Here is an 83,422-nt window from a genome sequence, read left to right on the forward strand (position 1 = left end):
TCGGCTTGGCTGGGGTTGAACACCCGCCGCTCGGTCGAGCCGATGAGTTCGGCCAGCATTTCATCCTTGATGCGGCGGTTGCCTTCAAAGCTGACGCGGTTCAGCGTCGGCAGTTCGACCACCGTGATCACCAGCGTGCCGCCCTGCGGCTCAAGCGAGACGGATTGGAACAGGCCCGAATTTTGCAGGTTCTGATAGGCGTCGTTCAACTGACCGCCCGTCACCGCCTGCCCGCGCCCGATGCCCGCGCGGCGCAGGATAGCGCTGTCGCCAATCCGCTCATTGCCGTCAATGACGACTGTGTTGAACTGATATTGCTGCGCCTGCGCTTGGCTGCCGGGCACGAGCCACGCGACGGACAACATGACACAAAGCGATGCCCCCCGAAGGGTCTTGCCGACATTGCTGCGCTGCGCCCATTCGACGGGCATTCTGCCCTCGTTCCTCAGTCCCATTACACCGACCCGTTTTTTACGACATTGTTGTCAACCTGACTACGCAGGTTAACGGGGTTTGTCAAAAGCAACGGCGGGAAAAATAGTCCATATCATGCGGCAAGTTGGGCCGGAATGACATGATGGGACAAGATCGTGTGAAACTGCCCGATCCGGCAGCTCGCAGCGGTCAGAGAGAGGCGACAAAGGCCCCGGCAGAAAGCGCCGCGGCAATGGCCGCACCAAAGAACGCACGGTCCCAGTTCAGGTCCAAAAGCAGGCTCAGGCCGCGGTATGTTCCTTGCAAGACGTGCATTTTCGGTTCCTTCTCAATGAAGGGGAACCATAGCCAAAGATTGCGGCACGATTTTGTTCAATTGTGGCCATTTGAAGGCATTGCGCCCTGCCCCGAAGGGCAAGGCAGGACTGTCTTTCGCTATCGTTGCGCCGCTTAGGGGCAGAACAGATCGTTGCCGAGCGCAAAGAGCATCAGGGTCAGCACCAAGGCGATGCCAATGCTCATCAAAAAGCGCAGCGCGCCGTCGCTGGGCGGTTTGCCGGTCACCGCCTCATAGGCGTAGAACACCAGATGTCCGCCGTCCAAGGCCGGGATCGGGAAGAGGTTCAGCAGACCGACCGCCGTGCTCAGCACCGCGATGAAATAGATGAAGGACTGCGCCCCTTGGCTCGCCATCGCGCCCGAGGTCTGGGCGATGCCCACCGGGCCGCTGAGGTTGCAGGTGCTGATATTGCCCACGATCATCTCACGCAGGCCCGAGATCGAGCCGGTAATGATGCGCCAAGTGTTGTCCAAACCGGTGCCGAGCGCCTCACCCACACCGGGGGTGTCGGTGGCGGGCACGAAGGCCATGCCGCCCACGATGCCGATGCGCAGGTTCTGTTTAAAACTGCCATCGGGCTGCGGCTCATCCGTGGCTTTGGGGACAAGAGTGAAAGGCAGGGTCTCGCCATCGCGCCAGACGGCCAATTCCTGGGGGGCCCCTTTGGAGGCTTCGACCACCTCTTTCAATTCCCAAAAGGCCACGATCTCTTGCCCATTTACCGCGGTGATCACATCGCCACTGCGCAGACCGGCTTCTTGCGCCGCCGATTGCGGGGCGACGTTGCTGACCAGCGGCGGCATCAGATAGGGGCCGGGCACGGTCAGCTCTTCGCCATCGCGGGTGATGTCATAGCTCAGCACCGCTTCCTGCGGCAGGTTGGTTAGGAAATCGCCATAGCCTTCCCCGGCAGAGAGCGAGGGCACCGGGGTGCCTTCGACCGCGCGCAAAATATCGCCCGGAGCCAGTTCATAGGCGTCACTCGGCAGCGCGCGCAGCTCGCCCACGGTCAGCGGATCACGGGCGGTGCCCGCCGTCATCGCCACGGCAAAGAAGATGATGATCGACAGGGCAAAGTTGAACACCGGCCCCGCCGCCACGGTCAGCGCGCGGGCATAGAGCGGCGCGCCGTGCATCGTGTAGCGCAGCGCCTCGGGGTCGTCGGCCAGCGCTTCCATCGCGGTCTCATCCTTGCCGGAGGCCGCGTTGGAGTCGCCTGCGAATTTCACATAGCCGCCAAAGGGCAGCAGCGCGAACTGCCAGCGCGTGCCGCGCCTGTCGACGCGGGAAAAGAGCACGGGGCCGAAGCCGAGACTGAAGACATCCGCCTTGATCCCGGTCCAACGGCCAACGATGTAATGCCCGTATTCGTGGATCGCCACGATCACCGACAGCGCCACGACAAAGGCCAGTATCGTCCAGATCAGCCCGCCGAACTCCGGCAAAAATCCCATGATGTCCAACGTGCTACCCTGCCCTTTTCTGAATTGCGGCCTCTGCCGCCTTGCGTGCGAGATGGTCCGCCTGCGCCACCAGTTCAAGTGTCATGTCGTCGCGGCCCTGCGCGGCCTCTTCGGCGCGGCGCTCCAACACCTCTTCGACGATCTCGGCCATCTGCGTAAAGCGCAGCCGTCCGTCGATGAAACCGTCAAGCGCCACTTCCTTGGCCGCGTTAAAGACCGCGCCCATCAGACCGCCCACTGCCATGACGTCCCGCGCCAGCCGCAGCGCGGGCCAGCGGGCGTCATCGGGGGCGGTGAAATCGAAACGCCCGATCTTGGTCAGGTCCAGCCGCTCGACCGGAACATGCCCGCGCGCGGGATGGTTCAGCGCATAGCCGATGGCATGGCGCATATCCGCCGGGCCGACATGGGCCATCAGCCCCCCGTCGCAAAAGCCCACCAGCGCATGGATCATTGACTGCGGATGCACCAGCACCTCAATCGCCTCGGGGGAGACGCCGAAAAACTCACGCGTCTCAATGACTTCCATCGCCTTGTTAAACATCGACGCCGAGTCGATGGTGATGCGCTGCCCCATGTCCCAATTGGGATGGCTTGAGGCTTGGTCGAGCGTCGCATGGGACAGGTCTTCGAGCGGCCAATCGCGAAACGCGCCGCCGCTGGCGGTGATGATAACACGCTCAACCGCGGTCATGTCTTCGCCGACCAGCGCCTGAAATACGGCGGAATGTTCGCTGTCGACGGGCAGGATCGTGGCACCGTGGCGCGCGGCCTCGCCCATGATCAACGCCCCGGCGCAGACCAGCGATTCCTTGTTGGCCAGTGCCAGCGTGCCACCTTGGCGCAGCGCCGCCAGCCCCGGTGCCAGCCCCGCCGCGCCGATGATCGCCGACATGGTCCAATCCGCCGGGCGCGATGCGGCCTCGGTGATGGCCTCGGCCCCCGCTGCGGCTTCGACACCGCTGCCGCTGAGCGCGTCGCGCAGATCATCCAGCAGGTCTTCGCGGGCGGTGACGGCCACATCGGCCTTGAGCGCAACGGCGTCCTTAGCCAATTGCGCGATATTGCCCGCGCCGGTCAGGGCCACGACCTCATAGGCGTCGGGCGCGCGGCGGATCAGGTCAATCGTGTTCTGACCGATGGACCCGGTCGCCCCCAGTATCGAAATCTTACGCGGCATAGCGGGTCAGTTCACGCCCGGCGGGAAACCGATCAGCGGCCCGACGATCAGCAAAAAGACGGCAGCGCCCAGCATCCCGTCAAAACGGTCCAACAGACCGCCATGGCCGGGGATCAGGGCCGAGCTGTCTTTGACGCCCATCTTCCGCTTCATGCCCGACTCCGCCATATCGCCCATCTGAGAGGCCATCGACAGCGCCACCGAAATGCCGACAAGTTGCAGGCCAAAGCCGGTATTGAACGAGAAAATCAGCCCGACAACGGCCGCCCCAACCCAGCCCGAAGCAGTGCCGGACCATGTTTTCTTGGGGCTGACCTTGGGCCAGAATTTGGGCCCGCCGATGGCGCGGCCTGCGAAATAGCCCACCACATCGGTCACCACGACCACCAGCACCAGCCACATCAACCAGCCAAAGCCCATGTCATCGCGCAGCTGGATCAGGCCAAAGCCCGCCAGCAGGATCAGCGCGGTAAAACTCATGTAAAGCGTGCGGTTGGCGCTCAATAGTGCAAAGCCCGCCAGCGCCGGAGCCAGCAAAAGCGGCAGACCAAAGCCCACCGGCAGATAAACCGAGGCCAGCACCGCCGCCGCGGTCACCAGCCCCAATTGCCAAGCCGCCGCCTGCCCCTGCCCGCGCAGCATGCCGACCAATTCCCAGACCATCATGCCGCAGATCAGCGCCACCAGCAGATGAAAGACGGTGCCGCCCAACCAGATGCCCAACAGACCGATCAGGATCATCGCACTGGCCGATAGCATACGGGCGCGTAGGTCGGACCATTGTTCAGGTGATTTCATCGCAGCTCTCCTCAGGTCTTGACCGCACCGTACCGCCTGTCACGCCCGCCATAGGCGGCGCAGAGCCGGGCGAATTCCTCGCGGGTGAAATCCGGCCACAGCGTGTCGATGAACTCATATTCCGCATAGGCCGATTGCCACAGCAGAAAGTTCGAAATCCGCGCCTCGCCGCTGGTGCGGATCACCAGATCGGGGTCGGGCAGCACATGGGTATCGAGGTAGCGCGGCAGGGTCTCTTCGTCCACCGAGTCAGGGTCGAGCTTGCCGCTGGCGACATCTTGGGCCAAGCGATGCGTGGCGCGGGCCACCTCATCGCGGCCGCCATAATTGAGCGCGATCGTCAGATTGATGCGGGTGTTATGGGCGGTATGGGCCTCAAGCTCTCCCATGAGCTTGATCAGCTTGTCATCCAGCCGGTCACGATCCCCAATGAACCGCACCCGCGCGCCATAGTCGCTAAGGCTGCGCATTTCTTTAGAAATATAGCGCCGAAACAGGGACATAAGCCCCGCCACTTCGACCTGCGTGCGCTTCCAATTCTCGGTCGAGAAGGCAAAGATCGTCAGATACTCCACCCCCACATCGGGGCAGCATTCGACGATCTCGCGCACGCGTTTGGCGCCGGCGTGATGCCCAAAAAGCCGGGGCCGCCCGCGTTGGGTGGCCCAACGGCCATTGCCGTCCATGATGATCGCCACATGGCGTGGCCCGCCGGGTATCGTTTGGGGCTGAATTTCGGCGGTGCTCATGTCTCGACCTTTTTCTTTCAAGTTCTGTTTCCCTGCGTCTTGGCGGGGTCAGACTTGCATGATTTCGGCCTGTTTCGTCTCAAGCTGTTCATCGATGAGCGTAATGAAACGGTTGGTCAGATCCTGCACTTCGCCTTCCCAGATTTTCTGGTCGTCCTCTGACATCGCGCCGTCGTTCTTGGCTTTCTTGATCTGGTCCATCCCGTCGCGGCGGATGTTGCGGATCGAAACGCGCGCGTGTTCGGCATATTGGCCTGCGACCTTGGTCAACTGGGTCCGGCGCTCTTCGTTCAGTTCGGGGATCGGCAGCATGATGATGGTGCCGTTAAGCTGCGGATTGATGCCCAGTCCGCTTTCGCGGATGGCCTTCTCGACCTTGCCTACGAGACCCTTGTCCCAGACGTTGATCGTGACCATGCGCGGCTCTGGCACGTTGACGGTGCCGACTTGGTTCACCGGGGTCATTTGGCCATAAGCCTCGACCATCACCGGCTCCAGCATGGAGGCCGAGCCACGCCCCGTGCGCAGCGATGCGAACTCGGTCCGAAGCGACGCAATCGCGCCGTTCATCCGCCGTTCAAGATCATCGGTATCGAGCATAAATTCGTCTGACATGGCGAGCCTGCTTGTTGTTTCCTTGCGTTACGGCTTTCTAACGGTGGCGCGGCGCTTTCACAACTGCCCATTGTTGCGCCACCATACGCGCCCCGCGCCCCTGTTGTGAGAGACGCGGGCAGCATCAGGTCAATCGCCCCGCCGTGGGGCGATGCCTTGGAATGCAGGCCGGATTTACCCGACGCGGGTATAGGTGCCCTGCCCCGCCAAGATACCTTGGAAGCCGCCCGGTTCATCCAGCGAGAAGACGATAATCGGCAGGTTGTTGTCCCGCGCCAGCGCGATGGCAGAGGCGTCCATCACGCCGAGCCGCTTTTGCAGCACGTCGTCATAGCTCACCAGATCATAGCGTTTCGCATCGTCGAACTTGGCCGGATCTTTGTCATAAACACCATCGACCTTGGTGCCCTTGAAGATCGCCTCGCAGGACATCTCATTGGCGCGCAGGGTCGCGGCGGTGTCGGTGGTGAAATAGGGGTTGCCGGTGCCCGCGGCAAAGATGCAGACCCGCTTCTTCTCAAGGTGGCGCACGGCGCGGCGGCGGATATAGGGCTCGGCCACCTCGTTCATGGTGATGGCGCTGATCACGCGGGTGTGGATGCCCAAGCCTTCGAGCGCCGATTGCATCGCCAGCGCGTTCATCACGGTGGCGAGCATCCCCATGTAATCCGCCGTGGTCCGCTCCATCCCCTGCGCCGAGCCTTGCAGCCCGCGAAAAATGTTGCCGCCGCCGATCACCATGCAAATCTCGACGCCCAGACTGTGCACCGATTGCACCTCACGGGCGATGCGTTCGACGGTTGGCGGATGCAAACCATAGCCGAGGTCACCCATCAGCGCCTCCCCGGAAATCTTTAGCATCACGCGGTTAAAGGAGACTTGGGGGGTGTCTTGGGACATCGGGCACACCTTACTATTTCACCAACCGGGGGAGATTTAAGCCTTGCGGCGGTGAAGGGTTTTCATTTCGCGCCAAAATGTCGCAAATACGCCCAAGGTTCAATGCGGGACGTAAGGAAGACGCAAAGAAATGCCGGATATTTCCAAGGCCCAGATGGACGCCCTGTTGCAAGGCTTGCCGCCCGAACGGCCGGTGTTGATCGCCGGGCCGACCGCCAGTGGCAAATCCGCCCTTGCCCTCGCCATTGCCGAGGCGCAGGGCGGCGTGATCGTCAATGCCGATGCCAGTCAGGTCTACGCCCCCTTGCGCATCATCAGCGCCCGCCCCTCGCCCGAGGAAGAGGCCCGCGCGCCGCATCTGCTCTATGGCCATCTGGCCGAAGATGCGCCCTATTCCACCGGCCATTGGCTGCGCGAGGTGGCCCCGCTGCTGGGCGGCGACCAGAGGGTGATCATCACCGGGGGCACCGGGCTTTACTTCTCTGCCCTGACGCAGGGGCTGGCCGAGATTCCGGCCACCCCGGTAGAGGTACGCGCCCAAGGCGATGAGATGGCGCTCGAAGACCTGTTGGCGGGGCTGGATGCCGAGACCGCCGCAAGCCTCGACCAACGCAACCGCGCGCGGGTGCAGCGCGCTTGGGAAGTGTGGCAGGCCACCGGGCGCGGCCTGTCGGACTGGCAGCGCGACACCGGAGCGCCGCTTTTGCCGCTGGCGGATTGTCTGCCGATCGTCTTCGATGTCGAGCGGGATTGGCTGAACGCCCGCATCGCGCAGCGCTTTGACCTGATGCTCGAGCAAGGCGCCTTGGAAGAAGTCGCCGCCCTCCGTCCGCGCTATGATCCGTCGCTGCCCGCCCATCGCGCCATCGGCGTGCCGGAACTGATCCGCCACCTCGACGGCGACTGGCCGCTGCACCGCGCCCGCGAGGCCGCCGTCGTCGCTACCCGTCGCTTTGCCAAGCGGCAGCGCACTTGGATGCGCAGTAAGATGGCAGATTGGCAGCGGGTGACGCCTGAATAGCCGCCGAGCGGGCGGAATTTCTTGCGTTATCCCAACCCTCCGCTAGCCTGACGTTGAAAATTGCCCTCGTAAGGTTTCCATTTCTCAACGAAAGCGCCGCGTGCCCGAGACAGAGATTCAGACCCAGTCCCTAGCCCAGCTTTCAGCGGGGCAAGACTGGCGGCTGACCCTCGCGCACGACCGCGACCACCATCTTTTGATCTGGATCACCCGGGGCCAAGGGCGGCTGCTGCTCGATGGCCAACGCCGCGGCATCAGCCCGCATAATGCGCTTTGGATACCGGCGCGGTCGCTCTTCGCGCTGGAGCTGGGCTATCAATGTCTGGGCCATGCGGTGCTGATCCCCGAAGACAGTGACGAAAGCCTGCCCGAGACCCCGCGCCAATTGCGGATCCGCGATGGGGCCGCGCAATCGGAGATCGCAACCCTCATCGAACAGACCCAACGGGAGGTCCAACAGGCCCGCCCCCTGCACCAAGATGCGCTCAAAGCGCAGGTGGCGCTGATGTCGGTCTGGCTGCGCCGCCAGATCATGGCAGAGGCGCATACCGCCCCCCGGCCCAAGGCAGGCGACAGGCTCAGCGCGCGGTTCTGCGCCTTGGTCACTCAAGGCGCCCCCAAGGGCACCAGCATGGCCGAACACGCCGCAGCTCTTGGCGTGACCCCAACCCATCTGACCCGCGCCGTGAAGGCGGCCACCGGCAAATCCGCCGCTGACCTTCTGACCGAACGCAGTTGCCACGCCGCCCGTCGCCTGCTGGCCGAGACCGATCACACCGCTGCCGAGATCGCCGCCACCTTGGGCTTCGGCTCTGCCGCCTATTTCACCCGTTTCATGCAACAGCACAGCGGCCTGCCCCCCAGCAAACTGCGCTGAGAGCCGGGCCGAAATGTCGCTTTCAGACCCTCAGCATGTCGCAAAAACTCCTCCAAACTCCTCAGCCGAATGTTGACGCGCGGGTGATTTCCGTGCCTCATGGCTGAACCGCTCCGCACAGGGGCGGGGCAATGAACAAGCGCAGGCTGCCAGAAAGACCGCCAAAAGGTCTTCGGCACCCCAGCGCCACAAGGCAGAGAAAACCTGCCACGACAGAACCGGCGCCCCCAAGGCGCCGCACGAATTAAAAAGGCCAAAAAGGCCGCATCGTCGGGCCAAGTCACCGCCCGACCCTGCTACAGGGGACCACATGGGACTATTCATTTTGCGCCGGCTGGGTGTGATGTTGCTGACGGCGCTCTGCCTGACGTTCATCGTATTCTGGCTGACCAATCTCTATCCGAACCTCGAAAAGCTGGCCAAGACCCAAGGCAACTTCCGCATGTCGGACGAGGCCGTGGCCAGCTACCTCGAAGACCGCGGCTACCTGCAGCCCACGGTCGACAAGTTCGGCGAATGGCTGGGCGTGCTACCCGGCTGGGTCACCGAAGGCGAGACGCCCGAGGAAACCTTTGGCAGCTGTTTCGCCCCCGGCACTCCGGTGGAGGACCGCCCCACCCGCTGCGGCATCCTGCAGGGCGATTGGGGTTTCTCGACCGTCTTCAAAGAACCCGTGGGCGAGACGGTGCTCACCCGTCTGGCACTTACCGGCAAGCTGATGTTCTGGGTGCTGGTGCTGATGGTCCCCTCGGCCCTGATCGTGGGCGTGCTGGCGGGGATGCGCGAAGGCTCCAAGCTTGACCGCTCGCTCTCGACCTTCTCCATCGCCACCACGGCGACGCCAGAATATGTCTCTGGCGTGATCTTCATTGCGGTGCTCGCCTCCTCGCGCTTTGGCCTCTCCCCGCTTTTGGCTGAATGGGGCTGGATCGACAGCAAGACACTATTCCTCGGCTCCGCCACCTCGGCCATGAAAGATGCGACCTTCTGGAACTTCTTCCTGCCGGTGCTAACCATCTCGCTCTACGGCATGGGCTATATCGCGCGGATGACGCGGGCCTCGATGACCGAGGTGATGACCGCGCAATATATCCGCACCGCAAGGCTTAAGGGCGTGAAGTTCTCAGAGATCGTGCTGAAACACGCGCTGCGCAACGCACTCATTGCGCCCTTCACCGTCATCATGCTGCAAATCCCGTGGCTCTTGAACGGCGTGGTGATCGTCGAGACCCTGTTTAACTACAAGGGCTTTGGCTGGCTTCTGGTGCAGGCCGCGGCCAATAACGACATCGAACTGCTGTTGGCGGTGTCGGTCGTGTCGGTGATCGTCGTCCTCGTCACTCAGCTGATCTCGGACATCGGCTATGTTTTCCTCAACCCGCGCATTCGCATTTATTAACGGAGCTTGGACATGGAACCTTTGACATGGACCGGGTCGCTCGCGGGGCTCAACATCATCTTCCTCGGTCTCGCGGTGCTTCTGGCCTTGGCCGTAGCGGTGCAGATCGTCGTTTCCTTCTTTCCCGTCAGTGAGGCACGCCAGATCAACCCGGACGGCACCGTCGCCCGACAAGGCGGGCTGGCGGGCGGGGTGAACCGGGCGGTGATCCTGCTCTTTGAGCTGCTGATCCTCGTGCTGCTGATCTATATCATCGCAGGCGCCTTCATGGGGCCGCAAGCGGGCATCATCGGCGGCATGTCGCAGCAGATGCTGCCCGTGTGGATCGCGCTGATCCTGACCTTTGCGCTCTCCCTCCACTTCAAGCGACGGCTCGGCCTTTACGGCAAGCTGTTTGACAGCACCGTCGGCATGATCGGTTTCGCTATCGTAATGTTCTGGGTCTACACCGGCATCTTCGGCGGGCTGTTCGATCTGTTGGTGACGCATGACAGCCTCAGCCAGACCTCGGGGATGAAGAACAAACTGCCCGGCACGCCCCTGCGCAGCCCGGATGAAGGCGAATACCCTTGGTTCCTTCTGGGCGGTGACAACCTTGCCCGCGATGTCTTCTCGCGGCTGATCAAAGGGTCTTGGGTCGTGGTGCAGATCGCGCCGATGGCGACGCTTTTTGCCTTTATGGTGGGGATCACGCTGGGCCTGCCTGCGGGATACTATGGCGGGCGGTTGGATACTGTGCTGAGCTTTCTGGCAAACCTGATCCTCGCCTTCCCGGTGATCCTGCTCTTCTACCTGCTGGTCACGCCCGAGATCGTGCTGACCGGGATCCCGAACTACATGGCGGTCTTCCTATTCATCTTCCCGCTGATCTTCCTCGCCGTGCTGCTGAACGCGCGCTACTACACGCAACCTTCGTTCCGCACGCCGCTCCTGATTGTGGTGCTTGGGGTGGTCGGCTGGCTCTACCTGTCGCTGGTCTCCACCGACGGGGCGATCGTGGCGACGGACAGCTACCGCATTCCGGGCCTGCCGAGCATGATCGACCTTTTCGACATCGACCCCGGCGTGCTGGTGGTCTTTGTCTCGGTGGTCTTCGTGAACTCGCCCACGGTGTTCCGCATCGTGCGCGGCTTGGCCCTCGACATCAAAACCCGCGACTACGTCGCGGCCGCACAGACCCGTGGCGAAGGCCCGTGGTATATCATGCTGTGGGAGATCCTGCCCAATGCACGCGGCCCGCTGATCGTCGATTTCTGTCTGCGCATCGGTTATACCACGATCCTTCTGGGCACGCTGGGCTTCTTCGGTCTGGGGCTAGAGAGCGAGAGCCCCGATTGGGGCAGCACGATCAACGCGGGCCGCCGCCTGCTGTCGCTCTACCCGCATGCCGCCATCGCGCCTGCGCTGGCGCTGCTGAGCCTCGTGCTGGGTCTGAACCTCTTGGCCGATGGCCTGCGCGAAGAATCCCTGCGCGACTAAGAAACATCCTCCGGGGGGCCAGCCCTCCCGGCCCCTTTTGATCCCCCGACTGGGAGAGCCAGATGCCAAAGACTGACTACGACGGTCCCATTCTTGAGATCAACAACCTGTCGATCTCCTTCTTCACCCGCCTACGGGAGATTCCCGCCGTGATGGACTTTTCCGTCAACGTCCAACCGGGGGAGGCCGTGGGGCTGGTCGGCGAAAGCGGCTGCGGCAAATCCACCGTGGCGCTGGGCGTGATGCAGGATCTGGGTCGCAATGGCCGGATCGTCGGCGGCTCCATCAAATTCAAAGGCCGCGACCTGAGCGAGATGAGCACAGAAGAGCTACGCGACATTCGCGGCAGCGAGATCGCCATGATCTACCAAGAGCCGATGGCGAGCCTCAATCCCGCCATGCGGATCGGCAAGCAGCTGATGGAAGTGCCGATGATCCACGCCGGCATGTCCGAGAAGGAAGCCTATGCACGGGCCCTGCAAGTGGTCACGGACGTGAAACTGCCCGACCCCGAGCGCATCCTGAAGGCCTATCCGCACCAGCTTTCGGGCGGGCAACAGCAACGTATCGTCATTGCCATGGCGCTGATGTCCGAACCCTCGCTGCTGATCCTCGATGAACCGACGACCGCCCTCGATGTTACCGTTGAGGCCGCGGTCGTCGAACTGGTGAAGGATCTGGGCAAGAAATACGGCACCTCGATGCTGTTCATCTCGCACAACCTCGGGCTGGTGCTGGAGACCTGCGACCGGATCTGCGTGATGTATTCGGGCGAAGCGGTCGAGAAGGGCTCGATAGAGGATGTCTTTGACGAGATGCAGCATCCCTATACGCAGGCGCTGTTCCGCTCGATCCCGCTGCCGGGGGCCGACAAGAACGCGCGGCCCCTGAAGGCCATCCCGGGCAATTTCCCCCTGCCCCACGAGCGCCCGCCGGGCTGCAACTTCGGCCCGCGCTGCGACTATTTCGTCCCCGGCCGCTGCGACGCCGCGCCGATCCCGATGGAGAGCGTGCCCGGCAACGACCGGCATGAGACCCGCTGCATCCGGTTTCAAGAGATCGACTGGCAAGCGCCCTTGGAGCTGGCCGAGGTCAAGGAAAAGGGCGATGTCGGCGAGGTCGTCCTCAAGATGGACAAGCTCAAGAAATACTACCAAGTCGCGGCCAATGCCATGTTCGGCGGCGGCAATACCAAAGTGGTCAAAGCCAATGAATCCCTCAGCTTCGAGGCCCATAAAAGCGAAACCCTCGCCATCGTGGGCGAGTCGGGCTGCGGCAAGTCCACATTCGCCAAGGTGCTGATGGGGCTCGAGACGGCGACCGAGGGGCATATCTACCTCGACGGGCGGGACATCGGCGGCGTGCCGATTGATGACCGCACGACCAAGAACGTGGCCGATGTGCAGATGGTGTTCCAAAACCCCTTCGACACGCTCAACCCTTCGATGACAGTGGGGCGGCAGATCATCCGCGCCTTGGAGATTTTCCGCATCGGCAAGAATGAGAAAGAGCGCCGCCAGCGTATGCTCGAACTGCTCGATCTGGTGAAACTGCCCCGCGAATTCGCAGGCCGGATGCCGCGCCAACTCTCGGGCGGGCAAAAGCAGCGCGTGGGCATCGCCCGCGCCTTTGCCGGGGATGCGCGGATCGTGGTGGCGGATGAGCCGGTCTCGGCCCTTGATGTGAGCGTACAGGCCGCCGTCACCGACCTGCTGATGGAGATCCAACGCGAGCAGAAGACGACGCTTTTGTTCATCTCCCACGACCTGTCCATCGTGCGCTATCTCTCGGACCGGGTGATGGTGATGTATCTGGGCCATGTGGTCGAACTGGGCGACACCGATCAGGTTTTCGCCCCGCCCTATCACCCCTATACCGAAGCGCTGCTGAGCGCGGTGCCGATTGCCGATACCAAGGTGAAAAAGAAACACATCGTGCTGGAAGGCGACGTGCCGTCGGCGATGAACCCGCCCCCGGGCTGCCCCTTCCAGACGCGCTGCCGGTGGAAGTCGCAGGTGCCCGGCGATCTGTGCGAACGCGAGGTGCCGCCGATGGTGACCATGGCCGACGGCCTTCAGATCAAATGCCACCTTTCCGCCCAGCAATTCGCCGAGATGGAGCCGGTGATTGAGACAGGCACGGCGGCCGAATGAAAAAAGGCGCGGTTCCGAAGAACCACGCCTCATGCCTCAGGCTATCTAAGGGGGAACGGCCTGAGGTTACGACGATCCCGCCAGCACGGCCAAATCAAACCCGGATTTAGGGATCAACGGGCGAACCGGCAGTATTCACATTGGCCAAACCTTCGGCGACAACGTCAGCGAAGGTAGAGACGAGCGCCACGTAGAATTCAGTTTCGGACGGCTGCACGTTGACATAGCCTTCGGGCGCGATCTCATCGCCGCTGTAGGCAGAGATCATGACCGGGAAGCTCAGGCCCGCGTTGTCACCAGTGGGGCTTGTGATATCAACAACGCCTTCCAACTCGTTGAATTCCTTGCTGTCGGGCAGCATTGTCGCGCCGTTCAAAGAGATTTTGCGGATGTCGATCTTGATCTGCGGATCGGACCCATCGCTGCTCATCGGCACGCGCTCTGCCACTTCGGCGCGCAGGTCTTCTTCCAGATCAGGATAGAAATCCATGGCATTGCTGTCAGCCGCGGCGGCGACAGAGGATTCGACGTCGATTTTCGAGACCATGATCTTGTCATCGGCGAAGGCAGAGCCGCTCAGCGCGATAACGCTTACACCAGCGGCAAGGGCGATGTTTTTCATATTCGTCAGCATGTCGTTCTCCTTTGATCTTTCCTCTCTGCGGCGAGAATGCCCCGCTGCAAAGTTTCTGATCAGAGAACACCACGATTGCCCCGGCGGTTCCCAAGAGGGCCGATGCCAGAGGGTCTTACGGGGGTGCAAATAGGCGGACAAACGCCCAAGCGCAGCGCTCACCCCATAAATATCAATGACTTAACTGCCCGTGATCACTTTAACGTAATTGCGGGTTTCCTTGTAGGGCGGGATGCCCCCGTATTTCTTCACCGCCCCCGGCCCCGCGTTATAGGCGGCCAGCGCCAGCTCCCAACTGCCGAAAGCGCGGTATTGCATCTTGAGGTAACGCGCCCCGCCTTCGAGGTTTTGCACCGGATCGGCGGGATCGACACGCAGCGCCCGCGCGGTCTGCGGCATCAACTGCGCCAGCCCCATCGCCCCCTTGTGCGACAGCGCCTTGGGGTTCCACCCGCTTTCCTGCTGCACCAACCGCAAAAACAGATCGACCGGGATGCCATGGCGCGTGGCCGCGGCGCGGGCATGCGTTAGAAAGGCCCCTTTGTAAGACCCGTTGTATTTCGGCACGTCCCATTTCGTCGGGGTGACGACCTTGGGCGGTTGCAGCCGCACGGAGGCGGAATATTGTTTGGATGCCCGATTATCGAGGATGCTTTTCTGCGAGGCAAAGAGCTCCGCGCGGTTCTTGCTGGCGAACATATCGGCAGCCGCTGGTGCCGCCCCCATCGCGATGATCCCGGCTGCCGTCAAACTCACCGCAGCCAGACCGGCCAAAAGTCCCGTCTTTCGCATATCTGCCCCCTGCCGTTGCATTGCGCGCAGTATACTTAATTGCGCCCCTTCTACCAGCCCCCGAAATCCCGGCCACTTCGCGGGCCGTGGCGATGGGCTGCGGGATGGAAAGCCGGTGTCATCCGGCGAACAAGCACGATATAAACAGCCGAATTGGGCGCGCTCGGATTCGCGCCCGACGCAATGACACAGCAATGACAAACGAGGGGGCAAGATGGCCGGCTCAGTGAACAAAGTGATCCTTATCGGCAACCTCGGGCGCGACCCCGAGGTGCGGTCGTTCCAGAACGGCGGCAAAGTGTGCAACCTGCGCATCGCCACCTCGGAGACATGGAAAGACCGCAACACCGGCGAGCGCCGCGAGAAGACCGAATGGCATTCGGTGGCGATCTTTCAAGAAGGGCTCGTCCGCGTGGCCGAGCAATACCTCAAGAAGGGCTCCAAAGTGTATATCGAGGGCCAGTTGCAGACCCGCAAATGGCAGGACCAATCGGGCGCAGACCGCTATAGCACCGAAGTCGTGCTGCAAGGCTTCGGCGGCACGCTGACCATGCTCGACGGTCCCGGCGGCGGCTCCGGCGGCGGCGGTGGTGGCGGCGGCTACGGTGGTGGCGGCGGTGGCGGCTACGGCGGTGGCGGCAATGACTACGGCGGCGGCTATGACAGCGGCCCGTCCTCTTCGGGCGGCGGTGGCGGCGGCGGCAGCCGTGATCTGGACGACGAGATCCCGTTCTAAACCCTATGCGACTTGGGGCGGGGCGCTGTTGCGCCCTGCCCAACCTTTGCGAACGCGGCTATGAGAAACCTTTAACCGCGCCGCAGTAGACCTTTCCCCATCGCGATACCCGCCGGGCAATCATCCGTTCGGCAACAGGATCAGAGGCGCCCCATGCGGGCGCCATGTCAAGACGTCAAGACATACAGGGTGACGCCTGTCTCAAACATCCGATTTGGCGGCGCCGCCCTTTTTATACGGCTCCACAATAGCTTAGAGAATTAAGTTAAACCGCCGGGCCCCACCCGCCGCGGTTCACTGCCGTGCGCTCAATGTGTCGCGCAGGAGGGTCAGCACGTCGGCATTGTCGACTTCGGCCCCGGCAAAAGCCTGCCCGATGCCGCGTGCCAGTACGAAGCGCAACCGCCCATCGACGACCTTCTTGTCCTGCCCCATCAGACGTAGCAGTTCCTCGGCACCCGGCAGGTCGCCCGAAATATCGCACAAGTCGGTCTTCATCCCCATCTGCACCAGATGAGCCCGCAGACGGCTTGGGTCTTCTTGCGGGCACAGCCCCAGCCGCGCGGAAAGCTCAAACGCCAGCGCACAGCCAATCGCCACCCCTTCGCCATGCAGCAGCCGGTCGGAATAGCCCGTCGCGGCCTCAAGCGCATGGCCGAATGTATGGCCAAGGTTCAAAAGCGCACGGTCGCCCTGCTCTGTCTCGTCCCGCTCCACGATATCGGCTTTCATCTGAACCGACCGGCGCACCGCTTCGATCCGGGCGGCCATATCGCCTGCCGCAAGGGCCGGGCCCTGCGCCTCCAGCCAATCAAAGAACGCCGCGTCGCCGAGCAGCCCGTATTTTACCACTTCGCCGTAACCGGCGAGGAAATCCCGCTTGGGCATGGTGCCCAACACCTCGGTATCCGCCAACACGAGGCTGGGCTGGTGGAAGGCCCCGATCAGGTTCTTGCCTTGGCGCGCGTTGATCCCGGTCTTGCCGCCCACCGAACTGTCGACCTGCGCCAAAAGAGAGGTGGGGATCTGCACGAAACGCACCCCGCGCCGCAGCACGGCGCCGGCAAAGCCCACCAGATCACCGATCACCCCGCCACCAAAGGCCACAACGATATCGCCGCGCTCCACCTGCTCATCAAGCAGCCAGTCCACGCAGCGTTGAAGATTGGCCCAATCCTTGGTCCCCTCTCCGGGGGCGAGTTCCAGCGCAGACATCGCGATGCCCTCGGCGGCCAATCCCTCCCGCAGAGATTGCAGATGCAGTGCGGCGACGCGGCTTTCGGTGATGACGGCCACCCGCTTGCGGCGCAGCAGCGGCGCGATCAGCGCGCCGGCATCCCCCAGCAAGCCCGCCCCGATAACCACGTCATACTCCCGCCCCGGCAGGGCGACGGAAACTGTCTCACGCATCCAATCTCTCCAAAACATCGGGCCTTGTCAGCAGCTTGTCGATCACCCGCTTGGCCATGGCGTCAATCGACAGGCGCGGGTCGCAGCGCACCGAAAGATCCGCCAACCGGTAAAGCGGCACCCGGTCGCGATAAAGCGCGGCCAGCGTGGCCTTGGGATCAGCCGTGCGGAGCAGCGGACGGCTGTCTTTGTAGCGCACCCGGTTCCACAGCAGGTCCAAATCCGCATCGAGCCAAAGCGCCACACCGTAAGCTGCGATATTGTCGCGGTTCACCTCGGCCAGAAAGGCGCCGCCGCCGGTCGACAGAATGCAGCGTTCCTCGGCCAAAAGCCGCGCGATCACCTCGGTCTCGCGCTTGCGAAAGAACGGCTCCCCGTCGCGGGTGAAAATCTCAGGCACGCTGAGATTGGCCGCCGCTTCGATCTCCGCATCGCTGTCCAGAAAAGGCGCGCCCAGTTTGGCCGAGACCGCACGCCCCACCGCCGTCTTGCCCGCCCCCATCATGCCAACCAGCGCCACCGTCTTGTTCAGACGGTAGCGGGGCGGCGTTTCTTCGCCATTGGTCATGCTGTGCTTAATTCCGCTCATTTTTCTCTGAATGACGTGATCTTGCCGAAAAGGCCATATATAGTTTGGCAAAATAGCAGAATTCCGGGCAGGCATAAATCATGGGTAAACTTTTCAAGCTTTTGATATTTCTATTGATTGTCGGCTTCATCGGTCTCGTAGGCTATGCCTATGTCGGGCCTTTCTTTGGCGTGGATTTTTCGCCCGAACAGATTGAGACGCGCCAGCCTGTCACGCTGACAGCGGATTGAGCGGCGTGGCCAACGCCCTGTCCAAAGGCAAACGGGCCCTTTGCGCTGCATTGATCTGCTCGGTCAGCGCCACAGCCCTGCTGGCCGAATCCGAAGAAGACCGCAATCTGGGTCGCGAATCGCGTCAGGCGTCTGAACGGCAAGACCAGCCCCCCGCGGCCAATGATCAGCCGCTGTCGGTGATTGACTGGCTGGGCGCGCAATCGCCGCCCGAAAACCGGCCCAAACGCCCGCCCAACCCGGGCCGGGTGCCGGAACCGCCCGTGGCCGACAGCGCCCTGCCGCCGCCCGTGCAGGTCACGCCCTTGGGCGATGGCGCGCCGCGCCGCATCGGGCTGGTGCCCAGCTCTGTCACCGGGCTGCGCGGGGACATCTGGCTGGGCAGCGACACGACCGCCCTGATCGACCGCATCCGCGATTTGCCGGACCTGCATCTGCCCGCCGCCCAGGCGCTGCTCTACACCGTGCTTCTGGCCGAGGCGCAGGCCCCGCAGGGCGAGGCGCGCAACGGCGATCTTTTGGCGCTGGCGCGGGGCGAAAAGCTGATGGAGCTTGGCGCCCTCGACCCGGCGCTGTCACTGATCGAACAGGCCGGGGTGACCACCTCGACCGCGCATTTCGACCTGTGGATGCAGCTTTCCCTGCTCACCGGGACCGAGCATCGCGTCTGCGAGCGGTTGGTGAAATCGCCGCATCTGACCCGGGACTATGGCACCCGGATTTTCTGCAACGCCCGCGCTGGCAATTGGGAGAACGCGGCCCTGACCTTTGGCTCGGCCCAAGCGCTTGGTCTGCTGCCCGAGGCGCAGCTTGAACTCTTTGACCGTTTCCTGAACCCGGATTTCTACGAAGGGGCCGAACCGCTGCGCGTGCCGCGCCAGATGGACCCGATGACCTTCCGCCTGTTTGAAACCATTGGCGAGCCCTTGCCCTCCAACATCCTGCCGCGTGCTTATGCGGTGGCCGATCTGCGCGACATCGCCGGATGGAAGGCCCAGCTTGAGGCCGCCGAGCGGCTGACCCGCGCGGGCGCCCTGCCCGACAACCTGCTGCTGGGGCTTTATACTGATCGTCAGCCCGCCGCCTCTGGCGGGGTCTGGGACCGGGTCGCGGCGCTGCAACGGTTTGAGACGGCCCTGCGCACCGGCAGCGCCGAGGCGGTGGCCAAGACCCTGCCGCCCGCTTGGGAGGCGATGCGCGAAGCCTCTCTCGAAGTGGCCTTTGCCGCGCTCTTTGCCGAACCGCTCTCGACCATTCCGCTGGCGGGCCATGCCGCGCGTCTGGCGCGGGATGTGGCGCTGCTGTCGCCTGAGTATGAGGCCGCCGCGGCGCGGGTGATCGGCAAGTCCCCCGAGGACGAATTGCTGCGCGCCGTGGCCGTGGGCGACGCGCCCAAAGGCCCCGCGCCCGATGCGCCATTGGCCGCCGCGGTGCATGACGCTTTCGCCAATCCCACCCCCCGCGCCGACCTGATGGCGCTGGCACGGGACAAGGAATTGGGCATGGCGATTTTGCGCCTATTGTCGCTCTTGCATGACGGGGCGAGTGGTGACACATCGGCGCTCCGCGACGCCCTAGCCACCCTACGCGCCCTCGGATTGGAAGACACCGCCCGACGTGCCGCCTTGCAGATTGTATTGCTCCAGCAATGATGATGTCCCAGACCCCGACTTTCCATTGGATCTCCAGCTTTCTGGAGGCCGCCGCCGCCGAACAGGGTGCCGCCACCAACACGCAGCTGGCCTATGGCCGCGACCTGAAGGATTTCGATTCCTTTCTGGCGCAGCGCAACCATGACTTCCTGACCGCCAGCCGCGGCGAGGTCGAAGATTACCTTGTCTATTGCGACGCGCAGGGGCTGGCCAAATCCACCCGCGCACGGCGGCTCTCGGCGATCAAACAGCTTTACCGTTTCGCCTTTGAGGAAGGGCTGCGCGAAGACAACCCTGCGGTGCAAATCGCCGGGCCGGGGCAGGACAAACGCTTGCCCAAGATCCTGTCCGAGGAAGAGGTCGACCGGCTGCTCGATGCCGCGCGCAACTCTGGCCGGTCGCTGGCCGATCAGCTGCGCAACACCTGCCTGATGGAGCTGCTCTATGCCACCGGCATGCGGGTCAGTGAATTGGTCAGCCTGCCGGTCAGCGCCGCGCGGGGCGATCCGCGCCTGCTGCTGATCGCAGGCAAAGGGGGCCGCGAGCGGCTGGTGCCCCTGTCAGAACCCGCCCGCGACGCGCTGGCGGCATGGCTGGTGGTGCGCGACAAGGCGGATGAGGCGGCCCAAGCCAAGGGCAAACCGCCCGCGCGGCACCTCTTCCCGTCCCGCGGGGCGACGGGGCATCTGACGCGGCATCGCTTCTATCTGCTGATCAAGGAATTCGCCGTGACCGGCGGCGTGCCGCCCGAAAAAGTCACGCCCCACACACTACGCCATGCCTTTGCCACGCATCTGCTGGCCAACGGCGCGGACCTGCGGGCGATCCAGACCATGCTGGGCCACGCCGACGTCGCCACGACCGAGATCTACACCCATGTGCTGGATGAGCGGCTGTCAGATCTCGTGCTGGAGCGTCACCCCCTCGCCAAGGACGGCACCCGCAATTCCGGCGGCAACACGTCTTCCGAAGGCCAGTAACCGCTTTGTAGCGCGTCTGCATAGGCGCGCGGCAAGCCTGCCTTGGCCATATCGGCCACGGCCCCGGCCACATCGTAACTCAGCCGGTGAAAGCCCACTTCACCCCCGTCGAGCAGCGCCAGCCGCGTCTGCTGGCCGCCGTCATGGGGCGGCATGCCGATCACGCCTGCGTTGATCCAACGCCCGCGCGCTGTCTCGCGGATGAAGGGCAGACCGGAGTGGCCCGCGATGATGTGATCGACGGGGCCTGCGATGTCTTCCAGCGCCTGCCATTCTTCTTCGAACACCGCCGCCGCACTCTCGGACCAGATGAACCGCGCCACATCGCGCACCCCGCCGTGGATCACGCCATAGCGCTGGCCCTGATGGCGGAACACCGCCACATCCGGCAGGCGGCCCATCCAGTCTTTCGCGCCCGCGTCCAACTGCTGTGCCGCATGGGCGTACCAGGCGCCCGAGAGCATGTCGCAACTGCTGCCCGGCGCGAAGCCGCAGCCGCAATCCTCGGCCCCGCTGGCCAGTTGCACTTCGCAATTCCCTGCCACCACGGCACAGCCAAGCGCCCGCATTGCTGCCACACATTCGCGCGGCGCGCCGCAATAGGCAACAATGTCGCCGGTGCAGATCATCTGCCCCCCGTCGATGCCCCGCGCCACGGCGAAAGCCGCCAGCGCCTCGACCGCCTGAAGGTTGGAATAGGGCCCGCCAAAAAGCAGCAACGGCCCGTCCAAAATCCCAAGCTCCGCGCAGTTGATTTTCGCCTGCATCACGCCACCCTGCCCCGTTGCAACCCTTGAATGACGCAGCCCCTGCGCCCATAACATTCGCAACACATAATGGATGGATTTAGACCTCATGGAAACGGGCCCCGCCCTCTTTGACACCGCTTTCTGGATCAGCACCGGAATTATCCTGTTCCTCCTTGTCCTCTCGGGCTTCTTCTCAGGCTCCGAAACCGCCCTGACCGCCGCCTCGCGCGGCAAACTGCGCGCGCAGGCCGACAAGGGCGCAAGCGGCGCGATCCGGGCGCTCAAGATCACCGAGGATAACGAGCGGCTGATCGGCTCGGTCCTTTTGGGCAACAACTTGGTCAACATCCTTGCCGCCTCTATGGCGACTGCGCTCTTCACCCGGCTCTTCGGTGAAAGCGGCGTGGCGCTGGCGACGCTGGTGATGACGCTTCTGGTGCTCGTCTTTGCCGAGGTGCTGCCAAAGACCTATGCCATCACCAATGCCGAAACGGCGGCGGCGCTGGTCTCGCGCCCGATTAGCATCGTGGTGCTTATCTTCTCGCCCGTGGTGACGGCGGTGCGTTATTTCGTGCGCGGCGTGCTGCGGCTTTTCGGCGTGCAAATCGACCCCGACAGCAACATTCTGGCGGTGCGCGAGGAAATCGCCGGAGCGCTGCAATTGGGCCATTCCGAAGGCGTCGTCGAAAAGGAAGACCGCGACCGTATTCTGGGCGCGCTCGACCTGCGCGAACGCGCGGTCGAAGAGGTCATGCTGCACCGCTCGGGGATCGAGATGATCGACGCGGATTCAGACCCGACCGACATCATGGAGAAATGCCTGCAATCGAACCACACCCGCCTGCCGGTCTTTCGCGATGACCCTGAAAACATCATCGGCGTGATCCACGCCAAAGACCTGTTGCGCGCCATGTACAAGCTGATCGGCGGCCCCAACGGCGATGCCGCAGCGCTCAACGGGTTCAACGTGGCCGATGTGGTGATGAAACCCTATTTCGTGCCCGAAACCTCAACCCTGGACGAACAGATGCGCCAGTTCCTGCGCCGTCGCACGCATTTTGCGCTGGTGGTGGACGAGTATGGCTCGCTCCAAGGGCTGATCACGCTCGAAGACATCCTCGAAGAGATTGTGGGCGAGATCACGGATGAGTTTGACCCCGATGCGGATCACCCGCTGAAACAGTCGGACGACGGGCATTTGATGGTCGAAGGCGCGATGACGATCCGCGACCTCAACCGCGCGACCGATTGGTCCCTGCCCGATGATGAGGCCAATACCGTGGCCGGGCTGGTGATCCATGAGGCGCAGATGATCCCCACCGTGGGGCAGGTCTTCTCCTTCCACAACTTCCGCTTTGAGGTGATCGAACGGGACGGCAACCGGATCACCCAGCTCAAGATCCGCCCCCTATGATCCGGCTCAGGCCGGGGTCTCTACCGCTGCCTGCACGTCTTTGCAGGCGGCGGACCAGATGCGCGCCCGGTCGGGGCCGAAAGGCACCTCTTCAAAAGCCCGGCGCAGATGATCTTCTGCCGCGTCACGGGCGGCGGCCGAGAGGCCGGGATCGGGGTGCTGCATCAGCCCTGTCAGCACCTCCTGCAAGACCATCTGCACATCGACGACCGAGGCGCCATCGCGGGCCAGTGCGCCAAACCCGTCTTCGATCAGCGCGTCCGCCGGAATGGGCGGGATATGCAGGTTCGGCAGCGCGACCTTGCCGCCCGGCTTGGCCTCATCTGAATAATAGGACAGCACGCGCCCGATGCGGGTGATCACGTCAATCGCCGTGCCGCCATCGTTGATCCCCGGCGACAGCGCCTTGGAGGCAACCTCGCCCAGCACCCGCAAGCCGAAACGCGGGTCTTGGTCAAAGGTGCGCAGATCGCCCAGTTGCACGGTCTCCAAAACCTTTTGCTCTAGAATGTCCCAATCATGTTCCGCGTCCTGCGGGCCGCCCCGCCGGGTGACCATGACCAGAGGCTCACCGACAAAGACGAAGTCACCAATCCGCCGGGGCATATAGATCGCGACCCCATGGTCGCGCGCCTGCTGGTCCAGCGCCTCGGGGTAGATATGTTGGATATAGCCGCTCTCAGGGGCAAAAATCGGGCGGGCGTCATCGGGCACCGGACCGGTCAGGGGGTGGCCGCCCATGCAGGGCGTCTTTAGACGCTCCTTGAACAATGAAGTGGTCACCGCCTCGATCTGGCGGGTCGTGTCGATCAGGCTGCCAAAGCTTTGCAGATGCAGCACCCAGCGGATCAGGAAGATCACGATGATCGCCAGCACCAGTACCGTGGTCAGGAACAGCACGAAAGAGCGTTCGTCGATATAGATGCCCAACTCGCGCATGATGATCGCCACCAGCGCATAGACATAGGCGCCGATAAAGACCGCCAGCGTGTTCTGCGTGGTGCGGTCCTGAATGATCAGACGATGCGCCCGTGGCGTGAACTGCGATGACGAGGACCGGTAGACCGTGACCATGATGGTGATGGAAAAGATCGTGACCGCCAACATCGCATCCGCGATGATCTGCAACAGGCGATCCGCCGCTTCGCCGGTCAACCTCGTGGCTACTTCCTTGGGCACCAAGGGCTCAAAAAGCTGGGTCAACCCGAGGGCGACAAAGGCCAGCAACCCCATGAAAACCACCCGCACCCAAAGTTTGCGAGAATATTCGCGGGCTTTGCGAAACAGCGTGTGCGGGATCAGGTCCTTGATATTCATGGGGAAAGGGTAGCACGAAAAAGCGCCCTGCCAACGGCGGTTCAACGGAATCTGCACGCTGGCCCGGCGCGAAACGCCGCCCCACGGCGCGGGGGCAAGAAAGCCCTTATCCTCGCCCCCCGTGCCCGGTAGGTTGGGCGGCATGACGATAGCCCCTTTGCCCGTGATCCTCCTCGCCGCCGGTGCCTCAACTCGGATGCGGGGGCGTGACAAATTGATGGAAGACATCGGCGGTGAGCCCTTGTTGCGCCGTCAGGCGCGGCTGGCGCAGGGCATTGGCCCCGTCACCGTCGCCCTGCCGCCCGCGCCGCACCCGCGTTACACGACGCTTAGCGGGTTGGACATCACGCCGCTGCCCGTTCCCGAGGCCGCAGAGGGCATGGGCGCCAGCCTGCGCCGCGCCTTTGCTGCCCTGCCGTTGGACACGCCCGCCGCCATGGTGCTGCTGGCCGATATGCCCGCGCTTGAGGCCAGCGATCTTGCCCGCCTCGCGGCTGCGGTGGACCTGACGGGCGAGACCCTGATCTGGCGCGCGACCACAGAGGACGGCAAGCCCGGGCACCCCATCGTCTTTGCCGCCGCGCTTTTCGATCAGCTGAAACAGCTGCGCGGCGATGATGGGGGCCGCGCGGTTGTGCGCGCTGCCGCAGACCGGATGCAGCTTGTGCCCCTGCCCGGCCAGCGCGCGCGCCGCGACCTCGACACGCCCGAGGACTGGGCGGCGTGGCGCGCAGAGCAGGAATAGCCCGCGCATGAAAAAACGGGGCGGTCGCCCGCCCCGTTTTCAAACTGTGTCACGCTCGGCTCCTGCCGAATTACTTCACCAGCAGGCTGGCCTCGTGCTTTTTCAGCGAACGACGCGCGGCGGTGTAGCCTTCGATCCCGTCCTTCGTCGCCAGTTCGGGGAACAGTTCAAAAATTTCCTGACGCTGCTCTTCACCGATACCGGCCAGCGACATGTCACCGGGCTGGAAGCTCTCGGTCCATGTCCCGTCGGAGAGGATCACCTCGTGACGGTCGAACATCACATGGATGTAGCTGGTGCCCGACACGTCGACCACGTCGATGCCCTCCATCCCGGTCAGGTGTTTCGCCGCGACGAGCACCTCACGCTCTTCGAAGTAGAGCGCGGTCTTTTCATTGGCGACCAAGACGCGGTGGTTGGGGCTGACCATCATGTCACGCTCGGGCAGGTCGTTGCCAAGCGCGCCTTTGCGGATCAGCACCGGCTTGAGATGAGCGGCCATTTCGAACTCGGCCCCGGTCATCTCACGCGCGCCGACCCAGCGGATCGTCTGGATGCCGTTGTCGCGGGTGATGACCCGGTCACCGACCTGAAGCGCCTCGACCGGCACCTCACCGCGCGGCGTGGCGATCTTGGTCCCCGGTGTGAAACAGGGGATCACATTCTCGATCTCGATGAAGTTCAAACGCCCGGCATCGCTGCCATCTTGGTTGAAGTAGTCAACAAAACCGTCTTCGCGGTCGTCGGAGGTATAGGTGATCTCCAGACGGCCACCCTCGGGGGCGGAGCCGCGCAGGTCAAGTGTGTCGTAATCCACGCCCGCGCTGCCACCGTCGACATCGTCGCCTGCGTTGACGTTGACGAAGCTGTCCTGATCGGCACCGCCGGTCATCACGTCGACCCCTGCGCCACCGTCGAGCAGATCGTCGCCCCGACCGCCTTGCAGTTCGTCGTCGCCGTCGCCGCCCATCAGAGTGTCATTCTCACCGCCACCGTCGAGCAGGTCATCGCCTTCGCCGCCGACCAGCAGGTCGTCGTCCCGGTTGCCGCGCAGGGTGTCGTCGCCGGTGCCGCCGTCAAGCTCGTCATTGCCCTGACCGCCCGACAGGCTGTCATCGCCCTGACCGCCCAGCAGCGTGTCGTCGCCGGTGTTGCCCGAGATGACGTCATCGTCGATCTGGCCGTCGATATAGTCATCGCCCGAGCCGCCGCGCAGCATATCCGCATCGTCGGCGCCATAGATCACGTCATTGCCCGCGCCACCGTCGACCGTGTCCATCCCGTTGTTCGGGTTGCGGTCAGGGGTGAAGGGGTTGGACGCATCCTCTTCGTCGGGGATGTCGAGCACGTCGAGACCCAGATCGGGGTCGTTGCCCGCATAGATCGTATCGTTGCCAGCGCCGCCGAGCAGGCTGTCGTTGCCCTCGCCGCCGACGATCCGGTCGTCGCCGTCACCGCCGTCGACGATATCGTCGTCGATGCCTGCGTTGATCACGTCATCGCCGGTGCCGCCGGTGATGGTGTCGCGGTCGTCGCCTGTGCTGATCGTGTCATTGCCCGCCCCGCCATCGACAGAGTCGCGGTCATTCTCGGGGTCGGCGTCGGGGTCAAAGCCCAGATCGTCGCTGTCGCTTTCCGGGTAGCCCAGATCGGGGGCGAGATCGTCGTTGCCGGTGGTGATCATGTCATCACCCTCACCGCCCTCGACCACGTCGGAGCCTGCGCCCGCCTCGACAATATCATCGCCGTCGCCTGCCAGAATGGTGTCGTCACCGTCGCCAGCGCGAACATAGTCGTCGTCGCCTTCCGCATCGGGCAGGATCGCGTCGTCATTGTCGATCATGTCGCCATCGGGGTCGCCGGTATAGGCGGTGTCGATCAAGTCTGCGCCCGCTGTGCCGTCGACATAGCCGTCACGGGTCGAACCGCCGTCGCCCACCGTCACGGTCACCGAGCCTTCGTCGGTTAGGCCGTCGGGGTCGGACACGGTATAGGTGATCGTCGCATCGCCGGTGAAATCGTCATTGGCGACAAAGGTGATGGTGCCATCGTCGTTGATGGTCACGGTGCCATCATCACTCGACGCATCTGTCACGCTCAGGGTGTCGCCGTCGACATCGGTGTCATTGTCCAGAACCGGGATCACGACCGGATCGGTACCGGTGGTGTCGGCGGTGTCGTCATTGGCGACAGGCGCGTCGTTCACCGGGTTCACGGTGACATTCACGGTACCGGTGTCGGTGCCGCCATTGCCGTCATCCACGGTATAGGTGATTGTGGTGTCGCCGTTGAAATCCGCGTCCGGCGTGAAGGTCAGCGTGCCATCGTCATTGATGACGACCGGGCCTGCCGGGCAGGTTGCCATGGTGATGGTCAGCGTGTCGCCATCGCTGTCGCTGTCATTGCCCAGCACGTCGACGGTGCCAGAGGTGTCTTCGTCGATCTCAAGCACATCGTCTTCGGCCACGGGCGCGTCATTGCCGCCGCCCTGCGGTTGGCCATCGTCGAAAACCAGATTGTCGATCGCGCCCGAGCCTTCGAAACGCACTTCGAAACGCGACACGCCATCAATGTTGAACTGAACGAAACGCTCACCGCCATCGCCGGTGGGCTGCACATAATGGTTTTGGATCACATCGCCATTGTCATCGTAAAAGATGACACGGGTGCCTTCCCCGCCGGTCTCTTCGATGTCTTTGAAGGTCACGCCCTTCATGCGCACCATGTCATCGAAGTCAAAAAACAGGCTGCCGCCGCCGGCGTTGTCGTCCGGGTCGCTCTGGTCGCCGTCTTCGGAGACGATCAACAGCCCCTCAAGCGTGTCGGAGGCCAGATCGCTGTCGCCGCCCGTGGGGTTGCTGCTGTCAAAGACCATCGCATCGCCGGAGCCGCCGCTGGCCGAAACCGTAACGCCCAGATCCGCATATTCGTCGTCAATGATGGTGCCTGCGCTGAACGCATTGAAATCAAGTGTTCTAATCATTGTGAAATCTCCTGAGCGGTGTTGCACGCGGCGCGCAACGCGGCCGTCTTGGAAGTGGATGCTTTTTCAATTTGAGGAATGGAGCGCCGAACGGCAGAGCGGTCGAACCGGGCATTTCTTGCCCCGCAGAAGGCCAGTGGCAGGGCCTGTCGCTTGTGTATCATCTCGTCTCTCCCTCCGTTCACACGCGCCCCGCTGGCAGAAATCCAGATCGAGCGGCACGCATCCTGCGCAACGAAGGGGAAGAGCCGGAACATGGCCCACAGCCGAGGCGCGGTGCACTTCGGTATGTTGTGCTTACGGTCGCAAACTTGCGGCGTATCCACATTTCCCGCATCCCTGATGCGCTTAATGCGGCCGCCCCCGTGACCTACAGACTTCTATGCCCCCCAGTTGGGCACCTATAGGAATAGCCCTCCTATACGAATGGACAAAGCAAAAAATGTTTGAAAATAGCCGGAACCAAATGAAGTTTTGCCGCAATTCAGGTGGTTTAGCGCGACTTTTGGGCGCAATTGTTTCCGGCGCACTCCGCGTCGGTATCGCGAATCGCCATAGGATTAAGGTGAATTAACGCCTGCGCAGGACGGCTGCGCCGATCCCTCGGTCAAGACTGTTTCGCATTGCGCGACAATGCCGCCGCAAATCAGCCGCATCTACGCCGCCTTGTTTTCGTCATTCTTTTTGATTGCTTGTTCACCGGCTGGAACCAATCGCCCGCAAACCTGCGGAACTGGTGACGAAACCACGGGCGACCCGCCTTATTCCCGCCGAATCGATTCCTCACGGCATTGAGCCCGCGCGGGGGCGAAAGCCGCGCGGGTTACGGGCGAGTCATGGTGAGCGCTCCGCCCCTCACTCCGCGCCGAGATTGACCGCGGAGAAAATGCAATTGCCACCCGCGAAGGCCACCCAAACAACGGCCCCTTTCCGTTCGATCGACCGCGCCAAAATGCGCCAAATCCGACTCTCAAAACGACATTTCAGATGCCACAAACGACACCACGCCGGGCGGGCGGAAACCTCAGCCATAGTGGGCTCTGCGCCTCGCACATGCGGCAGGGTGTCGCACCCCTATTTCACCCTATTGCAAAGACCGCTCGGGTGGACCAAATGCGCGGCATGTTGATGTATGCTGTTCATAAGAGGCGCCCGCGCAAACCGGGCACGCTGCTGAACCGCCGGTAACCCCGGTCGGACAGGCCGATCCGCCTGTTTAGACCATCGGGGTTCCAACTGACTTACCGGATCACACTCGGGATGAGACCGACCCGGCCCGGCCTTCTGGCACTGACCGTCGTCTCTTGCGGATCCTTCCCACTTCGACCTTCTTGATATGGAGCATGCCATGCATTTCCGCCTGCTGAAAAACACCAACCAGATCGCCGGGATGCCCGGAACCGCCTTTAACGGCACTATCGGTCAAGTCGCCAATGCCGAAGGGCTGGCCCTTGTCGCCATGCTGCGCCGTGCGCTGCGCGACACCGCGCGCCGTTGGGAGCGTAACCGCACGCTGTCGACCTTGAACGCGATGGACGACCGTCTGCTTCAGGATATCGGCCTGAACCGCAAGGACATCCCCCAGCACATCCGCGACATGGAAAGTTTTTCCCGCCGCTGAATGCTCTGGCCCGTGCCCCGCGTGAGGGGCCGTGCCGACCCTTAAAAATATGGCGTTCTGCATGGGAACGCCGCATATAGCGGCATCGCGTCAGGCCCGGCGCGGTGCCCGTTCTTGCGTCTTGCGCCCGGCAATCGTGTTGCACAGGGGCGCATGATTTGTTTTCATATCTCCAGCAAACCCGCCCATCGAAAGCTGCCGCGCCTATCGCGCGACCGGCTCCTTCTTGATGGAAAGGGGCAAAGATCAGCGGTGCGCGACTGCGCGACACTGCGGATACAATAGAGGAGATATCACTATGAAACGCTATTTGCTTGGCACGGCCTTTGCCGTTGCAACCCCGATGGCCGCCGCCGCACAGGACTGTGGCGAAGTCTCGATCGCGGAAATGAACTGGGCTTCGGCACAGATCGTCACCGCCGTCACCGAATTCCTGCTGACACAGGGCTATTCCTGCGACGTGACCGTGGTGCCGTCGGACACCACCCCCGCCGTGACATCGCTGTCCGAGAACAACGAGCCGGACATCGTGCCCGAACTGTGGCCGAACTCCGCCGGTGACGCTTACAAAAAGCTGAAAGCGGACGGTAAGATTGTTGAGCTGACTTCCGTGCTCGACCCCGGTGGCGTCGAAGGCTGGTGGATCCCCACCTATCTGGCCGAAGAGCACCCCGAGCTGAAGACCATCGAAGGCATCTTGGAAAACCCCGAACTGGTCGGCGGCATGTTCAACAACTGCCCCGATGGCTGGGGCTGCCGCGTGGTAAGCGACAACCTCGCGCGGGCCTATGACCTCGAAGGCAACGGCATCGAAGTCTTTAACCACGGCTCGGGTGAGACGATGGTGACCTCGATGGCCTCGGCTTATGAGAGCCAAGAGCCTTGGTTCGGCTACTACTGGGCGCCGACCACCCCGCTGGGTAAATACGACATGACCAGCGTCGATCTGGGCGAATATGACGAAACCGCGCATAACGCCAACCAAAATGCCGACACGCCGGACCCCAAGCCTTCGGCCTTCCCGACCGCGCCGGTGCTGACCGTCATGACCAAGGATTTCCACGACGAGAACCCCGAGATCGCGGAGTTCATCGGCAATGTGACCTTCAAGACCGACGAGATGAGCAAGCTGCTGGCATGGCAGGGTGAAAACAACGCCTCCAACGAGGAAGCGGCGGTGTATTTCCTGCAAAACAACAAGGACGTCTGGGCCGAATGGCTGAGCGATGACGCCCGTGGCAACCTGTCCAAGCTGCTTGAGCAGTAAGACAGACTGACCAAAACGACGGGCGGGGAACTCAACCGGGTTTCCCGCCCGTTCGTTTCGATGACCGGCGGCAAGACTTACGTCTTTTCATACCGACTGCGCCTTGGCCCCTTTGGCCCGAAGCGCAGTTCCTTTGTAAGGACATAGGTTTGAATTGCCGCCACTGCATGGGGCAGCCGACGCCGCGCGGCCTGCGCGGCGCCTCGGCCCCCTCCCCGAAAGCAAACGGTCTGATGCAGGCCGGGAAAGCGACAGATGGCAACCTACGACAATCTCTTTGACACGCTCGGCCTGCGGGACTGGTGCGGCGACGATCAAGGCGGCGGGCTAAGCTCCATGGCCGACCTCATGGGCCAAGCGGGCGGTGATACCGACACCACGCTTTGGGACATGCCCTTCCCCTCTCTGGATGCGCTGCACGACAGTTGCGACGCCATCCCACAATCGCGCGACCTGACCCAAGGGCTGGAGCAAGGCTTCCTTGCCATTAAGGACAGTCTCAAAGTTGTTGTCGACCCCCTCACCCAACCGCTGAGCTGGGCGTTGGAGAACGCGCTTTGGCTGATGCAATCGGTGCCGTGGTTCGTGATGATCCCGCTTTTGATGGCAATCACCTATGCCGTGGGCCGTTCGCTGAAGCTGGTGGGTCTCGTGGCGTTGGTCTTTGGTTTCCTCGCCTTCATCGACTTTTACGAACACACCATGCAGACGCTGGCGATCATCTTTGTCTGCGCATTCATCTGCGTACTTCTTGGCGTGCCTATCGGCATCGCCATGTCGCGCAGTGACAGGGTGCAGCGCTCGATGATCCCGGTTTTGGATATGCTGCAAACCCTGCCGCCCTTCGTCTACCTGATCCCGCTGATCTTCCTCTTCTCGGTGACCGAGCCCAAGCTCTACGGCATCGCCATCATCCTCTATGCCATTGTGCCGGTGGTGCGCCTGACTGACCTCGGCATCCGTCTGGTCGACAAGGACGTGATCGAGGCCGCGGATGCCTTTGGCATGACCAACCGCCAAAAGCTCTACAAGGTGCAGATCCCGCTGGCGCTGCCCAACATCATGGCCGGTGTGAACCAAACCATCATGATGAGCCTTGCCATGGTCGTGATCGCCTCGCTGGTGTCCGCCCCCGGCCTTGGCGTGCTAGTGCTGCGCGGCATTCGCAGCCTTGAGTTGGGCGTGGGCCTCCTGTCGGGTCTGGGGATCGTGCTGCTTGCGATCATCCTTGACCGGGTCACCAAAGCCGCGCTTGCGCGGATCAACGCGGCGCAGAAGTGAGGCCAGACATGACAGACGACATCAAGATTTCCGTCCGCAACCTCTACAAGATCTTCGGCGACGATCCCAAAACCGCGCTGGAGAAGGTCCGCGGGGGGATGAGCAAAGCCGACCTTCAGGCCGAGACGGGCCATGTGCTGGGCCTTAATGACATTAACGTGGACATGCCTGCGGGCAAGACGACGGTGATCATGGGGCTCTCGGGCTCGGGCAAATCAACGCTGATCCGACACCTCAACCGGCTGATCGACCCCACGGCGGGCGAGGTCATCGTGAACGGTGAGAACATCCTCGACTATAACGAGCGTCGCCTGCGCCAGTTGCGCAAGCATGACATGTCGATGGTGTTCCAAAAGTTCGCCCTGCTGCCCCACCGCACGGTGCTGGAAAACACCGGACTGAGTTGGGAGATTGAAGGCAAAAGCCGCAGCAAATACGCGGATGAGGCCACCAAATGGCTCAACCGCGTCGGGCTGGAAGGCCAAGGAGAGCAGTATCCCGCGCAGCTTTCGGGCGGGATGCAGCAACGTGTGGGCATTGCCCGGGCGCTGACCTCAAACTCCGACGTGATGCTGATGGATGAGGCGTTTTCCGCGCTTGACCCGTTGATCCGCACCGACATGCAGGACCTGCTAATCGAATTGCAGGAAGAACTGCATAAAACGGTGATCTTCATCACCCACGATCTGGACGAGGCGTTGAAACTGGCGGACCATCTGGTGATCCTCAAAGACGGGTTCATCGTCCAACAGGGCGAGCCGCAGCATATCCTGCTGAACCCCAACGATCCCTATATCGAAGCCTTCGTCAGCGACATCAACCGCGCCCGCGTGCTGCGCGTGCGTTCGGTCATGGAAAAGACCGATGTGCCCCCCACGGATGTGGCCGGTGAGGTTGATTTCGACGACACGCTGGAAAGCATCATTGCCGTTTCCGGCGGGGATACCACCAACAACTACCGCGTCATGCGCGAAGGCAAACAGGTCGGCGTGCTGCATATGCGCGATCTGGTGCGCGCGCTGGTGCCGCGTCACCCCGGCGAGGCGGCGTAATAACCTCGCGGCAACCTGACAGCCGCAAGACAAGATCAAGAAAGGGGCAGCACCCGGCCAAAGCGCCGTTGCTGCCCTTTTTGCAGGCGACCCTTACGTTTCGTCGCGAGAGCCTGCTTAAAAACAGCTACTTACGCGCCATTTCATTCTGCAAAACGGCGCTTTACCGCCGATCAAACTCCCTGCGTCCTATTGACACTCACGCCCACGATTGGCCTATGGGGGGTGAAATAAATACTGGGGTTCAAGATGCCGCAATCTGCTACGGCCAATATTCTGACTGTTCTCGACACCGATTTCAAAGGTATCATCGAGGAGTGGCTGGGAACGCAGGTCAAAGAAGGCGTAAAGCGTTCTGACCTGTTCTCCGATGCGGAGAGCCGTAACCAGAACCGCGAATTGCTCAAAGCCTTCTCCAAAGGTGTGCGCGATGGGGTCACCGGCGAGGATTTCGACTTTGACGATACCCAATGGGACGATCTGCGCGCCGTTCTGACCGATGTCAGCCGCGAGCGGGTCAACCGGGGCGTGACCCCGACCGAGATGGCGACCTTTGTGCTGGCGTTGAAAACGCCGCTGTTCAAACGGCTTGAGACGATGCTGGACAGCGACCACGCGATGCTGATCCGCGACGTGATGCTGGTCACCCGTTTGGTCGATGCCTTTGCCATCTTCACCAACGAAATCTTTATTCTCGAGCGTGAGCAGATCATTGATCGCCAGCGCCAAGAGATGCTGGAACTGTCGACTCCTGTGGTCGAGCTTTGGGACCGCGTTTTGACCCTGCCGCTGATCGGCACGCTGGATTCCGCCCGCGCCCAAGAGGTGATGGAGAACCTGCTTCAGACCATTCTTGAGCGCCAGGCCGAAGTGGTCATCATGGACATCACCGGCGTCGGCACTGTCGATACGCAGGTGGCGCAACACTTGCTGCGCGCCGCCGCCGCCGTGCGTCTGATGGGGGCTGAATGTATCATCAGCGGCATCAGCCCGATGATCGCCCAGACCATGGTGCAGCTTGGCATCGACGTGGGCACTGTCTCGACCCGGTCCAGCATTCGCACCGCCCTGTCGGATGCGCTGATGACCGTCGGCTATGTGATCAAGAAGACCGAGGGTCAATAAGGTGGCCGGTGTCACGTCGATTAATCTGGTCGAACATGCGCTCCTCGTTTCGATACAGGATGACATCACGGACACGGAGATTTTGGAGCTTCAGGATCGGCTGTCGAACAAGATATCCCAGAATCGCATCGATGGGGTGATCCTAGATATCTCGGCGCTTGAGATCGTGGACACTTTCGTTGGGCGGGTGATTGCGCAGTTGGCGGGGATCTCTCGCCTACTGGCGGCGGATACCTATGTGGTTGGCATGCGACCCACGGTGGCGGTCACGCTGGTTGAGCTTGGCATGTACTTGCCAGAAATCCGCACCGCCTTGAGCCTGACCCATGCCCTCACCCAGCTACGTCGCGTTTGATGAAAAGGACCTTGGGGCGCAGGTTCTTCTCTCTCAGTTCAAACTAAAGACCAGCGGCGACGCGGTTACAGTGCGCCAAGCCGTGGCGCGCTACATGAAAGAACATGGCGCCTCGGCGCTGAATATCACACGTTTCGCCACCGCCGTCAGTGAAATCGCGCGCAATGCGATCGTTCATGCTGGCGGCGGCGAATTTTCCATCTATGTCGACCCGAAGGCCAAGCGGTTGAGCGTGGTCTGTTGGGACAAGGGACCGGGGATCGAGGACGTGGCATTGGCCCTAACGGACGGCTATACCTCGGGCGGCGGGCTTGGCCGGGGTTTGGGCGGCGCACAGCGGCTTGCCCAGAAATTTGAAATCCGCACCGCCGTTGGCGGGGGCACCAGCGTGTTGATGAGTGTGAACCTATGATACAGTGGGTCGAAGTTCAGGACCAAAGCGCCATCGCCGTGGTGCGCCGCGCCGCGCGTCGTCTGGCCGCTGAACACGGCTGGCCCAAACACCGGACCGACGAATTGGCCATCGTCGCCACCGAAGCCACCACCAACATCCTGCGCTACGCCGAAAAGGGCCGCGCGCTGATCAATGCCCCGGCCGAGGCCAAGGGCGACAAGATCGTGATGATCTTCACCGACCGCGGCCCCGGCATCAGCGATATGGATCACATGTTTCAGGACGGCATGAGCAGCGGCGGCTCTGCTGGGCTGGGCCTCGGGGCGATCCGCCGCCTGTCGAATGATTTCGACATTTTCAGCGGGCCGGAGGTGGGCACCACCATCGTTTGCAGCTTCGTCCAAAACAGCGCCCCCTGCCCGACCCATGGGGTCGAGGCCGTGGGCCTACGGGTCTGCCATCCGAACGAAGAGGAGTGTGGCGACGATTACCTGCTGCGGCAGACGCCGAAAGCCACCGACATCCTGCTGTGCGACGGGTTGGGCCATGGCCCCGAAGCCGCAGCCGCATCGCTGGAGGTCACCGACGCCGTCAAAGCCACGCGCAGCTTCAACAGCGAGCCGGGCGCGGTGATGTATGAGGTGACCGAGCAGTTGATCGGCAAGCGCGGCGCGGTGGCGGCCCTTGTACATATCGCGCAGCCGCAGATGGTCCTGCGCTATGCTGCCTTGGGCAATATCGCCACGCTGCGGGTCCGCGACGGTGCGGTCAAACGCCTGCCGGTGCGTGACGGGCGGATCGGTGCCCGCGCCACGCGAGGCTATGAAGACACCTTTGACCTTGAACCGGGGGATCTGATGATCCTGCACAGCGACGGGTTGAAAACCCTGCGCGACAGCTATCTCCCCCAGGGTCTATTGTGGAAATCTCCGCTTTTGATCGCTGGCTACCTGCTCGACCGGGCATTTCGCGGGCGTGATGACGCCTCCATCGTGGTCATACGCATTGCACGGGACGCGGACTGATGAAAGCAACGAACCTCACATCGGTGAACCTTGAAAAGGGCGGTGATATCGCAGCCCTGCGCCAGATCGCCCTGACCCTCACCGAAGCCATGCGCTTTACCTCATTCGAGCGGACGCGCACCGTGACCGCCGCCGTGGAACTGGGCCGCAATGCGATAGAGCACGGCCAGAAAGGCCGTGCGCGCTTTTCACTGACGGATATCAACGGCAAGCCCGCCCTTGGCCTAACGGTAATCGATCAAGGCCGCGGGATCGAGGAAGACAAGCTCGACCCCACGCGCGACATCGTGTCGGAGACCGGTCTGGGCCTCGGCCTGCGCGGCGTGCAGCGTATCGCGGCGCGTTTCGATGTGGACACCGGGCAAGAAGGCACGCGGGTTCATGCGGAGTTCCTGCTGCCCGAGCCGCAAAGCGCGGTTGAGCAGATCAAGGCCGATGCCCTCGCGGCGCTGGAAGCCTATAATGCCAAAGACCCGACCGCCGCGCTGACCGAACAGAACCGCGAACTCAGCGAAGGCATCGCCGACCGCGACCTCTTGATGCAGGAGCTTCATCACCGCACGGGCAACAACCTTGCCCTGATCGTGGCGCTGATCCGGATGAGCAAGACCCAAGCCAAAGAGGATGAGACCCGCCAAGTGTTGCGCGAGTTGGAGACCCGGGTGGGTTCGCTCTCCAAGGCGCATGAGCTGATGCAACGCTCAACCGACAGCACCGACCTTGATCTGGAGGATATGCTGGATGAAGTCGCCAAAAACGCCGAACGCGCCTTTACCGGAGATCGTCAGAACATCGGCATCAAGCTGATTTGCCCCAGCCTGAAGATGGACAACAAACTGGCCGTCGACATCGGGCTGATCGTGGGTGAGCTGATCACCAACGCCTATAAACACGCTTTCAAAGGGCGCGACAAAGGGGTGATCACCATCGAAGTCACGCAAGAAGATGACGAAGGGCTCACGCTCAAGGTCTATGACGATGGCGTCGGCCTGCCCGATGACGCCAAACGGCCCGAGCGGTCGGATTCGCTGGGCTGGCGCATGATCCGCACGCTGACCTTCCAACACGAAGCGACGCTGAAGGTCGAAGGCCAAGACGGGCTTTGTGTCGAAATCAGCTTCCCGGCGCAGGGCTGAGCGCCCCCTACCCGCCCGCAGGTTTCAAGCCGCCGCGCCCGTCTTTTTGATCAAAAATCACCTCTGAACTTTTCCGCCCCGTAAAATTGTCCTAGGCATATCGGGAGCCGGCGATTCCCGGACACTTCTAGGCGGCAAGAAAGACGCGCGCCTGGCCAATAACGGAGACAGAGCATGATCGAAAAACGTGATTTCTATATCGACGGCAAATGGGTCGCCCCGCTTGAGGGCAGTGAACATAAGGTCATCAACCCGTCGACCGAAGAACCCTGCACCGTGATCTCGCTCGGCGGGCCGAAGGATGTGGACGCCGCCGTGGCTGCGGCCAAGGCCGCCCTGCCTGCATGGATGGCCACCGCCCCCGAAGAGCGCATCGCGCTGATGGAGAAACTGGCCGAGGTCTATAAATCCCGGACCGAGGATATGGCCCAAGCGATCAGCACCGAGATGGGCGCACCCATCGAGATGGCGCGCAGCTCCCAATGGGGGGCGGGTTACAGCCACCTGAAGAATTTCATCAAAGCGGCGAAAGATTTCAAATTCGTAAAGCCCTTGGGGGATCACGCGCCGAACGACCGGATCATTCACGAGGCGGTTGGCGTCGTGGCGATGATCACGCCATGGAACTGGCCGATGAACCAAGTGATGCTGAAAGTCGGCGCCGCTGTTGCCGCGGGCTGCACCATGGTGCTGAAACCGTCTGAGGAAAGCCCGCTGAGCGCGGTGATCTTTGCCGAGATGATGGATGAAGCAGGCTTCCCCGCCGGTGTCTTCAACCTTGTGAACGGCGACGGCGCGACCGTGGGCACCGCCCTGACCGGCCATGAGGATGTGGATATGGTGAGCTTCACCGGCTCCACCCGCGCCGGCATCGCGATTTCCAAGAACGCGGCGGATACGCTGAAGAAGGTCCATCTGGAGCTTGGCGGCAAGGGCGCGAACCTTGTCTTCGCCGATGCCGATGACAAGGCCGTCAAACGCGGCGTGCTGCATATGATGAACAACACCGGCCAAAGCTGTAACGCCCCCAGCCGGATGATGGTCGAGGCCAGCGTCTATGACCAAGCGGTCGAGACGGCAGCCGAAGTGGCCAATAAGGTCGAAGTCGGCCCCGCCAGCGAAGAGGGCCGCCACATCGGCCCGGTCGTGAACGAGGCGCAATGGGGCAAGATCCAAGACCTGATCCAGAAAGGCATCGACGAAGGCGCGCGTCTGGTGGCCGGTGGCACCGGTCGGCCCGAGCATCTGAACCGGGGTTTCTATGTCAAACCCACCGTTTTCGCCGATGTGACGCCCGATATGACCATCGCCCGCGAAGAGATCTTTGGCCCCGTGCTGTCGATCATGAAGTTTGAGAGCGAGGATCAAGCCGTCGAGATGGCCAATGACACGGTCTATGGCCTGACCAACTATGTTCAATCCAGCGATGGCACCCGCCGCAACCGTCTGGCGACCAAGCTGCGTTCGGGCATGGTTGAGATGAACGGCGAGAGCCGTGGCGCAGGTGCGCCCTTCGGCGGCATGAAACGTTCGGGCAACGGGCGCGAAGGCGGCGTTTGGGGGATCGAGGACTTCTGCGAAATCAAAGCGGTTTCCGGCTGGTCCAACGACTGATCGCTTTTTAGCGCGAGTATGATGCGGCAGGGCCAAGATTGTCCCTGCCGTTTGCATTTGGCGGTCAGATCGCCTTTTGGTTTACCCGTTTGGAAAGCTCCTCGGCGCTTTCCTTACGCTCGCTATAACGGTCGAGCAGATAATCCTTATTGTCGCGGGTCAGCAGGGTGAATTTCACCAACTCCTCCATCACATCGACCACGCGGTCATAGAAGGGCGAGGGTTTCATCCGGTCATCCTCGTCAAACTCCAAGAAAGCTTTGGGGGTCGAGGATTGGTTGGGGATGGTCAGCAGCCGCATCCAGCGGCCCAAAATGCGGAGTTGGTTCACCGCGTTGAAACTTTGCGACCCGCCGCTAACCTGCATCACGGCCAAGGTCTTGCCTTGGGTCGGGCGCACCCCGCCGAGCGACAGGGGGATCCAGTCAATCTGGGTTTTCATGATCCCCGTCATCGCGCCGTGGCGTTCGGGCGAGCACCAGACCATGCCTTCGGACCATGACACCAGATCGCGCAGTTCCTGCACCTTGGGATGCTCGGGCGCGGCATCGTCGGGCAGCGGCAGGCCCGTGGGGTTGAAAGTCCGCGTCTCGGCCCCGAGACGGGTGAGGATGCGGGCGGCGTCTTCGGTCATCAGGCGGCTGAAGGACCGCGGGCGAAGCGAGCCGTAGAGCAGCAGAATGCGCGGGCCGTGGGTGGCGCGCTGAGGCGACAGGAGGCAGCTCTCGTCGATGGAATTGAAGTGGTCTTCTTCGATGTTTGGCGTATCGGTCACGGGAATTTCCTTAGGCGGCAGAGTGTTATCGGGCGAGGTTCATTTGGCGGCGGGGAACCAATGCTGCGTGCGGTTGGCAAAGCCCACGAGGGAGAGCATGACCGGCACTTCGACCAAGACGCCTACAACGGTGGCCAAGGCAGCACCCGACCCCAACCCAAAAAGGCTGATCGCCACGGCGACGGCCAGTTCAAAGAAGTTCGACGTGCCGATCAAGGCGCAGGGGGCGGCCACGTTGAAGGGAATGCCCCACGCCCGCGCAGCACCATAGGCGATGAAGAAGATGCCGTAGGATTGCAGCAACAGCGGCACGGCGATCAGCGCGATGACGAGCGGACGGTCGAGGATCACCTCGCCCTGAAAGCCAAAGAGCAACACGACCGTCAGCAGAAGCCCCATAATGGCAAAGGGCTGCACCCGAGCCTTGAAAGCGTCGACCGCCGCCTCACCGCCCTTAGCTACCAACCGCCCGCGGGTGAGGTAGCCGGCCAGCAGCGGCAGCATGACGTAAAGGCCGACCGAGATCAGCAGCGTGTCCCAAGGCACGGTGATGTCGGTCACGCCCAAGAGGAAAGCCACGATCGGCGCGAAGGCGAAGACCATGATCACATCGTTCACGCTGACCTGCACCAGCGTATAGGTCGCGTCGCCGCGGGTGAGGTTGGACCAGACAAAGACCATGGCGGTACAGGGTGCGGCCCCCAAGAGGATCACCCCCGCCAGATAGGCCTGCGCATCATCGGGTGGGATCAGCCCGGCGAAGACATGGTTAAAGAACAGCACCCCGAGGGCGGCCATGGTGAAGGGTTTGATCAGCCAGTTGACCACCAGCGTCACCACCAGCCCTTTCGGCTTGTCCCCCACCTGCCGCAGTGCGCCGAAATCGACGCCGACCATCATCGGATAGACCATGGCCCAGATCAGCACGGCTACCGGCAGGTTGACCGAGGCGACCTCAAGCGCCGCCAACGCGCCAAAGATGCCGGGAAAGAGATTGCCCAGCAAAAGCCCCGCCCCGATGGCCAGCGCCACCCAGAGCGAGAGCCAGCGTTCAAAAGCACCAAGGCCAGCGGTTACGGGATCGGCGGTATCGGTCATGGCGGTCTTTCGTTTGTATCTATGGGGTTAGCAGCAGGTCAACTCATCCAGCAGCGGTTGGCACAGTTCAGGCTGGCCGCCGCAGCAGTCTTCCAAGAGAAAGCCCAGCAGCGCGCGCAGCCCGTTCATATCGGCGAAATATCGGATGCTGCGCCCTTCGCGCTTGCTGCGGATCAGCCCTGCGCGGGCCAGCACCGAGAGGTTGGCCGACATCGTGTTTTGCCGCACATCAAGCGCGGTGCCGATCTCGCCCGCCGACATGCCTTTACCGCCCGCTTTGATCAGCAGGCGAAAGACATCCAGCCGGGTCGACTGACCCAAGGCGGCGAAGGCTTGGAGGGCGTTTTCATTATCCATATATCGCGAATTATTGATATAATACCGCCCGGTCAACCCCGCCCCGCCAATCTCTGTGCAACGAAGCGCCGCCCTGCGCGTTAATCTCGCGACTCCCGCAGGCTTGGTAAGGAAGAGACAGAATGCTCGATTGGATCGCAGAGAATTCCGGCACGTTACAAGTGGCGGTCAGTCTTTTTACGGCGGTGGTCTGGCTGGCCTATCTGCATATCCTATGGCTCAACTTCCGGCGGCAGCGGCAGCCGGTGATCCTGATCAACCGCTCGATCGCGCGGGATGAGAATGCCCATTGCTTCGTGACGAATATGGGAGCCGAGCCGATTTACCTGCTCGAAGTCATGGCGCGGGTCGTGACGGAGGAGAAAACCTATCACGTCAAGGTCACCGAACGCGAAGAGGTGGCGTTGAACGATGTGGAGAACCCCCTGACCCGCACCAATCAGGGGCCGATCAAAAGCGGTGATTTCATCGACATCGGCAGTTTTCTCGACCTGCTCCGCCGCGCCGAGACGCGGATCGGGACCGAGGGGCTGTTCGACAAAGTCCGGCAGATGGACCTCACCGTTGCTGCAGCGGATGGCCATACCACCAAGCTGATCGCCGCGCGGCATGAGTTCCGGGCGGAATGGAAAGACGGCAAACCCTATTTCGTACCGGAGCGGATTATGGCGCATCAGATCCGCAATATCTTTCAACGCCGCAAGATCACGGCCATGCTGGAAGAGCAGATCGAATAGCGCGGCCTCAGGCTACAACCGCTCCAGACCTTCGGCGATTTCACGGGCAATGGCATGGGCGTCGATCCCCTCCCGCTCGGCCGAGACGCGCAGGCCCAAAAGATCGCTCTGATAGCGCCGGGCCAGCGCCTTTGGATCATGCGCGGCGCCGATTTCCCCGTCTCGCTGCATCTGCGCGAAAAGCGCTGCGAATTGCTCTTCCATCCCCATAAGATGCGCGCTGGCCCGTTTCGCCAACGGGTGGCCATGAGCCTGTAGCTCCAACAAGGTTTTGGAGAGCATGCAGGCTTTGGCCGGAGCTTCCTCGCGGCAGATCGCCAATTCGGGATAGCGTTTCAGCGCCGCCATCGGACCATGTTCCGCGACCAATTCGGCCAAGCGCCCGGCCCCATCCTCGGCATATTTGTCCAAAGCGATTTCAAACAGCGACTCTTTTGACCCGAAGGCCGCGTAGAAACTGCCGGGCTTCATCTTCAGCACCGCTTCGAGGTCTTTCAGCGACGTGCCCGCCCAGCCCTGACGCCAGAACAGATCGCGGGCGCGGTCGATCAACTCGGCTCGGTCGTGGTTCGGTTTGCGGGGCATGTGATCACCATATGTTGAACGATCACTCAAATATATACTTGAGTGATCGTTCAAGAAAGCCTAAATGACGGATATCAACGATTTACAAAGGTAGACATCATGACTTTCCCGTCCCACGACCAAGACACCGCGCCCGAAGCCTCCAAGCCGCTGCTGGAAGAATCGCAAAAGGCCTTTGGCCGCCTGCCGGGTCTGCACAAGGTGCTGGCCGAAAGCCCGCAGGCCTATGAAGGCTATCAGGTGCTGCACAAGCTCTTCACCGAAACCGAGTTCGACGCCGAAGAGCTGACCGTTGTTTGGCAGTCGATCAACGTCGAGAACGAGTGCCATTACTGCGTGCCCGCCCACACCGGCATCGCCAAGATGATGAAGGTCTCGGACGAGATCAGCGACGCGCTGCGCAATGAAACGGCCCTGCCGACGCCCAAACTCGAAGCGCTGCGGACCTTCACCGTGCAGATGGTGCGCAACCGCGGCTTCGTTTCCGACGCGCAGATGCAGGCGTTTTTCGACGCAGGCTATGGCCACCGCGCGGTGCTGGACGTGATCCTCGGCATGGCGCAGAAAACCATCTCCAACTACGTCAACCACGTTGCCGAAACCCCGGTGGATGAGGTTTTCCAGCCGCTGGCATGGAAGCGCGGCGACAAGAAGCTCGACGTATAATTTGAAAGGCGCGCCCAGAGGGGCGCGCCTTTTTTCGCCTTCGCGCGGACGTAGCGCGCCCATTCTCCCTTCCATGGCCGACAGATATCTGCCCCATCGCCTGATTGGCTGCGGGTGGTCCAAATGTGCTGTCCTTCTTCAAGAGAACCGCCACCATGCCCCTCACTCAGACCCTTCGCACCCTCGCACTGGCAGGGCTTGCCGGTGAAATCGCCTTTGAGCTTTATGCTTGGCTGTTGTCCCCTCTCCTTTTTGGCGTCGCACTCGCCCCGGCGAACCTTGTCGTAGCAATTGCTAAGCTTATCGGGGTTACCCTGCCCTATTGGCTTGGGTTTGTGCTGCATATCGCCATTGGCATCGCAGCCTTTTCAGCCACGGTCTGGCTCGCGCATCGCTTGACGCGGCTGGGGCTAGTGCTGTCAGGGGCGCTGTCGGGTCTTGTGCTTTGGTTTGTCGCACAGGGGCTTCTGGCACCACTGATCGGGCGTAGCTTTATGATGGGATTTGGGGCTTACACGCAGTCATCCTTTGTCGGACATGTCGGGATGGCCATGGTGATCGGCTATGTCATCGCGGCCCTGCAACGCAAACAAACGGCGTAAATCGAGCGCGGCAGGTGAATTGCTCCCTGCCGCGCCCGCGGTATGAATCAGGCGGCGCTTTTCCATCGATTAAGCGTTAGTGTGACCAGCGCCTCTTCCAGATTGACCGTCACCTCGCCGTCTTGGATCATCACCTGAAGCTTCATCGCCCGGCTGGCCAGTTCCGCCAGCGCCTTGGTGTCACCCTCGGCCAGGTTCACCACGTCCAGATTGTCAAAACGGGTTGTGCTGTTCTTGACCTTATCCCACCAGACCTCCGCCGTTTTGCCGCCGTAGGGGTAGACCACGACCTTGGCCGCCTTGTTGCAGGACTGGCGCAGGACCTTCTCACTCGGCAAGCCGAGCGTGATCCAAACGTCCAACTCGCCGCTCAGACTCTTCTGCCAGATGTCCGGCTCATCATCCGTAGAGAGGCCCTTGGTCATCTCCAGATGCTCATGGGCGTTAAGGGCAAAGGCCACCAGCCGCACCATCAGGCGCTCATCGGTTTCCGAAGGGTGTTTGGCGATGGTCAGCTTATGGGTCTCGTAATAATGACGGTCCATGTCCGAGACCGAAAGCTCGACTTTGTAGATGGTGGCATTCTGCGCCATAATATGTCTCGATTTCCAAGGTAGGCGCTGCCTACGCGCTTGGGCCGACCGGGGAAAGGGAATTGTCACTGGGCTCTGCGCGGGTCCGGCAGATGAAAGCCCGCCAACTTTGCGCGAAATTGGCGTTATTCAGCCCGCGGCAGCGCCCAAAAGGCTGCCCATCTTCGCCATCATGCCGTTGTGCGACAGGGAAAGTCGCCCTACCCTAGCCCCATGATCGACCGTCGCACGCTTCTCTGGGCCCTCGGCTCTACCGCTTTGACTGCGACAGTGGCGTTTTCGCGAGAGGCGGGTGGCGCCCTACGCGGGTTCAACCTGATCGAGACGCCGAACGCCCCCTTCGGCAGCCCCGCCGCCGCCCAAAGCATCGCGCGGCTGCGAGACACGGGCGCGACGGCGGCGACGGTGATCCCCTTCCTATGGCAGCCTTCGCCCAGTTCCAGCGCCATCGTCATGGGGGATGCGCTGCCCCATGACAGGATCGCCGCCGGGATCGCGCAGCTGCACGCCGCGGGGCTCGCGGCCATCGTCAAACCCCATGTCTGGGTGCCCGAAAGCTGGGCCGGCGCGATTGCCCCCGAGCCGGACAGCGCAGACGCATGGCACGCCGCCTATGCAGAGGTTTTACGCGCCATCGCGGACGCGGCAGAGCGTAACGGCGCCGACGTGCTTGTCCTCGGCACCGAATTGCGCGGCGTATCGGGGGCGGCGCGTTGGGGCGAGACCATCGCCGAGATACGCGCGCTTTTCAGCGGAAAACTCACCTATGTCGCCCATGGCGCCGATGAGGCCGAGAAGATCACCTTCTGGCCCGAACTGGATGCCGTAGCGGTATCCCTCTACCCCGTTCTAGGCGCCCCGGACGCGCCGACCGATTGGGACCGCGCCATTACCGCAGAATTGGACCGTGTCGCCGCCGTGGCGCGAAAACACGCAAAACCCATCTGGATCGCGGAAATCGGCCTCCGCTCCGCCGAAGGCGCGACCGCGCGCCCATGGGAAAGCGCCGAAGAACGCGCCGCCCCCGCCGATACGGCGCTTCAGGCGGAGGTGCTGGGTCGCTGGCTCCGCGCCCTCAAGGCCCGCGGGATTCAAGACGTCTGGATCTGGCGTTGGTTCACCGACCCCGAAGGCGGCGGCGCAGGGGACACTGATTTTACGGTGCAGAATAAGGTGGCGCAGGAGGTGATCGCAGGGTTTTGGCGCGAAGGATGAACGGGCTTAAGAGGCGCAAAGCACCGGGATCATTCATACGACTATGCGGAAAACCTTTTGGAAAAGGTGGTACCCAAGGCCGGACTCGAACCGGCACGCCTCGCGGCGGGGGATTTTGAATCCCCTGCGTCTACCATTCCGCCACTTGGGCACGTAGGGCGATGTAGCCTGCAAAAGCGGCAGGAGCAAGTGGATTTTCACCCGCGCTGCGCGCCCAGTTGCTTGACCTTGGACGCGCGACATGGTGAGGCATTCAAAACAGCCGGAGCCCCCGATAATGATCCGCCGCCTTTATGACTGGACCCTGGGCCTGGCCCAACACCGCCATGCCCTTTGGGCGCTTGCCGTTGTCGCTTTTGTCGAAAGCTCCTTTTTTCCGATCCCCCCTGACATCCTGATGATCCCGATGATCATCGCGCGGCCAAATCGCGCTTGGCTGATCGCCGGGGTGGCGCTGCTCGCGTCGGTCTTGGGCGGGCTTTTGGGCTATGCCATCGGCGCGCTGGCCTTTGAGAACCTCGGCCAGCCGATCCTTGCAAGTCTGGGCAAGACCGATGCGATGGCGGAATTCTCGACCCGGTTCAATGACATGGGCTTTTGGGCGGTGCTGGTCGCCGGGGTCACCCCCTTCCCTTACAAGGTCATCACCATCATGTCGGGCTGGACGGGTATGCCGCTTGGCACCTTTATCATGACCTCGATTCTCGCCCGCGGGCTGCGGTTCTTTGTCGTCGCGGGGCTGCTGTGGCGCTTTGGCGCACCGATCCGAGACTTCATTGAACGGCGCTTGGGTTTGATGTTCACATTGGCCGTCGCCCTGCTGATCGGCGGCTTCATGGTGGTGAAGGTTCTATGACGGGTAAGACATTGACTTTGCTGGCGATGCTCGGTTCGGCCGCGCTGTTGCTGGGGGCCTTCGGGTTTCAGCATCTGGGCGGCTACGCGCCCTGTCAGATGTGCCTTTGGCAGCGCTGGCCCCATGCGGCGGCGGTGCTGATCGGGGCAATCGTACTGCTTGGCGGGCCGCGCGTGCTGGCTTGGCTCGGCGCCTTGGCGGCGGCGGTGACCGCGTTGATTGGCGTCTTTCATGCCGGTGTGGAATGGGGCTGGTGGCCCGGGCCAAGTTCCTGCACCGGCGGCGGCATGGATCTGGGAAGCCTCGATGGCGGGTCGCTGCTGTCGACCGAAGGCCCCAGCGGCTTGGTGATGTGCGATGAGATCGTCTGGCAGTTTCTGGGCCTGTCGATGGCCGGGTGGAACGCGATTTTCTCTTTCATCTTGGTCGGCCTTTGGGTCGCCGCCGCGCGGAAGACGGCCTGAAAGACGAGAGCCTGACAAACTGGACAGACGACCTTACAGTTTGCCAAAAACACCCCCGAAACGGACAGTTTGACGGCTTGTCGTTCGACAGATACGCGGATTATCTGAGATCAAACATCTCAGGAGTCCCCCATGTCGAACCAACAGAACTGTATTTTGCTGGGCGTTCCGCTGGACAGCGGCAAGCGCCGTCGCGGCTGCCTGATGGGGCCGGACGCCTACCGCACCGCGGGGCTGGAGCGGGCGCTGCGCGACCTTGGCCATAGCGTGACCGACCGCGGCAACGTGGCCCCTGCCCCCTTCCACGCCAAGGAGCACGACAAACTGCATGCGCTGGAAGAGACCATCGCCTGGACCGAGAGCCTCGCCGCCGCCGCCGATGCGGCGATGGACGACGGGCTGCCGATCTTCATGGGTGGCGACCACGCGCTGGCGCTTGGCACCGTGCTGGGCGCGATGCGCCACGCCGAGAAGGCGGGCCGCCCGCTCTTCGTGCTCTGGCTCGATGCGCATACGGATTTCCACACGCCCCAGACCAGCGACAGCGGCAATCTGCATGGCACGCCTTTGGGCTATGTCACCGGGCGCGAGGGCTTTGACGGCTTCCCCGTGATCGACAGCCCCCTGCCCCATGACAATATCGCCATGATCGGGCTGCGCTCCGTCGATGCCGCCGAACGTGGCGCCTTGCAGGAAACCACCGTTACTTACGTCGACATGCGCGAGATCGACGAGAGCGGCATTGCCAAGCCGCTGCAACGCTTCCTCGACAAGGTCGCGGCGGCGGGCGGGATGCTGCATGTCTCGCTCGACGTTGATTTCCTCGATCCTTCCGTCGCGCCCGCCGTGGGCACCACCGTGCCGGGCGGCGCCACCGTGCGCGAGGGGCATCTGGTGATGGAGATGCTTTCGGACAGCGGTCTGATGACCTCGCTCGATCTGGTGGAGCTGAACCCCTTCCTCGATGAACGCGGGCGCACCGCGCAGCTGATGGTCGACCTCACCGCCTCGGCCTTTGGCCGCCGCGTCTTTGACCGCCCCACACGCGCATATTGATTGGAGACCCCAAGATGACCAACCTCAAACCCTCCGACAAGGCGCTGGTGCCTTTTGTTTCCGTCGACCAGATGATGAAGCTGATCCACCATGTCGGCGTCGAAGAGATGCTGCGCGGCCTGGCCGACTACATCGAAGCCGATTTCAAACGTTGGGAGCTTTTCGACAAGACACCCCGCGTGGCGAGCCATTCCGAGAAGGGCGTGATCGAATTGATGCCGACCTCGGACGGCGATGTCTACGGTTTCAAATACGTCAACGGCCACCCCGACAATACCAAGACCGGCTTCCAGACCGTGACCGCCTTTGGCCTTTTGGCCAATGTGGCCAACGGCTATCCGGTGCTACTGACCGAGATGACGATCCTCACCGCCCTGCGCACGGCGGCGACTTCGGCGGTGGTGGCGCGGCTGCTGGCGCCCAAGGGCAGCCGGGTCATGGCGATGATCGGCAACGGCGCGCAGTCCGAGTTCCAGAGCCTCGCCATGAAGGCGATCTGCGGCGTGGACGAGGTGCGGCTCTACGACATCGACCGCGCGGCGACCGCGAAATGCGCGCGCAATCTGGCGGGCTCGGGGCTGAAGGTCGTGGAATGCGACAGTGCCGAGGAGGCGATCATGGGCGCGCAGATCATCACGACCTGCACCGCGGACAAGCAATATGCCACGATCCTGACCGACAATATGGTCGGCTCCGGCGTGCATATCAACGCGATCGGCGGCGACTGTCCGGGCAAGACGGAACTCGCGCCCGCCATCCTGCACCGCTCGGACATCTTCGTCGAATTCCCCGAGCAAACACGGATCGAGGGCGAGATTCAGCAGTTGGAACCTGATCACGCGGTCACCGAGATCTGGCAGGTGCTGTCCGGTCAGGCCGAGGGCCGCCGCGATGCGCAACAGATCACCCTGTTCGACTCCGTGGGCTTCGCGATCGAAGATTTCTCGGCCCTGCGCTATGTCCGCGACCAGATTGCTGAGACCGGGCTGTTCCAACCGCTCGACCTGCTGGCCGACCCGGATGATCCGCGCGACCTGTTTGGCATGCTGCAACGCGCGGGTTGAGTGTTTGGGGCCGCCGTTCTTCCGCGGCGGCCTCTACCCTTTCGTCACGTCATGGGCATAGAGCCAATCGAAGGCCCGCAGCATCGCGCCGGGCGCCAGCGTTGAGGCGATGCGCAGCCCGGTATGGGCCGCAAAGCGTATCGGACCTGAGCGCAGGTGATAGCGGGTGGCGTTGCCTTCGGAGGTTTTCACGATGCGCCGCGCCCGGTCGATGCGCGCGGCCTGATAGGCGGTGAGCGCCGCGTCGCGCGGATGGCGGGTCAGGCAATCGGCCAAGACCCATGCATCCTCCAACGCCATATTGGCGCCCTGCGCCAGAAAGGGCAGTGTCGGATGGGCCGCGTCGCCCAAAAGCGCGACGCCCTCTGCCTGCCAATTGGCGGCAACGGGGTGATGGTGCAGCCCCCAGAGGGTGACCTCCTCTACCGCCTCCAACATCTGCGCGGCCTCACCGCCGAAACCGGCAAAGGCGCGGCGCAGGTTGGCAGGATCGTCGCTGTGGTGCCAGCCTTCGGCGGCCCAATCGTCACGCTCTTCCACGGCGACGAGGTTGACCATGCGCCCCTCGCGCAGCGGATAGCTGACCAGATGTTTCCCCGGCCCCATGGTGACCCGCGCCTCGGGCGGATGATTGACCACGTTGGGAATAAGCGCCCGCCACGCGACCTGCCCCGAGAAACGGGCCTGATCCGCCCCGTTCAACTGCACCCGCCCGACCGAGTGGATGCCATCGGCGGCCACCACCAGTTCCGCCCGCCGCCGCCCGCCGCGGGCCATCTGCACCTGTGGCAGCGCGCCGGGATGGATGGAGGCGACCTGCGCATCGGTCTCAAAGCTGACGTTGGCGCGCTGCGCGGCCTCGCGCAGCAGATCGACCAAATCGGCACGGTGGAGGAAATAATAACGCTGATCCTCCGGCAGGCGGGTCAGGTCCAGCCGGGCCACTTGGCCGCCTTTGGCATAATCGCAAAGCCGTACCGCCTGCCCGCGCACCGCACCGCGCGCCGCCAACCCGCGCTCAAGCCCCAGCCCGCGCAGCACGGCAAGGCCATTGGGGCTGATCTGCAACCCGGCACCGATCTCGGAAAAGCGCGCGGCCTGTTCGAGCAGGGTCACGGCCACGCCACGCCGCGCCAGCGCTGTGGCCAGCGCCAGCCCGCCGATCCCGCCGCCCACGACAATCGCATTGGAAGGTTTCATTCGCGCCCCAACCACAAACGCCGAAGCATTTGCCCCGGCGTGTGGTGTTTCAGGTAATGTCAGTCGTCGCGGTGGACTTTCTCGCGCCGCTCGTGACGCTCTTGCGCCTCAAGGGTCATAGTGGCGATGGGCCGCGCGTCCAGCCGTTTGAGCGAGATCGGATCGCCGGTGACCATGCAGTAACCGAACTCTCCCTCGTCGATCCGCCGCAGCGCCGCGTCGATTTTGCCGACCAGTTTACGCGCCCGATCCCGGGTGCGCAGTTCCAAGGCGCGGTCGGTCTCTTCCGAGGCGCGGTCGGTCACATCCGGGATGTTCCGGGTGCCGTCTTGCAGTGTTTCGATGGTGTCGCGGCTGCCTGCCAAAAGTTCCGCTTTCCAGTTGATCAGCTTGCGCCGAAAGTACTCAAGCTGACGGTCATTCATGAATGGCTCGTCCTCGGCCGGACGATAGTCGTCCGGCAGGAAGATTTCCTGCTTCATTTGTTTTTCCCCGGCGTTTTTCAACTCAGACATTAAAAAGGCCTGTCTCCCGACATCGTCCCCTGCCGCAGCGTCTATCTGAGCGGGTAACAATTGTCACTACACAATCCCTTTGATTTTTGGTTAAAGGCCAAGGATCAAGCGCCCGTCACACGAGGTTGAAAACAAGATGAAATTCCAAGGCACCAAAGACTACGTCGCCACCGAGGACCTGAAAATTGCCGTAAATGCGGCGGTGACGCTGGAGCGGCCATTGCTGGTGAAGGGCGAGCCCGGCACCGGCAAGACCGAGTTGGCGCGGCAGGTCAGCGACGCTTTGGGCCTGCGGATGATCGAATGGAACATCAAATCGACCACCCGCGCACAGCAGGGCCTGTACGAGTATGACGCCGTGAACCGTCTGCGCGACAGCCAGTTGGGCGACGAGCGCGTGCATGACGTGAAGAACTACATCCGCAAGGGCAAGCTTTGGCAGGCATTCGAGGCGGACGAGAAGGTCGTGCTCTTGATCGACGAGATCGACAAGGCCGATATCGAGTTTCCCAACGACCTGTTGCAGGAACTCGATAAGATGGAATTCTTCGTCTATGAGACGGGCGAGACGATCCGCGCGCGTCAGCGCCCCATCGTCATCATCACCTCGAACAACGAAAAGGAACTGCCCGACGCCTTCCTGCGCCGCTGTTTCTTCCACTACATCCAATTCCCCGACATGGAGACGCTGAAACAGATCGTCGAAGTGCACCATCCGGGCATCAAGCAACAGCTTCTGACCACCGCGCTGACGCAGTTCTACGAGATCCGCGAACAGCAGGGGCTGAAAAAGAAACCCTCGACCTCCGAAGTGCTGGACTGGCTGAAGCTTTTGCTGGCCGAGGATATGGACGCCGAAGATCTTGCCAAGGACGGCCCCAACGCCCTGCCCAAGCTGCACGGCGCGCTGCTGAAGAACGAACAAGACGTGCATCTGTTCGAGCGGCTGGCCTTCATGGCGCGTCGCCAGCGGTAGGGCGGCAACACAAATGCGACTTTACGTCAAAAGCGGGTATTTTCCTCGCTTTTGATTTTTCGCCTGCCTAGGCTGAGGTCAATCACGGGCGCAAAGACCCGGGTTCAAACGACCGATGGGGCAGGCAGATGCAAGGACAATCAACAACCGCGCCACGCGCATATTGGGATAGACCAGCCCACGCAGGGAAGCAGAGAGGCCCCCGCGCATGAGGCCCCGGCGCATGAGGCGCAGCGTGAAGGCGCGGCTGATCCTGCCGCTGATGCTGCTGCTGAACGCCTGCGTGCCCGCCTCGCATTCCGAGGTGGCAACCCGTGCGGTCATCGCCGACAGCACCCTGCCCCCGATGAAGCAGTTCACCCAAGCCCGCCCCGCTCAGCCGCATGTGTCGAATGCCGCGCTGGCGGAGGATTTCCTCGACCTGTCCTTCCGGATGGAAAGTGGCCGCGCCCTGCCCGTTCTGACCCGTTTCGAGGGGCCGATCACCCTGCGCGTTCTGGGCCAACCGCCTGCCACACTGGGGCCGGACCTTGCGCGTCTGCTGGCCCGTCTGCGCCGCGAGGCCGGGATCGAACTGCGTGAGGTCACGGGCGGAGAGGCCAGCATCACCATTCAAGCGGTGCAGCGCGCCCAAATCCGGCGGCTCTTGCCGCAGGCGGCCTGTTTCGTGGTGCCAAACGTCAGCACGCTTGAGGAATACCGCCGCGCACGCCGCTCGCCCGCCACCGATTGGACCCGCCTGACCGAGCGGCGCAAGCTAGCGATCTTCCTGCCCAATGATGTGAGCCCGCAAGAAAGCCGCGACTGCCTGCATGAGGAACTGGCCCAAGCGCTTGGGCCCCTGAACGACCTCTACCGCCTGCCGGATTCGGTCTTTAACGACGACAATGTGCATACGGTGCTGACCGGTTTCGACATGCTGGTACTGCGCATCTATTATGACCCCGCGCTGCGCTCGGGCATGAGCCGCGAAGAGGTCGCCGCCCGTCTGCCGGGCATTCTGGCGCGGGTGAACCCCGCAGGCGGCACCGTCGCCCCCCGCCCCGCCCGCGCCACGCCGCAGGTCTGGAGCCGTGCGATCCAGACCGCGCTTGGCCGCGACGTGGGCCGCAACGCCCGGTTGAAGGCCGCCCGTGACGCGCTGCGCATTGCCGAGACGCAGGGCTGGCAGGACAACCGCCACGCCTTTTCGCATTACGCCATGGGCCGCGTCACGCAAATGACCGACCCGGCCGCGGCACAAGCGCATTATCATACCGCTGACGCCCTCTATGCCCGCACCCCCGGCACCACGCTGCACCGCGCCTATGTTGCCACCCAGCGGGCGGGCTATGCGGTGACCATCGGCGACGGCGCGGGCGCGCTGGCCCTGATCGAGCCGCATCTGCCCGTGGCAAAAGCCAGCGAAAACGCCGCCCTTCTGGCCACGCTCATGCTGCTTAGGGCCGAAGCGCTTGAGATCGAAGGCCGCGGCATTGAGGCGCGCCGCGTCAGGCTGGACAGCATCGGCTGGGCGCGATACGGCTTTGGCCCTGACTGGGCCGTGCGGGCCAAGCTGCGCGAGATCGCAAGCCTGAACCCGCGCAATGGATAGGCCCGCGAAACAAACGGGCAATAGGTTATGATAGCACTCGGATTGGCATTGATCGGCGCGATTATCGGCGGGCTGACCGCGCGCAAACGCGGCGGCAACCGCAAGGACATCGCGCAATATGCCGCGGGCTATGGCATGGCCTTTCTCATCGTCGGCATGATCGCCACGGTTCTGCTGGACCGCGCATTGAGCGTCTGATGTTTCTGCCCTTCTTCGATCAGCTGCGCCGCCACAATGTCCCGGTCTCCTTGCGGGAGTTTCTGGCCTTTCTCGAAGGTATGAACGCGGGGCTTGCGACCTATGACGTGGAGGCGTTTTACTATCTCGCCCGCGTGTCGATGGTCAAAGATGAGCGCAACATCGACAAGTTCGACCGCGCCTTCGCCGCCGCCTTCAAAGGGTTGGAGAAGATCAGCCTCGACGATGTGCTCGACGCCGTGGACCTGCCCGAAGACTGGCTGCGCAAGATGGCCGAAAAGCACCTCACGCCCGAGGAAAAGGCCGAGATCGAAGCCATGGGCGGTTTCGACAAGCTGATGGAGACGCTGAAAAAGCGGCTTGAGGAACAGAAAGGCCGGCATCAGGGCGGCTCCAAATGGGTCGGCACGGCGGGCACATCGCCCTTCGGCGCCTATGGCTACAACCCCGAAGGCGTGCGCATTGGCCAAAAGGAAAGCCGCCACCAACGCGCGGTCAAGGTCTGGGACAAGCGCGAGTTTCGCAACCTCGACGACAATGTCGAGATCGGCACACGCAACATCAAACTGGCGCTGAAACGCCTGCGCCGTTGGGCGCGCGATGGCGCGGCGGAAGAGTTTGACCTGAACGGCACGATCCGCGCCACGGCGGAACACGGCTATCTCGACGTCAAGACCCGGCCCGAGCGGCGCAATGCGGTGAAAGTGCTGCTGTTTCTCGACATCGGAGGCTCGATGGACCCGCATGTAAAGGTGGTCGAAGAACTCTTCAGCGCCGCGAAGGGCGAGTTCAAACATCTCGAACATTTCTACTTCCACAACTGCCTCTACGAAGGCGTGTGGCGCGACAACCGCCGCCGCTGGGACGCGCAGATCCCCACCCATGAGGTGCTGCGCAGCTATGGGTCTGACTACAAATGCATTTTCGTGGGCGATGCCTCTATGTCACCCTATGAGATCGCCTATCCGGGCGGCGCGAATGAACATTGGAACGCCGAGGCCGGAGCCACATGGCTGGCGCGTGCGCGCGACCAATGGCCAAACCACCTGTGGATCAACCCCGTCCCCGAACGGCAGTGGGGCTACACCCAATCCATCGCGATGATCCAAGAGATTTTCGGCCCCGAGGCCATGGTGCCCATGACGCTCGAAGGGTTGAGCCGGGGCATCAAGACCATGACGCGCTAACCCCTTCCTTGACAGCCTGCCGCGCCGCGCCACCTCAGGGGACGAAGGCAAGCAATGTGGAAGGAAATAGAATGTCCCCGATCATCAAATCCGGCAGCGCGAAATGGGAAGGCTCGCTTAAAGAGGGCAATGGCCATGTCTCGACCGAAAGCGGCGTGCTGTCCGACCAGCCCTATGGCTTCAACACCCGTTTCGAGGGCAAGCAAGGCACCAACCCCGAAGAGTTGATCGGTGCGGCCCATGCCTCTTGCTTTTCCATGGCCCTGTCGATGATCCTTGGCCAAAGCGACCTGACGCCTGACAGCATCGAGACCAAGGCCGAGGTGCATCTCGAAGAGAAAGACGGCGGCTTTCATGTGCCGAAAGTGCATCTGACGGTCGAGGCCAGCATCCCCGGCGCGTCGCAGGAAGATTTCGATGAGGCGGCCAAAACCGCCAAGGAGAACTGCCCGATCTCCAAACTGCTGACGGCTGAGATCACGATGGACGCGAAACTCGTCTGATCGCCAAGAATACGACCGGGGCGCAGGCCATGGCCGCTTGCCCCCGGTCCCCCCGCTCCCCATATTGGGCGCATGATCCGCGTTATCCCCATCCTCCTCGCCATCCTCTATGCGCTGGCGATGTACCGTTTTTCGGCTTGGCGCACGGCGCGGGAGTTGGATGCGAAATCGACGCCGCTGGTCGATCCGAAGTTGAACGAGATCAGCAACCGCATGGCCCGCGCGCTCGACCTGCCGCGCATCAAGGTGCATCTCTATGAGATCGAACCCGTCAACGGGCTAGCGGCCCCCGATGGGCGGATTTTCATTACCCGCGGCTTCTATAACAAATTCCGCCAAGGTGCTGTAACGGCTGAAGAATTGGCAAGCGTCATCGCCCATGAATTGGGCCATGTCGCGCTTGGCCATTCGCGTCGCCGGATGATTGATTTCTCGGGCCAGAACGCCCTGCGCACTGCCCTTGCGATGGTGCTGGGGCGGCTCATTCCCGGCATCGGCGTCTGGATCGCCAGCGGGCTGACCAGCCTGCTTGCCGCGCGGCTGTCGCGTAACGATGAATATGAGGCCGACGCCTATGCCGCCGCGCTGCTCACCAAAGCCGGGATCGGCATTGGCCCGCAAATCTCCCTGTTTGAAAAGCTCGACGCGCTCAGCCAATCCGGCGGCAACCGTCCGCCTGCGTGGTTGCTGAGCCATCCAAAGACGGAAGAGCGGATCGACAAGCTGCGCCAGATGCAGTTGCGGTGGGACGGCTGATCTAGCCCAAAGCCTTTGCCAGCCGGGGCAGCCGCGCCTTTTTCAACAGCGCGCGCATTTCCCATGGCGCCCCCGAAAGCCGCCGCGCCTCTTGCAGAACGGCTTCGGCCACGGGGGCGACCATCTCCGGCGTCGCCTGCCAGATGCCGTGTAGGTAGCTGTCGGGATCGGCCCGGCTCAGCCCCTCTTCGGCGAGGATTTGGCGCGGGAAGTCCTTGGCGTTCAGCGTCAGGATCATATCGGCGCTGCTGGCCACGGCGACGGCCAACACATGGATGTCATTCTCATCCGGCAGCCAAAGCCGCGCTTGCAGACCGGGGGAAGCCTCGCGTTCGGCCCCGGGCCAGTTGCCGCGCAGCAGCGCGATCTCGGCCCGTGCCTGCGCTTCGCCCTCGGGGCCAAGCTTGACCGCCGCTCGGGCCCATTCCTCTAAGATACGCGCCGACCAAATCGGCTCGAACGCGCCCCCTGCGGCCACGCCGAGCACCATTTCGCGCATCACCGTGGGGTAAAGCACGCAGGTGTCGATCAGCACGCGGGGGCGCGCTTTCATCACAGGCGGAAGAACAGCGATTTGAGGTAGCCGCTTTCCGCAAGCTGGGGCAGTTGCGGGTGGTCCGCCCCGGCGAAACCGGTGTGCAGCAGCATGGCGCGGCGTCCGGCCCGACCGATGCCGCGGACGGAGGCGGTGCGGAATTGGTTCAGATCAGCGGCATGGGAGCAAGAGCAGAGCCCCAGAATGCCATTCTCTGCCACCAGCTGCGCAGAGAGCCGCGCGACGCGTTCATAGGCACGAAGCCCTGCGTCGACCGCTTGGCGCGAGGGGGCAAAGGCGGGCGGGTCGCAGATCACCACGTCGAAAGTCTCGCCCTCGTCCCGCAGGGCGGTGAGCACATCGAAAGCATCGCCTTGGCGGGTGGCGAAACGGTCTTGCATGTTCATCGCGGCGGCCCCGGCCTCGGCCAGTTCCAGCGCGGGGGCGGAACCGTCGACGGCGAACGCAGAGGACGCGCCATTCGCAAGTGCTGCGAGGGAGAAGCCGCCAACGTGGGAGAAGACATCCAACACCCGCGCGCCATTCCGCGCGAGGTTGGCGGCAAAGGCGTGGTTGGGTCGTTGGTCATAGAACAGACCGGTTTTCTGCCCGCCGGTAAGGTCGGCCATATAAGTCGCGCCATTCATCGGCACGGGCAGCGGGCCTTCGGGCGTATCGCCCGCAAGCGTGGCCGAGGCATCGTCGAGCCCTTCAAGCTTGCGGGTCCGGCCAGAGGCGTTTTTCAGCACATTGGTCACACCGGTCACCGATTGCAGCGCGGCGACGAGCGGCTCAAGCAGCGCATCGGCCCAAGCGGCGTTGGGCTGGATCACGCAGGTATCGCCAAAACGGTCGATAATGACACCCGGCAGGCCGTCGGCTTCGGCGTGGATCAGGCGGTAATAGGGCTGATCGTAGAGTTGGCTGCGCAGGGCTAGTGCACGATTGAGGCGGGCCTCGAACCATGCTTGATCAACCTGCACCTCGGCATCTTGGTCGATCATCCGGGCGATGATCTTGGAATTCGGATTGACCGCGACCAGCCCCATGGGCTTGCGCTCGGCATCCTCCAACAGCGCCAGCGTGCCGGGGGCAAGGCCCCGCGTGCGGCGGTCGGTGACCAATTCATTGGCATAGACCCAAGGAAAGCCGTGGCGGATGGCGCGGGCGTTGGCCTTGGGCAATAGGCGCACCACGGGACGTGTGGCAGGCTGCGGGGCGGAGGGGGTTTGGGGCGTTGTCATAGCGCCCCTCGTACTGCGTTCGCGCGGCTGGGGAAAGAGGTTTCGCAAGCCCCGATCGGCGGTCAGTTGCGCGCCCTGCCCCGCCAGCCGCCCCGACGGCGCGGGGTGGTCAGCGTCGTCTGCCCCTCGCGCAGCACTTGGGTCATCGGGTGATCTGCGGCGGCGCGGTGCCGTTCCAGCAATCGGCTGATGGCGGCGGCGCTGTCGTGTCCGTCGGGCAGGCTCAGGGCCCAATCAAGGAAGATGCTGCGGCATTCGGCGGGGCCGATCCCCTCCATCCGGTAGGATTCGCGGATCAGGCCCTTTGGGTCATCGGGATCGCTCATGCTTCCTCCTGCCCCGCCGCTGGCAGCGCTGCGTCGATGATCTCGGCAGCCGTCGCGTAATCCTCCTGCATCTTGCGCTCCAACGCCGAGAGGTCGTCACATTCCAGCACCCGGCAGAGGAAACTCGCCCCCGCCTGCCCCATGGCCCCAGCGTCGATAGGATTGGCCGAGAGCAGCCGCGCGGCGCAGTTCAGGGTCCAAGCGTCGGTATAGGCCGAAGAAAGCGCGACCTCTCCTTCGGCATCGATCACGCCTTCACTTTGCGCAGCTGCAAGCCCCGCGTCGATCTCACGCGCGCCGGTGCCCCCGATGAGCGCGCCGGCTTGTGCGAAGAGTTCGATGTCTTGCAAACGGCCCGCGCCGGTCTTGGCGTCGAGCGGCCCGCTGGGGCTTCGGGCGGCGGCAATGCGGCGGCGCATCTTGGCGACCTCGCTCAGCACCTTGTCGCGCGGGGCGGCACGGCCAAGGATATCTTTGCAGAGCGCTTCGACATCACGGCCCAGATCCTCGGCCCCCGCGATCACCCGCGCGCGGGTGAGGGCCAGATGCTCCCACACCCACGCCTGCTCTTTCTGATAGCTTTCAAAACTGGCGAGACTGGTCGCCACCGGTCCCTGATTTCCCGAAGGGCGCAGGCGCATGTCGATGTCATAAAGCTTGCCTTGGGCCATCGGCGCGGTCATCGCGGTGATCATCGCTTGGGTCAGCCGCGCGTAATAGCTGCGTGTGGCAAGCGGTTTGGGGCCATCGGAACTGTCCACCCCATCGGCATCATAGATCACCAGCATATCAAGGTCAGAGGTCGGCGTGAGCCGCCCGGCCCCGAGCGATCCCATGCCGAGGATCACCGCCCCGCGTCCCGGGGGCGGGCCATGGCGTGTTGCGAATTGATCGACGACCACAGGCCAAAGCGCTTGCAAGACGGCCTGAGCCAGTTCGGCATATTGCCGTCCGGCTGTGGCCGCGTCGATCAACCCGCGTAGCAGATGCACGCCGATCCGAAAATGCCATTCGCGCGCCCAACGGCGGGTGCCATCAAGGCGCAACTCATAATCCGCCTCCGCCGCGAGATGTTCCTGCAACATCTCCGTCAGCTTGGCCTGCCCCGGCCAGTCCGAGAAGAAATCCCCGCCGATCACCGCATCGAAGACGCCGGAGTTGCGCGACAGATGCGTGGCCAGTGCGGGCGAGGTGGCGACGATATCCACCAAGAGATCGCCCAGTTGCGGATTGGCCCGCAAAAGCGAGAAGAGCTGCACCCCGGCAGGCAATCCCGCGAGAAAACCGTCAAAGGCCAAAAGCCCCTCATCCGGCTTGGCCGATTGCGCCAGACGGTCCAGCAGAAGCGGTTTGAGCCGCCCGAAGATATCCGCACCCCGCTCCGAGCGCAGCGCGGGGTAGCTGGGCCAACGGTCCAGCACCGAAGTGTCGAATTGATGCGCAGGGCGCGCGGCTTCCGGCTCTTCCCTCGTGGCGGCGAAAAAGCTTTCGATCAGGTCGTGCACAGCTTGAAGTCGCGCATGAAGATCAGCCTGCAAGTCTTTGACATCCATATCCATCATGGCGGCCAGCCGGTCGAAATCGGCATCATTGCGCGGCAGCGTGTGGGTCTGGGCGTCTTGCACCATCTGCAACCGGTGTTCGACCGTGCGGTGCGCGCGGTAGTGATCGCCAAGCGTCGCGGCCACCTCCTCGGGCACCCAGCCCTTGTCGGCCAGCACGCGCAATCCCGCCAGCGTGCCACGGGGCCGCAGCTCCGCATCGCGGCCCCCGGCGATGAGCTGCCGGGTCTGGGTGAAAAACTCGATCTCGCGGATGCCGCCCCGGCCCAGTTTCATGTCATGGCCCGGCAGGGTGATTGGGCCGCCCAAGCCCTTGTGCTCACGGATCGCCAGCCGCATGTCATGCGCGTCTTGGATCGCGGCGAAATCCAAGTGGCGGCGCCAGACGAAAGGGCGCAGGGATTGCAAAAACGCCTCGCCTGCCGCGATGTCGCCCACTGCGGGGCGGGCCTTGATATAGGCCGCGCGCTCCCATGTGCGGCCAAGGCTTTCGTAGTAGCGCTCCGCCGCCTCCATCGCGATGCAGACGGGGGTGACCGCCGGGTCGGGGCGCAGACGCAGGTCCGTGCGGAAGACATAGCCTTGGGCGGTGTTCTCGCTCAGCGTGGCAGACATGGCGCGCGTGGCTTTGACGAAGACGCTGCGGGCGGCGTGGAAATCATCAGGCGCAAAACGGCTTTCGTCGAAAAGGCAGATGAGGTCGATGTCGGAGGAATAGTTCAGCTCCCCCGCGCCCATCTTGCCCATGGCAAAGACGACCATGCCGGCGCAATCGGAAAAATCGTCCATCGTCATGCCCGGCAGCTTGCCGCGTTTGATCTGTGCCGCGAGCCCCACGCGCAGGGCCGCGCCGCAGGCGGCATCGGCATATTCCGTCAGCGCCCCGGTCACCTCTTCCAGCGACCATGCCCCACCCAGATCGGCCAGCGCGGTCAGCAGCGCCATACGCCGCTTGCCCTGCCGCAGCCCATCGGCAAGCCGGTCGGGGGCCAGTTCCGCCGCTGCCGCGCAATTCTCGGCCAGAGCGGCTTCGGGGTTTGCCACCGCCGCGCTCAGCCAGCCCGCCTCTTTCTCCAGAAGCGCCATCAGATAGGGCGCGGTAGAGGCCGCAGCCGAGATCATTTCGCGCAACTCTGGCGCAAGATCGGGCATTAGCGCCGCCGCATCCTGCGCGCGTTCGCGGTGATAGACACGGGGGGAACGGGTGATCCGGGCGGCGAGAGATGGGTCTGTCATGGGGCCAGCTTTGCGGGCTGATCCAAGCGGCGTCAATGGGGGTTGCGGCAGGGCACTGGCTTGCTACGACTTTGGCGCGCGCCCTGAGGGGGCGCGATGCGAAAAGGGGCAGGAAATGAGCAAGAGTTTGAAACGGGTCCGCGCCACGCTGGAGGCCGCGAGGGTGACGCCGGAAATCCGCGAGACGGCTTTGGCGCGGACGGCGGTGGATGCGGCCACGGCGCTTGATTGCGCGGTTGACCAGATCGCGAAATCAATCGTTCTGCGCGGCGAAGACAGCGGGGCGGCGCTGCTCTTCATCACCGCGGGCGCACAGCAGGTCGATCTGGAGCGTGCCGCGGCATTGGCCGGGGAGCCTTTGGGCAAGGCCGATGCCGCGCTGATCCGGGCGCAGACCGGCTTTGCCATCGGCGGCGTCGCGCCTTTGGGGCATATCACGCCGCCGCGCGCTTGGTTTGACCGCAATCTGCTGCAATTCCCGCTGGTCTGGGCCGCTGCGGGCACGCCCCATCACGTTTTCTGTCTTGAACCCCAGAAGATGGCGCAGCTTTCCGGTGCGCAAGTCGCTGATTTCACTGTCGCTTCCTAAATAATGTAAAAAACATTCACATAGCCCCTTGCGAAACGGGTTCGGCGTTCCGATCTATTCAATGTGAAAGACATTCACATTATCCGAAACGCCCGGGCCGGCGACAGGCCCGTCACGACCGAAAGGCTCAACAATGACGACAGTGACCACCGACCCGACCTATTCCCCCCGCAGCAGCTGGCTGGCCCGGACCGAAGCCTGGATGGACGCGCGTGGCAAAGGCGCATGGATCGCCGCCATGGTGCTCGGCTTCATCTTCTTCTGGCCCCTCGGCCTCGCCCTTCTTGCCTATATGACTTGGAGCAAACGCATGTTCTCTTCGAAATCCTGCAGCCGCAAATCCAGCCGCGCGATGATGTCGCGCAGCACCGGCAACCGCGCCTTCGACGCCTATAAGGCCGACACCCTGCGCCGTTTGGAGGAAGAGCAGGACAACTTCGAAGCCTTCCTTGAGCGTCTGCGCGAAGCCAAGGACAAGGCCGAGTTCGACCAGTTCATGGACGAGCGTGCCAAGCGGGACGAAACGGCTACAAACGCCTGATCGCACCCCGACCCCCGCCTCCCGGCATCCGGCCCGGGGGGCCTTTCGCAGGACAAGACATGACCCAGACCCCAGACCCCGACCTACACCCGCAATTCTATGACGGCATCGCTGGCAAGCGGCTGCTGGCTTGGGTCATCGATGTGACCCTTGTCCTGCTCTTTTGCGTGCTGATCCTGCCCTTCACGGCCTTTACGGGGCTGTTCTTTTTCCCCTTTCTGACGCTGGTGGTGGGCTTTGCCTACCGGGTGGCCACGCTGAGCGGCGGCTCGGCCACATGGGGGATGCGCCTGATGGCGATGGAGCTGCGCGACCACCGCGACCGACCCTTCGATTTCATGACCGCGCTTTTGCATACCATCGGCTATTCGCTGTCGATGACGGTCACGATCATTCAGGTCGTCTCGGCCGTGTTGATCTGCACCACCGCCCGCCGTCAGAGCCTCACGGACATGGCGCTTGGCACCGTGCCGGTGAACCGGCGGCTCAGCCGCTAGGGCATCACGCAAATTTGCCCTTGGCGGCGCGGGGGGTGGTTGATAGCATCCCCCGATAAATGCTGGAAGCCCATGCGACATACACTGCCTTTGACACCGCAATTCTATGTCACAGCGCCGCAACCCTGCCCCTATCTGGAGGGCCGGATGGAGCGCAAGCTGTTCACCGCCCTTCAGGGCGATAATGCCGCACGCCTGAATGACAGCCTGTCAAGCCAAGGCTTCCGCCGCTCGCAAAACGTCCTGTACCGCCCGTCCTGCGCCGATTGCGCCGCTTGTCTTTCCGCGCGGATTGACGTGGCCGCCTTTCGCCCCAGCAAAAGTCAGCGCCGCATCCTGAAGCGCAACGCAGGGCTTGAGCGCCGCGCGACATCGCCTTGGGCCACGGAAGAGCAATATGACCTTTTCCGCAGCTACCTCGACAGTCGCCATGCGGATGGGGGCATGGCGGATATGGATGTGTTCGAATTCGCTGCCATGATTGAGGAAACGCCGATCCGCAGCCGGGTGATCGAGTATACCGACCCCGAGGCCGACAATGCCCTCGTCGGTGTCTGCCTGACCGATGTGCTGAGCGACGGGGTGAGCATGGTCTATTCCTTCTACACCCCCGACCGGCCCCGCAACGGACTGGGCAATTACATTATCCTCGACCATATCGAAATCGCCCGCGCGGCGGGGCTGCCTTATGTCTATCTTGGCTATTGGGTGCCCGGCAGCCAGAAGATGGGATATAAGGCCAAATTCTCAGGGCTTGAGGTCTATATGGGGGGCCAGTGGCAAAAGATGCGTGATCCTGAGGGTTTCGTGCCCGACCGGCATCCGCTCAGCAACGATCCCATCGCCGAACAGGTGGCCAATATCACCCTGCCGGATGTCAGCCCGCGCTGAGGAAGCCTATTGATTTTGGCACTATTACCGGGCGGCCCCTTGGGCTGCCCGTTTTGTTTTGTGTGATACCGCGCCGGAAATGCAGGAAAGTACGCTATGCCGATCAAATCTTTCCGAAAATAACGCATATAAGGCGTGCTGCGAAATAAACCTACAAATAATCCCGCCGGACGCACAAGATTTTCGCCATTTCGCTGTTGACGCCCCTCTTTCCCCCTCCTAATCTCACGCCACGCTTAGAGGACCCTTAAGATGACCGACCTAGTCATTATTGTAAGACACACGCGCATGGGCCGGTAACGGTAGACCATAATCCTTCCCATGCGCCCCCGTCAGACCGGGGGTTTTTTTATGCCAATCGCAATAACCTGCCTTACGGAGCACCCAAGATGAAACGCCAGATGACCGGAGCGAAAATGATCGTCCAAGCCCTGATTGACCAGGGTGTGGACACCGTCTTTGGATATCCCGGTGGCGCGGTGCTACCGATCTATGACGAGGTCTTTCAGCAGAATTCGATCAAACACGTTCTGGTGCGCCATGAGCAAGGGGCGGTGCACGCCGCCGAAGGCTATGCCCGCTCCACCGGGAAGCCGGGTGTTGTGCTGGTCACCTCCGGCCCCGGTGCCACGAATGCGGTCACGGGCCTCACGGATGCGCTGCTCGATTCCATTCCGCTTGTGGTGCTGACCGGTCAGGTGCCTACTTTCATGATCGGCTCGGACGCCTTTCAAGAGGCCGACACCGTGGGCATCACCCGCCCCTGCACCAAGCACAACTGGCTGGTGAAAGAGACCGACACCCTTGGCGCCACTCTGCACGAGGCCTTCCATGTCGCCACACATGGCCGCCCTGGCCCGGTGCTGATCGACATCCCCAAGGACGTGCAATTCGCCACTGGCCACTACGAGTCCCCCAAACCCTCGACCTCGCGCTATCAGCCGCAGGTTAAGGGCGACATGGCCGAGATCACCGAACTGGTCGCGGCTATGGAGACGGCGAAGCGGCCGATCTTCTACACCGGTGGCGGGGTCATCAACTCCGGCCCGGCGGCGAGCCAGTTGCTGCGCGAATTGGTTGATGCCACCGGCTTTCCCATCACCTCGACCCTGATGGGCCTCGGCGCCTACCCGGCGTCGGGTGAGAAATGGCTTGGGATGCTCGGGATGCACGGGCTTTACGAGGCCAATATGGCGATGCATGACTGCGATCTGATGATCAACATCGGCGCGCGGTTCGACGACCGGATCACCGGTGTCATCGACAGTTTCAGCCCGAAATCCACCAAGGCGCATATCGACATCGACCCCTCGTCGATCAACAAGGTGATCCGCATCGACATTCCGATCGTCGGCGATGTGGCCCATGTGCTCGAAGATCTGCTGAAGGTCTGGAAATCGCGCGGCCGCAAAACCAATAGCGAGGCGGTGGCGAAATGGTGGCAACAGATCGAAGAATGGCGCAGCATCGATTGCCTCAAGTTCAACCAATCCGGCAAGGTGATCAAACCTCAGCACGCGCTGGCGCGGCTTGAAGCGCTGACCAAAGATCACGACCGTTATATCACCACCGAAGTGGGCCAACACCAGATGTGGGCCGCGCAATACCTCGGCTTTGAGGAGCCGAACCACTGGATGACCTCGGGCGGCCTTGGCACCATGGGCTACGGTTTCCCCGCCTCCATCGGCGTGCAGATGGCCCACCCCGAGGCACTGGTGATCAATGTGGCGGGTGAAGCTTCGTGGCTGATGAACATGCAGGAAATGGGCACGGCGATGCAATTTGGCCTGCCGGTGAAACAGTTCATCCTCAACAACGAGCGGCTCGGCATGGTGCGCCAGTGGCAGGAACTGCTGCATGGTGAGCGCTATTCGCAAAGCTGGTCCGAAGCCCTGCCCGATTTCGTCAAACTGGCCGAAGCCTTTGGCGCCAAGGGGATCATCTGCTCGGACCCCGATGACCTTGATGATGCGATCATGGAGATGATCAACCACGACGGGCCGGTGATCTTTGACTGTCTGGTCGAGAAGCATGAAAACTGCTTCCCCATGATCCCAAGCGGTAAGGCGCATAACGAAATGCTGTTGCCGGGCGATCATGAGACCCAAGGCGTGATCGACGCAAAAGGCTCGGTGCTGGTGTAACCCGTTTTCTTTAAAAGAAAACGTCCCGGTAATTTTTCAAATTTCCGACGAAGATGAAGAAGGACGAAGACATGGCTGCCCTAAAAATCAAAAAAGGTGCGACCTCGCATTCCGCCTATAACCTACGGCCCAACTTCTCGGATGTGGTTGAAAAACACACGCTGGCCGTGCTGGTCGAGAACGAGCCCGGCGCGCTGGCGCGGGTGATCGGCCTGTTCTCGGGCCGGGGGTATAACATCGACAGTCTGACCGTGGCCGAGGTGGACCACACCGGGCATCTGTCGCGCATCACCATCGTCACCAGCGGCACGCCGCAGGTGATCGAGCAGATCAAGGCGCAGGTCGGTCGCATCGTGCCGGTGCATGAGGTGCATGACCTCACCGTCGAAGGGCCGAGCGTGGAGCGGGAACTGGCGATTTTCAAAGTCGTCGGCAAGGGCGAACATCGGGTCGAAGCGCTGCGGCTGGCGGATATCTTCCGCGCCAATGTGGTCGACAGCACGCTCGAAAGCTTTGTGTTCGAGATCACTGGCGCGCCCGACAAGATCGACGCTTTCGCCGAGTTGATGCGCCCGTTGGGGTTGGCCGATGTCGCCCGCACGGGCGTGGCCGCGCTCGCCCGTGGTGTCTGACAAGCGGGGCGTTTAGGCTTTCAGTTGGGCCGCGCGGAATTGGCGCGGTCCGGGCTTGGCGGTAAAGGGGATGATCTGGGCGCCTCGCTGGCGCTTTCCCTCTGCCTCCGGCTCTGCCGCCACGGGGTTATCTTGCCGCAGCGCCTCGGGCAGATGCGAAGCCGCTTTCTCCTGCACCAGCCGGGGGTTGTCCGCGATACGCAGCTTGCGATGTACTGAGACGTCGAACTGCACCATATCGCCCGTGTCAAACCCCGCCCCCTGCCCGACACGGATCGCCGGCTCTTCGTAATAGGCAAGATCGCCTTGATCTTCGCACCAGAAAACCGCTTTTCCGGCGCTATTATCGCTCCACAGAACTACACCGATCATAGTTAACCCCGCTTTCGATGTTTGTTCTCCATTCTGCGACAATCGAAAGGGGTGCAACATAGATTAAAATGCAACGTCCGCTTGCATTTTGTGTCGGTTCCAGTAGGGTCAGCTACAAATCAGCGTCAGCTTTGACGCGCCTTCGCGTCAGTCTGTTAACCATCTGGCCATAACGGCTTTTATTCTAAGGCCGCGACGCAAATCAGAACGAGGCTGCATGTCCGCTCCCAACCGCTCCCCCTCTGAACTTCGTAGCATGTTCGGCGCCAATCTGCGCCAGTTGGCAGCGGATTACCCCTCGATCTCTGACCTTGCCCGGCAGCTTGGCATCAATCGCACGCAATTCAACCGCTACCTCTCGGGCGAAAGCTTCCCCCGGCCCGATGTACTGGCCCGGATCTGCCGCTTTTTCGAGATCGACGCGCGGGTGCTGCTGGAGCCGGTAACCGAGATTTCCCTGAACCAAGATCCGATCAACAACAGCTTCTTGCGCGACTTTCTGGGCACCGGGGTTCAGAACGTGCCCGAGGCGGATTTCCCAAGCGGTTTTTACCGTTTCGCGCGGCGGTCTTTTCTGGATCAGGACAGATTCGTGACCGGCGTGGTTTTTATCACGCGCCATGGCAGCAGCACCTTCCTGCGCGGCTATGAGAGTGCGCCATCGCTGCGCGCACAAGAGCTGCCGACCAACCCGATGGCGCGGGAATATCGCGGCATCGTCTCACGGCAGGAGAATGGGGTTTCCATCGTCGTTTCGCGGCGTCGCACGCTGACCGGGTCGTTCAACTACCTCAACCGCGTCGCCTCTTTCGAGAATAACTTTTGGGTGGGCTACGTCACCCGCACCGCCCCCGAAAGCGCCGCGGGCACGCGGGTGACCCGGCTGACCTATGAGTATATCGGCAGAGACCCCAAAACCGTTCTGCCCGCCGCGCGGCAGGCGGGGTTCACCGACATCGACGCGCTGATGCCCTACCACCGCCGCCTGCTTCAGCCCGACGCGCCCTTTAACTGAGCCCCGCTAGAGCTGGGGCGGCTGCGCCTGCGGATAGCCCGTCGCCTCATGCCAACCTTGGGCCAATTGGAGAAGACGCGCGTCGCTGCCGCGCCTGCCGATCAGTTGCAGCCCCAAGGGCAGACCGCGCGCATCAAAACCCGCGGGGATGTTGACCACCGGCAGGCCGATCAGGCTGGCCGGGACCACCACCTGCATCCAACGGTGATAGGTGTCCAACGGCTGGCCGTCGATCTCAGTCGGGTGCACCTGTTCGACTGCAAAGGGCCAGACCTGCGCCGAGGGCAGCACCAACACATCGACTTCCTCAAAGAGAGCATCCGCCGCGCGGAACCAATCAGATCGGATGCTACTGGCACGCTGGATGTCAGAGGCCGAGAACCCCTGCCCCCGCGCGACCTCCCATTGCGCGGCCGGTTTCAGCCCCTCGCGCCGAGCGGGGTCATCATAGAGCGCCCCGAGGGAGGCCGCCACGGCAAAGGACCGCAGGGTGATCCAGCTTTCCCACATGGTCTCCGCATCAAAGGGTGCCGCCAAGGGCGTGACCGTATGGCCAAGGTCGGCCAAGCGCTTCAGTGCAGCTTCGCTATGGTCGATGATCCCCGGCGCACAGGGGAAGGCACCGCACCAGTCGCCCAGCCAGCCGATCCGCTGGGGGGTCAGCGCCGCGTCGATCTGCGGTGCTGCATCGGGGGTGGTGCGGGTCAGCGGTTCGCGCGGGTCGTGGCCTGTCATCACGTCCAGCAGGGCGGCAAGGTCGCGCGGGCTGCGCGCCATCGGCCCCAAGGTCGAAAGCTGGTGCAGAAACAGATCGCCGTCATTGCCCGAAGGCACCGTGCCCCAGCTGGGCCGCATGCCGTAAACATTGTTCCACCCCGCCGGATTGCGCAGGGAGCCCATCATGTCGGAGCCATCGGCCACGGCCACCATCCGCGCCGCCAGCGCCGCCGCCGCCCCGCCAGAGGAGCCGCCAGCCGAGCGGCCAAGGTCATAGGGGTTGCAGGTCGCCCCATGCACCGGGTTGAAGGTATGGCTGCCAAGGCCGAATTCCGGGGTGTTGGTCTTGCCGATCACAATGGCCCCGGCGGCACGCAGACGGGCCACCGCCGGGTGATCCCGTTTGGCCGGTGCCGCCCCGAACAGCGGCGAGCCCTGCGAGGTGGGCAGTCCTTCCGCATCCGCCAAATCCTTGATCGCCATGGGAATGCCGTGCAGCCAGCCCTTGCGCGGGCCCGCGTCGGCGGCCTCAGCCTCGGCCAGCAAAGCGTCGCGATCGCGGAGGGAGACGACGGCATTCACCTTGCCGTTCACCGCCTCGATCCGGTCCAAGGTCGCCTGCATCAACTCGACCGCGGAAATCTTTCGCGCGGCCAGCGCCTCGGACATTTCTGAGGCGTCCCAATTTAGCAATTCCATCATGTCCCCCTATTGGTCACTGTCATTCCAAGAAGGGGACGGCATGGGCTCAGTCGCCCTGCGCCTCGGCCCGGCTTTTGCCCGAGACCGCCAGCGCCAACGTCGCCCCCATCAACCCATCAAGATCGCCGTCGAGCACGCCTTTGGTGTCCGAGGTCTCGTAATTGGTGCGCAGGTCTTTGACCATCTGGTAGGGCTGCAGAACGTAGGAGCGGATCTGGTTGCCCCAGCCCGCGTCACCTGCGTTCTCATGCGCCTCGTTCACCAGTGCCGAGCGCTTGTCCAACTCCATTTGATAGAGCCGCGATTTCAGCGCTTTCATAGCGATGTCGCGGTTCTGGTGCTGAGACTTCTCCGAAGAGGTCACGACGATGCCCGTGGGGTGGTGGGTGATCCGCACCGCCGAGTCGGTGGTGTTTACGTGCTGACCGCCCGCGCCGGAGGACCGGTAGGTATCTATGCGGATATCGGAGGGGTTCACCTCGATCTCGATATTGTCGTCGACCACCGGGTAAACCTTCACGGAGGTGAAGGAGGTGTGCCGCTTGGCTGCCGAGTCGAAGGGCGAGATGCGCACCAGACGGTGCACGCCGCTTTCGGATTTCAGCCAGCCATAGGCGTTATGGCCTTCAATCTTATAGGTCGCGGATTTGATGCCCGCCTCGTCACCGGGGCTTTCGGCCTGAAGATCGACCTTATAGCCCTTCTTCTCGGCCCAGCGGACATACATCCGCGCCAGCATGCTGGCCCAATCGCAGCTTTCCGTGCCGCCCGCGCCTGCATTGATCTCAAGAAAAGTGTCATTGCTGTCGGCCTCACCGTTCAGCAGCGCTTCGAGTTCCTTCTGCGCGGCCTTTTCGGCCAGCGCCTTCAGCGCCGCCTCGGCGTCCGAGATGACCTCTTCGTCCTCTTCCATCTCGCCCAGTTCGATCAGTTCGAGATTGTCGGCCAACTCTTGTTTGATGCCCTCATAGGTGTCGATGGCATCGACCAGCGACTGACGCTCACGCATCAGCTTTTGCGCCGCATCGGGGTTGTCCCAAAGGTTCGGGTCTTCGACGCGGGCGTTGAATTCTTCCAGCCGGTAGGGCGCGGTCTCCACATCCAGTCGCTGGGCCAGCAATTCCAGCGATTTGCTGATCTGGTCCGCGGTATTCTGTGCCTCTGCGCGCATGTGTGCCTGCCTTTGATAAGTAATGCGGCCCCGAAAACCGGAGCCGCACGAGAGATAGACCAGCCCGCCAGCGGCGGCAAGTGGGGGGCGGCAAAGCGCAGCTTTGCCCTGCCCCCTTTGGCCTGATTAGTAAAGACCGCCCGAGCTCAGCGTGCCAAAGCTCGCCTTGGGGCCGACGGTGGCTTTCTTGCCGGTCGATGTGGTGACCTCACGCGAGGAGGAGCCACCCAATTCTTCGACCAGCGGCAGGTCCGCCCCCATGGCAAAACCGCCATCGAAAGAGATGCCAAAGAGCGGCTCTTCGCCATCGCGGAAACATTCCGACACGACATTGGCGCCCGTGGCGCTGTCGCTTAGCCTCGCGCCGGTGAAACGGTCGATCTTGATAAAGCGGCACTGCTCGGGGACTGTGAAGTCACCGCCGCCGTATTTCTTGATCGCTTGGCTCATGAAGCGTTGGAACACGGGCGCGCAGAGCCGCCCGCCCCCCGCGCCCCGGCCCATCGGGCGCGGGGTGTCAAAACCGATGTAGCAGCCCGCCACGACGTTGGACGAAAAGCCTACGAACCACGCGTCTTTTTCATCGTTGGTGGTGCCTGTCTTGCCCGCGATGGGCACCGGCAGGTTCACCGCATTGCGCGCCGTGCCGCGCTCGACCACGCCGCGCATCATGGAGGTCAACTGATAGGCGGTCACCGGGTCCATCACCCGCTCGCGGTTGGAAATGATCCGCGGCGCCTCACCGGGGGCGAGGTTGATCTGCTCACAATCGTAGCATTTGCGCTCATCATGTTTGTAGACCGTGCGACCATAGCGGTCTTGCACCCGGTCGACCAAAGTGGGCTGCACCCGCTCACCGCCATTGGCGAACATCGCATAGGCCGAAACCATTTGGTACAGCGTGGTTTCCTGACTGCCGAGCGCGTTCGACAGCAAGGGCGCGAGGTCGTCGTAAACGCCGAAACGCTCCGCATAGCTGCCGACCACATCCATGCCGACTTCCTGAGCCAGACGGATGGTCATCAGGTTGCGCGACTGTTCGATCCCGGTGCGTAGGGGCGTCGGACCATAGAATTTATGCGAAGCGTTCTGCGGGCGCCAAACGCCCTGCGGCGTGTTGATCTCAATCGGAGCGTCGACCACGATGGTCGCGGGGCTATAGCCGCTGTCGAGCGCGGAGGCATAAACGAAGGGCTTGAAGCTCGACCCCGGCTGGCGCTTGGCCTGTGTGGCACGGTTGAACACGCTCGCCTGATAGGAAAAGCCGCCCTGCATCGCGATCACGCGGCCCGTGTGCACGTCCATCGCGACGAAACCGCCCTGCACCTCTGGCACCTGCCGCAAAGTCCAGCGGATGAAAGATCCGTCGCTGTCCGAGGTCATGCGCCGGACCAAGACGACCTCACCCACCTCAAGCAGGTCGCCCGCCACCTGAGCCTTGCGCCCGAGAGAACCGTCATCCAGCCGTTTGCGCGCCCATTGCACGTCTTTGGCCGGGATCCAGTGGCCGTCTTCGTCATCCTCGACGCCTTCGATCCCGATGCGGGCGTCATTGCTGCCGACCTCAAGCACCACCGCCGGATACCACTGGTTCTCCAGATCGATGTCACGCGGCACCCGCAGATCCGCTAGCGCTGCACGCCATTTCTCTTCGCTGTCCAGTTGATCGGCGGGGATCTCGAAGCGTGTCCCGCGCCAGATGCCCTGCCCGCGATCATATTGCTCTAGCTGACGGCGCAGGGCGTTGGCGGCGATGGGTTGCATCTCATTGTCGATGGTCGCGCGCACGGTCAGACCGCCGGTAAAGAACTCCCCCTCGCCGAAATCCTCGCTCAACTGGCGGCGAATTTCGTCGGTGAAGTAATCCCGCGGCGGCAGTTCGGCCTTGAAGCTCTCGAAATCACCGTTCTGGACCGAGCGCAGCGGCTGCGCCACTTCGGTTTCATAGACCGCTTCCGAGATATAGCCGTTCTCTTTCATCTCCCGCAGCACGAAGTTCCGCCGCGCCAGCAGCCGGTCCTTGCGGCGTACCGGGTGGTAATCTGAGGGCGCCTTGGGCAGCGAGGCGAGAAAGGCCGCCTCATGCGGGGCCAGTTCGCTCAGCGTTTTGTTGAAATAGGTCTGGCTGGCCGCGGCTACGCCATAGGAGTTCTGACCGAGGAAAATCTCGTTCAGATAGAGCTCAAGGATCTTCTCCTTGCTCAGGGTTTCTTCCAGACGCGAGGCAAGGATGATCTCCTTGATCTTGCGCTCGGCCCGCCGGTCACCCGACAAGAGGAAGTTCTTCATCACCTGCTGGGTGATCGTCGAAGCACCGCGCACGTCGCGCCCGCGCGATTTGACCGCATCCACCGCCGCCGCACCGATGCCGCGCAGGTCATAGCCCTCATGGGTGTAGAAGTTCTTGTCCTCTGCCGAGATGAAGGCCTGTTTCACCAGATCCGGAATGGTATTGGCCGGGGCGAAAAGACGACGCTCCTTGGCGAATTCGTCGATCAAACGGCCTTGGCCCGAGTAAATACGGCTGATCGTCGGCGGCGTGTATTGCGCCAGCGACTCGTGGCTGGGCAAATCTCGGCCATACATCCAGAACACCGCCCCGATGGTCAAAGCCACCATGCCGACGCTCAGGGTCAGGGTGGTAAAGATCCCCCCGAAAAAGGACAGAACAAATCGAAACACGCGCGCGGACCACCATTGGCTAGGGACAGTTCCGAGCCTATACAGGATGCGCTGGCGCGGGTCAAAACACATGGCCGCCAGCGGGGGCGAATCTTCGCCCATCGCGAAAGCAGCCAGATCTTTTCATTTTACTTTCGGATCAATGATTTGAGCGCAGCATCCTGATCACGCCACGTCACGATCGCATCCGCCATCGCGCTCACCATCGACGCGCGCCACACCGGATCGCGCAGATTGGTCAGATCGCGCTTGGAACTCAGGAACCCCACTTCGACCAAAACCGAAGGAATATCGGCAGACTTCAAGACCGAGAAACCCGCCCGCCGCAGAGGCCGGCTGTTCAACGGCCCGCCCGCCGCGCGCATGCCATCGACCAAAATCTCGGCCAGCGCATCTGAGCGCGGCTCGGTCTCTTGCCGGGCAAGATCCAGCAGGATGCCCGCCACCTGATCATCCGAGCCGGTCAAATCCGCCCCCGCGATGATGTCCGACCGGTCATGCCGCGCCGCCAGATGTTCGGTCGCCACATCGCTGGCATCATCGGAAAGGGTATAGACCGTCGCCCCGCTCGCCCCGCCCTGCGACAGGCTGTCGGCATGGAGCGAGATGAAAAGGTCCGCTTCGGCCTGATGGGCGATGGCGACCCGGTGCTCCAAGGCGACGAAAATATCCTCGTTGCGGGTCAGCAAGACATCCACGCCCTTGCGCCGCAGCGCATCGCGCAGGTCGCGGGCGAAGTTGAGCATCAGGTCTTTCTCGTCCAACCCCTCGCGCTGCGCACCGGGGTCGATGCCGCCGTGACCAGGGTCCAGAACGACGGTGAAACTGTCCTTGTCAGCCACCGCAGGCTTTGGCGGCGCGGTGAGCGCGGTGGTCCAATCAGGGTCCACCGGCGCGCCCGCGGCCTTGGCAAAGATCGCAGGCTCGACCGTCTCCAAGGTAATCTCAAGCCGCGCCTTGCCGCTGCTTGCGTCCACCGGCATGCCAATCTCAGCGGGAACCATCGGCTCGGCCAAATCGGCCACCAGACGCGACCAACCGGGCTGAAACGCACCAAACCGCAGTGCCGAGATACGGCCCGGTTCTTCCAATAGATCTCCCCGGGCGACATTCGACCAATCCGCCTCGCGGAAATCGACGATCAGGCGGGCGGGATCATCCAGCAGAAAAACCCGGAAAGGCACGCCCTGGCTCAGCGTCACGGTCAAATCGGTCTTGCCGAACCAGCGATCACTCACTGTGCTCTCAACCGGATCGACCCGCGCCAGCGCCGTCAACTCCTGCGCCGCGACGGTGACCGGCCCCGCGCAGGCCAACAAGACTGCCAGTCCCCTAAAGATTGCCCGCATGATCGATCACCCTGCCCGTTTTCGCCCTTCTATCACCTGCCGCGCGGCCAAACCAGCATTCAGCGCGCCGCCATGAAGGCTTTGAGCCGGGCGATGCCCTCCTCCATATCCGCCGTGCTGCGCGCATAGGAAAAGCGCAGCGTCTTATGCCCCCGCGCCGGGTCGAAATCGAGTCCGGGGGTCACGGCGACCCCAGCCTTCTCCAGAATTTCCGCCGCAAAGGCGCGGCTGTCATCGGTAAAGCGCGAAACATCGGCATAGACGTAAAACGCCCCATCGGGCGGGGCGATGTCGGTAAACCCCGCCTCTTGCAAACCGGTGATCATGAGGTCGCGGTTGCGCCGATAAACCGCGAGATTGGCCTGCAATTCGTCGTCACAGTCCATCGCTGCTAGCGCCGCAATCTGGCTGGCATGGGGTGCGCAGATGAACATGTTCTGTGCGATCCGCTCGACCACGCGCACCTGATCCTCGGGCACCACCATCCAACCCACGCGCCAGCCAGTCATCGAGAAATACTTCGAGAAGGAGTTGATCACATAGCAGTCATCGGTAACCTCCAGCGCGGTCACGGCCTTCTTATCATATTCGATGCCATGGTAAATCTCATCCGAGATGAAGGACATGTCATTGGCCGCACAAGCCTCCGTCAGCGCCGTCAAGGCGGGTCGGTCGAGCATCGTGCCCGAAGGATTGGCAGGGGAGGCCACGAGCAAACCGCGCAGGTCTTGCCCCGCGAAATCCGCCGCGACCGGCTGATATCTGTTCTCGGGCGCGGCGGGCAGATCGACGGGCTGCATCCCCAAGGCGCGCAGGATCTGACGGTAGCTGGGATAGCCCGGCGCGCCGATGCCCACCCGATCCCCTGAATCGAAGAGCGCAGTGAAGGCGAGCAAAAACCCGCCGGAGGACCCGGGGGTGATCACCATCCGCGCCGGATCGAGATCGACGTTATACCATTCGCCATACATCTGCGCGATCCGCGCCCGCAAAGCAGGGAGGCCAAGCGCCACAGTATAGCCCAGGGCCCCCTCACCCATCGCCTTGGCCAGCGCGGCCGCCGCCCCTTTCGGCGCGCCCGTGCCGGGCTGGCCAACCTCCATATGAATGATGTGACGGCCCGCCTCTTCGGCGGCGCTGGCGGCCTGCATCACGTCCATCACGATAAAGGGATCAACGGCGGACCTGGTTGAATTGCGCATGGGCTTGCTCCTACTGTCGGCATGTGCTTTCACCGCGCCTGATGCCGGGCGTCAACCCTTGGCCCCTATTTCGCAGCTTTACCGAAAGGACCGCCCATGTTCGCCCGCCTCCTCGCCCCTGCCCTTGCCGGCGCAGTCACCCTTGCCGCCCCCGCCGGGGCGATGGACCTGACCGAGCTTACGGACGCCGAACGCGCGCAGTTCCGGGCCGAGGTCCGCGCCTATCTGATGGAAAACCCCGAAGTGATCCTGCAAGCGGTGGAGCAGATGCAAAACCGTCAGGCCCAAGCGCAGATGCAGGCGGATTTCGATCTGGTCTCGGCCAATGCCGATGAGATTTTCGACGATGGCTACTCTTGGGTCGGCGGCAACCCGGAGGGGGACATCACGCTGGTCGAATTCCTCGACTACCGCTGCGGCTACTGCAAACGCGCCCATGGCGAAGTGGCCAAACTGCTGGAAACAGACGGCAACATCAAACTGATCGTCAAAGAGTTCCCGATCCTTGGGGAGCAATCGCTGCTGGCGTCGCGCTTTGCCGTGGCAACCAAACAGGTCGCGGGCGATGACGCTTACAAACAACTGAACGATGCGCTTATGGCCTTCAACGGAGCGGTCACCCTCCCCGCCCTCCGCCGCTTGGGCGAAAGCTTCGATCTGGATGTCGCAGCAATCGAAGCCGAGATGGACAGCGACGCGGTCACGCAAGAGATCGCCCAAACCCGCGCGCTGGCCCAAAAGTTGCAGATCACCGGCACACCCACCTTCGTCATGCAAGACGAAATGCTGCGCGGCTACCTGCCCTATGATCAAATGATGGCACTGGTGGAAGAAAAGCGCGGCTAAAGATGCGCGCCCCGGCAGTCTTGGCCGCGCTCGCGCTGGCCCAGCCCGCCGGGGCCGATGAACCGACCGCGCGTGATGCGTTTGAAACCGAACTCCGCGCCGCGATCCTTGCCAATGGCGATGTCATCGCCAAAGCGCTGGCGGGCCAAACGCAAATGCAGCAGCATATCCAAAACGACCTGTCCCTGCTCGAACAGCTCGCTCCCGACCTTCTGGCAGGCCACCCCATCGCGCTTTTCCTCGCAGACGACTGCGAGACCTGCGCCACCGCCGTCCACGAATTGACCGCGGTCACAAAGCGTTACGGCATCACCTTCATCCAACACGATCTCAGCCACCCCCAGCCCGCCCGCTGGGCCGCCACCCTAGGGCTCACCGACGCCCCCTTCTACGTGCTGCCCGAAATGATCCTCAACGGCCACATGCCGCCCATAGTCCTCGAAAAACACCTCACCCCAAACAAGCTGAAGACCACTCCCCAACCCACTGATTAATAACCCATTCCAACAACAGACAAAGCGCGCCAACCTCCCGGCTCACGCGCTCCCCCTCATCTTCATCCTTTTAAAAATACCTCTGCGCAGCCCCTCAACCAACACAGCGCCAGCGGCCCAGCCCCCAACCTACTCAGCAGCCTTCACCGCCTCAGCCTCAATCTGCGCCGCACGTTCCTCGACCTGCTCGACGATATGGTCAATCATACCTTCATTGCCGAGCTTATGGCTCTGTTTGCCCGCCAGATAGACCATGCCAGACCCGGCTCCGCCACCGGTAAAGCCCACGTCGGTCATCAGCGCCTCGCCGGGGCCGTTCACCACGCAGCCGATGATCGACAGGCTCATCGGCGTCTTGATATGCTCCAGCCGTTTCTCCAAGGTCTCAACGGTTTTGATCACATCAAACCCCTGCCGCGCGCAGGAGGGGCAGGAGATGATGTTCACCCCTCGGTGCCGCAGCCCGAGGGATTTGAGAATTTCATAGCCAACCTTCACCTCTTCCACCGGATCGGCGGAGAGGGAGACGCGGATGGTATCACCGATACCGCTCCACAAAAGGTTGCCCAGACCGATGGCCGATTTGATCGTGCCCGACATAAGCCCGCCCGCCTCGGTGATGCCGAGGTGGATGGGCGCGTCGGTGGCATCGGCAAGCTGTTGGTAGGCCGCCGCGGCCATGAAAACGTCCGAGGCTTTGCAGGAAATCTTGAACTCGTGGAAATCGTTGTCTTGCAGGATCTTGATGTGATCCAGACCGCTTTCGACCATCGCATCGGGGCATGGTTCGCCGTATTTCTCCAACAAATGCCGCTCCAGCGAGCCCGCGTTCACGCCGATGCGGATTGAGCAATTGTGGTCCCGCGCGGCTTTGATGACCTCACGCACCCGCTTTTCATCGCCGATGTTGCCCGGGTTGATGCGCAGACAGGCGGCACCGGCCTCGGCGGCTTCAATCCCGCGCTTGTAGTGAAAGTGGATGTCCGCAACGATGGGGACCGACACTTCGGGCACAATCTCGCGCAGGGCTTTGGAAGACGCCTCATCCGGGACCGAGACCCGCACGATATCGGCACCTGCGTCGGCGGCGGCTTGGACCTGTGCGATGGTGGCGGCGACATCGGTGGTCAGCGTGTTCGTCATGGTCTGCACGGTGATCGGCGCATCACCGCCCACCGGCACATTGCCCACCATGATCTGCCGGGACTTGCGACGCGGAATATCGCGCCAAGGGCGAATGGAATGAAGCGACATGAAGACACCTTTCGCGGGATCAGGGGCTTTGGCCCCCTACCTATTCAGCCGGGGCCTCATGTGCAATGGGCAGCGGCGGCCCGCGCGTTTAGCTGCCCTGACAGGGCATCGCCGCCAGAGCGGAGGGGTCGAGCGAGCCTTCGAGGTCGGCAAACATCCGGCTGAGTGATTGCTCCGCCGTCGGATCGACCGGCTCATAAAGCTCGGCCAGCGCCTGCGCGTGGAGCGGCACGTTGGAGGTCACCGCCCCGCGCGGCCCCACGGGGCCGAAACAGCCATCCGCCATGGCGAAATAAAGCGCACCGGATTCGCCCGTCCGAAGGGAGGGCGGCTCTTCAGTGACGGGCACATCCCATGTGTCGCCCTTGTTCATCACACCTTCGAAAATCACCGTGCCGTCAGCCGCGCGCACCCGCACCCAAGAGGGGTAAGCTGCGACCATGCGCACTTTCTCGCCCAAAGGCTCAACAACCTGCGGTTTGGGCAGGTCGGTATCGGCATTGGCTAGCATCACCGCCTCGTCGATGGCGCTGGTGATGCTGTCATCGCCCTCCGTCGCCTCGGCCACCACGGTGCCTTGCGGGGCGGTATCGGGGCGGTCCGGCGTCGGGAAATTGCTGACAGAGCGCGGGTCGATAGAAGCAATCGGCGCGTCACGCGCCACCAGCACCGGCACGTCAAGCGCTTGTGGGCGATATAGCCGGTCCAGCGCCTCGGCCCGGGGGCTTTCCACGCTTTGCGGCGCGGCGGAATCGTCTTCCGCGTCGGGTGCGCTGGCCAGAGCCCCATCCAGCGGGTCGAGATCGGAAAGCACGATCGGGGTCTGATCCACCGGGGCCACCTGCACGCGCTGCACCTCTTTCAGCACGGTCCAACCGCCAAAACCAATGGCCGAAATCAGCGCGATCAGCACCAGCGAAGAGCCAACCGCCCCCGGCTCAATCCGACTGAGCAACCCGTCGCCCGTGGGCACGAAGGGCGTGTTGGGCCGGGCGAAAAGATCATCTTCTTTCGGGGACTTACGGCGTTCCTCAAAGCTCGGCTTTTTGACCACAGAGGCTTCGGCGGACATGCCATGGGCCACGGCAAAACCGGATTCCTTGCAGAAGGCGGCAAAGGCCTGATCAGGGTCCATATTGAGGTAGCGCGCGTAGGAACGCACATAGCCCGCGATGAAGCCGGGCGTGTCAAATGCGCCGGGATCACAGTTTTCGATTGCGGCGATATAGGAGGCTTTGATGCGCAATTCGCGCTGCACGTCGAGCAGGGATTTACCAAGCGTGGCCCGTTCGCCGCGCATGACATCCCCCAACCGCAATTCGAATGCATCGAACCCTTTGGGTTCGACTGTTTCGTCCTCAGCGGTTCTGGAGGCCCATCGCCCGATCATCAATATGCCCTGTCCCTGTTAGCCTGTAGCTTTGATCCAAACACGCCCCAACGATTCGGATGTAGCCTTTTCTTGACAAAAGGCTACCACAAGACAACGGAAAACACGAATAGCGCTGCGTTAGCCCGCAGCTTCGGCACGATTCAGCGCACAATGCGACCAGAGCACGTCCATCCCCCGGACAAGCGCATCCATCTCTTTGGGTCCATGTACCGGCGAGGGCGTGAAGCGCAACCGCTCCGTGCCGCGCGGCACGGTGGGGAAGTTGATGGGCTGAACATAGATGCCGTGATCTTCGAGCAGCATGTCCGACAGAAGCTTGGTGTGCACCGGGTTGCCCACCATAACGGGCACGATGTGGCTGCCATGATCGATGATCGGCAGGCCCAACCCCTTCAGCCGCAGCTTCAAAGCCTTGGCCTGCTGCTGGTGTTTCTCACGCAACTCCGGCGCGCGCTTGAGATAGGCGACCGAAGCGGCGGCACCGGCAGCCACGGCAGGCGGCAGCGAGGTGGTAAAGATGAACCCCGGTGCATAGGAACGGATCGCGTCGCACATCTTGGCCGAGGCGGCGATATAGCCGCCCATTACGCCGTAGGCTTTGGCCAGCGTGCCGTTGATGATGTCGAGCCGGTGCATCAGCCGGTCGCGTTCGGCCACCCCTGCCCCGCGCGGGCCATACATGCCAACCGCGTGCACCTCGTCGATATAGGTCAGCGCGCCGAATTCATCTGCGAGATCGCAGATCTCTTCGATGGGGCCGAAATCGCCATCCATCGAATAGATCGATTCAAAGGCGATCAGCTTGGGCGCGGCAGGGTCATCCGCCTCCATCAACTCGCGCAGATGGGCGACATCATTGTGGCGGAAGATACGCTTGGCCCCGCCATTGCGGCGCACGCCTTCGATCATGGAGGCATGGTTCAGTGCGTCGGAATAGATGATCAGCCCCGGAAAGAGCTTGGGCAGGGTCGAAAGCGTGGCGTCATTGGCAATATATGCCGAGGTGAACAGCAGCGCCGCTTCCTTGCCATGCAGATCGGCCAGTTCGGCCTCTAGCTGCTTGTGATAGACCGTTGTGCCCGAGATGTTGCGTGTCCCGCCAGAGCCTGCGCCGGTGGCGCGCAGCGCTTCTTCCATGGCTTCGATCACCACGGGGTTCTGCCCCATGCCCAAATAGTCGTTGCCGCACCAAACGGTGATATCCTGCTGCGACCCGTCGGGTTTGGTCCAGACGGCATGGGGGAACTGACCATTGCGACGCTCGATGTCGATGAAGGTCCGGTAGCGTCCTTCGTCATGCAGGCGCGCAATCGCCGCGTCGAGCTTCTCGTTATAGTCCATGCGCGTCTCCATCTTTTGGCGCGAACAGGAGGGGGCCCCTCCATATTCAGCTTTTAGAATGATTACAGATCCAAAGCCGAAGCTTCAATCTCTTATCCCGGCCCCTTTGCGGGGCGAACTGTCGCAGGCGCTGCGCGTTCTACGCTCGATTTAAGATTGTTCGCTTGTATTGCCAGCCGCTTTCATGCTTCCAAAGGACCAATCCAGAAAGGGCAGTTTGTTTTGCGCGCCACTCCACATCCCCAGCAGGACCAGCGCCTGCGGACGCTTTATAATTACGAGATTCTCGACACCCCGCGCGAGGAGGAGTTCGACGAGATCGTCGAACTGGCGGCTGAGATCTGTGACGCGCCGATTTCAGTGATCAACCTGATCGACAAGGACAGACAGTGGTTCAAGGCCGAAGTGGGTCTGGGTGCGCGCGAGACGCCGCTCGAAACCTCGCTCTGCTCTCACGCGATTCTGGAAGAGCCCTTCGTTGAGATTCCCGACACGCTGAAAGACCCGCGCATGGCCGACAACCCGCTGTGCACCGCAGGCGACGGGCTGCGGTTTTATGCAGGTGCGCTGCTGATTGCGTCCAACGGGCTGCCGCTTGGCACGCTGTGCATCCTCGACACCAAACCCCGCAGGCTGACCGCGCTGCAACGCAAGGCGATCTCTGTCTTGTCCCGTCAGGTGATGAAACAGCTCGACCTGCGCCTTTCCCTGCGCAGCCAAGCGACGCTGATGAGCGAGGCCGACCACCGGGTCAAGAACTCGCTTCAGACATTGTCGGCCATGGTGCGGCTGCACAGCCGCCAGTTGGACGATATGAACACGGTCAATGTGTTGAACGACATCCAGCGCCGCGTCAACGCGATGGCAACGCTCCATGGTGAACTGCAATCCGGGCACGGGCGCGATGAGGTCGATGCGGGCAAATACCTCGACAGGGTCCTGGAGCTTTTGCAGGAAACCGCACCGGGGCATGTCAAAATCAGCTACCGGTCGGACCCTGTGACCCTACGATCCAGCGCGGCTTCATCCTTGGGGCTGATCATTAGCGAGTTTGCCGCCAATTCGATCAAACACGCCTTCCCGAATGGCGCGCCCGGCCATATCGAAATCGACCTCAGCCTGCGGGACGGGCATTTCCACCTTGAATGCAAAGACGATGGCATCGGGGCCGCGAACGAAGGCAAAGGGCGAGCCGACAGCATTGGGCAGACCTTGATGGCGGCGGCGGCGTCGCAGCTCAATGCGCAGGTCGACAGCCAGCTTACCGCCGAGGGCAGCCGCCTCTCGCTCACCTTTTGAACGCGGGCCCTACGGCCACTGGACACGCCCTGCCCGCCTGATACCTTCGCGCCAAATTCACAAGCGCAAGGAATTATGCCCATGTCCCTCGACGATGTTCTCGCCCGGATCGACAACGATCTGCCCGCCGCCACCGACCGTCTGTTGGACCTGCTGCGCATCCCGTCAATCTCGACCGATCCGGCCTATAAGGCCGATTGCGACCGCGCCGCCGATTGGCTGGTGGCCGATCTCAAATCCATAGGTGTGGAGGCCGAGAAACGCGCAACGCCGGGCCATCCGATGGTTGTGGGTCATGTGGGCGAAGGCAAGCCGCACCTCCTGTTCTACGGCCATTATGACGTGCAGCCGGTCGATCCGCTGAACCTGTGGGACCGTGACCCGTTTGATCCCGCGGTTGAGGAGACTGACAAGGGCCGCGTGATCCGGGGCCGCGGGGCCGCCGATGACAAGGGCCAGTTGATGACCATCATCGAAGCCCTGCGCGCGTGGAAAGAGGTGAAAGGCGATTGGCCCTGCCGCATCACCTTCTTCCTCGAAGGCGAAGAGGAATCCGGCTCCCCCTCCCTCGTCCCATTTATGGAGGAGAACGCGGGGGAGTTGAAAGCCGATGTGGCGATGATCTGCGACACTGGATTGTTCGAAAGCAAGACCCCCGCCATCGTCACCATGCTGCGTGGGCTTTTGGGCGAAGAGCTGACCGTCACCGCCCCGTCGAAAGACCTGCATTCGGGCATGTATGGCGGCATTTCGATGAACCCGATCCGCGCGTTGAGCAAGGTGATCGCCGCACTGCATGACGACGAAGGCCGCATCACCATCCCCGGCTTCTATGACGGCGTGCCGGACCTGCCCGAGGATCTGGAAGCGCAGTGGCAGGGCCTCGCCTTTGATCATAGCGCCTTCCTCGGCGACGTGGGGCTCAGCAAACCGGCGGGTGAGCAGGACCGCACCCCGCTTGAGATGATCTGGTCGCGCCCGACCTGTGAGGTTAACGGCATCTGGGGCGGCTATACCGGCGATGGCTTCAAAACGGTGCTGCCCTCCGAGGCCCATGCCAAGATCAGCTTCCGCCTCGTCGGCACGCAAGACCCGCTCGCCATCCGTGAGAACTTCCGCAAGATGGTGGCTGAGATGCTGCCCGAAGACTGCACGGTCGAATTCTCAGGCCACGGCGCCAGCCAAGCCTCGGGGGTGGACATCGGTCATGCGATGTTCGAACCCGCCCGCCAAGCGCTCAGCGACGAATGGCAGGTGCCTGCGGCCTATATCGGCTGTGGTGGCTCGATTCCGATTGCCGGGCATTTTCAGAAGATTCTCGGGACCGAGCCGATGCTGATCGGTTTCGGCAAGGATGACGATCAAATCCACTCCCCGAACGAGAAATACGACATGGAGAGCTTTCACAAAGGCATCCGCTCCTGGGCGCGCATCATTGATGCGCTGACCTGAGCAGATTGGCGATCGGGCCTGCCCGGTCGCCATATATTCCACTGTCAGGGCCTCAAAAGGCAACGCTGAAAACCCTGCGCGAACTAGGGCTTAGCGCCTGCACGTTACGAAATGAAGTGGGAAAGTGGCGCGGTTGACGGGGCTCGAACCCGCGACCCCCGGCGTGACAGGCCGGTACTCTAACCAACTGAGCTACAACCGCGCGATGTGGGCGGAATAGGCCACGGGGCGCGGGGCGTCAAGCGCATTCGCGTGAGAAAATGCGCTTTCCCGAAAGAAGTTTTTGAGTGGCATTTTAAGGGGATTGGAAACGAAAAAAAGGACCTCAAAGAGGTCCCCTTTTCAGGCAGCGGTGGCGCGGTTGACGGGGCTCGAACCCGCGACCCCCGGCGTGACAGGCCGGTACTCTAACCAACTGAGCTACAACCG

At 62.6% G+C, this 83,422-nt stretch carries 82 protein-coding genes and 2 tRNA genes (1 of these 84 cut by a window edge); 46 read left to right on the forward strand and 38 right to left on the reverse strand.

Annotated features, from left to right (window positions below):
- The 8 genes from bamA to pyrH all read right to left on the reverse strand — a co-directional run.
- On the reverse strand, window positions 1-431 hold the 5' end (the start) of the coding sequence (gene bamA / locus ACGYLD_RS03835; protein WP_394401254.1) for an outer membrane protein assembly factor BamA. Its footprint begins 1,903 nt before the window's first position; only the first 431 of its 2,334 coding nucleotides appear in the window; the start codon lies at window positions 429-431; its stop codon lies beyond the left edge, outside the window.
- A 193-nt stretch (window positions 432-624) separates the two neighbouring features.
- On the reverse strand, window positions 625-750 hold the full coding sequence (locus ACGYLD_RS03840; protein WP_269451576.1) for a hypothetical protein: 126 nt from the start codon (window positions 748-750) through the stop codon (window positions 625-627).
- Between the two features lie 135 nt (window positions 751-885).
- On the reverse strand, window positions 886-2,229 hold the full coding sequence (gene rseP, locus ACGYLD_RS03845) for an RIP metalloprotease RseP (protein ID WP_394401257.1): 1,344 nt from the start codon (window positions 2,227-2,229) through the stop codon (window positions 886-888).
- A gap of 13 nt (window positions 2,230-2,242) precedes the next feature.
- Window positions 2,243-3,418, reverse strand: coding sequence for a 1-deoxy-D-xylulose-5-phosphate reductoisomerase (dxr, locus tag ACGYLD_RS03850; protein WP_271693613.1), 1,176 nt, complete (start codon window positions 3,416-3,418; stop codon window positions 2,243-2,245).
- Window positions 3,419-3,424: 6 nt separating this feature from the next.
- On the reverse strand, window positions 3,425-4,216 hold the full coding sequence (locus ACGYLD_RS03855) for a phosphatidate cytidylyltransferase (RefSeq protein WP_067261564.1): 792 nt from the start codon (window positions 4,214-4,216) through the stop codon (window positions 3,425-3,427).
- Between the two features lie 11 nt (window positions 4,217-4,227).
- Window positions 4,228-4,965, reverse strand: a complete 738-nt coding sequence (uppS, locus tag ACGYLD_RS03860) for a polyprenyl diphosphate synthase (protein ID WP_394401260.1) — start codon at window positions 4,963-4,965, stop codon at window positions 4,228-4,230.
- A 48-nt stretch (window positions 4,966-5,013) separates the two neighbouring features.
- Window positions 5,014-5,580, reverse strand: coding sequence for a ribosome recycling factor (gene frr / locus ACGYLD_RS03865; protein ID WP_067261561.1), 567 nt, complete (start codon window positions 5,578-5,580; stop codon window positions 5,014-5,016).
- A gap of 174 nt (window positions 5,581-5,754) precedes the next feature.
- Window positions 5,755-6,480 carry a UMP kinase gene (pyrH, locus tag ACGYLD_RS03870; protein ID WP_067261559.1) on the reverse strand — a complete coding sequence of 242 codons (726 nt, stop codon included), beginning with the start codon at window positions 6,478-6,480 and terminating at the stop codon, window positions 5,755-5,757.
- A gap of 130 nt (window positions 6,481-6,610) precedes the next feature.
- On the opposite strand from pyrH, the gene miaA reads away from it, so the two are divergent.
- From miaA to ACGYLD_RS03895, 5 genes are all read left to right on the forward strand, one after another.
- Window positions 6,611-7,501, forward strand: a complete 891-nt coding sequence (gene miaA / locus ACGYLD_RS03875) for a tRNA (adenosine(37)-N6)-dimethylallyltransferase MiaA (RefSeq protein ID WP_271693611.1) — start codon at window positions 6,611-6,613, stop codon at window positions 7,499-7,501.
- A 100-nt stretch (window positions 7,502-7,601) separates the two neighbouring features.
- Window positions 7,602-8,378 (forward strand): AraC family transcriptional regulator, encoded by a 777-nt coding sequence (locus tag ACGYLD_RS03880; RefSeq protein ID WP_271693610.1) that lies wholly within the window; start codon window positions 7,602-7,604, stop codon window positions 8,376-8,378.
- Between the two features lie 310 nt (window positions 8,379-8,688).
- On the forward strand, window positions 8,689-9,777 hold the full coding sequence (locus tag ACGYLD_RS03885) for an ABC transporter permease (protein ID WP_394401264.1): 1,089 nt from the start codon (window positions 8,689-8,691) through the stop codon (window positions 9,775-9,777).
- Window positions 9,778-9,789: 12 nt separating this feature from the next.
- Entirely contained in the window at window positions 9,790-11,256 is a 1,467-nt protein-coding gene (locus tag ACGYLD_RS03890; RefSeq protein WP_394401267.1) for an ABC transporter permease, read from the forward strand.
- A 62-nt stretch (window positions 11,257-11,318) separates the two neighbouring features.
- Window positions 11,319-13,409, forward strand: a complete 2,091-nt coding sequence (locus ACGYLD_RS03895) for a dipeptide ABC transporter ATP-binding protein (RefSeq protein ID WP_394401270.1) — start codon at window positions 11,319-11,321, stop codon at window positions 13,407-13,409.
- A gap of 106 nt (window positions 13,410-13,515) precedes the next feature.
- Here the strand turns inward: ACGYLD_RS03895 and ACGYLD_RS03900 are convergent, their stop codons facing one another.
- Window positions 13,516-14,043 carry a hypothetical protein gene (locus ACGYLD_RS03900; protein ID WP_209218906.1) on the reverse strand — a complete coding sequence of 176 codons (528 nt, stop codon included), beginning with the start codon at window positions 14,041-14,043 and terminating at the stop codon, window positions 13,516-13,518.
- A 180-nt stretch (window positions 14,044-14,223) separates the two neighbouring features.
- The gene (locus ACGYLD_RS03905) at window positions 14,224-14,769 is read right to left on the reverse strand and encodes a lytic transglycosylase domain-containing protein (RefSeq protein ID WP_394401334.1); all 546 of its coding nucleotides are present in this window, start codon (window positions 14,767-14,769) and stop codon (window positions 14,224-14,226) included.
- 280 nt (window positions 14,770-15,049) lie between these two features.
- Between ACGYLD_RS03905 and ACGYLD_RS03910 the strand changes: the two genes are divergently transcribed.
- Window positions 15,050-15,571, forward strand: a complete 522-nt coding sequence (locus ACGYLD_RS03910) for a single-stranded DNA-binding protein (protein ID WP_067261546.1) — start codon at window positions 15,050-15,052, stop codon at window positions 15,569-15,571.
- A gap of 294 nt (window positions 15,572-15,865) precedes the next feature.
- Here ACGYLD_RS03910 and aroB read toward each other — a convergent pair whose 3' ends face one another.
- Window positions 15,866-16,981 carry a 3-dehydroquinate synthase gene (aroB, locus tag ACGYLD_RS03915; protein ID WP_394401272.1) on the reverse strand — a complete coding sequence of 372 codons (1,116 nt, stop codon included), beginning with the start codon at window positions 16,979-16,981 and terminating at the stop codon, window positions 15,866-15,868.
- Window positions 16,974-17,570, reverse strand: coding sequence for a shikimate kinase (locus ACGYLD_RS03920; protein ID WP_394401275.1), 597 nt, complete (start codon window positions 17,568-17,570; stop codon window positions 16,974-16,976). The genes aroB and ACGYLD_RS03920 overlap by 8 nt, the downstream gene beginning before the upstream one ends.
- Window positions 17,571-17,650: 80 nt before the next feature.
- Between ACGYLD_RS03920 and ACGYLD_RS03925 the strand changes: the two genes are divergently transcribed.
- From ACGYLD_RS03925 to ACGYLD_RS03935, 3 genes are read left to right on the forward strand one after another with little or no spacing between them, the layout of a single operon-like run.
- Window positions 17,651-17,800 (forward strand): hypothetical protein, encoded by a 150-nt coding sequence (locus ACGYLD_RS03925; protein WP_007120408.1) that lies wholly within the window; start codon window positions 17,651-17,653, stop codon window positions 17,798-17,800.
- A 5-nt stretch (window positions 17,801-17,805) separates the two neighbouring features.
- Window positions 17,806-19,452, forward strand: coding sequence for a hypothetical protein (locus tag ACGYLD_RS03930; protein ID WP_333909708.1), 1,647 nt, complete (start codon window positions 17,806-17,808; stop codon window positions 19,450-19,452).
- On the forward strand, window positions 19,452-20,432 hold the full coding sequence (locus tag ACGYLD_RS03935; RefSeq protein WP_394401278.1) for a tyrosine recombinase: 981 nt from the start codon (window positions 19,452-19,454) through the stop codon (window positions 20,430-20,432). Before ACGYLD_RS03930 ends, ACGYLD_RS03935 begins: the two co-directional genes overlap by 1 nt.
- On the opposite strand, the gene ACGYLD_RS03940 is transcribed toward ACGYLD_RS03935, so the two are convergent.
- Window positions 20,369-21,199 carry a metallophosphoesterase family protein gene (locus ACGYLD_RS03940; RefSeq protein WP_394401281.1) on the reverse strand — a complete coding sequence of 277 codons (831 nt, stop codon included), beginning with the start codon at window positions 21,197-21,199 and terminating at the stop codon, window positions 20,369-20,371. The two genes, ACGYLD_RS03935 and ACGYLD_RS03940, sit on opposite strands and share 64 nt — an antisense overlap.
- Before the next feature lie 88 nt (window positions 21,200-21,287).
- On the opposite strand from ACGYLD_RS03940, the gene ACGYLD_RS03945 reads away from it, so the two are divergent.
- On the forward strand, window positions 21,288-22,595 hold the full coding sequence (locus tag ACGYLD_RS03945) for an HlyC/CorC family transporter (RefSeq protein WP_271687478.1): 1,308 nt from the start codon (window positions 21,288-21,290) through the stop codon (window positions 22,593-22,595).
- Between the two features lie 6 nt (window positions 22,596-22,601).
- On the opposite strand, the gene ACGYLD_RS03950 is transcribed toward ACGYLD_RS03945, so the two are convergent.
- Window positions 22,602-24,056: a DUF2254 domain-containing protein gene (locus tag ACGYLD_RS03950; RefSeq protein WP_346428855.1), complete on the reverse strand. Its 1,455-nt coding sequence runs from the start codon at window positions 24,054-24,056 to the stop codon at window positions 22,602-22,604.
- Between ACGYLD_RS03950 and ACGYLD_RS03955 the strand changes: the two genes are divergently transcribed.
- Complete coding sequence (locus ACGYLD_RS03955; RefSeq protein WP_271693600.1) at window positions 24,055-24,657, forward strand: NTP transferase domain-containing protein; 603 nt, start codon at window positions 24,055-24,057, stop codon at window positions 24,655-24,657. The two genes, ACGYLD_RS03950 and ACGYLD_RS03955, sit on opposite strands and share 2 nt — an antisense overlap.
- Window positions 24,658-24,727: 70 nt before the next feature.
- Here the strand turns inward: ACGYLD_RS03955 and ACGYLD_RS03960 are convergent, their stop codons facing one another.
- Window positions 24,728-27,640 carry a Hint domain-containing protein gene (locus tag ACGYLD_RS03960; protein ID WP_271693599.1) on the reverse strand — a complete coding sequence of 971 codons (2,913 nt, stop codon included), beginning with the start codon at window positions 27,638-27,640 and terminating at the stop codon, window positions 24,728-24,730.
- The gene (locus ACGYLD_RS03965) at window positions 27,637-27,897 is read right to left on the reverse strand and encodes a hypothetical protein (RefSeq protein WP_276154837.1); all 261 of its coding nucleotides are present in this window, start codon (window positions 27,895-27,897) and stop codon (window positions 27,637-27,639) included. The genes ACGYLD_RS03960 and ACGYLD_RS03965 overlap by 4 nt, the downstream gene beginning before the upstream one ends.
- Window positions 27,898-28,988: 1,091 nt before the next feature.
- Here ACGYLD_RS03965 and ACGYLD_RS03970 point away from each other — a divergent pair.
- The 10 genes from ACGYLD_RS03970 (at window position 28,989) to ACGYLD_RS04015 (ending at window position 38,510) form a co-directional block, all read left to right on the forward strand.
- Window positions 28,989-29,261 carry a DUF1127 domain-containing protein gene (locus ACGYLD_RS03970; RefSeq protein WP_067627410.1) on the forward strand — a complete coding sequence of 91 codons (273 nt, stop codon included), beginning with the start codon at window positions 28,989-28,991 and terminating at the stop codon, window positions 29,259-29,261.
- A gap of 298 nt (window positions 29,262-29,559) precedes the next feature.
- Window positions 29,560-30,528, forward strand: coding sequence for an ABC transporter substrate-binding protein (locus tag ACGYLD_RS03975; protein ID WP_271693597.1), 969 nt, complete (start codon window positions 29,560-29,562; stop codon window positions 30,526-30,528).
- A gap of 255 nt (window positions 30,529-30,783) precedes the next feature.
- Window positions 30,784-31,809 carry a proline/glycine betaine ABC transporter permease gene (locus tag ACGYLD_RS03980; RefSeq protein ID WP_271693596.1) on the forward strand — a complete coding sequence of 342 codons (1,026 nt, stop codon included), beginning with the start codon at window positions 30,784-30,786 and terminating at the stop codon, window positions 31,807-31,809.
- Window positions 31,810-31,817: 8 nt separating this feature from the next.
- Window positions 31,818-32,861, forward strand: coding sequence for a glycine betaine/L-proline ABC transporter ATP-binding protein (locus ACGYLD_RS03985; protein ID WP_271693595.1), 1,044 nt, complete (start codon window positions 31,818-31,820; stop codon window positions 32,859-32,861).
- Window positions 32,862-33,110: 249 nt separating this feature from the next.
- Window positions 33,111-33,986, forward strand: a complete 876-nt coding sequence (locus ACGYLD_RS03990; RefSeq protein ID WP_271693594.1) for an STAS domain-containing protein — start codon at window positions 33,111-33,113, stop codon at window positions 33,984-33,986.
- 1 nt (window position 33,987) lies between these two features.
- Entirely contained in the window at window positions 33,988-34,341 is a 354-nt protein-coding gene (locus ACGYLD_RS03995; RefSeq protein ID WP_271687493.1) for an STAS domain-containing protein, read from the forward strand.
- Complete coding sequence (locus ACGYLD_RS04000; RefSeq protein ID WP_271693593.1) at window positions 34,313-34,753, forward strand: ATP-binding protein; 441 nt, start codon at window positions 34,313-34,315, stop codon at window positions 34,751-34,753. The genes ACGYLD_RS03995 and ACGYLD_RS04000 overlap by 29 nt, the downstream gene beginning before the upstream one ends.
- Window positions 34,750-35,760: an ATP-binding protein gene (locus ACGYLD_RS04005; protein ID WP_271693592.1), complete on the forward strand. Its 1,011-nt coding sequence runs from the start codon at window positions 34,750-34,752 to the stop codon at window positions 35,758-35,760. The genes ACGYLD_RS04000 and ACGYLD_RS04005 overlap by 4 nt, the downstream gene beginning before the upstream one ends.
- Window positions 35,760-36,896, forward strand: coding sequence for a sensor histidine kinase (locus tag ACGYLD_RS04010; protein WP_271693591.1), 1,137 nt, complete (start codon window positions 35,760-35,762; stop codon window positions 36,894-36,896). The genes ACGYLD_RS04005 and ACGYLD_RS04010 overlap by 1 nt, the downstream gene beginning before the upstream one ends.
- Window positions 36,897-37,070: 174 nt before the next feature.
- Window positions 37,071-38,510 carry an aldehyde dehydrogenase family protein gene (locus tag ACGYLD_RS04015; protein WP_271693590.1) on the forward strand — a complete coding sequence of 480 codons (1,440 nt, stop codon included), beginning with the start codon at window positions 37,071-37,073 and terminating at the stop codon, window positions 38,508-38,510.
- 64 nt (window positions 38,511-38,574) lie between these two features.
- On the opposite strand, the gene arsH is transcribed toward ACGYLD_RS04015, so the two are convergent.
- From arsH to ACGYLD_RS04030, 3 genes are read right to left on the reverse strand one after another with little or no spacing between them, the layout of a single operon-like run.
- Window positions 38,575-39,285 carry an arsenical resistance protein ArsH gene (arsH, locus tag ACGYLD_RS04020; protein WP_271693589.1) on the reverse strand — a complete coding sequence of 237 codons (711 nt, stop codon included), beginning with the start codon at window positions 39,283-39,285 and terminating at the stop codon, window positions 38,575-38,577.
- A gap of 39 nt (window positions 39,286-39,324) precedes the next feature.
- Window positions 39,325-40,383 (reverse strand): ACR3 family arsenite efflux transporter, encoded by a 1,059-nt coding sequence (arsB, locus tag ACGYLD_RS04025; protein WP_271693588.1) that lies wholly within the window; start codon window positions 40,381-40,383, stop codon window positions 39,325-39,327.
- Window positions 40,384-40,410: 27 nt separating this feature from the next.
- Window positions 40,411-40,740 carry a helix-turn-helix transcriptional regulator gene (locus tag ACGYLD_RS04030; RefSeq protein WP_271693587.1) on the reverse strand — a complete coding sequence of 110 codons (330 nt, stop codon included), beginning with the start codon at window positions 40,738-40,740 and terminating at the stop codon, window positions 40,411-40,413.
- 122 nt (window positions 40,741-40,862) lie between these two features.
- Between ACGYLD_RS04030 and ACGYLD_RS04035 the strand changes: the two genes are divergently transcribed.
- Complete coding sequence (locus ACGYLD_RS04035) at window positions 40,863-41,477, forward strand: hypothetical protein (protein WP_271693586.1); 615 nt, start codon at window positions 40,863-40,865, stop codon at window positions 41,475-41,477.
- 12 nt (window positions 41,478-41,489) lie between these two features.
- Here the strand turns inward: ACGYLD_RS04035 and ACGYLD_RS04040 are convergent, their stop codons facing one another.
- Window positions 41,490-42,062, reverse strand: coding sequence for a TetR/AcrR family transcriptional regulator (locus tag ACGYLD_RS04040; RefSeq protein WP_271693585.1), 573 nt, complete (start codon window positions 42,060-42,062; stop codon window positions 41,490-41,492).
- Window positions 42,063-42,161: 99 nt separating this feature from the next.
- Here ACGYLD_RS04040 and ACGYLD_RS04045 point away from each other — a divergent pair, with 99 nt between their 5' ends.
- Both ACGYLD_RS04045 and ACGYLD_RS04050 read left to right on the forward strand, forming a co-directional pair.
- On the forward strand, window positions 42,162-42,728 hold the full coding sequence (locus tag ACGYLD_RS04045; protein WP_394401291.1) for a carboxymuconolactone decarboxylase family protein: 567 nt from the start codon (window positions 42,162-42,164) through the stop codon (window positions 42,726-42,728).
- A gap of 125 nt (window positions 42,729-42,853) precedes the next feature.
- Entirely contained in the window at window positions 42,854-43,330 is a 477-nt protein-coding gene (locus ACGYLD_RS04050) for a hypothetical protein (RefSeq protein WP_394401294.1), read from the forward strand.
- Between the two features lie 47 nt (window positions 43,331-43,377).
- On the opposite strand, the gene ACGYLD_RS04055 is transcribed toward ACGYLD_RS04050, so the two are convergent.
- Window positions 43,378-43,923 (reverse strand): YaeQ family protein, encoded by a 546-nt coding sequence (locus tag ACGYLD_RS04055; RefSeq protein WP_271693582.1) that lies wholly within the window; start codon window positions 43,921-43,923, stop codon window positions 43,378-43,380.
- A 270-nt stretch (window positions 43,924-44,193) separates the two neighbouring features.
- Here ACGYLD_RS04055 and ACGYLD_RS04060 point away from each other — a divergent pair, with 270 nt between their 5' ends.
- Window positions 44,194-45,138 carry a glycoside hydrolase family 113 gene (locus ACGYLD_RS04060; RefSeq protein WP_394401297.1) on the forward strand — a complete coding sequence of 315 codons (945 nt, stop codon included), beginning with the start codon at window positions 44,194-44,196 and terminating at the stop codon, window positions 45,136-45,138.
- Between the two features lie 67 nt (window positions 45,139-45,205).
- Here the strand turns inward: ACGYLD_RS04060 and ACGYLD_RS04065 are convergent.
- A tRNA-Leu gene (locus ACGYLD_RS04065) sits at window positions 45,206-45,289 on the reverse strand.
- A gap of 126 nt (window positions 45,290-45,415) precedes the next feature.
- On the opposite strand from ACGYLD_RS04065, the gene ACGYLD_RS04070 reads away from it, so the two are divergent.
- The 4 genes from ACGYLD_RS04070 (at window position 45,416) to ACGYLD_RS04085 (ending at window position 48,578) form a co-directional block, all read left to right on the forward strand.
- Window positions 45,416-45,994 carry a YqaA family protein gene (locus ACGYLD_RS04070; protein ID WP_209218107.1) on the forward strand — a complete coding sequence of 193 codons (579 nt, stop codon included), beginning with the start codon at window positions 45,416-45,418 and terminating at the stop codon, window positions 45,992-45,994.
- Window positions 45,991-46,458 (forward strand): disulfide bond formation protein B, encoded by a 468-nt coding sequence (locus ACGYLD_RS04075; protein ID WP_271693516.1) that lies wholly within the window; start codon window positions 45,991-45,993, stop codon window positions 46,456-46,458. The genes ACGYLD_RS04070 and ACGYLD_RS04075 overlap by 4 nt, the downstream gene beginning before the upstream one ends.
- Window positions 46,459-46,590: 132 nt before the next feature.
- Window positions 46,591-47,514 carry an arginase gene (gene rocF, locus ACGYLD_RS04080; protein WP_271693515.1) on the forward strand — a complete coding sequence of 308 codons (924 nt, stop codon included), beginning with the start codon at window positions 46,591-46,593 and terminating at the stop codon, window positions 47,512-47,514.
- A gap of 14 nt (window positions 47,515-47,528) precedes the next feature.
- Window positions 47,529-48,578 carry an ornithine cyclodeaminase gene (locus ACGYLD_RS04085; protein ID WP_271693514.1) on the forward strand — a complete coding sequence of 350 codons (1,050 nt, stop codon included), beginning with the start codon at window positions 47,529-47,531 and terminating at the stop codon, window positions 48,576-48,578.
- A 33-nt stretch (window positions 48,579-48,611) separates the two neighbouring features.
- Here the strand turns inward: ACGYLD_RS04085 and ACGYLD_RS04090 are convergent, their stop codons facing one another.
- Together ACGYLD_RS04090 and dksA are read right to left on the reverse strand one after the other, a co-directional pair.
- Entirely contained in the window at window positions 48,612-49,778 is a 1,167-nt protein-coding gene (locus tag ACGYLD_RS04090) for an FAD-dependent monooxygenase (protein WP_271693513.1), read from the reverse strand.
- Between the two features lie 59 nt (window positions 49,779-49,837).
- Window positions 49,838-50,260, reverse strand: coding sequence for an RNA polymerase-binding protein DksA (gene dksA, locus ACGYLD_RS04095; RefSeq protein WP_067262021.1), 423 nt, complete (start codon window positions 50,258-50,260; stop codon window positions 49,838-49,840).
- Window positions 50,261-50,429: 169 nt separating this feature from the next.
- Here dksA and ACGYLD_RS04100 point away from each other — a divergent pair, with 169 nt between their 5' ends.
- The 6 genes from ACGYLD_RS04100 to ACGYLD_RS04125 all read left to right on the forward strand — a co-directional run bounded on the left by ACGYLD_RS04100 (window position 50,430) and on the right by ACGYLD_RS04125 (window position 55,507).
- Window positions 50,430-51,269, forward strand: coding sequence for a MoxR family ATPase (locus tag ACGYLD_RS04100; protein WP_271693512.1), 840 nt, complete (start codon window positions 50,430-50,432; stop codon window positions 51,267-51,269).
- Between the two features lie 223 nt (window positions 51,270-51,492).
- Complete coding sequence (locus ACGYLD_RS04105) at window positions 51,493-52,863, forward strand: DUF2927 domain-containing protein (RefSeq protein ID WP_271693511.1); 1,371 nt, start codon at window positions 51,493-51,495, stop codon at window positions 52,861-52,863.
- Between the two features lie 27 nt (window positions 52,864-52,890).
- A complete protein-coding gene (locus ACGYLD_RS04110; protein WP_067262001.1) occupies window positions 52,891-53,061 on the forward strand; it encodes an apolipoprotein acyltransferase in 171 nt (56 codons plus the stop codon).
- Window positions 53,061-54,248, forward strand: a complete 1,188-nt coding sequence (locus tag ACGYLD_RS04115) for a VWA domain-containing protein (RefSeq protein WP_271693510.1) — start codon at window positions 53,061-53,063, stop codon at window positions 54,246-54,248. The genes ACGYLD_RS04110 and ACGYLD_RS04115 overlap by 1 nt, the downstream gene beginning before the upstream one ends.
- A 71-nt stretch (window positions 54,249-54,319) precedes the next feature.
- Window positions 54,320-54,751 carry an OsmC family protein gene (locus tag ACGYLD_RS04120; RefSeq protein WP_271687561.1) on the forward strand — a complete coding sequence of 144 codons (432 nt, stop codon included), beginning with the start codon at window positions 54,320-54,322 and terminating at the stop codon, window positions 54,749-54,751.
- A gap of 72 nt (window positions 54,752-54,823) precedes the next feature.
- Window positions 54,824-55,507 carry a M48 family metalloprotease gene (locus ACGYLD_RS04125; protein ID WP_271693509.1) on the forward strand — a complete coding sequence of 228 codons (684 nt, stop codon included), beginning with the start codon at window positions 54,824-54,826 and terminating at the stop codon, window positions 55,505-55,507.
- Window position 55,508: 1 nt separating this feature from the next.
- Here ACGYLD_RS04125 and ACGYLD_RS04130 read toward each other — a convergent pair whose 3' ends face one another.
- The 4 genes from ACGYLD_RS04130 to ACGYLD_RS04145 form a co-directional block, all read right to left on the reverse strand.
- The gene (locus tag ACGYLD_RS04130; protein WP_271693508.1) at window positions 55,509-56,060 is read right to left on the reverse strand and encodes an RSP_2648 family PIN domain-containing protein; all 552 of its coding nucleotides are present in this window, start codon (window positions 56,058-56,060) and stop codon (window positions 55,509-55,511) included.
- A complete protein-coding gene (locus ACGYLD_RS04135) occupies window positions 56,060-57,286 on the reverse strand; it encodes an RSP_2647 family RNA methyltransferase (protein ID WP_271693507.1) in 1,227 nt (408 codons plus the stop codon). The genes ACGYLD_RS04130 and ACGYLD_RS04135 overlap by 1 nt, the downstream gene beginning before the upstream one ends.
- Before the next feature lie 62 nt (window positions 57,287-57,348).
- Entirely contained in the window at window positions 57,349-57,612 is a 264-nt protein-coding gene (locus ACGYLD_RS04140; protein WP_271693506.1) for a hypothetical protein, read from the reverse strand.
- Window positions 57,609-60,410, reverse strand: a complete 2,802-nt coding sequence (locus ACGYLD_RS04145; protein ID WP_271693505.1) for a glutamine-synthetase adenylyltransferase — start codon at window positions 60,408-60,410, stop codon at window positions 57,609-57,611. The genes ACGYLD_RS04140 and ACGYLD_RS04145 overlap by 4 nt, the downstream gene beginning before the upstream one ends.
- A 115-nt stretch (window positions 60,411-60,525) precedes the next feature.
- Between ACGYLD_RS04145 and ACGYLD_RS04150 the strand changes: the two genes are divergently transcribed.
- The 6 genes from ACGYLD_RS04150 (at window position 60,526) to ilvN (ending at window position 65,704) form a co-directional block, all read left to right on the forward strand.
- Window positions 60,526-60,999, forward strand: coding sequence for a YbaK/EbsC family protein (locus ACGYLD_RS04150; protein WP_271693504.1), 474 nt, complete (start codon window positions 60,526-60,528; stop codon window positions 60,997-60,999).
- A gap of 133 nt (window positions 61,000-61,132) precedes the next feature.
- Complete coding sequence (locus tag ACGYLD_RS04155) at window positions 61,133-61,540, forward strand: DUF2852 domain-containing protein (protein ID WP_271693503.1); 408 nt, start codon at window positions 61,133-61,135, stop codon at window positions 61,538-61,540.
- A 59-nt stretch (window positions 61,541-61,599) separates the two neighbouring features.
- Window positions 61,600-62,037, forward strand: a complete 438-nt coding sequence (locus tag ACGYLD_RS04160; RefSeq protein ID WP_271693502.1) for an RDD family protein — start codon at window positions 61,600-61,602, stop codon at window positions 62,035-62,037.
- Between the two features lie 72 nt (window positions 62,038-62,109).
- The gene (locus ACGYLD_RS04165) at window positions 62,110-62,928 is read left to right on the forward strand and encodes an arginyltransferase (RefSeq protein WP_271693501.1); all 819 of its coding nucleotides are present in this window, start codon (window positions 62,110-62,112) and stop codon (window positions 62,926-62,928) included.
- A gap of 389 nt (window positions 62,929-63,317) precedes the next feature.
- Entirely contained in the window at window positions 63,318-65,072 is a 1,755-nt protein-coding gene (locus ACGYLD_RS04170) for an acetolactate synthase 3 large subunit (RefSeq protein ID WP_271693500.1), read from the forward strand.
- Window positions 65,073-65,143: 71 nt separating this feature from the next.
- On the forward strand, window positions 65,144-65,704 hold the full coding sequence (gene ilvN / locus ACGYLD_RS04175) for an acetolactate synthase small subunit (RefSeq protein WP_067268661.1): 561 nt from the start codon (window positions 65,144-65,146) through the stop codon (window positions 65,702-65,704).
- A gap of 12 nt (window positions 65,705-65,716) precedes the next feature.
- On the opposite strand, the gene ACGYLD_RS04180 is transcribed toward ilvN, so the two are convergent.
- The gene (locus ACGYLD_RS04180) at window positions 65,717-66,076 is read right to left on the reverse strand and encodes a hypothetical protein (RefSeq protein WP_271693499.1); all 360 of its coding nucleotides are present in this window, start codon (window positions 66,074-66,076) and stop codon (window positions 65,717-65,719) included.
- Between the two features lie 217 nt (window positions 66,077-66,293).
- Between ACGYLD_RS04180 and ACGYLD_RS04185 the strand changes: the two genes are divergently transcribed.
- Window positions 66,294-67,091 carry a helix-turn-helix domain-containing protein gene (locus tag ACGYLD_RS04185; protein ID WP_271693498.1) on the forward strand — a complete coding sequence of 266 codons (798 nt, stop codon included), beginning with the start codon at window positions 66,294-66,296 and terminating at the stop codon, window positions 67,089-67,091.
- Window positions 67,092-67,097: 6 nt separating this feature from the next.
- On the opposite strand, the gene ACGYLD_RS04190 is transcribed toward ACGYLD_RS04185, so the two are convergent.
- The 5 genes from ACGYLD_RS04190 to ACGYLD_RS04210 all read right to left on the reverse strand — a co-directional run bounded on the left by ACGYLD_RS04190 (window position 67,098) and on the right by ACGYLD_RS04210 (window position 74,914).
- Window positions 67,098-68,507: an amidase gene (locus tag ACGYLD_RS04190; protein ID WP_394401309.1), complete on the reverse strand. Its 1,410-nt coding sequence runs from the start codon at window positions 68,505-68,507 to the stop codon at window positions 67,098-67,100.
- Window positions 68,508-68,556: 49 nt separating this feature from the next.
- A complete protein-coding gene (prfB, locus tag ACGYLD_RS04195) occupies window positions 68,557-69,681 on the reverse strand; it encodes a peptide chain release factor 2 (RefSeq protein ID WP_067268656.1) in 1,125 nt (374 codons plus the stop codon).
- 126 nt (window positions 69,682-69,807) lie between these two features.
- Window positions 69,808-72,363 (reverse strand): penicillin-binding protein 1A, encoded by a 2,556-nt coding sequence (locus ACGYLD_RS04200; RefSeq protein WP_271693495.1) that lies wholly within the window; start codon window positions 72,361-72,363, stop codon window positions 69,808-69,810.
- Window positions 72,364-72,491: 128 nt separating this feature from the next.
- On the reverse strand, window positions 72,492-73,712 hold the full coding sequence (locus ACGYLD_RS04205) for an N-acetylmuramoyl-L-alanine amidase (protein ID WP_394401312.1): 1,221 nt from the start codon (window positions 73,710-73,712) through the stop codon (window positions 72,492-72,494).
- A 59-nt stretch (window positions 73,713-73,771) separates the two neighbouring features.
- Window positions 73,772-74,914 carry a pyridoxal phosphate-dependent aminotransferase gene (locus ACGYLD_RS04210; protein ID WP_271693493.1) on the reverse strand — a complete coding sequence of 381 codons (1,143 nt, stop codon included), beginning with the start codon at window positions 74,912-74,914 and terminating at the stop codon, window positions 73,772-73,774.
- Between the two features lie 96 nt (window positions 74,915-75,010).
- Between ACGYLD_RS04210 and ACGYLD_RS04215 the strand changes: the two genes are divergently transcribed.
- The gene (locus ACGYLD_RS04215) at window positions 75,011-75,760 is read left to right on the forward strand and encodes a DsbA family protein (protein WP_271693492.1); all 750 of its coding nucleotides are present in this window, start codon (window positions 75,011-75,013) and stop codon (window positions 75,758-75,760) included.
- A gap of 2 nt (window positions 75,761-75,762) precedes the next feature.
- Window positions 75,763-76,254, forward strand: a complete 492-nt coding sequence (locus ACGYLD_RS04220) for a disulfide bond formation protein DsbA (protein WP_271693491.1) — start codon at window positions 75,763-75,765, stop codon at window positions 76,252-76,254.
- A gap of 129 nt (window positions 76,255-76,383) precedes the next feature.
- Here ACGYLD_RS04220 and ispG read toward each other — a convergent pair whose 3' ends face one another.
- The 3 genes from ispG to hemA all read right to left on the reverse strand — a co-directional run bounded on the left by ispG (window position 76,384) and on the right by hemA (window position 80,242).
- Window positions 76,384-77,508, reverse strand: a complete 1,125-nt coding sequence (gene ispG / locus ACGYLD_RS04225) for a flavodoxin-dependent (E)-4-hydroxy-3-methylbut-2-enyl-diphosphate synthase (protein WP_271693490.1) — start codon at window positions 77,506-77,508, stop codon at window positions 76,384-76,386.
- A gap of 88 nt (window positions 77,509-77,596) precedes the next feature.
- On the reverse strand, window positions 77,597-78,898 hold the full coding sequence (locus ACGYLD_RS04230; RefSeq protein WP_271693489.1) for a RodZ domain-containing protein: 1,302 nt from the start codon (window positions 78,896-78,898) through the stop codon (window positions 77,597-77,599).
- 120 nt (window positions 78,899-79,018) lie between these two features.
- Window positions 79,019-80,242 carry a 5-aminolevulinate synthase gene (gene hemA, locus ACGYLD_RS04235; RefSeq protein WP_067265045.1) on the reverse strand — a complete coding sequence of 408 codons (1,224 nt, stop codon included), beginning with the start codon at window positions 80,240-80,242 and terminating at the stop codon, window positions 79,019-79,021.
- A gap of 222 nt (window positions 80,243-80,464) precedes the next feature.
- Here hemA and ACGYLD_RS04240 point away from each other — a divergent pair, with 222 nt between their 5' ends.
- Together ACGYLD_RS04240 and ACGYLD_RS04245 are read left to right on the forward strand one after the other, a co-directional pair.
- Complete coding sequence (locus tag ACGYLD_RS04240) at window positions 80,465-81,541, forward strand: sensor histidine kinase (protein WP_271693488.1); 1,077 nt, start codon at window positions 80,465-80,467, stop codon at window positions 81,539-81,541.
- A gap of 81 nt (window positions 81,542-81,622) precedes the next feature.
- Window positions 81,623-82,993: a M20/M25/M40 family metallo-hydrolase gene (locus ACGYLD_RS04245; RefSeq protein ID WP_276154020.1), complete on the forward strand. Its 1,371-nt coding sequence runs from the start codon at window positions 81,623-81,625 to the stop codon at window positions 82,991-82,993.
- 125 nt (window positions 82,994-83,118) lie between these two features.
- Here ACGYLD_RS04245 and ACGYLD_RS04250 read toward each other — a convergent pair.
- A tRNA-Asp gene (locus ACGYLD_RS04250) sits at window positions 83,119-83,195 on the reverse strand.
- Window positions 83,196-83,422 lie beyond the last annotated feature (227 nt).

Source organism: Sulfitobacter sp. 1A12056 (assembly GCF_043558125.1).
GTDB classification, from domain to species: domain Bacteria; phylum Pseudomonadota; class Alphaproteobacteria; order Rhodobacterales; family Rhodobacteraceae; genus Sulfitobacter; species Sulfitobacter faviae.

Coding starts and splice junctions, on each gene's coding strand:
- ACGYLD_RS04155 (WP_271693503.1), top strand. CDS start 61,133: ATGACGACAGTGACCACCGACCCGACCTATTCCCCCCGCAGCAGCTGG.
- ACGYLD_RS04005 (WP_271693592.1), top strand. CDS start 34,750: ATGATACAGTGGGTCGAAGTTCAGGACCAAAGCGCCATCGCCGTGGTG.
- ACGYLD_RS04245 (WP_276154020.1), top strand. CDS start 81,623: ATGTCCCTCGACGATGTTCTCGCCCGGATCGACAACGATCTGCCCGCC.
- rseP (WP_394401257.1), bottom strand. CDS start 2,229: ATGGGATTTTTGCCGGAGTTCGGCGGGCTGATCTGGACGATACTGGCC.
- arsB (WP_271693588.1), bottom strand. CDS start 40,383: ATGACCGATACCGCCGATCCCGTAACCGCTGGCCTTGGTGCTTTTGAA.
- ACGYLD_RS03980 (WP_271693596.1), top strand. CDS start 30,784: ATGGCAACCTACGACAATCTCTTTGACACGCTCGGCCTGCGGGACTGG.
- ACGYLD_RS04035 (WP_271693586.1), top strand. CDS start 40,863: ATGCTCGATTGGATCGCAGAGAATTCCGGCACGTTACAAGTGGCGGTC.
- ACGYLD_RS03975 (WP_271693597.1), top strand. CDS start 29,560: ATGAAACGCTATTTGCTTGGCACGGCCTTTGCCGTTGCAACCCCGATG.
- ACGYLD_RS03935 (WP_394401278.1), top strand. CDS start 19,452: ATGATGTCCCAGACCCCGACTTTCCATTGGATCTCCAGCTTTCTGGAG.
- ilvN (WP_067268661.1), top strand. CDS start 65,144: ATGGCTGCCCTAAAAATCAAAAAAGGTGCGACCTCGCATTCCGCCTAT.
- hemA (WP_067265045.1), bottom strand. CDS start 80,242: ATGGACTATAACGAGAAGCTCGACGCGGCGATTGCGCGCCTGCATGAC.
- ACGYLD_RS04145 (WP_271693505.1), bottom strand. CDS start 60,410: ATGACAGACCCATCTCTCGCCGCCCGGATCACCCGTTCCCCCCGTGTC.
- dksA (WP_067262021.1), bottom strand. CDS start 50,260: ATGAAGCAGGAAATCTTCCTGCCGGACGACTATCGTCCGGCCGAGGAC.
- ACGYLD_RS03970 (WP_067627410.1), top strand. CDS start 28,989: ATGCATTTCCGCCTGCTGAAAAACACCAACCAGATCGCCGGGATGCCC.
- uppS (WP_394401260.1), bottom strand. CDS start 4,965: ATGAGCACCGCCGAAATTCAGCCCCAAACGATACCCGGCGGGCCACGC.
- ACGYLD_RS04185 (WP_271693498.1), top strand. CDS start 66,294: ATGTCCGCTCCCAACCGCTCCCCCTCTGAACTTCGTAGCATGTTCGGC.
- ACGYLD_RS04120 (WP_271687561.1), top strand. CDS start 54,320: ATGTCCCCGATCATCAAATCCGGCAGCGCGAAATGGGAAGGCTCGCTT.
- ACGYLD_RS03885 (WP_394401264.1), top strand. CDS start 8,689: ATGGGACTATTCATTTTGCGCCGGCTGGGTGTGATGTTGCTGACGGCG.
- ACGYLD_RS03925 (WP_007120408.1), top strand. CDS start 17,651: ATGGGTAAACTTTTCAAGCTTTTGATATTTCTATTGATTGTCGGCTTC.
- ACGYLD_RS03985 (WP_271693595.1), top strand. CDS start 31,818: ATGACAGACGACATCAAGATTTCCGTCCGCAACCTCTACAAGATCTTC.
- ACGYLD_RS04045 (WP_394401291.1), top strand. CDS start 42,162: ATGACTTTCCCGTCCCACGACCAAGACACCGCGCCCGAAGCCTCCAAG.
- ACGYLD_RS03910 (WP_067261546.1), top strand. CDS start 15,050: ATGGCCGGCTCAGTGAACAAAGTGATCCTTATCGGCAACCTCGGGCGC.
- miaA (WP_271693611.1), top strand. CDS start 6,611: ATGCCGGATATTTCCAAGGCCCAGATGGACGCCCTGTTGCAAGGCTTG.
- ACGYLD_RS03895 (WP_394401270.1), top strand. CDS start 11,319: ATGCCAAAGACTGACTACGACGGTCCCATTCTTGAGATCAACAACCTG.
- ACGYLD_RS03890 (WP_394401267.1), top strand. CDS start 9,790: ATGGAACCTTTGACATGGACCGGGTCGCTCGCGGGGCTCAACATCATC.
- ACGYLD_RS04180 (WP_271693499.1), bottom strand. CDS start 66,076: ATGATCGGTGTAGTTCTGTGGAGCGATAATAGCGCCGGAAAAGCGGTT.
- ACGYLD_RS04150 (WP_271693504.1), top strand. CDS start 60,526: ATGAGCAAGAGTTTGAAACGGGTCCGCGCCACGCTGGAGGCCGCGAGG.
- ACGYLD_RS03905 (WP_394401334.1), bottom strand. CDS start 14,769: ATGGGGGCGGCACCAGCGGCTGCCGATATGTTCGCCAGCAAGAACCGC.
- ACGYLD_RS04165 (WP_271693501.1), top strand. CDS start 62,110: ATGCGACATACACTGCCTTTGACACCGCAATTCTATGTCACAGCGCCG.
- ACGYLD_RS03920 (WP_394401275.1), bottom strand. CDS start 17,570: ATGAGCGGAATTAAGCACAGCATGACCAATGGCGAAGAAACGCCGCCC.
- ACGYLD_RS04085 (WP_271693514.1), top strand. CDS start 47,529: ATGACCAACCTCAAACCCTCCGACAAGGCGCTGGTGCCTTTTGTTTCC.
- ACGYLD_RS04160 (WP_271693502.1), top strand. CDS start 61,600: ATGACCCAGACCCCAGACCCCGACCTACACCCGCAATTCTATGACGGC.
- ACGYLD_RS04105 (WP_271693511.1), top strand. CDS start 51,493: ATGAGGCGCAGCGTGAAGGCGCGGCTGATCCTGCCGCTGATGCTGCTG.
- ACGYLD_RS04205 (WP_394401312.1), bottom strand. CDS start 73,712: ATGCGGGCAATCTTTAGGGGACTGGCAGTCTTGTTGGCCTGCGCGGGG.
- ACGYLD_RS04230 (WP_271693489.1), bottom strand. CDS start 78,898: ATGATCGGGCGATGGGCCTCCAGAACCGCTGAGGACGAAACAGTCGAA.
- ACGYLD_RS04115 (WP_271693510.1), top strand. CDS start 53,061: ATGTTTCTGCCCTTCTTCGATCAGCTGCGCCGCCACAATGTCCCGGTC.
- ACGYLD_RS04170 (WP_271693500.1), top strand. CDS start 63,318: ATGAAACGCCAGATGACCGGAGCGAAAATGATCGTCCAAGCCCTGATT.
- ACGYLD_RS03940 (WP_394401281.1), bottom strand. CDS start 21,199: ATGCAGGCGAAAATCAACTGCGCGGAGCTTGGGATTTTGGACGGGCCG.
- ACGYLD_RS03950 (WP_346428855.1), bottom strand. CDS start 24,056: ATGCCGCCCAACCTACCGGGCACGGGGGGCGAGGATAAGGGCTTTCTT.
- ACGYLD_RS04210 (WP_271693493.1), bottom strand. CDS start 74,914: ATGCGCAATTCAACCAGGTCCGCCGTTGATCCCTTTATCGTGATGGAC.
- ACGYLD_RS04010 (WP_271693591.1), top strand. CDS start 35,760: ATGAAAGCAACGAACCTCACATCGGTGAACCTTGAAAAGGGCGGTGAT.
- ACGYLD_RS03855 (WP_067261564.1), bottom strand. CDS start 4,216: ATGAAATCACCTGAACAATGGTCCGACCTACGCGCCCGTATGCTATCG.
- ACGYLD_RS04135 (WP_271693507.1), bottom strand. CDS start 57,286: ATGACAACGCCCCAAACCCCCTCCGCCCCGCAGCCTGCCACACGTCCC.
- pyrH (WP_067261559.1), bottom strand. CDS start 6,480: ATGTCCCAAGACACCCCCCAAGTCTCCTTTAACCGCGTGATGCTAAAG.
- ACGYLD_RS03900 (WP_209218906.1), bottom strand. CDS start 14,043: ATGCTGACGAATATGAAAAACATCGCCCTTGCCGCTGGTGTAAGCGTT.
- ACGYLD_RS03965 (WP_276154837.1), bottom strand. CDS start 27,897: ATGTTCCGGCTCTTCCCCTTCGTTGCGCAGGATGCGTGCCGCTCGATC.
- rocF (WP_271693515.1), top strand. CDS start 46,591: ATGTCGAACCAACAGAACTGTATTTTGCTGGGCGTTCCGCTGGACAGC.
- prfB (WP_067268656.1), bottom strand. CDS start 69,681: ATGCGCGCAGAGGCACAGAATACCGCGGACCAGATCAGCAAATCGCTG.
- ACGYLD_RS04070 (WP_209218107.1), top strand. CDS start 45,416: ATGATCCGCCGCCTTTATGACTGGACCCTGGGCCTGGCCCAACACCGC.
- ACGYLD_RS03990 (WP_271693594.1), top strand. CDS start 33,111: ATGCCGCAATCTGCTACGGCCAATATTCTGACTGTTCTCGACACCGAT.
- ispG (WP_271693490.1), bottom strand. CDS start 77,508: ATGTCGCTTCATTCCATTCGCCCTTGGCGCGATATTCCGCGTCGCAAG.
- ACGYLD_RS04030 (WP_271693587.1), bottom strand. CDS start 40,740: ATGGATAATGAAAACGCCCTCCAAGCCTTCGCCGCCTTGGGTCAGTCG.
- aroB (WP_394401272.1), bottom strand. CDS start 16,981: ATGCGTGAGACAGTTTCCGTCGCCCTGCCGGGGCGGGAGTATGACGTG.
- ACGYLD_RS04140 (WP_271693506.1), bottom strand. CDS start 57,612: ATGAGCGATCCCGATGACCCAAAGGGCCTGATCCGCGAATCCTACCGG.
- ACGYLD_RS04130 (WP_271693508.1), bottom strand. CDS start 56,060: ATGAAAGCGCGCCCCCGCGTGCTGATCGACACCTGCGTGCTTTACCCC.
- ACGYLD_RS04190 (WP_394401309.1), bottom strand. CDS start 68,507: ATGGAATTGCTAAATTGGGACGCCTCAGAAATGTCCGAGGCGCTGGCC.
- ACGYLD_RS03955 (WP_271693600.1), top strand. CDS start 24,055: ATGACGATAGCCCCTTTGCCCGTGATCCTCCTCGCCGCCGGTGCCTCA.
- ACGYLD_RS04075 (WP_271693516.1), top strand. CDS start 45,991: ATGACGGGTAAGACATTGACTTTGCTGGCGATGCTCGGTTCGGCCGCG.
- dxr (WP_271693613.1), bottom strand. CDS start 3,418: ATGCCGCGTAAGATTTCGATACTGGGGGCGACCGGGTCCATCGGTCAG.
- ACGYLD_RS04215 (WP_271693492.1), top strand. CDS start 75,011: ATGTTCGCCCGCCTCCTCGCCCCTGCCCTTGCCGGCGCAGTCACCCTT.
- ACGYLD_RS04090 (WP_271693513.1), bottom strand. CDS start 49,778: ATGAAACCTTCCAATGCGATTGTCGTGGGCGGCGGGATCGGCGGGCTG.
- ACGYLD_RS03945 (WP_271687478.1), top strand. CDS start 21,288: ATGGAAACGGGCCCCGCCCTCTTTGACACCGCTTTCTGGATCAGCACC.
- ACGYLD_RS04040 (WP_271693585.1), bottom strand. CDS start 42,062: ATGCCCCGCAAACCGAACCACGACCGAGCCGAGTTGATCGACCGCGCC.
- ACGYLD_RS04015 (WP_271693590.1), top strand. CDS start 37,071: ATGATCGAAAAACGTGATTTCTATATCGACGGCAAATGGGTCGCCCCG.
- ACGYLD_RS04220 (WP_271693491.1), top strand. CDS start 75,763: ATGCGCGCCCCGGCAGTCTTGGCCGCGCTCGCGCTGGCCCAGCCCGCC.
- ACGYLD_RS04000 (WP_271693593.1), top strand. CDS start 34,313: ATGCCCTCACCCAGCTACGTCGCGTTTGATGAAAAGGACCTTGGGGCG.
- ACGYLD_RS04110 (WP_067262001.1), top strand. CDS start 52,891: ATGATAGCACTCGGATTGGCATTGATCGGCGCGATTATCGGCGGGCTG.
- frr (WP_067261561.1), bottom strand. CDS start 5,580: ATGTCAGACGAATTTATGCTCGATACCGATGATCTTGAACGGCGGATG.
- ACGYLD_RS04055 (WP_271693582.1), bottom strand. CDS start 43,923: ATGGCGCAGAATGCCACCATCTACAAAGTCGAGCTTTCGGTCTCGGAC.
- ACGYLD_RS03960 (WP_271693599.1), bottom strand. CDS start 27,640: ATGATTAGAACACTTGATTTCAATGCGTTCAGCGCAGGCACCATCATT.
- ACGYLD_RS03840 (WP_269451576.1), bottom strand. CDS start 750: ATGCACGTCTTGCAAGGAACATACCGCGGCCTGAGCCTGCTTTTGGAC.
- ACGYLD_RS04125 (WP_271693509.1), top strand. CDS start 54,824: ATGATCCGCGTTATCCCCATCCTCCTCGCCATCCTCTATGCGCTGGCG.
- ACGYLD_RS04100 (WP_271693512.1), top strand. CDS start 50,430: ATGAAATTCCAAGGCACCAAAGACTACGTCGCCACCGAGGACCTGAAA.